This window comes from Fictibacillus arsenicus (genome assembly GCF_001999465.1).
Taxonomy (GTDB): Bacteria; Bacillota; Bacilli; order Bacillales; family Fictibacillaceae; genus Fictibacillus; species Fictibacillus arsenicus.
Genome location: NZ_MQMF01000002.1, coordinates 461,374 through 573,247, shown reverse-complemented (window position 1 = coordinate 573,247; position 111,874 = coordinate 461,374). Strand labels below are relative to the sequence as shown.

The 111,874-nt window shown below is 40.5% G+C and carries 131 protein-coding genes, 1 riboswitch and 2 other annotated features (2 of these 134 running past the window's edge); of the genes, 84 read left to right on the top strand and 47 right to left on the bottom strand.

The window, feature by feature from the left end:
- Positions 1 to 611 carry the 3' portion of a pyridoxamine 5'-phosphate oxidase family protein gene (locus tag UN64_RS10065; protein ID WP_171978914.1) on the top strand. Its footprint begins 16 nt before the window's first position, so only the last 611 of its 627 coding nucleotides appear in the window; its start codon lies off the left edge, out of view; its stop codon occupies positions 609 to 611.
- A gap of 309 nt (positions 612 to 920) precedes the next feature.
- On the opposite strand, the gene UN64_RS10060 is transcribed toward UN64_RS10065, so the two are convergent.
- Complete coding sequence (locus UN64_RS10060) at positions 921 to 2,264, bottom strand: FAD-binding oxidoreductase (protein ID WP_077362272.1); 1,344 nt, start codon at positions 2,262 to 2,264, stop codon at positions 921 to 923.
- Between the two features lie 157 nt (positions 2,265 to 2,421).
- On the opposite strand from UN64_RS10060, the gene UN64_RS10055 reads away from it, so the two are divergent.
- The 5 genes from UN64_RS10055 (at position 2,422) to UN64_RS10035 (ending at position 5,746) form a co-directional block, all read left to right on the top strand.
- Entirely contained in the window at positions 2,422 to 2,760 is a 339-nt protein-coding gene (locus UN64_RS10055; protein ID WP_077362270.1) for a hypothetical protein, read from the top strand.
- 496 nt (positions 2,761 to 3,256) lie between these two features.
- Positions 3,257 to 3,760, top strand: a complete 504-nt coding sequence (locus UN64_RS10050; protein ID WP_077362268.1) for a GNAT family N-acetyltransferase — start codon at positions 3,257 to 3,259, stop codon at positions 3,758 to 3,760.
- Position 3,761: 1 nt separating this feature from the next.
- Positions 3,762 to 4,175: a flavoprotein gene (locus UN64_RS10045; protein ID WP_077362266.1), complete on the top strand. Its 414-nt coding sequence runs from the start codon at positions 3,762 to 3,764 to the stop codon at positions 4,173 to 4,175.
- Positions 4,176 to 4,234: 59 nt separating this feature from the next.
- Positions 4,235 to 4,456: a binding site (T-box leader), on the top strand.
- A 44-nt stretch (positions 4,457 to 4,500) separates the two neighbouring features.
- Positions 4,501 to 4,956, top strand: a complete 456-nt coding sequence (locus tag UN64_RS10040; protein WP_077362264.1) for an HIT family protein — start codon at positions 4,501 to 4,503, stop codon at positions 4,954 to 4,956.
- On the top strand, positions 4,949 to 5,746 hold the full coding sequence (locus UN64_RS10035; RefSeq protein WP_077362262.1) for a PP2C family serine/threonine-protein phosphatase: 798 nt from the start codon (positions 4,949 to 4,951) through the stop codon (positions 5,744 to 5,746). The genes UN64_RS10040 and UN64_RS10035 overlap by 8 nt, the downstream gene beginning before the upstream one ends.
- A 71-nt stretch (positions 5,747 to 5,817) precedes the next feature.
- On the opposite strand, the gene UN64_RS10030 is transcribed toward UN64_RS10035, so the two are convergent.
- Entirely contained in the window at positions 5,818 to 6,189 is a 372-nt protein-coding gene (locus tag UN64_RS10030) for a cyclic-phosphate processing receiver domain-containing protein (protein ID WP_077362260.1), read from the bottom strand.
- Positions 6,190 to 6,450: 261 nt separating this feature from the next.
- On the opposite strand from UN64_RS10030, the gene UN64_RS10025 reads away from it, so the two are divergent.
- The 11 genes from UN64_RS10025 to UN64_RS09975 all read left to right on the top strand — a co-directional run bounded on the left by UN64_RS10025 (position 6,451) and on the right by UN64_RS09975 (position 12,566).
- Complete coding sequence (locus UN64_RS10025) at positions 6,451 to 6,702, top strand: hypothetical protein (protein WP_077362258.1); 252 nt, start codon at positions 6,451 to 6,453, stop codon at positions 6,700 to 6,702.
- A 9-nt stretch (positions 6,703 to 6,711) separates the two neighbouring features.
- Positions 6,712 to 7,494, top strand: coding sequence for a DUF1835 domain-containing protein (locus tag UN64_RS10020; RefSeq protein ID WP_077362256.1), 783 nt, complete (start codon positions 6,712 to 6,714; stop codon positions 7,492 to 7,494).
- An 85-nt stretch (positions 7,495 to 7,579) separates the two neighbouring features.
- Positions 7,580 to 7,759 (top strand): hypothetical protein, encoded by a 180-nt coding sequence (locus tag UN64_RS10015; RefSeq protein ID WP_077362254.1) that lies wholly within the window; start codon positions 7,580 to 7,582, stop codon positions 7,757 to 7,759.
- A gap of 25 nt (positions 7,760 to 7,784) precedes the next feature.
- Positions 7,785 to 8,348 carry a GNAT family N-acetyltransferase gene (locus UN64_RS10010; protein ID WP_077362252.1) on the top strand — a complete coding sequence of 188 codons (564 nt, stop codon included), beginning with the start codon at positions 7,785 to 7,787 and terminating at the stop codon, positions 8,346 to 8,348.
- Positions 8,349 to 8,351: 3 nt separating this feature from the next.
- Entirely contained in the window at positions 8,352 to 8,735 is a 384-nt protein-coding gene (locus UN64_RS10005) for a hypothetical protein (RefSeq protein ID WP_077362250.1), read from the top strand.
- Positions 8,736 to 8,771: 36 nt separating this feature from the next.
- Positions 8,772 to 9,173 (top strand): NUDIX hydrolase, encoded by a 402-nt coding sequence (locus tag UN64_RS10000; protein ID WP_077362248.1) that lies wholly within the window; start codon positions 8,772 to 8,774, stop codon positions 9,171 to 9,173.
- Positions 9,174 to 9,236: 63 nt separating this feature from the next.
- A complete protein-coding gene (locus UN64_RS09995; protein WP_077362246.1) occupies positions 9,237 to 9,401 on the top strand; it encodes a DUF3934 family protein in 165 nt (54 codons plus the stop codon).
- A gap of 105 nt (positions 9,402 to 9,506) precedes the next feature.
- The gene (locus UN64_RS09990) at positions 9,507 to 9,908 is read left to right on the top strand and encodes a hypothetical protein (RefSeq protein WP_077362244.1); all 402 of its coding nucleotides are present in this window, start codon (positions 9,507 to 9,509) and stop codon (positions 9,906 to 9,908) included.
- A gap of 55 nt (positions 9,909 to 9,963) precedes the next feature.
- Positions 9,964 to 10,974: a UDP-glucose 4-epimerase GalE gene (gene galE, locus UN64_RS09985; RefSeq protein ID WP_077362242.1), complete on the top strand. Its 1,011-nt coding sequence runs from the start codon at positions 9,964 to 9,966 to the stop codon at positions 10,972 to 10,974.
- A gap of 112 nt (positions 10,975 to 11,086) precedes the next feature.
- Positions 11,087 to 11,821 (top strand): hypothetical protein, encoded by a 735-nt coding sequence (locus UN64_RS09980; RefSeq protein WP_077362240.1) that lies wholly within the window; start codon positions 11,087 to 11,089, stop codon positions 11,819 to 11,821.
- A 1-nt stretch (position 11,822) separates the two neighbouring features.
- Positions 11,823 to 12,566: a hypothetical protein gene (locus UN64_RS09975; RefSeq protein ID WP_077362238.1), complete on the top strand. Its 744-nt coding sequence runs from the start codon at positions 11,823 to 11,825 to the stop codon at positions 12,564 to 12,566.
- A gap of 57 nt (positions 12,567 to 12,623) precedes the next feature.
- Here the strand turns inward: UN64_RS09975 and cphA are convergent, their stop codons facing one another.
- Entirely contained in the window at positions 12,624 to 15,254 is a 2,631-nt protein-coding gene (gene cphA, locus UN64_RS09970) for a cyanophycin synthetase (protein WP_077362236.1), read from the bottom strand.
- Between the two features lie 16 nt (positions 15,255 to 15,270).
- Positions 15,271 to 16,065 (bottom strand): cyanophycinase, encoded by a 795-nt coding sequence (locus tag UN64_RS09965; RefSeq protein ID WP_077362234.1) that lies wholly within the window; start codon positions 16,063 to 16,065, stop codon positions 15,271 to 15,273.
- A 270-nt stretch (positions 16,066 to 16,335) separates the two neighbouring features.
- Between UN64_RS09965 and UN64_RS09960 the strand changes: the two genes are divergently transcribed.
- Complete coding sequence (locus UN64_RS09960) at positions 16,336 to 16,830, top strand: competence protein ComK (protein WP_077362232.1); 495 nt, start codon at positions 16,336 to 16,338, stop codon at positions 16,828 to 16,830.
- Between the two features lie 104 nt (positions 16,831 to 16,934).
- Complete coding sequence (locus UN64_RS09955) at positions 16,935 to 17,255, top strand: hypothetical protein (protein ID WP_077362230.1); 321 nt, start codon at positions 16,935 to 16,937, stop codon at positions 17,253 to 17,255.
- A gap of 202 nt (positions 17,256 to 17,457) precedes the next feature.
- Here UN64_RS09955 and UN64_RS09950 read toward each other — a convergent pair whose 3' ends face one another.
- From UN64_RS09950 to UN64_RS09935, 4 genes are all read right to left on the bottom strand, one after another.
- On the bottom strand, positions 17,458 to 18,897 hold the full coding sequence (locus UN64_RS09950) for a sodium:solute symporter family protein (protein WP_077362228.1): 1,440 nt from the start codon (positions 18,895 to 18,897) through the stop codon (positions 17,458 to 17,460).
- Between the two features lie 35 nt (positions 18,898 to 18,932).
- The gene (locus UN64_RS09945; protein WP_077362226.1) at positions 18,933 to 20,273 is read right to left on the bottom strand and encodes an aspartate aminotransferase family protein; all 1,341 of its coding nucleotides are present in this window, start codon (positions 20,271 to 20,273) and stop codon (positions 18,933 to 18,935) included.
- A gap of 83 nt (positions 20,274 to 20,356) precedes the next feature.
- The gene (locus UN64_RS09940; protein ID WP_245801999.1) at positions 20,357 to 21,733 is read right to left on the bottom strand and encodes a sigma-54 interaction domain-containing protein; all 1,377 of its coding nucleotides are present in this window, start codon (positions 21,731 to 21,733) and stop codon (positions 20,357 to 20,359) included.
- Positions 21,734 to 21,891: 158 nt separating this feature from the next.
- The gene (locus tag UN64_RS09935) at positions 21,892 to 22,314 is read right to left on the bottom strand and encodes an organic hydroperoxide resistance protein (protein WP_077362222.1); all 423 of its coding nucleotides are present in this window, start codon (positions 22,312 to 22,314) and stop codon (positions 21,892 to 21,894) included.
- A gap of 121 nt (positions 22,315 to 22,435) precedes the next feature.
- Here UN64_RS09935 and UN64_RS09930 point away from each other — a divergent pair, with 121 nt between their 5' ends.
- The gene (locus UN64_RS09930; RefSeq protein ID WP_245801998.1) at positions 22,436 to 22,909 is read left to right on the top strand and encodes a MarR family winged helix-turn-helix transcriptional regulator; all 474 of its coding nucleotides are present in this window, start codon (positions 22,436 to 22,438) and stop codon (positions 22,907 to 22,909) included.
- A 156-nt stretch (positions 22,910 to 23,065) separates the two neighbouring features.
- On the opposite strand, the gene UN64_RS09925 is transcribed toward UN64_RS09930, so the two are convergent.
- From UN64_RS09925 to UN64_RS09915, 3 genes are all read right to left on the bottom strand, one after another.
- Positions 23,066 to 23,842: an alpha/beta fold hydrolase gene (locus UN64_RS09925; RefSeq protein WP_077362220.1), complete on the bottom strand. Its 777-nt coding sequence runs from the start codon at positions 23,840 to 23,842 to the stop codon at positions 23,066 to 23,068.
- A 2-nt stretch (positions 23,843 to 23,844) separates the two neighbouring features.
- The gene (locus UN64_RS09920) at positions 23,845 to 24,501 is read right to left on the bottom strand and encodes a spore coat protein (RefSeq protein WP_077362218.1); all 657 of its coding nucleotides are present in this window, start codon (positions 24,499 to 24,501) and stop codon (positions 23,845 to 23,847) included.
- A gap of 125 nt (positions 24,502 to 24,626) precedes the next feature.
- On the bottom strand, positions 24,627 to 25,808 hold the full coding sequence (locus tag UN64_RS09915; protein ID WP_077362216.1) for a DHH family phosphoesterase: 1,182 nt from the start codon (positions 25,806 to 25,808) through the stop codon (positions 24,627 to 24,629).
- A gap of 142 nt (positions 25,809 to 25,950) precedes the next feature.
- On the opposite strand from UN64_RS09915, the gene UN64_RS09910 reads away from it, so the two are divergent.
- The 3 genes from UN64_RS09910 to UN64_RS09900 all read left to right on the top strand — a co-directional run bounded on the left by UN64_RS09910 (position 25,951) and on the right by UN64_RS09900 (position 29,005).
- Positions 25,951 to 27,237: an MFS transporter gene (locus UN64_RS09910; RefSeq protein ID WP_077362214.1), complete on the top strand. Its 1,287-nt coding sequence runs from the start codon at positions 25,951 to 25,953 to the stop codon at positions 27,235 to 27,237.
- Positions 27,238 to 27,288: 51 nt separating this feature from the next.
- Positions 27,289 to 27,534 carry a hypothetical protein gene (locus UN64_RS09905; RefSeq protein WP_077362212.1) on the top strand — a complete coding sequence of 82 codons (246 nt, stop codon included), beginning with the start codon at positions 27,289 to 27,291 and terminating at the stop codon, positions 27,532 to 27,534.
- A gap of 310 nt (positions 27,535 to 27,844) precedes the next feature.
- On the top strand, positions 27,845 to 29,005 hold the full coding sequence (locus UN64_RS09900) for an acyl-CoA dehydrogenase family protein (RefSeq protein WP_077362210.1): 1,161 nt from the start codon (positions 27,845 to 27,847) through the stop codon (positions 29,003 to 29,005).
- Positions 29,006 to 29,465: 460 nt separating this feature from the next.
- Here the strand turns inward: UN64_RS09900 and UN64_RS09895 are convergent, their stop codons facing one another.
- Positions 29,466 to 29,834: a glyoxalase superfamily protein gene (locus UN64_RS09895; protein ID WP_077362208.1), complete on the bottom strand. Its 369-nt coding sequence runs from the start codon at positions 29,832 to 29,834 to the stop codon at positions 29,466 to 29,468.
- Positions 29,835 to 29,943: 109 nt separating this feature from the next.
- On the opposite strand from UN64_RS09895, the gene UN64_RS09890 reads away from it, so the two are divergent.
- The 4 genes from UN64_RS09890 (at position 29,944) to UN64_RS09875 (ending at position 31,202) form a co-directional block, all read left to right on the top strand.
- On the top strand, positions 29,944 to 30,186 hold the full coding sequence (locus tag UN64_RS09890; protein WP_077362206.1) for a hypothetical protein: 243 nt from the start codon (positions 29,944 to 29,946) through the stop codon (positions 30,184 to 30,186).
- A 14-nt stretch (positions 30,187 to 30,200) separates the two neighbouring features.
- Positions 30,201 to 30,629, top strand: a complete 429-nt coding sequence (locus tag UN64_RS09885; RefSeq protein WP_077362204.1) for a VOC family protein — start codon at positions 30,201 to 30,203, stop codon at positions 30,627 to 30,629.
- Positions 30,630 to 30,631: 2 nt separating this feature from the next.
- A complete protein-coding gene (locus UN64_RS09880) occupies positions 30,632 to 30,919 on the top strand; it encodes a hypothetical protein (RefSeq protein ID WP_077362202.1) in 288 nt (95 codons plus the stop codon).
- Positions 30,920 to 31,022: 103 nt separating this feature from the next.
- Entirely contained in the window at positions 31,023 to 31,202 is a 180-nt protein-coding gene (locus UN64_RS09875; RefSeq protein ID WP_077362200.1) for a hypothetical protein, read from the top strand.
- Between the two features lie 23 nt (positions 31,203 to 31,225).
- Here the strand turns inward: UN64_RS09875 and UN64_RS09870 are convergent, their stop codons facing one another.
- The 4 genes from UN64_RS09870 to UN64_RS09855 all read right to left on the bottom strand — a co-directional run bounded on the left by UN64_RS09870 (position 31,226) and on the right by UN64_RS09855 (position 34,325).
- Complete coding sequence (locus UN64_RS09870) at positions 31,226 to 31,882, bottom strand: TetR/AcrR family transcriptional regulator (protein WP_077362198.1); 657 nt, start codon at positions 31,880 to 31,882, stop codon at positions 31,226 to 31,228.
- 66 nt (positions 31,883 to 31,948) lie between these two features.
- On the bottom strand, positions 31,949 to 32,986 hold the full coding sequence (locus UN64_RS09865; RefSeq protein ID WP_077362196.1) for an ABC transporter permease: 1,038 nt from the start codon (positions 32,984 to 32,986) through the stop codon (positions 31,949 to 31,951).
- On the bottom strand, positions 32,976 to 33,704 hold the full coding sequence (locus UN64_RS09860) for an ABC transporter ATP-binding protein (protein ID WP_077362194.1): 729 nt from the start codon (positions 33,702 to 33,704) through the stop codon (positions 32,976 to 32,978). The genes UN64_RS09865 and UN64_RS09860 overlap by 11 nt, the downstream gene beginning before the upstream one ends.
- Before the next feature lie 180 nt (positions 33,705 to 33,884).
- Positions 33,885 to 34,325: a universal stress protein gene (locus tag UN64_RS09855; protein ID WP_077362192.1), complete on the bottom strand. Its 441-nt coding sequence runs from the start codon at positions 34,323 to 34,325 to the stop codon at positions 33,885 to 33,887.
- Between the two features lie 276 nt (positions 34,326 to 34,601).
- Between UN64_RS09855 and UN64_RS09850 the strand changes: the two genes are divergently transcribed.
- A complete protein-coding gene (locus tag UN64_RS09850) occupies positions 34,602 to 35,366 on the top strand; it encodes a class I SAM-dependent methyltransferase (protein WP_077362190.1) in 765 nt (254 codons plus the stop codon).
- Positions 35,367 to 35,404: 38 nt separating this feature from the next.
- On the opposite strand, the gene UN64_RS09845 is transcribed toward UN64_RS09850, so the two are convergent.
- Together UN64_RS09845 and UN64_RS09840 are read right to left on the bottom strand one after the other, a co-directional pair.
- Positions 35,405 to 35,659: a hypothetical protein gene (locus UN64_RS09845; RefSeq protein WP_077362188.1), complete on the bottom strand. Its 255-nt coding sequence runs from the start codon at positions 35,657 to 35,659 to the stop codon at positions 35,405 to 35,407.
- A gap of 86 nt (positions 35,660 to 35,745) precedes the next feature.
- Positions 35,746 to 36,174 carry a DUF4395 domain-containing protein gene (locus tag UN64_RS09840; protein ID WP_077362186.1) on the bottom strand — a complete coding sequence of 143 codons (429 nt, stop codon included), beginning with the start codon at positions 36,172 to 36,174 and terminating at the stop codon, positions 35,746 to 35,748.
- Between the two features lie 137 nt (positions 36,175 to 36,311).
- On the opposite strand from UN64_RS09840, the gene UN64_RS09835 reads away from it, so the two are divergent.
- Entirely contained in the window at positions 36,312 to 36,761 is a 450-nt protein-coding gene (locus tag UN64_RS09835; protein ID WP_077362184.1) for a PaaI family thioesterase, read from the top strand.
- Between the two features lie 182 nt (positions 36,762 to 36,943).
- Here the strand turns inward: UN64_RS09835 and UN64_RS09830 are convergent, their stop codons facing one another.
- Positions 36,944 to 37,441, bottom strand: a complete 498-nt coding sequence (locus tag UN64_RS09830) for a peroxiredoxin family protein (RefSeq protein WP_171978858.1) — start codon at positions 37,439 to 37,441, stop codon at positions 36,944 to 36,946.
- A gap of 343 nt (positions 37,442 to 37,784) precedes the next feature.
- Here UN64_RS09830 and UN64_RS09825 point away from each other — a divergent pair, with 343 nt between their 5' ends.
- The 4 genes from UN64_RS09825 to UN64_RS09815 all read left to right on the top strand — a co-directional run bounded on the left by UN64_RS09825 (position 37,785) and on the right by UN64_RS09815 (position 42,086).
- Positions 37,785 to 38,945, top strand: a complete 1,161-nt coding sequence (locus tag UN64_RS09825) for a S8 family peptidase (RefSeq protein ID WP_077362180.1) — start codon at positions 37,785 to 37,787, stop codon at positions 38,943 to 38,945.
- 398 nt (positions 38,946 to 39,343) lie between these two features.
- Positions 39,344 to 40,345: a S8 family peptidase gene (locus tag UN64_RS09820; RefSeq protein ID WP_077362178.1), complete on the top strand. Its 1,002-nt coding sequence runs from the start codon at positions 39,344 to 39,346 to the stop codon at positions 40,343 to 40,345.
- Between the two features lie 38 nt (positions 40,346 to 40,383).
- Positions 40,384 to 40,554: a hypothetical protein gene (locus UN64_RS20885; protein WP_171978857.1), complete on the top strand. Its 171-nt coding sequence runs from the start codon at positions 40,384 to 40,386 to the stop codon at positions 40,552 to 40,554.
- Positions 40,555 to 40,994: 440 nt separating this feature from the next.
- Positions 40,995 to 42,086 (top strand): MBL fold metallo-hydrolase, encoded by a 1,092-nt coding sequence (locus UN64_RS09815; protein WP_077362176.1) that lies wholly within the window; start codon positions 40,995 to 40,997, stop codon positions 42,084 to 42,086.
- On the opposite strand, the gene UN64_RS09810 is transcribed toward UN64_RS09815, so the two are convergent.
- Positions 42,087 to 42,287 carry a hypothetical protein gene (locus UN64_RS09810; RefSeq protein ID WP_245801997.1) on the bottom strand — a complete coding sequence of 67 codons (201 nt, stop codon included), beginning with the start codon at positions 42,285 to 42,287 and terminating at the stop codon, positions 42,087 to 42,089.
- 85 nt (positions 42,288 to 42,372) lie between these two features.
- A complete protein-coding gene (locus UN64_RS09805; RefSeq protein WP_077362172.1) occupies positions 42,373 to 42,882 on the bottom strand; it encodes a cupin domain-containing protein in 510 nt (169 codons plus the stop codon).
- Positions 42,883 to 43,307: 425 nt separating this feature from the next.
- On the opposite strand from UN64_RS09805, the gene UN64_RS09800 reads away from it, so the two are divergent.
- Both UN64_RS09800 and UN64_RS09795 read left to right on the top strand, forming a co-directional pair.
- On the top strand, positions 43,308 to 43,883 hold the full coding sequence (locus UN64_RS09800; protein WP_077362170.1) for a thioredoxin family protein: 576 nt from the start codon (positions 43,308 to 43,310) through the stop codon (positions 43,881 to 43,883).
- Between the two features lie 157 nt (positions 43,884 to 44,040).
- Positions 44,041 to 44,949, top strand: coding sequence for a CobW family GTP-binding protein (locus UN64_RS09795; RefSeq protein ID WP_077362168.1), 909 nt, complete (start codon positions 44,041 to 44,043; stop codon positions 44,947 to 44,949).
- Positions 44,950 to 44,985: 36 nt separating this feature from the next.
- On the opposite strand, the gene UN64_RS09790 is transcribed toward UN64_RS09795, so the two are convergent.
- A complete protein-coding gene (locus tag UN64_RS09790; protein WP_077362166.1) occupies positions 44,986 to 45,408 on the bottom strand; it encodes a DUF4830 domain-containing protein in 423 nt (140 codons plus the stop codon).
- Between the two features lie 91 nt (positions 45,409 to 45,499).
- Here UN64_RS09790 and UN64_RS09785 point away from each other — a divergent pair, with 91 nt between their 5' ends.
- Both UN64_RS09785 and UN64_RS09780 read left to right on the top strand, forming a co-directional pair.
- Positions 45,500 to 46,108 (top strand): hypothetical protein, encoded by a 609-nt coding sequence (locus UN64_RS09785; protein ID WP_077362164.1) that lies wholly within the window; start codon positions 45,500 to 45,502, stop codon positions 46,106 to 46,108.
- Positions 46,109 to 46,123: 15 nt separating this feature from the next.
- Positions 46,124 to 46,696: a hypothetical protein gene (locus UN64_RS09780; RefSeq protein ID WP_077362162.1), complete on the top strand. Its 573-nt coding sequence runs from the start codon at positions 46,124 to 46,126 to the stop codon at positions 46,694 to 46,696.
- 58 nt (positions 46,697 to 46,754) lie between these two features.
- Here UN64_RS09780 and UN64_RS09775 read toward each other — a convergent pair whose 3' ends face one another.
- Positions 46,755 to 47,201 carry a GNAT family N-acetyltransferase gene (locus tag UN64_RS09775; protein WP_077362160.1) on the bottom strand — a complete coding sequence of 149 codons (447 nt, stop codon included), beginning with the start codon at positions 47,199 to 47,201 and terminating at the stop codon, positions 46,755 to 46,757.
- A gap of 63 nt (positions 47,202 to 47,264) precedes the next feature.
- Complete coding sequence (locus UN64_RS09770) at positions 47,265 to 47,921, bottom strand: haloacid dehalogenase type II (RefSeq protein WP_077363702.1); 657 nt, start codon at positions 47,919 to 47,921, stop codon at positions 47,265 to 47,267.
- Positions 47,922 to 48,049: 128 nt separating this feature from the next.
- On the opposite strand from UN64_RS09770, the gene UN64_RS09765 reads away from it, so the two are divergent.
- Positions 48,050 to 48,385: a LapA family protein gene (locus tag UN64_RS09765; RefSeq protein WP_077362158.1), complete on the top strand. Its 336-nt coding sequence runs from the start codon at positions 48,050 to 48,052 to the stop codon at positions 48,383 to 48,385.
- Positions 48,386 to 48,433: 48 nt separating this feature from the next.
- On the opposite strand, the gene UN64_RS09760 is transcribed toward UN64_RS09765, so the two are convergent.
- Complete coding sequence (locus UN64_RS09760; protein WP_139343073.1) at positions 48,434 to 48,934, bottom strand: 2,4'-dihydroxyacetophenone dioxygenase family protein; 501 nt, start codon at positions 48,932 to 48,934, stop codon at positions 48,434 to 48,436.
- A 159-nt stretch (positions 48,935 to 49,093) separates the two neighbouring features.
- On the opposite strand from UN64_RS09760, the gene UN64_RS09755 reads away from it, so the two are divergent.
- From UN64_RS09755 to UN64_RS09715, 9 genes are all read left to right on the top strand, one after another.
- On the top strand, positions 49,094 to 50,110 hold the full coding sequence (locus UN64_RS09755) for a LacI family DNA-binding transcriptional regulator (RefSeq protein WP_077362156.1): 1,017 nt from the start codon (positions 49,094 to 49,096) through the stop codon (positions 50,108 to 50,110).
- A 291-nt stretch (positions 50,111 to 50,401) separates the two neighbouring features.
- Positions 50,402 to 52,504, top strand: coding sequence for an amylo-alpha-1,6-glucosidase (locus tag UN64_RS09750; RefSeq protein ID WP_077362154.1), 2,103 nt, complete (start codon positions 50,402 to 50,404; stop codon positions 52,502 to 52,504).
- Between the two features lie 30 nt (positions 52,505 to 52,534).
- Positions 52,535 to 53,788: an ABC transporter substrate-binding protein gene (locus UN64_RS09745; RefSeq protein ID WP_077362152.1), complete on the top strand. Its 1,254-nt coding sequence runs from the start codon at positions 52,535 to 52,537 to the stop codon at positions 53,786 to 53,788.
- 30 nt (positions 53,789 to 53,818) lie between these two features.
- The gene (locus tag UN64_RS09740) at positions 53,819 to 54,709 is read left to right on the top strand and encodes a carbohydrate ABC transporter permease (RefSeq protein ID WP_077362150.1); all 891 of its coding nucleotides are present in this window, start codon (positions 53,819 to 53,821) and stop codon (positions 54,707 to 54,709) included.
- A gap of 12 nt (positions 54,710 to 54,721) precedes the next feature.
- Positions 54,722 to 55,546, top strand: a complete 825-nt coding sequence (locus tag UN64_RS09735) for a carbohydrate ABC transporter permease (RefSeq protein WP_077362148.1) — start codon at positions 54,722 to 54,724, stop codon at positions 55,544 to 55,546.
- Between the two features lie 280 nt (positions 55,547 to 55,826).
- Positions 55,827 to 56,819 carry a phosphotransferase enzyme family protein gene (locus tag UN64_RS09730; RefSeq protein ID WP_077362146.1) on the top strand — a complete coding sequence of 331 codons (993 nt, stop codon included), beginning with the start codon at positions 55,827 to 55,829 and terminating at the stop codon, positions 56,817 to 56,819.
- Between the two features lie 121 nt (positions 56,820 to 56,940).
- Complete coding sequence (locus UN64_RS09725; protein ID WP_077362144.1) at positions 56,941 to 57,543, top strand: biotin transporter BioY; 603 nt, start codon at positions 56,941 to 56,943, stop codon at positions 57,541 to 57,543.
- A 15-nt stretch (positions 57,544 to 57,558) separates the two neighbouring features.
- Positions 57,559 to 58,545: a biotin synthase BioB gene (gene bioB / locus UN64_RS09720; protein ID WP_077362142.1), complete on the top strand. Its 987-nt coding sequence runs from the start codon at positions 57,559 to 57,561 to the stop codon at positions 58,543 to 58,545.
- 102 nt (positions 58,546 to 58,647) lie between these two features.
- Positions 58,648 to 59,472 (top strand): mechanosensitive ion channel family protein, encoded by an 825-nt coding sequence (locus tag UN64_RS09715; protein ID WP_077363699.1) that lies wholly within the window; start codon positions 58,648 to 58,650, stop codon positions 59,470 to 59,472.
- Positions 59,473 to 59,907: 435 nt separating this feature from the next.
- Here UN64_RS09715 and UN64_RS09710 read toward each other — a convergent pair whose 3' ends face one another.
- Positions 59,908 to 61,398 (bottom strand): potassium/proton antiporter, encoded by a 1,491-nt coding sequence (locus UN64_RS09710; RefSeq protein WP_077362140.1) that lies wholly within the window; start codon positions 61,396 to 61,398, stop codon positions 59,908 to 59,910.
- A 473-nt stretch (positions 61,399 to 61,871) separates the two neighbouring features.
- Between UN64_RS09710 and UN64_RS09705 the strand changes: the two genes are divergently transcribed.
- Positions 61,872 to 62,045, top strand: a complete 174-nt coding sequence (locus UN64_RS09705) for a Fur-regulated basic protein FbpA (protein ID WP_171978856.1) — start codon at positions 61,872 to 61,874, stop codon at positions 62,043 to 62,045.
- A 182-nt stretch (positions 62,046 to 62,227) separates the two neighbouring features.
- On the opposite strand, the gene UN64_RS09700 is transcribed toward UN64_RS09705, so the two are convergent.
- Positions 62,228 to 63,631 (bottom strand): alanine/glycine:cation symporter family protein, encoded by a 1,404-nt coding sequence (locus UN64_RS09700; RefSeq protein ID WP_077362136.1) that lies wholly within the window; start codon positions 63,629 to 63,631, stop codon positions 62,228 to 62,230.
- Positions 63,632 to 64,007: 376 nt separating this feature from the next.
- Here UN64_RS09700 and UN64_RS09695 point away from each other — a divergent pair, with 376 nt between their 5' ends.
- Positions 64,008 to 64,442, top strand: coding sequence for a class I SAM-dependent methyltransferase (locus UN64_RS09695; RefSeq protein WP_171978855.1), 435 nt, complete (start codon positions 64,008 to 64,010; stop codon positions 64,440 to 64,442).
- Between the two features lie 39 nt (positions 64,443 to 64,481).
- Here UN64_RS09695 and UN64_RS09690 read toward each other — a convergent pair whose 3' ends face one another.
- The 3 genes from UN64_RS09690 to UN64_RS09685 are packed head-to-tail and all read right to left on the bottom strand — an operon-like array spanning position 64,482 to position 66,149.
- Positions 64,482 to 64,835: a DUF2512 family protein gene (locus tag UN64_RS09690; RefSeq protein ID WP_077362132.1), complete on the bottom strand. Its 354-nt coding sequence runs from the start codon at positions 64,833 to 64,835 to the stop codon at positions 64,482 to 64,484.
- 13 nt (positions 64,836 to 64,848) lie between these two features.
- The gene (locus UN64_RS20880; RefSeq protein ID WP_171978854.1) at positions 64,849 to 65,004 is read right to left on the bottom strand and encodes a hypothetical protein; all 156 of its coding nucleotides are present in this window, start codon (positions 65,002 to 65,004) and stop codon (positions 64,849 to 64,851) included.
- Positions 65,005 to 65,015: 11 nt separating this feature from the next.
- The gene (locus UN64_RS09685) at positions 65,016 to 66,149 is read right to left on the bottom strand and encodes a zinc-dependent alcohol dehydrogenase (protein WP_077362130.1); all 1,134 of its coding nucleotides are present in this window, start codon (positions 66,147 to 66,149) and stop codon (positions 65,016 to 65,018) included.
- A 151-nt stretch (positions 66,150 to 66,300) separates the two neighbouring features.
- Between UN64_RS09685 and UN64_RS09680 the strand changes: the two genes are divergently transcribed.
- From UN64_RS09680 to UN64_RS09665, 4 genes are all read left to right on the top strand, one after another.
- On the top strand, positions 66,301 to 66,543 hold the full coding sequence (locus UN64_RS09680; protein ID WP_077362128.1) for a hypothetical protein: 243 nt from the start codon (positions 66,301 to 66,303) through the stop codon (positions 66,541 to 66,543).
- Between the two features lie 94 nt (positions 66,544 to 66,637).
- On the top strand, positions 66,638 to 67,408 hold the full coding sequence (locus UN64_RS09675; protein WP_077362126.1) for a Nif3-like dinuclear metal center hexameric protein: 771 nt from the start codon (positions 66,638 to 66,640) through the stop codon (positions 67,406 to 67,408).
- A 188-nt stretch (positions 67,409 to 67,596) separates the two neighbouring features.
- Positions 67,597 to 68,163: a tyrosine-type recombinase/integrase gene (locus UN64_RS09670; protein WP_077362124.1), complete on the top strand. Its 567-nt coding sequence runs from the start codon at positions 67,597 to 67,599 to the stop codon at positions 68,161 to 68,163.
- Positions 68,164 to 68,254: 91 nt separating this feature from the next.
- On the top strand, positions 68,255 to 69,163 hold the full coding sequence (locus UN64_RS09665; protein WP_077362122.1) for a YitT family protein: 909 nt from the start codon (positions 68,255 to 68,257) through the stop codon (positions 69,161 to 69,163).
- 774 nt (positions 69,164 to 69,937) lie between these two features.
- On the opposite strand, the gene UN64_RS09655 is transcribed toward UN64_RS09665, so the two are convergent.
- Together UN64_RS09655 and UN64_RS09650 are read right to left on the bottom strand one after the other, a co-directional pair.
- On the bottom strand, positions 69,938 to 70,486 hold the full coding sequence (locus UN64_RS09655) for an HAD-IIIA family hydrolase (RefSeq protein ID WP_077362118.1): 549 nt from the start codon (positions 70,484 to 70,486) through the stop codon (positions 69,938 to 69,940).
- A gap of 13 nt (positions 70,487 to 70,499) precedes the next feature.
- Complete coding sequence (locus UN64_RS09650; RefSeq protein WP_171978853.1) at positions 70,500 to 70,925, bottom strand: PH domain-containing protein; 426 nt, start codon at positions 70,923 to 70,925, stop codon at positions 70,500 to 70,502.
- A gap of 349 nt (positions 70,926 to 71,274) precedes the next feature.
- Here UN64_RS09650 and UN64_RS09645 point away from each other — a divergent pair, with 349 nt between their 5' ends.
- Entirely contained in the window at positions 71,275 to 71,880 is a 606-nt protein-coding gene (locus UN64_RS09645) for a histidine phosphatase family protein (protein ID WP_077362114.1), read from the top strand.
- Between the two features lie 57 nt (positions 71,881 to 71,937).
- Here UN64_RS09645 and UN64_RS09640 read toward each other — a convergent pair whose 3' ends face one another.
- Together UN64_RS09640 and UN64_RS09635 are read right to left on the bottom strand one after the other, a co-directional pair.
- Positions 71,938 to 72,963, bottom strand: a complete 1,026-nt coding sequence (locus UN64_RS09640; protein WP_077362112.1) for a C40 family peptidase — start codon at positions 72,961 to 72,963, stop codon at positions 71,938 to 71,940.
- Between the two features lie 236 nt (positions 72,964 to 73,199).
- Positions 73,200 to 74,447 carry a site-2 protease family protein gene (locus UN64_RS09635; RefSeq protein ID WP_077362110.1) on the bottom strand — a complete coding sequence of 416 codons (1,248 nt, stop codon included), beginning with the start codon at positions 74,445 to 74,447 and terminating at the stop codon, positions 73,200 to 73,202.
- A gap of 253 nt (positions 74,448 to 74,700) precedes the next feature.
- On the opposite strand from UN64_RS09635, the gene UN64_RS09630 reads away from it, so the two are divergent.
- Positions 74,701 to 75,129: a hypothetical protein gene (locus UN64_RS09630; protein ID WP_077362108.1), complete on the top strand. Its 429-nt coding sequence runs from the start codon at positions 74,701 to 74,703 to the stop codon at positions 75,127 to 75,129.
- A gap of 38 nt (positions 75,130 to 75,167) precedes the next feature.
- Here UN64_RS09630 and UN64_RS09625 read toward each other — a convergent pair whose 3' ends face one another.
- From UN64_RS09625 to UN64_RS09615, 3 genes are all read right to left on the bottom strand, one after another.
- Complete coding sequence (locus UN64_RS09625) at positions 75,168 to 75,530, bottom strand: hypothetical protein (RefSeq protein WP_077362106.1); 363 nt, start codon at positions 75,528 to 75,530, stop codon at positions 75,168 to 75,170.
- Positions 75,531 to 75,643: 113 nt separating this feature from the next.
- Complete coding sequence (locus UN64_RS09620) at positions 75,644 to 76,201, bottom strand: GNAT family N-acetyltransferase (protein ID WP_077362104.1); 558 nt, start codon at positions 76,199 to 76,201, stop codon at positions 75,644 to 75,646.
- Between the two features lie 15 nt (positions 76,202 to 76,216).
- Positions 76,217 to 77,713, bottom strand: coding sequence for an HD-GYP domain-containing protein (locus UN64_RS09615; protein ID WP_077362102.1), 1,497 nt, complete (start codon positions 77,711 to 77,713; stop codon positions 76,217 to 76,219).
- Between the two features lie 313 nt (positions 77,714 to 78,026).
- On the opposite strand from UN64_RS09615, the gene UN64_RS09610 reads away from it, so the two are divergent.
- The gene (locus UN64_RS09610) at positions 78,027 to 78,755 is read left to right on the top strand and encodes a TraR/DksA C4-type zinc finger protein (protein WP_171978852.1); all 729 of its coding nucleotides are present in this window, start codon (positions 78,027 to 78,029) and stop codon (positions 78,753 to 78,755) included.
- A 40-nt stretch (positions 78,756 to 78,795) separates the two neighbouring features.
- Here the strand turns inward: UN64_RS09610 and UN64_RS09605 are convergent, their stop codons facing one another.
- Positions 78,796 to 79,431, bottom strand: coding sequence for a LysE family transporter (locus tag UN64_RS09605; protein ID WP_077362098.1), 636 nt, complete (start codon positions 79,429 to 79,431; stop codon positions 78,796 to 78,798).
- A gap of 146 nt (positions 79,432 to 79,577) precedes the next feature.
- Here UN64_RS09605 and UN64_RS09600 point away from each other — a divergent pair, with 146 nt between their 5' ends.
- A complete protein-coding gene (locus UN64_RS09600; protein ID WP_077362096.1) occupies positions 79,578 to 80,153 on the top strand; it encodes a cysteine hydrolase family protein in 576 nt (191 codons plus the stop codon).
- A 117-nt stretch (positions 80,154 to 80,270) separates the two neighbouring features.
- Positions 80,271 to 80,504: a hypothetical protein gene (locus UN64_RS09595; protein ID WP_077362094.1), complete on the top strand. Its 234-nt coding sequence runs from the start codon at positions 80,271 to 80,273 to the stop codon at positions 80,502 to 80,504.
- A 29-nt stretch (positions 80,505 to 80,533) separates the two neighbouring features.
- On the opposite strand, the gene UN64_RS09590 is transcribed toward UN64_RS09595, so the two are convergent.
- On the bottom strand, positions 80,534 to 81,085 hold the full coding sequence (locus tag UN64_RS09590; protein WP_077362092.1) for a ribonuclease FAU-1 family protein: 552 nt from the start codon (positions 81,083 to 81,085) through the stop codon (positions 80,534 to 80,536).
- 172 nt (positions 81,086 to 81,257) lie between these two features.
- On the opposite strand from UN64_RS09590, the gene UN64_RS09585 reads away from it, so the two are divergent.
- On the top strand, positions 81,258 to 82,133 hold the full coding sequence (locus UN64_RS09585) for an alpha/beta fold hydrolase (protein ID WP_077362090.1): 876 nt from the start codon (positions 81,258 to 81,260) through the stop codon (positions 82,131 to 82,133).
- A 34-nt stretch (positions 82,134 to 82,167) separates the two neighbouring features.
- Here UN64_RS09585 and UN64_RS09580 read toward each other — a convergent pair whose 3' ends face one another.
- Positions 82,168 to 83,460 carry a purine/pyrimidine permease gene (locus UN64_RS09580; protein WP_077362088.1) on the bottom strand — a complete coding sequence of 431 codons (1,293 nt, stop codon included), beginning with the start codon at positions 83,458 to 83,460 and terminating at the stop codon, positions 82,168 to 82,170.
- 532 nt (positions 83,461 to 83,992) lie between these two features.
- On the opposite strand from UN64_RS09580, the gene UN64_RS09575 reads away from it, so the two are divergent.
- Together UN64_RS09575 and UN64_RS09570 are read left to right on the top strand one after the other, a co-directional pair.
- Positions 83,993 to 84,250, top strand: coding sequence for a hypothetical protein (locus UN64_RS09575; RefSeq protein ID WP_077362086.1), 258 nt, complete (start codon positions 83,993 to 83,995; stop codon positions 84,248 to 84,250).
- Positions 84,247 to 84,504, top strand: a complete 258-nt coding sequence (locus UN64_RS09570) for a flagellar biosynthesis anti-sigma factor FlgM (RefSeq protein ID WP_066288333.1) — start codon at positions 84,247 to 84,249, stop codon at positions 84,502 to 84,504. The genes UN64_RS09575 and UN64_RS09570 overlap by 4 nt, the downstream gene beginning before the upstream one ends.
- Here UN64_RS09570 and UN64_RS09565 read toward each other — a convergent pair whose 3' ends face one another.
- The gene (locus UN64_RS09565; RefSeq protein WP_245801996.1) at positions 84,505 to 84,915 is read right to left on the bottom strand and encodes a phage holin family protein; all 411 of its coding nucleotides are present in this window, start codon (positions 84,913 to 84,915) and stop codon (positions 84,505 to 84,507) included.
- 207 nt (positions 84,916 to 85,122) lie between these two features.
- On the opposite strand from UN64_RS09565, the gene UN64_RS09560 reads away from it, so the two are divergent.
- The 7 genes from UN64_RS09560 (at position 85,123) to UN64_RS09530 (ending at position 91,253) form a co-directional block, all read left to right on the top strand.
- Positions 85,123 to 85,404 carry a hypothetical protein gene (locus UN64_RS09560; RefSeq protein WP_077362084.1) on the top strand — a complete coding sequence of 94 codons (282 nt, stop codon included), beginning with the start codon at positions 85,123 to 85,125 and terminating at the stop codon, positions 85,402 to 85,404.
- Between the two features lie 251 nt (positions 85,405 to 85,655).
- A complete protein-coding gene (locus UN64_RS09555) occupies positions 85,656 to 86,681 on the top strand; it encodes a GGDEF domain-containing protein (protein WP_171978851.1) in 1,026 nt (341 codons plus the stop codon).
- Between the two features lie 110 nt (positions 86,682 to 86,791).
- Positions 86,792 to 87,820 carry a YkvI family membrane protein gene (locus UN64_RS09550; RefSeq protein ID WP_077362080.1) on the top strand — a complete coding sequence of 343 codons (1,029 nt, stop codon included), beginning with the start codon at positions 86,792 to 86,794 and terminating at the stop codon, positions 87,818 to 87,820.
- 71 nt (positions 87,821 to 87,891) lie between these two features.
- Positions 87,892 to 88,215, top strand: a complete 324-nt coding sequence (locus UN64_RS09545; protein ID WP_077362078.1) for a nucleoside triphosphate pyrophosphohydrolase — start codon at positions 87,892 to 87,894, stop codon at positions 88,213 to 88,215.
- 341 nt (positions 88,216 to 88,556) lie between these two features.
- On the top strand, positions 88,557 to 89,345 hold the full coding sequence (locus UN64_RS09535) for a DeoR/GlpR family DNA-binding transcription regulator (protein ID WP_077362074.1): 789 nt from the start codon (positions 88,557 to 88,559) through the stop codon (positions 89,343 to 89,345).
- A gap of 271 nt (positions 89,346 to 89,616) precedes the next feature.
- On the top strand, positions 89,617 to 89,793 hold the full coding sequence (locus UN64_RS20875) for a hypothetical protein (RefSeq protein ID WP_171978850.1): 177 nt from the start codon (positions 89,617 to 89,619) through the stop codon (positions 89,791 to 89,793).
- Positions 89,794 to 89,945: 152 nt separating this feature from the next.
- Positions 89,946 to 91,253: an APC family permease gene (locus UN64_RS09530; protein WP_077362072.1), complete on the top strand. Its 1,308-nt coding sequence runs from the start codon at positions 89,946 to 89,948 to the stop codon at positions 91,251 to 91,253.
- Positions 91,254 to 91,362: 109 nt separating this feature from the next.
- Here UN64_RS09530 and UN64_RS20870 read toward each other — a convergent pair whose 3' ends face one another.
- Both UN64_RS20870 and UN64_RS09525 read right to left on the bottom strand, forming a co-directional pair.
- Complete coding sequence (locus tag UN64_RS20870; protein ID WP_171978849.1) at positions 91,363 to 91,539, bottom strand: hypothetical protein; 177 nt, start codon at positions 91,537 to 91,539, stop codon at positions 91,363 to 91,365.
- Positions 91,540 to 91,736: 197 nt separating this feature from the next.
- The gene (locus UN64_RS09525) at positions 91,737 to 92,774 is read right to left on the bottom strand and encodes a YecA family protein (protein WP_216352794.1); all 1,038 of its coding nucleotides are present in this window, start codon (positions 92,772 to 92,774) and stop codon (positions 91,737 to 91,739) included.
- Between the two features lie 193 nt (positions 92,775 to 92,967).
- Between UN64_RS09525 and UN64_RS09520 the strand changes: the two genes are divergently transcribed.
- Positions 92,968 to 93,873 (top strand): DUF4349 domain-containing protein, encoded by a 906-nt coding sequence (locus UN64_RS09520; protein ID WP_077362068.1) that lies wholly within the window; start codon positions 92,968 to 92,970, stop codon positions 93,871 to 93,873.
- A gap of 145 nt (positions 93,874 to 94,018) precedes the next feature.
- Here UN64_RS09520 and UN64_RS09515 read toward each other — a convergent pair whose 3' ends face one another.
- Positions 94,019 to 94,249 (bottom strand): IDEAL domain-containing protein, encoded by a 231-nt coding sequence (locus UN64_RS09515; RefSeq protein ID WP_245801995.1) that lies wholly within the window; start codon positions 94,247 to 94,249, stop codon positions 94,019 to 94,021.
- Between the two features lie 373 nt (positions 94,250 to 94,622).
- Positions 94,623 to 94,731: riboswitch (TPP riboswitch) on the top strand.
- 91 nt (positions 94,732 to 94,822) lie between these two features.
- Here UN64_RS09515 and thiD point away from each other — a divergent pair.
- The 9 genes from thiD (at position 94,823) to UN64_RS09470 (ending at position 101,392) form a co-directional block, all read left to right on the top strand.
- The gene (thiD, locus tag UN64_RS09510) at positions 94,823 to 95,632 is read left to right on the top strand and encodes a bifunctional hydroxymethylpyrimidine kinase/phosphomethylpyrimidine kinase (RefSeq protein WP_077363693.1); all 810 of its coding nucleotides are present in this window, start codon (positions 94,823 to 94,825) and stop codon (positions 95,630 to 95,632) included.
- Positions 95,619 to 96,518, top strand: a complete 900-nt coding sequence (thiM, locus tag UN64_RS09505) for a hydroxyethylthiazole kinase (protein ID WP_077362066.1) — start codon at positions 95,619 to 95,621, stop codon at positions 96,516 to 96,518. The genes thiD and thiM overlap by 14 nt, the downstream gene beginning before the upstream one ends.
- Positions 96,515 to 97,189 carry a thiamine phosphate synthase gene (thiE, locus tag UN64_RS09500; protein ID WP_077362064.1) on the top strand — a complete coding sequence of 225 codons (675 nt, stop codon included), beginning with the start codon at positions 96,515 to 96,517 and terminating at the stop codon, positions 97,187 to 97,189. Before thiM ends, thiE begins: the two co-directional genes overlap by 4 nt.
- A gap of 6 nt (positions 97,190 to 97,195) precedes the next feature.
- Positions 97,196 to 97,705: an energy coupling factor transporter S component ThiW gene (gene thiW, locus UN64_RS09495; RefSeq protein WP_281249441.1), complete on the top strand. Its 510-nt coding sequence runs from the start codon at positions 97,196 to 97,198 to the stop codon at positions 97,703 to 97,705.
- A gap of 73 nt (positions 97,706 to 97,778) precedes the next feature.
- Positions 97,779 to 98,018: a hypothetical protein gene (locus tag UN64_RS09490; RefSeq protein ID WP_077362062.1), complete on the top strand. Its 240-nt coding sequence runs from the start codon at positions 97,779 to 97,781 to the stop codon at positions 98,016 to 98,018.
- Positions 98,019 to 98,470: 452 nt separating this feature from the next.
- Positions 98,471 to 99,073: an ArsR/SmtB family transcription factor gene (locus UN64_RS09485; protein WP_077362060.1), complete on the top strand. Its 603-nt coding sequence runs from the start codon at positions 98,471 to 98,473 to the stop codon at positions 99,071 to 99,073.
- The gene (locus UN64_RS09480) at positions 99,070 to 99,279 is read left to right on the top strand and encodes a hypothetical protein (RefSeq protein ID WP_077362058.1); all 210 of its coding nucleotides are present in this window, start codon (positions 99,070 to 99,072) and stop codon (positions 99,277 to 99,279) included. The genes UN64_RS09485 and UN64_RS09480 overlap by 4 nt, the downstream gene beginning before the upstream one ends.
- A gap of 15 nt (positions 99,280 to 99,294) precedes the next feature.
- A complete protein-coding gene (gene clpP, locus UN64_RS09475; RefSeq protein ID WP_077362056.1) occupies positions 99,295 to 99,876 on the top strand; it encodes an ATP-dependent Clp endopeptidase proteolytic subunit ClpP in 582 nt (193 codons plus the stop codon).
- A gap of 280 nt (positions 99,877 to 100,156) precedes the next feature.
- Entirely contained in the window at positions 100,157 to 101,392 is a 1,236-nt protein-coding gene (locus UN64_RS09470) for an MFS transporter (RefSeq protein WP_077362054.1), read from the top strand.
- 95 nt (positions 101,393 to 101,487) lie between these two features.
- Here the strand turns inward: UN64_RS09470 and UN64_RS09465 are convergent, their stop codons facing one another.
- The gene (locus tag UN64_RS09465) at positions 101,488 to 102,348 is read right to left on the bottom strand and encodes a DUF1206 domain-containing protein (RefSeq protein WP_077362052.1); all 861 of its coding nucleotides are present in this window, start codon (positions 102,346 to 102,348) and stop codon (positions 101,488 to 101,490) included.
- A 14-nt stretch (positions 102,349 to 102,362) separates the two neighbouring features.
- Positions 102,363 to 103,451: an AI-2E family transporter gene (locus tag UN64_RS09460; protein WP_171978848.1), complete on the bottom strand. Its 1,089-nt coding sequence runs from the start codon at positions 103,449 to 103,451 to the stop codon at positions 102,363 to 102,365.
- A gap of 153 nt (positions 103,452 to 103,604) precedes the next feature.
- On the opposite strand from UN64_RS09460, the gene UN64_RS09455 reads away from it, so the two are divergent.
- The 5 genes from UN64_RS09455 (at position 103,605) to UN64_RS09435 (ending at position 108,776) form a co-directional block, all read left to right on the top strand.
- Positions 103,605 to 104,621 (top strand): LacI family DNA-binding transcriptional regulator, encoded by a 1,017-nt coding sequence (locus tag UN64_RS09455; RefSeq protein ID WP_077362048.1) that lies wholly within the window; start codon positions 103,605 to 103,607, stop codon positions 104,619 to 104,621.
- 90 nt (positions 104,622 to 104,711) lie between these two features.
- Positions 104,712 to 105,434 carry a ThuA domain-containing protein gene (locus UN64_RS09450; protein ID WP_077362046.1) on the top strand — a complete coding sequence of 241 codons (723 nt, stop codon included), beginning with the start codon at positions 104,712 to 104,714 and terminating at the stop codon, positions 105,432 to 105,434.
- A gap of 284 nt (positions 105,435 to 105,718) precedes the next feature.
- On the top strand, positions 105,719 to 106,753 hold the full coding sequence (locus UN64_RS09445) for a Gfo/Idh/MocA family protein (protein ID WP_077362044.1): 1,035 nt from the start codon (positions 105,719 to 105,721) through the stop codon (positions 106,751 to 106,753).
- Positions 106,750 to 107,811 carry a Gfo/Idh/MocA family protein gene (locus UN64_RS09440; RefSeq protein WP_077362042.1) on the top strand — a complete coding sequence of 354 codons (1,062 nt, stop codon included), beginning with the start codon at positions 106,750 to 106,752 and terminating at the stop codon, positions 107,809 to 107,811. Before UN64_RS09445 ends, UN64_RS09440 begins: the two co-directional genes overlap by 4 nt.
- Complete coding sequence (locus UN64_RS09435; RefSeq protein WP_077362039.1) at positions 107,808 to 108,776, top strand: sugar phosphate isomerase/epimerase family protein; 969 nt, start codon at positions 107,808 to 107,810, stop codon at positions 108,774 to 108,776. Before UN64_RS09440 ends, UN64_RS09435 begins: the two co-directional genes overlap by 4 nt.
- A 159-nt stretch (positions 108,777 to 108,935) precedes the next feature.
- Here UN64_RS09435 and UN64_RS09430 read toward each other — a convergent pair whose 3' ends face one another.
- Positions 108,936 to 110,339: a LysM peptidoglycan-binding domain-containing protein gene (locus UN64_RS09430; protein ID WP_077362037.1), complete on the bottom strand. Its 1,404-nt coding sequence runs from the start codon at positions 110,337 to 110,339 to the stop codon at positions 108,936 to 108,938.
- A 202-nt stretch (positions 110,340 to 110,541) separates the two neighbouring features.
- Positions 110,542 to 110,755 (top strand) — a binding site (T-box leader).
- 46 nt (positions 110,756 to 110,801) lie between these two features.
- On the opposite strand from UN64_RS09430, the gene proS reads away from it, so the two are divergent.
- On the top strand, positions 110,802 to 111,874 hold the 5' portion of the coding sequence (proS, locus tag UN64_RS09425) for a proline--tRNA ligase (RefSeq protein WP_077362035.1). The gene runs 358 nt beyond the window's last position; 1,073 of the gene's 1,431 nt are visible here — the first part of the coding sequence; it begins with the start codon at positions 110,802 to 110,804; its stop codon lies off the right edge, out of view.

The window sequence follows — 111,874 nt, the reverse complement described above, 5'->3', positions numbered from 1 at the left end:
GTATTACAAGCCAGGAAGAATTAAGAAATATGTTAGGAAGCCCAAGTCTTAGAGGGCAAAACAAAGTGATTTCTACTATCGATGAGCATTGCAAAGAATTCATAGGGAAGTCCCCATTCTTAGTACTTGCCACGTCAGATGCTGCAGGAAACTGTGATAGCTCGCCTCGAGGTGACGCGCCTGGATTTGTATATGTATTAGATAATCAGCACCTCATCATCCCTGATCGCCCGGGGAACAAGCGTGTCGATTCGATGTTCAACATCATTGAGAATCCGAGAGTGGGTTTGCTTTTTCTCATACCTGGTATGGGGGAAACGCTTCGAATAAATGGGGAAGCTACAATAATTCGCGATGAAGATATTTTAGAAAAAATGGCGGTTAACGGGAAAGCACCGTTGCTCGGAATCGTTGTAAAAGTAGAGCAATGTTTCATGCATTGCGGAAAGGCCTTAAAGCGTTCGGGGCTTTGGGAACCTGAAATGTGGCCGGCTAAAGAGGAATTACCGAATCCGGCAAAGATACTAGCAGATCATGTGAACCTTCCTGGAATGACAGCAGATGTAGTTGCAGAAGCCTTGTTAGATGGTTATAAGAATAAGCTTTATTAATGATTTTATCAACAAACCTGGAGGGGTATTGAGTAAAGAATTGTATGATGATATGGAGGTGCTGTAACACTGCAGAGATCATTGGTGTATCCAATCACTTCTTTTATAACACTAATTATTACATCTTTAATTGTTATACTTTTTATGAATGGTTTTGATATTGTTGAAGAAAAATATTTTTTCCGTTGATAATGATGATCCTTATTTTAGGCTTTAAACTGTCATCTAACATATTTTTAAGTGAGAATAGCACTGCATCTGAACTGCAGTGCTATTATTATTTAATATAAGTTTCATTACTTAATTATTTCAATATGCTGGCGGCACACTCTGTGGATGATTAAATATATTTTCTGGATCGTATTTTGCTTTTACTCTTTTCAGTCTTTCAAAGTTTGTGGCCCAATAAGCGGGTCCGAAATTTTGAATATTTTCGTCTGGAACGTTAACATAGGATCCTGTTGTATATCGTTTCAACTGCTGACGTACTGCTTCGACTGATGCAAGGCTACTAGCTTCTTCAGATTTATCAACCCACGTTGCATTCCATTCCGTATAAAATAAAGGATCTCGCCAATAGAAGGCTGTTTTGTCTTTTGGTACCCTGCTGATGGCACCGCCCCAATTAGAAAAATAGAAATTGGATTCTGTTCCAGGTGCTTCCTCTAAAAATTTTTTCATAACTGCAATTGGTTTTTCTGGCCAAAGGTTAGTCGCCCAAGACGAAGAGAACTTAAAGTTTTGATCTGCATAAGGTGGTTCAGGTGGGTCAAGGAAATCGATACAGTCTGGGTAGAATAGCGTTTCTATGATTACTTCTGAAGGTGTTCCAGCATTTAGTAAAGGTTGCAGGATTTGAATCAATTCTTGTCTTGAACCTAAGAAAAGGCCAGTTACATGACATAATCCGTTTACTTTGCTGTAGATCTCCATATAGCTGCCTAATCTCTCATCTACAAACGGAAGCAAATTCTGCCAAGCTTCAAACACCGTTACTAGCTGTTCCCATGGCCAAATAATGTTAAAGACCGTTGCGGTATCAGGTGCACGATGAACTTTAAACGTATATTCCGTATTGTATCCAAACGTACCACCACCGCCTCCTCTAGAGGCCCAAAATAAGTCTTCGTTGCAAGTTGGACTGGCTTTAAGAATCCGACCTTTTGCATCTACGGTCTCTAGTGCAAGGAGGTTATCTGATATTAAACCAATCGTACGTGAGAGTAATCCGAATCCGCCACCCGTCGTTATCCCTCCGATACCAACGGTTGGACTATCCCCGAACACTGCCATAAAACCCTCTCGAGCCAATCCTTTTACAAGGGGGCCAACGCGAATACCTGGTTGAACAGTAGCAATGCCTCTTTTTTTATCCAAATGAACTTTATTCATGTCACTTGTATCAATAACGAGTCCGCCCTTTACAACATTAAACTCCTTGTCTAGAGCATGTCGTCCACTTCTGACTCTTAGTGGAACATCATTCTCACGTGCCCATTTAATCGCATTGCTTACATCGCAGGCATTTTGTGCAAAAACGAAAACAAGAGGATAGGTATTCACATATGGGTTCCAGTTCTTAACGGCTTCATTATAGCCTGGGTCCCCTTTAAAGATTACTCTTCCGGTTAACTGTGTGTTGCATGATTCCATGTATTCCACTCCCGACAAGACATATTTGTACATAAATGTATGCAATTAATGTATGCGATTTATGTAAATACTGTTAAAATTTTTTGGGTGCGGGAGAGTGTAACAAGTTGTCTCCTTGTGAATATGATGTATTGAATATTTTTTAGGAGGCTTTCTTTTGCACTACGGCAAAGACAACGCTGGGTATCATATGCCCAACGAGAATTACCACATGAAGAAGGATGGACATCATGAATGGATGAACATCTGCAAGCAAAGATTAGGACAATATTGCGAGGTGGAAATGGCAAACGGTAAAGTCTATCAAGGCAAAATACACAGCTATGACAACGAAAACATGTATATGGTGATGCAAACGCAAGACCGTTCAGAGCGTGTATTTGGATTTGGTCCAGGGTTTGGTTTTCCTTTCTTTGCAGGTCCTTTCTTTCCTGGTTTCGGGCTTTTCGGTTTCCCGTTTTTTGGAATCCGGAGATTTAGACGTTTTTGGTGGTAATCTATATTAAATATCAGCAATAATTCCATTTTAGGAATTATTGCTTTTTTATTTTCTGAAAAAATGTAAAATAATGTTATATACTTTAAAGGAATTAGTGAACCAGCTGCAGAAAGGTGAATTGTGGTCTCTTTTTTGTCATTCTTGGATACTTCTATTTGTTTGAGTGGCTGGTGTTATTTCTTAGTAATAAGAAACTCCTAATCAAATTATGATCTTCGGTAAAAGGCGGATGGTTCATGAAAAAGTTCCTGATTGGATTTTTAATTTTTATCGTATAAATCTGTACTTTAATTTCACTACACATTTCCTTTCAAACACAATTATTGTGTTCATTAGTATTCTGCTATTCTTTCCACTAGCATCTTATCTTGTTAGATTTGTAGGCGTTTCAGGACTGCGAGACCTTGGTTTGTTTTATAGCAAAAGAGGTTTTCGCTTTTTTTGCATCAGTTTTTTCGCTCATGTTGTATGAAATAAATATGGAGGTGGACCGATGAAAGGGTTTGATGTGATAAAGGCATCTGTTAAGGATAGTGATTACATTCTGAGTCTTTTAAAGGAAGTCGCGTATTGGCTGAAGGACAACGAGATCAACCAATGGGGATATCTATTACAGGGCGGAGACGATTCTGAGATTCTGCAGGCTATTGAGAACCAAGAGACTTTCGTCGTTTTAAAAGACGATGTTATGGTGGGAACCTTTACACTTTCAAAGACCAAAAGTGAATGGGATCAGCATATTTTTGGAGTTGATGATACGAATGATTCTTTATATTTACATAGATTAGCAGTCTTTCCGAAATACATGGGTAAAGGAATCGGGAAAAGTATGTTGGAATGGATCGAAGAACACCATCAAAACAAAAAGCATTATTTGAAGTTGGATTGTGTCGCAGACAATCTGAGGCTGAATCAATTCTATCTTGAGAATGGTTTTGAATACATTGGTGAAACGGATAACCATAGCAAGTATCAAAAAGTTTTATCTGGGAGGTAGTATGAGTCAGTCGTTTCAAGTATTTTTAGAGAGTTATATAGAATCCTGGAAATTTTCATTGATTGAGGATATGAAAAAAATAATCTCAGTTGAGTATCAAGCACGTGAAATTAGAAATGGTGAAATTTTTGACTTTGGTTACGAAGAATCCATGGAAGGCTGGACCCAGGCTTTTCATGAATTTCGGGACAAAAATGTGCAATGGGTTCTTGAAGAAAAAGGTATAATCCAATTAAAAGAGAATGAGATAATGGCCATCTTAAGTGCTTCTCTTATTATTGAAGGAAAACCATTAGAAACAGTAAATTTGTTCTTTCAAACGTTTAGGTTAGAGGACACTGTTTGGAAGCTAATGAGAAGCTATATAGAAGCTGGATTGCCTTTGATTGAAATTAAGAATCCGCTACTTAAATAAAATTTTGTTCTTTACAGAATTTTCAAATCACACTATAATTAGTAAAAGTTTTCCATAATTTAAACGCTTGGATTAGGAGTAGTAAGGATTTTCTGTTGTGTAGAGAGCTGCTGATTTGGTGAAAGGCAGCCGATGGATCTCCCGAACTCGCCTAGGAGCGGTCAGGCTGATATGTAGGTCTGAACGGTTAACTCCCGTGAAGGAGTCTGGAGAAGGTCTGTGTTTTTTACCGCAAACCAAGAAGAGTGGTACCACGTTAGGATCAGCCTATCGTCTCTTTATAGAGATGATGGGCTTTTTATTTTTTAAAAAGGGGAGAAGGAAAATGAGTGAGAGCTGTTTTATCTGCAATAAACATAATGGGAATATAGAAACTTCCGGCGTTAAGATCTATGAAGATGAGTTTATTTATGTAGGGCACATCGATAAGGGTGGCAAACCATCTTATCTTGGCCACATTATGATTGATTTGAAGCGACATGCTCCTTCTTTAGGGGATATGACAATGGACGAAGCAAAAGCTTTCGGTGTCATTATGGCACGTGTGAGTAAAGCGATAAAAGAGACAGAAAAGGCGGAGCATATCTACTCGGCTGTTTCTGGTAATTCTGTTCCACATCTTCATATGCATATCATCCCAAGATATCCAAATACTCCTGAAGAATACTGGGGCCCTTGGGAAGTATACGACTGGCCCGAAGCGCCGTTCGGCAAAAACGCTGAGATCATTCAGGTATGTGAACGAATAAAGAACTATATGGAGGAAAGACCTCATGAATGAATTGAGCTGGGCAGGCAGTGACAAAGATTTTGTAGATGAATTAGATGTGAGTTTGATTGGGTCTATAGCAGTCGGGAGGTTTGGCGGGAATTCTTCAGCCGGCCAATATAAAAACGAAGACGGCTGCTTGGTCTGGGTGGATGAAAGTGCTGATTGGGAGTTCACCATGATCCTTGATGGCCATAAGACGGCTTTAAGTGTTGAGCTGGTGGTCGATCATTTTAATAAAAAAAAGGATGGGATTCAGAGAGTATTGATGCAGCCGGTGGGTGAGGCATTAAGAAGAATGGATACCTTCATTCTCGATATTTTTCAGGAACCTGATTTTATGGAGGCATGCCGAAGAACCACCGGGGAAACCGCTTGTATGATCGTGATTCGAAAAGATAAATACTTGTGGTGGTTTTCAATCGGAGACTGTATTCTGCATGTGTTTCATCCGGAATTGATCGCACTTGGTGAGAGACAGCTGAACCAGCGAAGTTTTTACGAGTGGGTAGGTGAGGTAAACACCTTTGAGATGCCTATACCTTGCTACAGCAGCGGCAAGAAGGAATTACGGCAAGGTGAAAGTCTGATTTTGCTGACAACAGATGGATTGACAGAATGTCACGGTGTAACGTTTGCAGATCCTGAAGCGGTAGAAAATACTTTAAAAGGTGTAAGTGTTTCAGAAGGTGTGAGGAAGTTATTAGAAGAAGTTAGACGAAAAGGTGTGAGGGATAGTACGACGATTATCTCTTGGTCTGTAAAAATCGAGGAAACAGCTACTATGCCAAGTGATCTATGATGTTTGTAAAACTGGCTGCTTCCTCAGTTTATATATTTAAGCATTGTGTAAAAGAATTTGGGATTTGTGAGTTACATGACGTCCATATAATGTTGCAGAACACGCGGCGGGATAAATTTGAGAGGTAAAGGTCGCAAAGACACAATAATGGTTGGCGGCATAATAAGATCTTTTTGTGCTTGTTTTAAGTTGTTGTACATACCTTTTCCGGCGACTGAATTAGCTGAGTGTATAGTAATCCGGTTTGCGAAAAGTTTCTCGTCAATCATCATTTGAACGAGCATTGTTCCATTTCTGGTTTTACTGATCAAATCGTGATCTAATGACAGATGTTCGATGTGGAAGCTTCGCAAAAGTTCCATACATTCGTCGATGGTCTCGACAAACACATAACCCTCTGGAGGACTCCGGTAATCATCCATAAATACACTGATTTTCTCCATTTCTTGCACTCCCTTCGAAGAACGGAGGGTGACTAAGAAAAGTCGAAAGCCCTAAGTTTTTGTAATATAACTATTATAACATACTTTTAACCATAATGAAAAAACGCCTATGTAAATTAATACGATATTTAAACATTTTATGAATTCTAAGAAATGATAAAAAAAGTACAATAAGCCTATTTTAAAGGATACAGAAAAATTACGTAGAAGTATTTGGATAGCTGTAAGAAAGAGATAAAGTTTTATAAAAAGGAGAGCAGAATGGGAAATATCGATAAACGAAAACGGCTTGAAGAAGAAGTTTTTACCTATAAAATTACAAAGAACAATATTGTTTTTATCGATTATAACGGCATACATATTACAACATTAAAGGGGAGAGAAGCAGAGAAAATCATTAAAAGGATTGAACAAGCCGTAACCGATCATGAGGTTCAGTTGATTCTCGCTAAAGTGACAGGGAACTTTAAACGAGGAAATGAGAAGGATTCCTCTAAGAAAACTGGAGGGTAGAGAACGAAGATGAATGTACATATTTTGTTTGGTCAATCCACTGCAGGTGGCTTGAAGTGGGCCATTAGAGAGAATAGAGAGAATATCAAATCTGTTCATAACATAAAGATTATCGGTTCCCCCGATCATTTCGCAGGTGGACCCATTTTTCATCTGGACACCGATTCTGGAATTGCAAACCGTACTAAGTGGTTTAAAGATCATATGCCGAAAAATGAGTTCCATGATTATTATGAGAAAGAGTACGAAGAGAGGTTCAGAGAGACAATTCAGGAAATTGAAGCCATCCCTGAAGATGCCCTTATAACAATATGGCATGCTGAAAATGCAGCAGAAAAAACTGGTCTTTCGTTTGTATTAAAACTTCTGGCAGATCGGAAGAACGAAATCCTTATCATTAACTCTAATGAAAGCTATAACAAGTTTTGCAAACATCCGGATATTTATTATGTATCACTTCATACAGGGGAACTTTCTCAAGAAAACTTGCTAACCATTCTTGAGAAGACAAAAGGGAATAAGACACTCTCAACTGAATTATATAAGCAGCTAGTTGATGAGTGGAATGAATTGAGGAGCAGTAAAGACGTGTTGCGTGTTTGGGAGAACTCTCAGATAAAAAGTGTAGAAGCGGAATATTTGGATTCTTTTATGATCGAACTCGCAATAGAACTGCACGAAAAACCTGTAAATCAACATTTTATGAAAGCAGCACGCTTAGTTGGTGAAGTCCTCGGACGGTATGAACAATATATTGGTGATGCATTTATCGAGTACGATTGTTGCACTTGATTAAGAAAGGTGTCTTTAAATATCAAGGGACTTTGAATGGTTTAAGAAATTACAGTATTCGACTCTCAAACCGGGAGGCTGTGATATGACGGTTACTGGAATTACCTTTTATGCGGTAGTGTTCGGTCTTATCCTTTACCGCATCATTGTCAGACGCAAAATGCCTTCTAACAAATATACACCTTATGATGATATCACGATGGGAAGGCACATCGACGTGATGAAAAAAGATCAGCCGCTCTACGACACAAAACATGAGATTTAATATAGAGAAGAAACGAGGAATGGTCATGAACCAAAGCATTGATTTGAAACAAAAGTTATCTGGACAGAATATTTACATACGTTTACTTAATGTGGATGATGCCGAAGACGTGCTTCAATTGCAGGTGGAGAACAAAGAATTCTTTGAGAAATATTCGATGGAGCGCTCACCAGAATTTTATACGCTTGAAAGTACACGGAAGCGGCTACAGATGATGGAAGAGAATGCCAAACAAGATCTCGATTATTTATTTGGTATTTTTACAAATGAAAATAAATTAATTGGTACGATTAACTTATTTGCAGTCATGCGCGGTGCGATTCAAAGTGCGTTTGTTGGCTATTTTTTAGATAAAAGGCACAACGGAAAAGGCTATACAACCGAAGCGGTAAAGCTGATCGTGAAGTATGCTTTTGAAGAATTGAAGCTGCATAGGGTTGAAGCAGGAGTTATGCCACATAATATTGGGTCGATTCGTGTGTTAGAAAAAGCTGGATTCGAAAAAGAAGGACTTGCCCGCAAAAATGTGAAGATCAACGGCAAGTGGGAAGATCACCAGCAGATGGCAATTGTTAATCCGGCTGATTAAACTATGAAAAAATGGTTTGTTATCTTTTTTGTTTTGATAGGTCTAGTGGGATGTAATAACGAAAAGCTAGTTCGAGTGGATTATCAAATCGGTGAAGATCATTCTGGAGAACATATTATTACAGAAGAAGATCGAGTTCAAACAATTGCCTCTATCTTTGGAAAAGTAAAATGGGAAAACGCCAAAGTAGAGATGTCGAGAAAAGAAGATATGTTGCTGATCTTTTTCTACCAAAATGATCTGAATGAGCCGGAGAGGCTAGAGGAATATAAAATTTGGTTTAACAAAGGTATGTTTACTGAGATTATCGATCTGAACAAGAATAGATACGGAAAGTTAGATGAGTCGGATGCCGTGAAATTGAGGGAAGCCATCCCAAATAAATAACAATTTCTGATTTCACACCAATAGGAGGATGCCACCATGCCTAGTGTAGGTGTTTTCGCAGCTATATTTGATCAATACAACCGTATACTGCTTGTTCAGATTAAATATGGATCGCGCAATTGGACATTGCCTGGAGGTCATCTTGAAGCAAACGAATCGCCTATTTATGGAGTTAAGCGGGAGGTCCTTGAAGAAACGAGCTATATCATAGATGTTTCTCATCTAATCTCGACATATTCTGCACCAATTAAAGACGACCTTGTGCTTTTATTTCGTGCAACTATAATTGGGCAACAAAATTGGGCTACAAATGACGAAATTGAGGAATTTGGCTTCTTTCCAAAAGAACAGTTACCACTTCAGCTCCACTCATGGAATCGTAAACGAATTGAAGATGCTTTTCAAAATTTGAAAAGTAACTTATGTATATTTGAATGACTTGTAGTAAAATCCACCTTTCTGCTCTATACTGTGTAATAGAATGTGCATGGAGTGATTATGATGAGTAAAGCGAAAGCGAATAGCAAGAAAAAGAGCGGAGTAGGTCAGGGAACTGGAAAGAAGGGCTGGAACCGCTGGAAATCGAGCAGCAAGAAAAAAGGCCCAAAGCCGTATGTAAGTAAAGGTACGAAAAAGATAGATAAAGATCAGGAACCAAACGACTAATAGGAGCCAGCTCACCATATAAGTGAGTTGGCTTTTTCATTTGGTATATTTCCGACTCCTCCAAAATAAAATGAACTATCTGAAAGTATTGGGGGAGGACGAGCTATGTCAGTTAATAAAACGGATTACACGATTTCTGAAGACCTGGTAATCAAATACAACACCCTAAGTGCGAAGAAAAAAGAACTCGAAAAGGAACTGGATGAACTGAAGAAAGTCTTCCATGTTTATTTTGATAACCTTGTCGGTCCAAATGAAAAAGGCGAGGTTACCGTCAACAATTATAAGCTCCAAAGACAAATTCGGAAGTCCGAAAAATTTAATGATGAGAAGACGGTTCTTCGGCTGACTGCACTCAACATGACCGAACTCATTCATCACGTTCCAAAACCTGATGAAGAAAAGGTAAAGTCTGCTCTCACGCTTGGGTTAATAAAAGAAGAAGACTTGGAAGGCTGTCTCATCAAGAGTGCATCACAAGCGATTGTTGTTAAAACACTTAAATAAAAGGGGTGACTTGTGTTAAGAAGTCACCCTATTTGTTATGGAGAGTGATTGAAATATGACAATCTTAGTAACAGGCGGGGCAGGGTATATCGGCAGCCATACGGTACTTAACTTGAAAGAAAAAGGTGAATCTGTTGTTGTGCTGGATAATTTAACAACCGGTCATCGGCAAGCGGTACTCAACGATGTTCCTTTTTACATGGGAAGCTTACACGATGAAGAGCTGCTCCACTACATTTGCCAAAATCACAACATAGAAGCTGTCATTCATTTTGCGGCGAATTCTCTAGTGGGTGAAAGCGTGAAAGATCCGCTATCCTATTATGAAAATAATGTGGCGGGAACCCTTTCTCTGTTGAAGGTATTGAACAAAAATAATGTAAAAACACTCGTATTTTCTTCAACAGCGGCCGTTTACGGTGAACCGAAGCACGTTCCGATTCAAGAAGAGGACCCTGCAATACCGACAAATCCTTATGGTGAAACGAAACTTGCGATAGAGAAAATGCTCTATTGGGCGGAAAAAGAACAGGGTATAAAGTCGATCTCACTCCGCTACTTTAATGCAGCCGGTGCAGACCCTGAAGGACGTATTGGGGAAGAACACCATCCTGAAACGCACTTGATACCGATCGTACTTCAAACCGCATTAGGACAACGGAACAAAGTATATGTATTTGGCGACGACTATCCTACACCTGATGGCACATGTATTCGTGATTATGTTCATGTTATGGATCTAGCGGATGCTCATTATCGTGCTCTAAACAAAATCAGAAACGAAAATGAAGGCGGCGTCTACAACCTGGGCAATGGAAAAGGCTTTTCAGTAAAGGAAGTAATTGAAACGTGTCGGGAAGTTACACAGTGTGAAATCAAAGTGGAAACATCTCCAAGAAGAATAGGGGATCCTGCAGTACTTGTTGCTGCCTCACAAAAAGCACGTGATGAACTGCAGTGGGCTCCTAAATATCCGAATCTAAGAGACATCGTAACTCATGCTTGGAGCTATCACGCAAAACAAGCGAATCAAAATAAAAACAGGAATGTACATTTAATAAAGTAGATGAAAGCAGCCCATTAATCTCGGGCTGTTTTTTCCTGGGAGCATGGAAGTTCATCTGCACATATGCAATAATTGGTAGTACATACATAGTTTAGTATATAGATAGTTTTTTTTGAAAAAAGGGGTGCTGATCATCAATTTTTATTTCATAAACCATTTTCCATCTATGGTGATGGATCTCTTAGCCATTTTTGTGATCGGGGTTCTTGCTTATCGCATCTATAAAAAGCAAGAGGAGGAACCGAAGAAGTGGAAAGCTTTTATTGTAATCATCATTGGTCTTTTTTCATTTTCTATTACCATGCCTGGCTTTGATGCTTTCGTTAAAATTCCAATCCTTCCGCTTGGCGTTTGGATTTTGTATTTTATCTACAGAAACAAGGTTGAGAAGTGGGTGATGTACAGGCGTTTTGCGTGGCTGGGGTTCATTGCGAATTTCATTTTTCTTGCAGCTGCTTTTTTATCATATCCTCTTCAGAATGCTTTATATCCAGAAAATGAGCTATCGACTTACATGGCAAGTGTAAAAGAGGCGGAAATTGTAAGCACTCATCCTTCAGCAGAAAAGCAACAACTCGACAAAAAGAGCCTTAAAAGTCAGATGAATACAATGAGAAAAGATTCTATTCCAAGTGAAGAATGGTACTACAATACAGTCGTAAATGTGGAGCCAGAGGACCGGAAAGAACGATTTCCTTATCAGCTTACTGGCACTGAGACAAAATGGGGAAGCGGGACCAGCGCGGTGATATATGTAGAAGTGGACGGGAAAGGTCTATTAGTTTGGACACCAACTAAACAAATGTACTATCGAGCAGATTCCTCCATATTGAAAGGAGGGAAATGATATGATGAAAACCACAAAATTAACGATAAGCATAGGTCTATTGATTATTTTAGGGTTAGTCTTCTATTGGTATTTTCCAAGAACTCCAGTCGCTTTTCCTTCTGATAAAGAATTGATAGAAAATATGAACGATACGCAAACAACGATAAGAGTTGAAAAAATAAGAGATAAAATAAAAATAGATGAGGAACACTTTTTCGTTCCATTTATCTCAACAACCGGAGACTACGGAACAAGCTATTGGGAATGGCAGAATACAAAATGGAAAGTACTAAACATCGATAATTCAGGAGAACCCAAAGTTTGGAAGATTGATAGTAGAGACCCTTCTACATTTCGGTTAGTTTGGAATCTTCATGAGGATGATAAGGTAGATCATATGAAGTTGTTCTTAAATAGAGAAAGAAATTTCCATGTTACGAACGGAGTAGAGTACTATTATCCAAAACTTCAGATGGAAAAGAGGGTAGAAACTGCTTCGGTCTCATACGGCACTATGAAGCTTCCGAATGATTGGCTATCTGTCATTGAATCTCTAATTAAGATGGATTCAGTTGCATCACCAGATTTATTTGGTGATTTTGACCTCAACCGTCATATGTATTTTGCGTGGAAGCCATATGATAAATCGGGGATTGAAGCGAGGTTAGAGGGGACTATTAACGGATATTCCTTTTTTAATGATGATATCGAATTGGATCTTGTGCGTTTGATGGATGACTCCTATTTCGAAACATCCCATTAATAAAAAAACAGTGCGTTTCCCACCCTCGGGAATCCTGCACTGTTTTTCTTTTTACTATTATTCTGCTTTCTGTAAGACGGAAATAGATTCAGAGTTTTTGATCCTCTGTAAAATCCCCTGAATGGAAGGGTACTCGTCGTACAAGAATACGAGTGTGTCGCCGGGCTGTGAACGATCCCATGCCTGCAGCATCGCTTCAGGTTCTTTCGGATACACATGAACAGCCGTTGTACTCTTTGCTTCCTTTACACCGGTGTAGAGAAGATGAACCGTTTCACCAGGGGTGCGTCCTCTTAAATTCACATCTTCTTTTATGATAAAAATATCTGAATGTGTGCCAAATAGGCGGCCCATCTCTTGAATGTTATGGTCCTGTCTGTCACCTGCTGCTGATCCAACCGTAATCACACGACCGCCATCTCTCAGCTGATCCACAGTTTCAAACAAAGCTTTAAGCCCTGCTGGATTATGAGCGTAATCTATCACGATGGTCCGGCCATGGATCTGCTCCAGGTTAAAGCGTCCGCGGTTTTGGTTCTCCGTCGGAAGGAACGTAATCACTTTGCTGCGCAATTCAGAAAGTGGACGTCCTAACGAATGAGCAGCAGCAAGTGCACTTAGTACGTTCGCAACATTATGGCGGGCTGCACCACTGATCGTTAACGGGATATGAGAAACAGGCAGGAACCTTTCAGTATTCCCGTTCTCACTGAACATCACCCAGTCATTTTCGAGATACCATACTTTTGAGCCAGTCTCTAATCCTTTTTGGATCTCAGGATTCATAACAGACAGAGAGAAGAAGACGACTTCACCGTTCGTGTGCTGTGCCATGTCCACACAGCGCGGGTCATCAGCGTTCAGAACGCAAGTCCCTTCAGGGAGTACCACTTCAGCGACAGTTTGTTTTAATCTTTTCAAATCGTCTAATGTTTCAACGCCATTTAAGCCAAGATGATCTTCACTCACGTTTGTTACGATGCCAACATCACAATATCGGAAAGCAAGACCTTCACGAAGCATACCTCCGCGTGCAGTTTCAAGTACAGCAACATCAACGGCTGGGTGAGACAATACTTTGCGGGCACTTCTCGGTCCGCTGCAGTCACCTGAATCCAGCTGCTGATCGCCGACCCAAACTCCATCAGAGCATGTATAACCGACTGTTACATTTTCTTTTTGCAAAAGGTGGGCAACCAAACGAGAAGTCGTCGTTTTCCCGTTCGTTCCAGTTACCGCCACGACGGGAATCGCAGCTTCTTCACGGGATGAGAACAAGTAATCAACGATTGCCTCGCCGGCATCACGGCTTTTTCCTTTTGAAGGGTAGAGGTGCATGCGGATACCTGGTGCTGCGTTCACTTCCAAAATAGCAGCTTCCCCTTCTACAAAAGGAACAGTTATATCTGTCGAAAGGATATCGATGCCTGCAATATCAAGACCTACCGCAGCTGCAGCTTCAATGGCCATTTTTCGATAAGAAGGATGAACCTCATCCGTTACGTCAATCGCAGATCCGCCTGTTGATAGATTCGCGTTGCCGAGCACTTCAAGGGCTTGTCCTTTTTTTAAAATTGATTGAAGAGAGTAGCCGCTTTTCTCTAAATGCACGACCGTACGCTCATCTAGCGGTATCTTGCTCATCGCTTTTTCATGACCATCGCCACGCAAAGGATTCAGGTTTTCTTCATCAATTAACTCACCGATTGTTTTGAAGCCGTCACCCGTTACAATAGCGGGAAGACGCAGGCTAGCAGCAATCAACTCGCCATTCACAACAAAAAAGCGGTAGTCGTTGCCAGCATAATAGCGCTCGAGAATATACTGCGTTCCTTCACTGTACACAACACGGAATGCTGCTAACAAATCTTCATCGTTTTTTATGTCGGTCACGATATTTTGACCTTGTCTCCCGTTAAGAGGTTTGATCACAAGAGGATAACCGATCTTCTCAGCTGCCTGGAAAAGTTCATATTCATTGGATACAACATCACCAATCGGCACAGGAAGACCAGCACCTTTAAGAAGAGTTTTCGTCATATCCTTATCACATGAATTTTCAACTGCAAGATAAGAGGTTTGGCTAGAAATCGTAGCCTGTACAGATTTTTGTTTTTTTCCGGTTCCAAGCCTTAAATAACTGTTTGTTCCGATTCGTTCCACAGGAATCTTGCGGCTACGAGCCGCATTGTAGATTGCCTCTGTACTCGGACCTAATTTGTGCAGATGATAAAGGTCAGAGGTGTGCTGAATATAAGAATCAGCACTGATTTCATTTCCTTCAAGGATAGCGGTTACAATTTTAATCGCTGCTTCAAACGCGTAATAGCCTGACTTAGGCTCAACGTAGTCATACGTAACAAAGTAGATCCCTTTTCGCACGCTAGTAATTGTCTTGCCGCGTTTTACTTTGATACCTGCAAGGTGCTGAATTTCTAACGCAATATGTTCTAAAATATGTCCCATCCACGTGCCTTCGTGAAGGCGTTCCACAAATCCGCCCGCGTATCCTCTTGAACACGTGTGAGTATGAAGCGAAGGGATGACTTTTAGTAATTTATCTGTAAAACCCGGTAACAGGTTAGATGGTTTTTCTTCAAATTCTTCTATATCAAGCTCAATCCAGATGGTAGGTTTGAAGCTGTAAAGATTTGGCCCCGTTAAATAATTCACGCGATTGATTTTCATTAATTACGCTCGCTCCTTAAGAGATGATTAATTCTCGTTTGTGTAAATTGAAAACCGCGCCCGCACCCAATGTATGGAAGCGGATATCGGAAATCGTCATGTTTCCTTTATTTTCAGCAACATCTACATAAGTAGAAGTTTTGCCGTCGAAGATGCTGACGTTGTATTCGCCGATTACTTCGAACTGCTCGCCGTCGTTATGTACCCAGATTGCCGTGTTTTCATCGATTCCGATGCCAATGATCTGAGGATTTAACGCGATGGCGCGCATCAGCCTGCTGAAACGGTCGCGCTGGGAAAAATGCTGATCAATGATAACGTCTTCTAAAAATCCGAAGCCTGAGCCCATTTCTAGAACAGAAACGTCCTCTTTTTCAAAGAGCTTTGACGATATAATCATTAATCTGCTCATAACAGCAGCACCGGCACTCGTTCCGCCGATGGTTAATCCGTCTTTCCATTCCTGAAAAAGGTGTTTGTAAAATGTGGTGCCGCCAAGAATACTAGTCAGTCTCAGCTGATCTCCGCCTGTCATGAACAAACCGGACAGTGAAGAGAGCTGCTGGGGCAGTTCAGGATCTTCCGCTTTTTCCCGTGAGTCCAAATGGAAAAGCAGTGGCTTTGTTCCATGTAAAGTGTTAAACAGTTCATGATATTCGCTGCCCACTTCTTCCGGAAAGCCGGATGCTGTTGTCAGAATCCCAATCGGACCTGGACGATTCTTACATAGTGCAGCGAACCTGGATAGAATCATTTTTTTATCGCTTTTGTCCTCATTGCCACCAATGATCAAAAGATCACCTTTTGCCATCTTTCATCAGCCTCTTTGATAAATATAGTAGTTGGAAATTAGGTCGAAATTAGCAAGGAATTTCGACCTGTTATGTATACCACCAATCGTCAGAGTTCAAACCATTTTGAGGAATTTTTTTACTGAATATTTAAATTGTTAAATTTTTTGTAAAAATAGCTAGATTCCTGTCTAAAGACTTAGTATAATTTACCTATTGGAAGTTTTTTGCTTTCAAAATAATGAAAAGGAGAGAAGGTAGAACAAAAGAGAAAATAGGAGGATGTTTAGATGGAAAAAACGATGCTTCTAGGTACTTACGAAATTAACACAAGCACAATGGCACTTTTACCGTTTTATAACGAGTTCGGTGTGGTGCATACCGAAATATTGGAATCTGAAAAAAATGAAAGAGTCGCACTCAGTCCGATAAAAATTATAAATGAAAGTTGTTTGTTCTTCGGCTCAAGTTATGAAGGCAGGCGAGAAGCTGTCCGCCGTTCAATGGGCTACGTGAGTTTATCCCCAATCATGATCAACCTCGAATTAGGTATTTTCTTTTTTCCCGTAGAATCACCTAAAAACGAAACGTGCATCTGGTTATCACAATCACATGTACAGCGAATTGAAACTGTCGATTCCGACACATGCAGCGTCCACTTTAAGAACACCGCAAACTTGATCTTACCCCAGTCCAAACATGCATTAGAGGCGAAACTTTTCCGAACCGCACAATACCGATATATATTAAGTGAACGAGTGAGTGAAAGAAATATGAGATATTAAACAAATGAAAAACAAAACGCCTGATGCATTATATTGCACAGGCGTTTATTTATGGAACTTTCTTCCTTCTGAATCGTATGTATTAAAAAGAGGGAGGGAAATTTATGAGAAATATTATGGTTTCGGTTATCACTTTAATCATCATGATAGGGGTCAATTTTGGACTAGCGAGGGTTTTTGGCTGGAATTTTATTGATTTTTCCTTGTTTGTCGGCTTAGCATGCACCCTCATCATACGATATTTTACTTCGACCGGCGGTTTAACTTCCAACATGGTTCGTGTACAAACTCAGGCTATAACTGGCATTAAAGTAGAAGAAGAGAAACAGACATTTAAACCGACTTATGCTTATTACACAGCTCTTGTTTATACAGCAGTCTCGTTTATCGGCATTATTATTTATTATCGGGAATATTTTTTATAAGTGTTATGTAACCTTTACTCTTTTATTTTTCGTCTGCCGATTGGTGCTTTTCAGCAAAAAGAGAGCGAAGACGTTTTGCTGGCAGAATACAAAGGAAAGTTAATGAAATATTTGGGGGCTAGGGAAGGGTAACATGGTTTAACAACGGATGTCTCCTATATGTAAATAAAAAAACCTTCCGAGTTGGAAGGCTTTTTCACTGTTACGCTTGTTTTCGTGCTTCCTCTTCATCCTCGTCTTCTTCATCCTCGTCAAACGGCAAATCAAATTCAGAAGCAGGTGCAGTGAATAATGAAATACCTACCAAACTTATAAGACCAGCCGAAATACCATAAAGAATAGGATTTGTTGCAGTCAGCCCTTCAATAAAGAGCCCCACTAATACAACAACTGTTGAGATTAAGATCGAATAAAATCCAGAACTTGGTGTAGCTCTTTTCCAAAAGAAAGTCATGACGAGCGGAACAAATATGGCTCCAGAAAGAATGGCATAGGCAACATCAAGCGCCACCAATACGTCTTGAATCCAGATAGAAAACGTAATCGCTATCAATCCAATAAAGAGGGTAGTTATTCTAGATGCTGTTATAAGTTGACGATCTGTTGAGTTCTTTAAATAGTACTGTTTTAAGATATCATTTGTAATTAATGTTGATGAAGCAAGCAATGATCCGGATGCTGTTGACATTAGAGCAGAACAGACGCTTGCGAGAACAAGACCTAAAATCCCCGTTGGAAGAATGGTAAGAGCCATCTCAGCAAACGTATTTTGAGGATTCTCTAAGTTAGGAAGTGCAATGAATGCACACATCCCGATGATGCTCCCAGCAATCGCATAAGCAAAACTATATACTCCTGCAAAAATAGAACCGTTTCTTGCTATTTTACTAGATTTAGCTGTAAATACACGCTGCCAAATATCTTGGGAAACAACCATTCCAAGTGCAAACAGCAGGAAATATTGGAAAATTTGCTGATAGCCGATGGTAGTAAAATCTAAATGAGTTTCAGGTAACGTGGATAATAGATTTCCTAAACCGTCTACTTTTGAAAGACTCATAGGCAGCATGATAAAGAAGATTCCAGCCGTCATCACGACAAATTGAATAATGTCTGTAACCGTAACACTCCACATTCCGCCAAGAATCGTGTAAAAGAGGACGATACTACCACCAACAAGCATTGAGGTTGTAATGCTCCAGCCTAATAGTACGTTAATGATCGTACCCATTCCAATCACTTGAGTGACGGCGATCATAAGCGTATAGATCGAAGCAACAATAGCACTTAACAGACGTGTTTCTGATTTATACCGTTTACCCAAAAGTTCACTGATCGTGGTAACTTTTAACGAATTAATCTTTTTAATAAAAATAGTACCTAAAAGAATAATGCCTAAACCAATCATAGATACAAACCAAATACCCGAGATTCCAAATTGATAGCCAAGCTTTGTCGTTCCAATTGTGGCAGCTCCGCCTAAAATTACAGCGGATAAACAGCCTAGATACATGAACATGCCAAGATTTCGTCCGGCTAGGTTGAAGTCCTCAGATGTTTTTGCCTTCGTTGAACCGATAACGCCAGCCCCGATCAATACTGCGAAATACAAAAGAATAATAACGGTATCAAGTGCCTGCATGTTAAAAAACCTCCTTTTTTATTGAAAGATGGTAGTCATACCTTTTGATAGCTTCCGCTTAACTGCATGTGAAGTTCATTCTGATATTCCAAAACAGCTTCTTCCAAAACAGACAGGCCGTAATCGATTTGTTCTTTATTCACTGTTAGAGGAGGAATCATCCGAATCACTTCTCCATGGTTTCCGCATAGGTAGAAAAGCACTCCTTTTTCTAAGCATTTGTCCAGGATGGTCATTAAACCGTTTCCGTCAGGCTTTCCAGTCAAAGGATCAACGATTTCGATGCCGATCATGAGACCAAGTGCTCTGATACTGCCAATAACAGGTGATTCTTGCTGTAACACTTGCAACCGTTCGTAAGCATATGCTCCCATGTTTTTCGAGTTCTCAACAAGCTTTTCTTCTTTTAAAACAGCAATCGTAGCAAGTGCCGCTTCACAAGCGATCGGATTTCCTCCGAACGTTGTTCCATGACTTCCTAACGGCCATTGCTTCATCAATTCTTTAGAAGCGACAGTAGCACTTAAAGGCAGACCTGAAGCAATCCCTTTTGCAATCGCCATAATATCAGGTATGACATCAAATGTCTGTGCTGCAAACCACTCACCAGTGCGACCAAATCCCGTTTGGACTTCATCAAAAATGAGCAGAATGCCATGTCTATCGCAAACCTCTCTAATTTTTTTCAGCCATCCACTTGGAGGTACGATATAGCCGCCTTCACCAAGAACAGGTTCTACAATCATACAAGCCACTTCTTCTGGTGTTACTTGATGATTAAACAAGGTTTCAAAATCTCTCTCAAGCTTCTCGATCACGTACGTTTCAGGATTCATTCCACTCGGGCAGCCCTTCACATCAGCATAGGGTACTTGATAAGCGAGACCGTTCGGCTGAAGGAACTTCCGATATTTGCTTTTGGAAGTTGTAACACTTAATGCACCTAGCGATCTGCCATGGAAACAGCCGATAAAGGAAACGACATACGGACGTTTCGTTACATGCTTGGCTAGTTTGATCGCTCCCTCAATTGCCTCTGTACCACTGTTAGCAAAGAAGAAACAATCGAGATCACCAGGTAAAACTTTTGCCAATTCCTTTGAAAGCTTCAAGATCGATTCATACATGATGACACCAGAAGGGCCATGCATGAGATGGTCAGCACCATTTTTAATCGCTTGTACGACTTTCGGATGACGATGGCCCGTGTTAGCTGTTGCGATACCAGAAGTGAAATCAAGATATTGCTTTCCGTCCAATCCGTAGTAATAACAGCCTTCCGCTTTTACTACAGGTAGGTTTGGATGATCCTTAGCCATACTGGGGGCTAATAGATCTGGCATTTCCGTTACAAGATGACTCCAGTTTGTTGACACAAAATGACCTCCTTGAATATTCAATCTCTAGTTGAATAAAAAATATCTATGCAGAATATCCATGCAAGTTTTGTGCCAAAATGTTAATAAATTCTATACTTTTTTAATTTTCTAACAATTGAAGGTTGGCTTGTCCCGAGAGCATCTGCCATTCGTATAGTCGTTATGTATTTTTTTCTCGCTTTTAATAAAATTTGTTTTTCCGTTTCTTCCAATAGTTCTTTCAATGTTTTATCGCTAATAACTGAAGGCGGAGAAAGGGTAGGACCTTCCTTTAAATGGTCTGGAAGCTGTTCTACTGTAATAAGGGTTGAAGGTGAGAGAACGACTAATCTTTCCATAATATTAATAAGTTCCCGCACATTGCCTTTCCATTCGTAATGCAACAAGTGGTGCACGACCGCTTCATCTAATTTCTTTTCGCGATTATATTTCTCCTCAAACTGCTGCAGCAGCAAATGTATAAGAGGTACGATGTCTTCTGTTCGTTTTCGGAGAGGAGGAATTGTTACAGGAACAACGTTTAATCGAAAATATAAATCTTCCCTGAACCTTTTCTCTTGAATAGCAGTATTCAAGTCTTTATTCGTAGCAGAGATCAAACGGAAATCTACTTTGATTGGCTTCGTTCCACCTACTCGGTAAAACTGCTTTTCCTGAATCACTTTTAACACTTTTACTTGATGATGCAGCGGCAATTCACCTATTTCATCTAAAAAGAGTGTTCCACCATTAGAGAGTTCAATCAACCCTAACTTTCCTTTTTGGTGTGCACCTGTAAATGCACCCGGTTCGTAACCAAATAATTCAGCCTCAAACAACGAGTCAGGAATGGCACCGCAGTTTACTTCAATGAATGGGCCTTTATTTCGCTGACTTTTATTATGTATGAATTTTGCAAGAAGTGATTTTCCGACACCAGATTCGCCAAGAATCAGCGCATTCACATCGACTTCGGATAATTGAAGCGCTGTACTGATTACCTTTTTCATATCTTCACTGTTTGCTATGATTCCAGCATCCATGAGTTGCTTACTTCTCAACAGATCCAATTCGCTTTTGACACGTTCCATTTCTTCTTCCATTGTAATTAAAAAATCTTTGTATTCTGCTAGTTCAGTAATATCATGCGAATAACTGACAATCCTGTAAAGCTCACCTTTTTCGTTATACACGGGGATGCCTGTTACCAGCAGTTTTTTTCCTTTATTCGTTGTTTGGACAAAGGTGATCTTCTTATTTTCTTTTACAACCATAGGGGTTAATATCGGAGTAAATAATCCTTGTCTTTCAAGATCATATACAGATTTTCCAATCAGGCTCTCAGAATCTACACCGTAAATCTTACCTGTAACTTCGCTGACTTTTAGAATAATTCCATCTACGTTTGTTACTAAAATATCGTCTTTTAATGAATGAAGAATTTGTTCGTTTTCATTCCATGTAGAAGAAGAGGTCAAAATAATCATCCCTTTCGATTATTAGTAGCAATTTTATTATACAATTCTGAATAATTATTCGTTTTTGAATAATTATAGCTTAGAGAGTGCCTTCTGGATACGGGTCAAACGAATTTTTTCCATAAAAAAAGGACCAACATTTGTGGTCCATAATTTTTTTACAATACTTCTGTATTTAATTCTACTTCAATATTTCCTTTTGTTGCTTTTGAGTACGGGCAAACGCCATGTGCTGTTTGGACAAGTTCTTGAGCTTCCTCTTCTGATACTCCGCTGACCCCAACATGAAGCACGACTCCCAGCTTAAAGCCCCCATCTGTATCTTTACCGATTGAAACTTCAGCAGTCACTTTGGATTCAATCCGTTTTTTTGATTGTCTCGCTACAAGGTTCAACGCGGAGTCAAAGCAAGCAGCATAACCAGCAGCAAATAATTGTTCAGGATTGGTTGCACTCTCGTCTCCGGATCCACCAAGTCCTTTTGGCATGGCTAACTTGTGGCTTAATACACCATCATTACTTTTAACCGTTCCCGCTCTTCCGCCTTCAGCTGTTGCTTTTGCTGTATATAACTTTTCCATAATGAATAACACTCCTTTTATTTGTGTAAAATTAAATTGTGTACAATTAAATAATAAGATCTTATTGTAATAATGTCAAACAATTAAATTGCGCAAAACTAATGTATAATAGAAAGAAGCTATGAATGAAGGAAAGGAATCGATTATGGAAGATCAAAATCCCTTGTTATTAGAAAGCCAAATTTGCTTTAAAATTTACACCCTTGAACGTGAAATCACGAAACTGTACAGAAACTTGTTAGAAGATCTGGATATGACGTATCCTCAATATTTGGTCATGCTGCTGCTCTGGGAAAAAGATGCGATGACCGTGAAAGAAATAGGAAAACGATTGTTTTTGGATTCGGGCACCTTAACTCCCATGCTGAAACGTATGGAAGTCAACGGAATCATTGAAAGAAAAAGGTCAGCTAAAGACGAGAGAAGTGTGATTATTTCTTTAACCAATAAAGGTAAAGAACTAAAAGAAAAAGCAGAATGCATTCCTTCTAAATTAGTGGAAGACATTTCGATGGATAATGCGGAATTAACGATTTTGAATAAAACGCTGACAAATATGCTCTACAGGCTGCAAGGGGAGACCACTAGTAATTAATAAACAAATCAATTTAAACCACTTAGATCAATATTGAAAAAGATGTACAAAGAATTATAAAAATCTTTCAGGATAACGATGTAGATGTGGACCTTAACATTAACCATACAGGTAGGATTGAATAAAAAGTAAGAACTTTCCGAGAGGAAAGTTCTTTTAATTTGCTGTTATGCTCATGATAAATTCTTTCATGTACTGATTCAGCTCATCAGCAGCTTTTGTTGGTATCTGGTGCTTTACATTATCCACGATTTTTAATTCATTGTATTGCAATTTCCGATTCAGTATCTTGGCATATGGATGAAACTGCCTGTCTTTCTTCCCGTAAACGAGAAGAACTGGCAAATCAATGTTCGAGAGCTGATTTGTGCAATTGTATTCTGCACTATAAGCATAATACTGCTCGATATTTATTGCATTACCCTTCATTGATGATGTAAATAGAAGTCGGAACATCTCGCTGTTATTTGAGTTCGTCTTGGAAACGGATAAAGCAATAAGAGGTACGGCATCCTGGGCAGCCAGAGATCTCCCTAGCTCGATTTTATCTTTTAAGACACCATGTGCTTCAGACATACCGCTTATGATGATTCCGCCAAGAGCTCGATCTGGCAGTGTAAGTAAGAACTCCAAGACAATAGAACCGCCGGTCGAATATCCACACACATAGGCTTTTTCAATACCGAGATGATCCAGGAGCTGTTTAATATCCTCTACAATTAGTGGATACGTAAGAGGAGAACTTGAATAATAACTTTTACCATGGCCTCTAATATCAAAAGTGATTACCTTATATATTTTTGATAATTCATCTTCCTGATAAGTGAAATTTTCAGATGTAAGGAGTGGAGGGTGGATAAAGATGATGGGCACCCCGTCTCCTCTAACACGGTAAGATAAAGAAACGCCATCTGCTGTTTCAAAGTAAGCCATTTTTAATGAGGCACATCCCCAGGATTGTTTTGCTCTGGAGCTTGTGCATAACTTTGAAGCATCGCAGTCATATCTTGATCTTTTAATTGGGGAACCTGATAATATCCATGTTTATTTTGATATAAAAAGATCTCGTAGCTCATTTCAATAAAGTTTGGAACACTATCTGCGACAACACGGCGTAATACAGGGTTTGTCATCTCAAGTGCTGTCATGGCTAAAAGCGTAGCTAATGATTTTGTGTTTCCTAACATGTATGCAGATAATCCTTTGTCTGAAAGGTCGTTCACAGATTGATTTGGCTTTTTCGGCGCTCCCGGCTTAATGCCATAAACAATAGTGTTATCCTGGTTCATTTTGTATTGCTGAGTCGGAACTTTCGGGTCTTGTCCAGTACTGAAGCAATCAACGATTGTATTGTACATTTGGGTTACAAATGCAGATTGGCGGTGGTTGATATCTTTTAAGATCGGGTCCTTAATGTGCTGATCATACATTTGATATTGATCAAGCATGCTGATGATACCGGCAATAATTTCATGTGCATCAAACAACTCGTGGCCGCCATGGTTTTTATTCATAGCTTGATTTGTCATCATATTTTGCGGCATTTGAGTTCCGTTTTGCATTTGATTTTGGTTTTGATTTTGGTTAGGCATAGAAATTCCTCCTAATATTTTTATTACGTCATTAGGATACCTAGTTTCAGTTTAATCATGTGTACAAATCAAAAAAACTGGCTCATTTTGGTTGCACTTACAACCTTTCTGAGCCAGTCTTTGTGTTAATTGTTATTTACTTCATCATCCCGCATTAGCCAGCCTTCAAAGTGGCGTTTAACATGGTTTTCAGCTGCTTGAAAACTATCAAACGTTTCTTCGACTGGATGTGTTTTATGTGTGATCAGCCAAGTTTCGTTATCGTCAGAGTAGATCTTTGAAACTTCCTGATATTTATTCACGTACATGGTTCCATCAGGATTTTCTTTCACATTGTGTTCGTTCTTCGGTGCATCAATTCTGCGTGGCTGTTCCTGGAAAGCTGCTACAACAAACTTCTCAAAAGCTTCTGGTGTCATCGTTCCGCCGGATGCTTTAGGGTGTCCGCCGCCTCCATACTGCTTAGCGTAAATTGAGCAATCCACTTCTTCATGAATGGTACGAAGTCCGATCCTTTTGTTTGCGATGTTCAAGATTACAATTAGATCTAAGTGAGGGTTCTCACGGTTGATCTCGTTGCCGAGCTCTGAATGATAACGTTCAGCATGAAGAATACCGATCTTGTAAGTCTTCTCCTCAGATCCTTCACCTAGGGACCAAGTGTCCCAAATCTCAACCATTTGGCGCTGCTTTTTCTTAATGTAATCAGCGATGTTTTCTTCTTCTAGATCAAGAATCGTTGTTTCCGTTTCAGAGAACTGAAATGAATCGCCTTTTAGACGTTCCATGATCTGTTCTTCAAACTTATCAGGAGGAAGAATAAAGAATAAGTCATTTAGACGTTTCGCTTCGACCTTCTGATCAAACCATTCCCATGTGTCATAAAGTCTGACTAGCTCTACATATTCTTTTAGAGCGCCTGTATCTTTCAGCTTGCCGTTCTCCAATAAATATTCATAGAAAAGGGAAGTTGCACAAGTCAGGCGATCATCGTCATAGCGGACTTGAACATGTCCCCAGTCAAATCCGTTAAAGTGAAGTGCTGTAGCATGATGGTCGATCAGTTTAACTTTCCCACCAGCATTAGAGCGTTCGTCCAGACGCATCATTAATTCTTCGTTTACGGCGATATCCGTAATAATAATTTCTGTTTTTCTTTCTTTTGGGTTATCCAAAAGCTGTTCGACTCGGTCGTTGATCGTTCCATGTGAACAATAAGAAATTTTGCAGTTGTCTCCAAAAGCTAGCTGTGCGAGGTAGCCGCACGATTTTCCGTCTAAATCGTTGTGTGAAAATAAATGAATCATGTTAGTATCCTCTCTATTTTGCTCTCTGTCTAGAGTATCGTTATAATGCGGAAAGTTCAACCTAAAAAAACATTTACAAAAGATGGAATTAGGTAGAAAATGGTAGTAGAACATTGTTACATAGAAAATTGGGGGTTTTAGAATGAAAGATTTTCTGAAAATATTTCAGAACCGAAACTTCAGCAAGCTTTTTTTAGCTGGGTTTACTTCAATGATGGGGAGTATCATCGGCGTTACAGCTTTTATGTTTTATTTATTAGATAAGTTTGGTGAACAGCCATTTTATGCGACACTGGCTGAGTTGATGTATTCATTGCCTACATTAGCCGTCTTTTTTATTGTAGGTGTGCTTGCAGACAGGATGGATCGTCAGAAGATCGCTTTATATTGTGACTGGATTTGCGCTGTCCTATGTTTGGCATTAATGGGTGCAATCTGGCTGGATTGGATGCCATTAATCTTTGCAATTCTATTTTTGAGAAGTGCCGTCGGCAAGTTCTTCTTCCCAGCGGACCAAGCCATGGTACAAGGAATCTTATCCAAAGATGAATATGCGATTGCTGCAGGATTGAATCAGATGGTTGGAAGTATGTTCATGCTTTTTGGAAACATGCTGGCGATCTTTATTTACTGGAGTGTCGGTATTCAAGGAGCTATCGCATTTGACCTTGTTACATATGTGGTTTCCGCTATATTAATCATGAGTATGAAAGTGAATGAAGAAGTGCGTTTGCCGAATGGAAAACATAAGTTTAAAGATATTAATATCGGGATGGTATGGAAAGACTTTGGTGCAGGCTTCGCCTATATAAAAAATTCTAAATTGCTGATGTCTTTAATTTTTGGTTTTTTCTTGTTCGGTGTAGTCAATGGCGGTCTTTCAGTCATGCCTGCATTTATTATGAAATACAAACTCGCTCCAGAAAATTATGAGCAAATGATGATGTGGATGGGTGTTGTGTTTGGTGTTTCTGTCCTGGCTGGAAGTGTCATTTGTTCGATGCTTGCTAAGAAGATAAAGCTCTCAACGGCTATTATTATTGGTCTTTTTGCAAGCGGAGTAGCAATTGGTCTTTGTGCAGTAGCTGCAAACATTTGGGTTTTCTTTATTTTCACTGCTCTAATGGGGCTTAGTATCCCGCTTGTTAACATCGGCTTAGGCGGATGGCTTCCAAAAATCGTTGATCCAAAAATGATGGGGCGTGTTCAAGGTGCAATCACACCGATTAATATGCTTTCACACACGGTCACACTTGCGTTGATCGCGGCGTTCTTCCCAAAATTTTTATCGGTTGAAGCGCTATTCTGGGTAGTAGGTGGTGCACTCTTTATTGTTGGCTTGTTCTATATGGTCACATTGCCTAAATATGATGTTGAAGAAACAGAAGAAACAACTGATTTGGATCTGAAAGAAAAAGTACCAGTGTAAAGCTGGTGAAAGTAACGAACCCCTTATATAATGAAAGGCGGAGGGGAAGTTATGGCATTATTTCAAAGTATTCTATTCTGGGTTTTTATTATATTGCCTATCGTTCTTTTTATTGTGGCCATCGCCAGAACATCGTGGGTGTTGATGCTTGTGAACTTGTTTTTAACACTGCCGTTAGTTTGGTTTGTAGGCTGGATTACGGAAAGATATGGTGCATTATTTGTTGTTATCGCTATTCATCTCATCACAGGTGTATGGCTGTGGGTGAAAAGGCAGCGAATGGATTTTAGATATTAGTATTAAGAAGGATTCTGCAGAGTTCCATTTCTGCAGAGTCTTTTTTATTTAAAAAAATGGACCGGCTGGGATGGCCGGTCTCGCTGGTGGGGAGGTTAGGCGTTGGAATATCTAACCTATAATCAGAATAACACGAACAAGTGTTCTTGTAAATGGTTTTACATTTTTAATTTAGCAAGCATTCAGGAATGTGTCAGGATGATGTCAAAGGGGAATTATGGGTCATATACCTTGCCGATTTTTATGTAAAAGGCATACACTATATTTTAAAACATAGTGTTCTGATTTGTTAGGAAGGGATTGTCGTTTTGTGAACTATTTATACGATGCATATATCAAAAATGAAACGCAGCAGAATTGGTTTAAGAAAATAGATGCTTTGGCAAAAAAGTTTGCTGAGAGAGCCGATAAACATGATCGCGAAGGCAGTTTTCCGTTTGAGAACGTTAAGGAGCTTAAAGAGGCTGGATATCTTTCGCTAACGATTCCGAAAGAGTTTGGCGGAGAAGGGTTGAGTCTGTATGAGTTTGTTCTTCTGCAGGAAAGAATTGCAGCAGGAGATGCAGCAACAGCATTATGTCTCGGATGGCATCTTGGCAGTTTTCTTGAACTAGCCGAAGAGCGGACGTGGAACGAAGAGATGTTCCGTTCGTTTTGCGAAAAAGTGGTGGGAGATCAAGCTCTTGTGAATCGTGCTGCATCTGAACCTGCCACTGGCAGCCCAACGCGCGGCGGGATGCCGCAAACAAAAGCAGTGAAGCAAGGTGAAGACTGGGTGATCAATGGCACTAAGACTTTCACATCAATGGCGCCGGCGCTCGATTATGCCATTGTTTCTGCCCAAATCGGGGATACGGGAAAAAAAGGAAACTTCTTAATTGATATGAAGCAAAATGGAGTAACTATAGAAGAGACATGGGATACAGTCGCTATGCGGGGAACCCGAAGCGATGACCTCGTGATGAAGGATGTAACCGTAAGCGGTGAGGCTCTTGTTGAAGAAGAACGTGGAAAATTAGACCTTCCAAAAGCGTGGCTGCTTCATATTCCTGCTTGTTATCTTGGGGTAGCAGTGGCGGCGAGAAATGAAGCCGTTAATTTCGCAAAAAGCTATAAACCGAATAGTTTGCCAGGAGCCATTGCTGAGGTCCCTGAAGTTCAACGCAAGATCGGTGAAATGGAACTTGAATTATTTAAAGCCCGAGAGCTTTTATATACAACCGCTGCAAAATGGGTGAAGGAACCCGAGTCCAGGATGGAAATAGGACCTTCACTAATGGCTGTTAAGCATTTGGCAACAAACTCGGCTGCAAGAGTTGTTGATCTCGCGATGAGGATTGTAGGAGCGAGAAGCTTGGCCATGTCTAATCCGCTGCAGCGTCATTACCGTGATGTGCGTGCGGGACTTCATAATCCGCCGATGGATGATATGGTGATTAGTGCATTGGCGAAAAGAGCCTTAAATGAGTAGTAGAACATCACACACATTTTAAAAAGTCTTTTAGCTCCAAAACGGAGCTGGAGGGCTTTTTTGTTGTTTGATAATGTGGTGCGAGGGTATCGGAGAGGGCAGATTTTGTCGAGAAATGTAAACTCGTGGATAAACAGCTAAAACTTTTTGATTGGGGGCTAAAACTCGTGGATAAACTGCCCAAATTTCTGGATTGATGCCGCTTTTTTCTGGATTCGACCTCTTGAACAAACTTTAATACCCCGTTAGGTATGTTCTTGAAACAGTTTCGGCACCCGAAACTGTTCCTAATTTGGTCACTTTACATTGGGGTCAACCTGACTTTTCATATATTTTGCTGAAAATCACCTTGATTTCCTACTAAAATTGAAAAATCCCTTCTGAAAATAATCAGAAGGGACATCCTCAATTAATAAATGAATCTCCATGAAGCTTAGTTCTCCGTTTTCATCCAAAAAAACTACCTCTGTTGGGGCTCGTAAAAACAAAGTTTATTTCCGAATGGATCCCCAATCCTGATTTCCAGATGGCCATGAGCGGTTTCTAATCCAGGTCTTGCATACTTGTATTTTTTTGAACTTATTTTATTGTGCAGCTCCTCAATACCTTCAACATGTATTCGGATTTTAATGCCAGGGCTGGAATCACCATAATGTTCTGAAAGATGTAATTGGCAAGAACCTGCTGACACCTGCATATATAAAGGATAATCTTCTTCATATCGGTGCTCCCAATCGAGTTCAAACTCCAAAAAGTCTAAATAAAATTCTTTTGCTTTCTCTACATCAAATATTCGAAGGACCGGAGTAATGCTCTTTGCTTTAATCATGTAATAACCTCCTATCATTAAATTTTCTCTACCAAACCTTCCGTTACCTTTATGTTTATGAAGGATTTTTCTTCCAGAATAAAGAATTGTAAAGGAAAGGGAGGACACTATGAAACTCGGAACGGTCGTTTATTATATTTTGTTTTTACCACTCGTATTTTTGATATTTTTCCAGGAGAATTGGTCTCCTTGGCTCATAGCCATTCTTGTTATTGTTTTATCGACCAGTCTTCGGAAGGTTACAGATAGTGTCGCTTTTCTGCAAAAGAAGATTCACTTCCTTGCCGGATGTGGTGTTCTTTATGGGATGCTGATCATTTGGGCAGCTGTGCTTGAATATATCGTTTATTAGAGGAGGATACTCAATTGAAAGAAAAACTAGTTCGTGTAGGTACCACGTATGTACCCGTTCAAGATCCAAACGTATCAGCGAAATGGTACGCTGAAAATCTTGGAGCTGAAATTAACTATCAGGATGAAGATAAAGCGATTATGAATCTAGCAGATCAAAGCTTTTTCCTCGTGAGAGCAGAGAGAAACGAGAGTGCTAACTTCACAGATTACAAGGGTAATCAAAGATTCAGTTTAACGTTTGAAGTCGACGGGATTGATACGCTGTATAAATTGCACGAGGAGTTCAAGAGTCTAGGAATTCAGACTGGTGAAATTGAGGACCGCGGTCATGCGGGCGAGAATTTTGTATTCTGCGATCTGGATGGAAACAAATTTGATGTATGGAGTGAATTAAGTCCGTCATTTAAAAAAATGCGCGCTTCTTATTACGAGGAGGTATAAAAATGAGATGGGTGATCGGTATCATCTTCTCTTTGTTAGGGGTTCTTCTACTAACGCAAGGTCTATCTTTAAGAGCGGTTGGAGCGGAAACCATAGATGGTGATGGTATCGGCGTTTATTTCTTAGGCATGGAAATCAATGATAAAGTGGCAACCGCCGATATACCGACTTACGCTAATGGCTTTTTAGGAACAGGCACGATTCTTTTGCTTCTTGCTGCCTCACTTTTTGTTATCCTCCTAAAAGAAAAAAACACATTCAAACCGATTCGAAGAAAAAATCATGCTTGAGTTTTATGTGAAAAGGGAAATTTCATAGAAAGATAATAGGGAACCAGGGATGAAGTCTCAAGGTTCTTTTTTCTTTCTAAAAATGTGCTGAGGAGGTGAGAGTATGAAAAAGAGACTTGTGCTCGTATTCATTTGCGGGTATTTATTGCTTGGTCCTTCCGCAATAGCATTGTCTCCTACAATCGGTGATAACGCTGTGAACCTGTCTCACTATACTCCAATAAGCACGACAATAGTCAGCAATGAACACGTATTATATAAAAAGCAAAACCCGCTCGAATAAATGAGCGGGTTTCTGTATGGTTCTTATCGTTTTCCGCTTAATCCGTACATGACAAATTCAACGATTTGCTCAATTTCTTTGTCATCATCCCAATCCTGGTTAGGAAAGAGAAGGAAGCGTGGGAGAATGTAACCGATGATGCCTGAAGCCGACATGCGTATGATGGTTTCAGGTGGCAAGTCAATGATTTCTCCCTTTTCCTGAAAGTGCTCGATGATTTTCTTAAACTTTCCGTACACGTGCTCGGTGAAAAGCTTCTGATAGGGTTCGCGAAGCTCGTCGTGGAACGCAATCTCTTGAATGAAAATTTTTAATACGGAGAAATGTTTTTTTACGAATTCCAGACGATTTTTCGCAACCATTCTTAAAAAATCCTCGTAATGCTCATACTCCTTCTCAAATACTTCTTTGGCAAACGTTTTTATAAAGAAAGGGGCTGCAAACTTTGCCATTGTCGGCGTAACGATCGCTAAAAGTAGTTCTTTTTTTGTTTTGTAATGGCGGAAGATTGTACCTTCAGCGACCCCTGCTTTCTTTGCAATTTCACTTGTGGATGATGCTGCAAATCCTTTTTCTGAAAAAGTATCGATCGCCGCTGCTAATATTTTTTGCTGCTTTTCACTAATGACAGCGTCGTCGGTGTCATTCATCAGCTCTTTAATCCATTCTTGATCGGACATGAGTGTTTCTCCTTTAAACGTGCGTTTCTTATATTATAGACACATCTTTCGTCAGTGGACAAACGGTTACAGCTTTCTGTGTTTTTTTAACGCCAATACATTCAATACCATAAAGAGCAATGAAAAGCCTGCAAGTACAAGAACCTCGTCGTAAATCTCTGACCATCCTCCGCCTTGGATCATGACATCGCGAATCGCCTGCCCGCCATAAGTCAACGGCATGAGATAGCTTAATGGCTGGAGCCAGTCGGCCATCGTTTCGATGTTAAAGAGTCCTGAAAAGAATACTTGTGGAACGACCACAAGCGGTATGAACTGAATCATCTGCAGCTCGTTTTTTGCAAATGCCGATAGCAAAGTTCCAAGTGAAAGAGCGGTTACAGCAAGCATGAGTGTGATCAAGATAACGAACCAGATGGAACCGGCCATCATGATATCAAGTACATAGATCGAGAACGAGACAATGATCGCGGATTGGATGATGGTGAAAATCCCGAATCCTAAAACATATCCCGCAACCATTTCCCAGCGGCGCATCGGTGTAGCAAGCAATCGTTCCAGCGTGCCTGTCGTTCTTTCGCGCAAAAATGAAACGCCTGCGATCAGGAATACGAAAAAGAAAATGAAGAATCCGATTAGAAACGGTCCGATGTAGTCGAAGGATTCCATATCAGCAGATCCGTGCAGGTAGTCGATTTCTGTTTCCATCGAGCTTTGCTGATGATTTTGTGGAGTCAATGACTTCAGCGTTTTTTCCACAGTCATCATTACCGCTTTGTTAGCTGTCGGGTTGCTTCCTTCCAGCGTAATTTTCGTTGATGGCGAGTTAATTTCAACGATTGCATCCAGTTTTTCATTTTCTAAGTCTTCTGCAGCTCTTTTTTTATTTTCATAGACAATAAAAGAGTTATCAGCCTTCTCAAGTTGTGAAGCAATCTGTTCCGAGTTGCTTATTACAGCGATCTCAGGGTCATAGTCATTTCCAGAAAAAACAAGGTTCACAAGCGTTAAGATGAGTAATGGTGCCAGAAACATCATGGCAAGTGTTCGTTTATCCCGGATGAACTGCCGGATGATTCGTTTAACTAAAGCTCTAGTTCTCATTTCGGACACCTCCGTAATAAAGAAAAGCATCTTCGATCGTTGCACTTGCTGTGGATTCTTTCAGCTGCTGAGGCGAACCTGAAGCTATTAATCTTCCATCGCGAAGCATGCCAAGCTGGCCGCATTTCTCCGCTTCATCCATCACGTGTGTGGTGACAAGTATCGTGGTACCAGCGTCACTAAGTTTGTAAAGTTCGTTCCAGATCGACTGGCGAAGAACAGGATCAATCCCAACAGTAGGTTCATCTAAAATTAAGATCTCGGGTTCATGAAGAAGGGCTGCAGCCAATGATAACCGTCGTTTCATTCCACCTGAGTACTGTTGAACAGGCTTCTTTAAAAATTCAGTAAGGTTCACTAGCGAAGCAGCATGTTCGATACGTTCTTTTTGCTTAGTTCCTTTTAAACCGTAAATGGAAGCGAAGAACTCCAGATTTTCATGACCGCTCAATTCAACATAAAGAGCGTCAGATTGAGCCATAAAACCAATGCGGGTCATGTTCTGAAGATTAGGCATGGGTGTATCGAGCACTTCAATACTGCCTTTTGTAGGAGTTTCAATTCCGGCGATCATTTTAACGAGAGTCGTTTTTCCAGCACCCGATGGACCAAGTAGTCCGTAAATCTCATTCTTTTTTACGTTTAACGAAATATTTTCAAGAACACGCTGAGAACTATAGTTTTTTGAGACATCAAATACTTGGATAACAGATGTCATGTGGAGAACCTCCTTAGGTTGATTAAACATAAGTGAGTAATCACTCATTTTCTAATTTTAGCATATGACAGTGGACAGAAAGTTGTCAAGTGAGTACTCACTCATTTTTGTAATAAAAAAAGAGATCCCCGATTTATAAGGGATCTTCTAATATTTGAGGGGTATTCACAGTTCTAAATGTTACTTAATTACCAGTACCGGACATTCAGCTTTTTGCACAACGTAATGACTGACACTTCCTAAGAATAATTCTTTTACACCGCTTAAACCCCGGCTTCCGATCACGATTAAATCGATGCCGTTTAAAGATGCATAGTGGGTAAGTACGTTTCCTGGGTGTCCTTCAATCGCTTTAGCAATGATCGGGTGATCTGTTTTTAAACTGATTTCTGTTTTCGCGTTCTGGATGATTGCTTCGTTTCTTTCTTTTAATTCGTAGGAAGCTTGTTCAACCGGATAGTTCGCATACGTGTATGCCATCGTATAAACAGGCTGGTAAACGGTGACGAGGTGAAGTTCAACATCTTTTCTCTCGTTGGCAAATTCCACTGTAAAATCCAATGCTTTTTGGCTTTCCTGTGATCCGTCATAAGCAACAAGGATGGTTTGTAAGTGATTCATCTAAAATCCTCCCTACACTTTTTATGTTTTGGAACTGATTCAAGCATAAGATGTTAGGGAGCAATCGTATGTGATGAACATCACAAACTTTTGCTGTTTTGAAATAATATTGACGAAAATTTCAGGGAAAACCATAATTAACCTATATTACAAGAAATGAGGGGTTAAAGATGTTAAAAAACAAAACTAGCTATGTTCAATTAATGATGGTGCGGAAGGGTTAGATTTCGTTAACAATGACCCTCCGTGTAAAAACACTAATGGGGGAATCTATTTATGTCTTTTAGCAATTATGGAGAACTTTGTACGGAAGTTTATGATCTTACTAAAAAAGTTGGTCAGTCTTTTGGCGGGGACATCGAGTATTACACGAGCAGACTGAAGGAAAACGGCGGACGCACCTTGGAGGCTATGGTTGGATCTGGACGTGTAATCATTCCGCTCTTGGAAGCAGGACTTCAAGTAGATGGAATGGATTATTCTGCTGAGATGCTGGCTTCTTGTCAAAAACGAATCGATGAAAAAGGGTTATCGACGAACCTTTATCAAAGGGTTCTTCAGAAACTCGATCTGCCTCAAAAGTATAACAATATCATCATTCCTGGAGGCTCGTTCTTGTTGATTGAAAAGCGTGAAGAGTCACGTCAGGCGTTGGAGCAGATGTATGAAAATCTTGAGGATGGCGGCCGTTTGATTCTGGATATTTTTCTGCCGACTGATAATTTCGAAGCGGGAAAAGTGCTTCGTACATTAACGGTAGAGTGCCTGAACGGGGACATCATTACGATGGAAGATAAACTAGTAGAAGTGAACTTCTTCGAACAGTACAAAGTATCTTATCTGAAATACGAAAAATGGCGTCAGGGAAGTCTTATACAGACAGAACTGCAGCGATTTGCAATCCGCTGGTACGGAATTGAAGAACTAAAGCTGATTATGGAGAGCGTTGGATTTAAGAATGTTTCAGTGAGCGCTGACTTCGAGTATGGTAAGAAACCGAGTCATGCCCAACAAAGTTTTGTATTTGAAGCAACAAAATAAAGAAGTAAAACCATTTGCTTTTATGAGCGAATGGTTTTTCAGTTTCTCGATTTATTATGTTTTTGTTCACTTTTTTCTAACTTAACCAAGAGAAAGTAGATGATCCCGCTAGTAATCACAATAATAAGAAATGCATTGTTAATGAAACTAAAGTCCAATTCAGTGATTTCATTTAATACTTTTCCATCAACACCAAGAAACGAAGTACTTGATCCTCTATAGTCAAGGGTGAAATAAGAAATAAGCAATCCAATGAGCAGTCCGCTAATTATTGAGATTTTTCCTTTCATCACGTTCACTCCCTTTGTTTATTAGATTCCATTTTTATACAATAAATTCCTTTTAAAAAAGACTCCTATCAAAGGAGTCTTCATACAAGCTATTGATTTTGTGTTTTCTGATACCGATACTGCTGCCATCTGAAGCGGATAAAGCAGCCAACGCAAAATCCTAAAATAGCGATGAATGAAGCTGCTGCTACCATTGCAGTTGCTGCTAAAGCAAGCCCAGTCCAATTCAGTGTGTATGAGATGAATCCTAGAGCTAATAGCGAAATGGCGATAAGCTGGTTAAACTGCTGCTGATCTTTATCTTCAGGAATATATTCAGATGGTTTCTTTTTCAAAAATAATGCTGCAACCCTCATCACCGGATTAAAGTTAAAGAACATTCCAAGTAATCCTGCGATAAGCGGCAATAATAGAATCCAAGCTTGACCGGTGAGCCATGTGGCTGTAACTGATAAAAAAATGAACCATTGATTCGTGCGGACTAAAGGTCTAGGGATAGAAGTAGGACTTTTTGTCATAATAATTCCGACCTTTCTTATAGGTTTAGTTATTATAGTGTAAGTGTATTCGGTCGATATGTGAAGTGTTAAGCTCGAATAAATTTAAGAAGGGGATTATAGAGGAGAAAAAGAATCATTAAGAAGAGGTGATCCAGATGATAATAAAACGAGACGATAAAGAGGTCCATTATCAATATGCTGAGGAAATCCGAGAAAAACTGAATCAGGACACGTTTGCCCAGTGGCTCGGGATTGAACTTACAGAGATGGGACCAGGAACTGCGGAAGCTGAGATGATGGTAACGGAGAACATGCTGAACGCACACGGTACAGCGCATGGAGCAGTGCTTTTTGCGATCGCCGATTTTGTGTTTGCAGTAGCATGTAATTCATATGGAAAAACTTCGGTAGGGCTGTCGGTGAATATTGGTTATTTAGCAGCCTGTCAAAAAGGAGACAAAATAACGGCAAAAGCTTCAGAAATCAAGCGGAACCACCGCACTTCCTGGTACGAAGTGACGGTTGAGAACGAAAAAGAGATAGTTGCTCATTTGAGTGCACTGTCCTACAGGAAGAATGACTATTTTGTAGGCGGGGAAGAGTAGCAAGGGGAATAATCACATAAAAAGTGGAGAAGGTCTCATAGAAAGTTAAGATAATCACATAAAAAACGCTCCTCATCATATAAAAATTAACCTTCATCACATAATTTGTTTTATATTTCCATATACAGCAATTCCACAAACAAAAAACGGAGTAAGGCAGATTCGCCTTCACTCCGTTTTTATTATTTCTGCAAAGTTTTCTTGATATATTTGATCGTCTTTCTCAAATCCTCTGCTGTCGGACGGCCAAATGGTCCAGTCTGTATATCAAAATACAGCACACGTTTTTGGTCATCGATTAAAAAGATTGCTGGTTCTCCATGCTCGCCGTGATCTTCATACAGCTGTCCATTATGAAATTGAACACCATAGGGTTCTGCAGCAACTCTTTCAGGATCACTAAATATAGGAAATGAAAGAGAGTGAGTTTCCTTCATTTTATTCAGGTTCTCCATATCATCGGTCGAAATCGCGAGTATGTGTGTGTTTAATTCATTAAAGGTGTCTATGTTCTGTTCAAGCTCTTTTAACTGATCGTTGCAAACCGGACACCATTCCCCCCGAAAGAAAACGAGCAAATGGAAACGATCATCCTTCTCTAGGTGCTGATAAAAAGAAAACGATTCTCCAGTTTCGCTTTTTAGAGTGAAATCTGGTGCCCTATCGCCTGTCTTTAACATATTACATCCCTCCAAAACATTAGACTCTCCTTTAGGTATACCTCTAATCATGAGATTTAAACCCTTTGCCCGATGTAAAAAACTATTAAATGAAAACTGGGGTCGCACTTTCAAGTTGAAAATACAGGGTTTCGATCTAGGTATATTCTACGTCTCTATGTAAAAAGATTCAAAAAATGAGAAGGAATTACAATGACTTTTTGCCCATTTTAAGTAAAAACTTTTAAAAATTAGTAGTATCTATTTGTTTTTACTAGAATAGTAAAATTTTTCTTTATTTTCAGTTATTTCACCCCTATATTAGAAATTGTCGACAACAAATAAATTTTAAGGAGTGAAGTAAATGTTTAAGAAGATTGCCACTATGGCAGCAGTATTACCATTAGTTGTATCTCTTACATCACCGGCTTCAGCGGCGAAAAGTACCGAGGTAAAGGCGAATGTAACTCCTCAAGAAATTATCGTAAAATTTAAAGATGGTGTTTCAGACTTCAAGGCAAAGTCATTAGCAGTTAAAGCAAATGATGAAGTGAAAGAAAAAGGACCAAAATTCCACGTAATCAAAGTTAAAGAAGGAACAGTGGAAGAAGCTATCGCAGAATATGAAAAGAGCGGAGATGTAGAGTACGCGGAACCGAACTATACATACCATGCTTCTTGGACACCGAACGACACGTACTTCTCAAATGGTGTACAATGGGCACCTCAAAAAGTCAGTGCACAATCAGCTTGGGATATTACTCGTGGATCTTCGTCAGTAAAAGTAGCTATCATCGATACGGGTGTTGACTACAACCACCCAGACTTAGCGGGCGGAGTTATCAAGGGTTATGACTACGTTGATAACGATTGGGATCCAATGGATCTGAACAATCACGGAACACACGCAGCAGGTATCGCAGCTGCTACAACAAACAACTCTCGCGGTATTGCTGGGATGGCGCCAAACGTTTACATTTATGCAGTGCGCGTTCTTGATGCAAACGGAAGCGGATCTTTAGATGATGTAGCAAACGGAATCTACCATGCTGTTGATAACGGTGTAAAAGTAGTTTCATTGAGCCTTGGCGGACCAAGTGGAGCGACTTCACTTCAAAACGCTGTAAACTATGCAGCATCTAAAGGTGTAGTTGTTGTTGCTGCAGCAGGAAATGAAAGCACATCTGCTCCAAGCTACCCGGCTTATTATTCCAACGCGATCGCTGTAGCAGCTACTGACCGCAACGATCTTAAAGCTTCTTTCTCTAACTACGGATCTTGGGTTGATGTAGCAGCTCCAGGAGTAGACATTGCATCCACTGTTCGTAACGGCGGATATGCTTACATGTCTGGTACTTCAATGGCATGTCCTCTAGTAGCAGGTATTGCTGGATTACTAGCTTCACAGGGACGCAGTGCATCCAACATTCGTGCAGCGATCGAGAACACAGCTGATTACACATCTGGAACAGGTTCTTACTACTCTAAAGGACGTGTAAACGCAGCTGATGCTGTTCGCTACTAATCTATAGAAAATAGTCTAGTAAAAAGACTCTCAAGAACGGACGCCGATCCAGACTTGAGAGTTCCTTTTGTTATAATAGTTTTAAAAGACTAGTAAAAAATGTCGAAACATAAGGAGATGCTAAGAATGAATGCTTATATTCCATTTGCATAAATTGTCGATGTAGACATAATTCCTTATTTTTAAAACAGGTCTTGTGGAAATCTTTAACAGTTTGTTAGAATAGTTATAATAGTACCCTCAGCGAGAATCTTTATTCTTTTTTTCTTACACTAAAAGAAAGGAGGTTCCCATCATCTTCGAAAGTTTCATCAACCAGCAAGTCTGACATGAATTTTTACAGCCCTAGTAATTCCAAATGATTCACTAATCTTTCTTATTAAAAGGAGGTAAGGATCATGAGTGAAATTCGTTTAATTCCCTTTGTATTGGAAGATGTAATGGAAACATCGAAAGAGGAAATTCCATACGGTGTTGAAATGATCAACGCTCCTGCTTTTTGGCGTGAAGGTGAAAAAGGACAAAGTGTTGTGGTGTCTGTTCTCGATACAGGCTGTGACACAAGTCATCCCGAACTCGCGAATCGAATCGCAGGCGGTCGGAATTTCGTAGAAGGAGAAGAAGACGATTATACGGATGCGCATTACCATGGAACACATGTTGCAGGTACAATAGCGGCAACGCTAAATAACGCAGGTGTTGCAGGTGTTGCACCGGACGTGAAGCTGCTGATTTGCCGGGTACTCGGTAAAGATGGAAGCGGAACGTATCAAGGGATCATCGATGCGATCGATTATTCGGTAAAATGGAGAGGCGAGAACGGGGAGAGAGTGCGCGTAATCTCGATGTCACTCGGTGGACCGAATGATGTTCCTGAACTTCACGAATCGATTCAAAGAGCAGTTTTGGAAGATGTTCTAGTAGTCTGTGCGGCTGGAAATGAGGGGGACAACAAAGAAGATACAAACGAACATGCTTTTCCAGGAGCTTATAAAGAAGTGGTACAAGTTGGGGCAGTAGATGCCAATATGAAGCTGGCTCCTTTTTCAAATACTAATGATGAAATTGATCTCGTAGCACCAGGAGTTGATGTGATCTCAACCTATCCTGGAAATAAATATGCCAAGCTGTCTGGAACTTCCATGGCAACACCTCATGTTTCAGGTGCAGCAGCATTACTGATCGAACGGGAGGAAAAACTGTTTGGTCGCGAGCTCTCTGAAGCAGAAGTTTACGCTCAGCTCGTTAAAAACACATTAAGTATCGGGTTGACGAAAAAGGCAGAAGGAAACGGATTGCTTGTCTTAAACGCACAGGAAAAAGCGGTGTGTGATAAGGATACCTATCGAGCAATGAGAATTCCGATGGAAACGGCAGCAGCCAAAGATCCAGATTCATGATATAAGCCCGCTTCTTCGGAAGAAAGGGGTGTTGGAGAATGGCGTATAAAATATTGGCGCTTCTCATCAGTTTTGCAATGCTGGTTGTGAAAATCTATGAAGAGATGAGAAGACGTGCAAAATTGCTGGCAAAGAAAGAAGAGCTCGAAAAGAAAAAGAAACGAAAACGTAAAAAAAACGCCAAGAAAAAAGAGAAGGAAAGTGCTTAAATGAATAATTGGAACAAAAGCTGATCTTCTGGGCAAGAAGCCGTCCGGAATAGATCAGCTTTTTTGCTGTGTGGAGCCGATATTAATGTTCTACAGGATGTTTTCGATTAAAATATGGTTCAGTTTTTGAAAAAAACTGTTCAGAATAGGTTTTGGAGTGTGCGTACCAGCAGACGGCGGGGGGGGCTCGGCGTTATAAGGGCTCAAAACAGGAGGGAATCCAAAAATTTTGGGGCGAATCCACGAGTTTTACCACTCAATCCAAAAATTTTGACCTTCAATCCAAAAATTTTGGGCATTTATCCACGAGTCGACAATTCGACGAATTTCATCACTACCCACTCATAACTGCCACTAGACAAGTCAGCTTAAAAGTTGCTTCGCTCGAAAGAAAAGGAGTAGTATATTTACACTACATTGTTTTAAGAGAGGTCGTAAATATGCTTGCTTTACTCCTAATAGCTGTTGTTCTACTGATTGCGTTCTTATTCATCACGTTACACCCGGTGTTTGGAAGCAATCCCTCTAAAGAAGTCATAACAAAATACAGTTCACTCGAACATTATTCCAACGGTGCGTTCGTTAATCAAATTCCTACCGAAATGACTACGGATTTTCGATCTATGCTGCCTGTATTAAAAGAATTCCTAAAAGGAAATCCGAAAAGACAGCCCAATCGGCCGATTCCAATAGAACCGCTTCAGTTATCAAAACAATATAAGAACCAAACACCAAAGGTGACATGGTTCGGTCATTCTTCGTTATTGCTGGAAATCGATAATAAACGGATTCTTCTTGATCCGATGTTCGGGAAAGCACCGTCGCCCATTCCATGGTTTGGGAACAAACGGTATAGCAAGGAACTGCCTTTTTCAGTTGATGAACTGCCTCAAATCGATCTGGTTATTTTATCGCATGATCATTACGACCATCTTGATTATGGGACTATAAAAAAGCTAAAGAGTAAAGTAAATCAATTCGTTGTTCCGCTCGGAGTCAGCAATCATTTGAAGAGATGGGGTGTTGAGCAAGAGAGAATTCAAGAATGTAACTGGTGGGATGTAGTTGTCGCGGCGGGTCTCACTCTTGTGTGTACACCAGCAAGGCATTTTTCTGGCAGGAGTTTAACGAATCGTAACTCTACGCTATGGTGTTCTTGGGTTATTAAAGGCCAAGAGACGAAAATCTATTTTAGCGGTGACAGTGGATATGGTCCGCATTTTAAAGAGATTGGTGAAAAATATGGACCTTTTGATTTAACTTTGATGGAGTGTGGTCAATACCATGAAAAATGGGCTGCGATCCATATGATGCCAGAAGAAACTGTAAAGGCACATCTGGATGTAAGAGGGAAGATGATGATACCCATTCACTGGGGGGCATTTACATTATCACTGCATGACTGGACAGATCCAGTTGAACGGGTGGTAAAAGCTGCGGATGTGAATAATGTGATGATTTCAACCCCTCAGATCGGCGAAACGATATCCCTAGATGACGAACACCCTCGTTCTAAGTGGTGGAAAATCTGATCAGCGGATCTCAGATTTCTTTTTCATATGATGCAAAGTAAACATAAGACTAGTTAATCCAGCGGTAAGGATCGGACCAATGCTATAGATGAGGTATCTCCAGTCTTCGGTCACTATGGAACTAACAGTAAAAATAATCGGAAATCCGATTAAAACAAATAGGGAAGCGAACAAGCCGCCTTTTACGTTTTCTTTCATCATGTACTCCTTTCTTCAACCTGGTAAATTTTAACTTTATGATAACATAAAAAAGGCGGTCCCAAAATAATTTTGAGCCGCCTTTTTCTTATTTGCTTTTCCATAACTCTAATAGAGGACCTTCTTTTCCGAACAGCGGATCCGTTTCAGGCAATGGAACTAGCATAATTTCATCGAGCACTTCAGGACGTTCGTTAGGCTCACCTTTTTTCAGGTTGTGTTCCATTCCGCCTGGATAGGCTCCTCCTACTTTGAAATCGGTGCTGCAGCCGATCATTTTATGACCGGTTCCTGCGGGCAACACGATAACATCCCCCCTCGAAACGGTAACGGAAACACCGTCTTCGCCGCCTAATAATAGTACGGCTTCACCGCTCATAACCCCTAATACTTCATGTGTGTTGCTGTGGTAATGATGGTAATCGAACACGCCATTCTTCCAACCGTTCGTCCATCCGTTCTCCTCAAAAACATCCAGGGCATCCTGAGGTTCTTTTAGTTCACCAACGTACAAAAGAACTGGCCAAGAAGGATGATTTGGAATACTTCCATCATCCGTAAAGAATAACGTTTTAACATTTTCGCTCAACATTTTCATATCCACTTAACACCTCACCCGTTTTTCGATTCTTTTCCCTTTATTCTATAAAAAGAAACGAAAACCTTTTCTAAAAATATTTTTTATATAGATGAAAATGAAAGCATTCTTGCGAAAGAGCTCATTATTTGACGAAAAGTAATGTGTTTAATATAGTTTCTTTTTTGAATAATAGTGGTATTAAAAGAAGTACAAGGTTTAAATGTAATTGAAAGGTGGAATTCAGTATGAAATACAAAGTAAAGGACTGGCTCCGGTTAACGCCGCGTGAGAGATACCTGCTTTTGTTCGCTGTTTCCCAACTCCAGAAAAAACTTCGAGCAGGGTAAAAGAACCAAATAAATAAATTTAAGGCGTTTTCATTGCCACAACTCCCCCTTGTTTGGTTACAATAAGAGTAGATAAAGAACAGGGAGGAACATAGAATGGTTGACCTCAATAAGTGGTTTGAAAAAGGCATGACTCGCTATGCATATATAAATGCTATGAATACACACAAAGAGAACTTGCTATCAATCTATAATGCATTCGTACTTCCAGATCCGATGAAAGATGCGCTGCAAGGCATGCAAAAAAGCCGGTTAAGAGCAATTGTGATCACCGAAGATTGGTGCGGTGACGCGATGTTGAATCTCCCTGTTTTTATGCGAATGGCGGACGAAGCACTCATTGATGTCCGTTTTATTCAGCGTGATAAGAATCCAGAACTGATGGATCGATACCTTACCAATAAAGCCAAGTCTATTCCAATCATTATCTTTATAGATGAAAAGGGTAAGGAAATTGTGAAGTGGGGACCGCGTGCTCCGAAATTACAGCAACTGGTAGAGGAACGCAAAAGGAAGCTTCCTGCAAAAGACGATCCGCGCTATGAAAAAGCATTTAAGCTTTTTGCTGAAAAGATATCAACACTTTTCACGACAGACCACGCACTTTGGGAAGAAGTCAGTCTTGATATCATTAAAAAATTATTAGCTAAAGTAAATGTTAACAGCCTGTAACTGGGCTGTTTTTTGTCGTTCGGGAAGGTTTATGCGCGCTCGGGAAGATTTATGCTCGTCCAGAGAATATAATACGCACAATAGTAAATTTAAGTAGATTTTATAGGGTTTCTTATTGTAGAAGGCAACAAGCGATTAATAATGTATGAGGTGTAACATGAAAAAAGCGAACGTAATCATTTTGGCAGGTTTTTTGGGAAGCGGAAAAACAACCTTACTCAAGCAGCTGCTGCAGCGGGAAAAAGAAAGAAATCACAAAACAGCTGTCCTCATGAACGAACTCGGACAAGTTTCGATTGATTCTGATGCAGTCCCGGGAGATATTCCGTTAAAAGAACTGCTTAATGGCTGTATCTGCTGCTCGTTATCTGACCAGCTTGAAAAGCAGCTTTGGGGACTTTGTAAGGAAAATGAACTCGACACTTTGATCATAGAAGCAACAGGTGCTGCTCATCCGATTGATGTGCTGGACGCTTGTTTGTCACCATACCTGCTTGATGAACTGCATGTATCTGGAATCATTTCGGTCATGGATGCACCAAGGTGGCTTGATCGGGGGACGATGAGTGTGCAGGCGAAAATGCTGATGCTGGAACAAATAAAGCATGCCGACTACATTATTTGGAACAAGACTGGTGCTTTGTCAGACGAACAGAAACAATCGATAAAAAAAGATTCGGAACGCTTAAATGAAGGAACACCATACGTGCTGACCGATTATGCGAAAGCAGACATTGATCAGCTGTTCGCACTTTCTGTAAAAGACAGAAATGAGCATCAAAAAGTTACAGCCGACAAACTAAAGGTGAAAACATGGGTGTATCCGTTCAAAGGTCCTGTCAAAAAAGAAGCTTTTGAAAATTGGCTGCGCAGAGCACCATCATCGATATACAGGATCAAAGGCTATATCAAACTTGAAGACGGACAAATCTATCTTTTTCAATATTCTTACGGGCTCCCAAATTACGAAAAAGAGCTCATGAAGATGCCGTTAAGACTGGTGTTTATCGGTGAGAACTTAGATACAGAAAAATTAGCAAAAGGATTAAAACAAATAGAACAATAAAACGAATGACGCTTCGGGAATTTTCTAGAGCGTCTTTTAATTAATACAATATTTTTCTTTCATAAAATAATCCTTCTCAACCATTTCAGCTACCCCTGGAACTGTATCAGATGCACGAATATAACTGCCAATAATCTTTTCATCTCCTGTTAGGATTACCGCCTCAAGATATCTGGTATCACATTTTTGTTCTAATCGGTATTGGTGTCTCGTTATTTTCGTTTTTTCATATCCTCTAAAATCAACTCCCGCTAAATAGAAGGTTTCCAACGGCTCTGGATATTCAGGTATTGAAAAACGTTCTTTCTTAGGCAAATAAAATGCTAAATCCCAGCCTTTCTCTTCGATAAAAGTTCGGTGGATGTCTGGAATCATCTGGTGAAATGCGAGATTCATAAGGAACAGTACAAGCAAAAAAGTGAGAATGAAAAAGCCAGCTGCACAAAGTAATTTTTTCATAATAAAAACCTCCTTTTTACTCCAATACCGTTCGTTTTATGATAGGCTAATATTATCATAATTTTCCAAATAATAGATGAGGTGATTCCTTTTGCAAACAAAAGTAATAACACATGATCATCGTAAAATTCATAAAGAAATTTATGGTGAGAAGCCAGGTCCAGTGCGTATTCAACGTATGCCTCAACTGAAATATATAATACAAGAGATGAACACTGCTTATCATATGGATTGGGCAGGACGGCCAGAACCTGTGGACCAGCAGTGGATTGTATGGAAGATCGTCAATCAGCTAAAACACATTACTAAAACAAAGATAGATTATAAATTTAAGCTGATGCCTCACGAAATTATTTGGCATGAAATGAACGATAACTTAGCCACGGCTACCCAAGTGATGCAGGTTCCGGATTGCATAACAGATGAGATGTTTGAAGAAGCACAAAGGAACGTCGCTAAGAACTTAAAAGGACAGAACCCAAAAACAAAGCTTATAACTGCAGAGTCGGTTCTGTGTGTGCAAAAGTTACATGTCGGTCATTATCGTGAAACAAAAACAACACTATTAGAAGTGATTCAGTTTGCAGAGGATCAAGGATATCAAATGAAAAAGAGTCATCGGGAAATCTATCTGACACCTGCGATGAGATGCCATAATCCATCTACGTGGAAAACAATCGTGAGTGTGGAATTGGTATAAATTTAGGAGAATCTTATGAGCGCAAATAAAGTAAAATTCAAACTGGAATTGAAAGAAGAGTATAAAGGTTTCAGTTACATATTAATTCTTATATTTGTTGGTTTAATTGTTAGTTCAATTGTCTTATTGTTCGTTGGGAGGGATGATCAAGGAGAGTTGGATGCACAGGCAATTGCTTCACAATGGGCAGACGCCGAACTTCAATACAATGAATCGATGAAATATAATCTTTTGTCTGAAAGTGCCAGAACGAAATATGTAGATGTTGTTCCAGATGAAAGGAAAAAAACCGCTAGTGAAGATGAATTCGAAGAGTATGATCTTTTTCAATGGAAAATAAGGAAAAATGAATACATTTATAAGTTTCATTATTATGACATGAAGTCATGTCCTGATTGCCAAAAAGATATCTGGGTAAGAGTAAAAGCTGCAAACGGTATGTGGGAAGTACCTGAATCCACTTTTACTGAATTAAAAGCTGTCCCTATCATTAAGCATATTGAAGCAGAGCAGATCCCAACATCTGTAGAACAGGAAGAAGAAATGGAAAAGAAAAAATCCATATTTGAAAAAATACTTAACTTATAAGTTTTCAAATAAAACATGAAAGGAAAGAAAAAGCTTGAGGCAGGTCCTCAAGCTTTTTCTATATAGAAACTTTCATAAATTTGCTTACGTCTTTGAAGCCCATCTTTTCATACAGTTTTATAGCTTTGTCATTAAAAGAATAAACATTTAGTCTTACATCGCTATATCCGTTCTTTTTGAATTCTTTAAACGCTTCTTCGATTAATAGCTTCGAGTACCCTTTTCCTCTGTAAGAGGATTTTACATACAAATCGTTAATCCAGCCAATTTCATCACCTGTTAAATAGTCATAAGCCTTATCAATTTGAACCCAGCCTAACAAGGTATCTCCATCCATTAAACAAACAAAATAAGCATTGTATTTCGCAGAGTGTTCGTAAGCTTCAATCATTCTTTCTCTATTGTCCTCAGCATTACAATTTGTCGCTTCTTTACGATTTACACCAGCTAACTCATAAATTTCTTCAATCTCAACCTCAGTCGCTTTTTTGAATGCTAACCCCATACCTTCATCCCCTAATCGTTAACTTTCTTTATGATGTTAACATAAATTTTTCCTGAAAAGTATTTATTCCAGCAGTCCTCTAAGATCTTTGTAAATATAATCGGGTTTAATGCCTAGCTCATCGATTTCAAATCCTGCCCGATTGATCCATGCAGTTTTAAAACCAAAAGATGAAGCACCTGTTATATCCCAGAAGTTAGAGCTCATGAATAAAACTTCATATGGTTCTACGCCAAGTGTTTCAAGTGCATATTGATAGGCTGCTGGGGCCGGTTTGTACTGTTTTACATCATCTACGGATAAAACTTTTAAGAGATGATTTAAATCTCTTTTTTCAACAAGAGGATTCAGCATTTCGTAGTTGCCGTTTGAAAAAATAATCTGTGTTTTATTTTGATTTTGCAAGGTCTCTAATGTGGCACGAACCTCCTCATACACTTCTAGTTCTAAGTAGGATTGCATGAGAGAGTGGAGTGTATCTTCATTGCTTTGAAGAGAAAGATTTTTTAAAGTATACAAAAGGGCATTTTTCGTAACTTCAGAAAATGGTTTGTAATTGCCTGTCAGCTGATGAAGCATAAAATATTCAACCTGTTTTTTACGCCACTGTTCACTGATTGTTTTACCGTACCCCTTAAATTCAGATTCAGCTTTTTCTGAAACCGAGTGAACATCAAAAAGAGTACCGTAAGCATCATATACATAAGCTTTTATTGTCATATAAACACCGCCTTCTTTCATAAAGAATACCCTAATAGGATACATCTCAAATTTATGAAGAAATATTTTTAGTGTTCCAGGTAGAATTTTCGGCAATACGGGAATAGATAACTTATGAGGTGATAAATATGAAAATGCAATTGTACCTGTTATTTGGTTTTATCTTTGCACTGATTATTGCAACATTTGCTGTCATTAATGTTGGTGATGTTGAGGTCAATTATTTGTTTGGCACAGCTAACTGGCCGCTTATACTTGTTATTTTGGGATCTGCAGTCTTTGGAGGTCTATCTGTTGGTTTATTTGGTCTGATCAGAGTCATTCAGCTGCAAAGACAAGTGAAAAAGCTTCATCATATTCACAACGAAAAAGAATCATGGAAAGAAGAAGAAAGAAAAGAGACAGTTTCAGAAACAGATGCACCTACGCAAGAAATTCCACATGAAAAGGCAGAGGATAAATAATGAGAAAAACCCCTGAAGAAGCCAAGGCTGGTTTCATCAGGGGTTTCTTCACTTTTCGAGTAAATTTGGATTCATCGTTAAGCCATTTTCTAAGTAAAAATCACAGTACTTTTTGTAGACTGAAAAAATGTCATCCTGACCTACTATTTGATTTTCTTCATCAAAATACTGAAGAGATCCACCTAAAGTAAATAGAGTAATAACTTCTTCGTTTTCCGTTATTAAGGTATGTATATCTCCAGGGGGTTCAAAGATAAAGGTACCGGGTTTGGCTACCCATTCTCTCTCAGCATATCGCCATTGACCTTTAAGATTAAATCCAATAACATTTCCGCCTGTATGCCTGTGGCGGGTAAGTACTTGATTTGGTTTTATTTTAAACAAATAAGTCCAAGTTCCTGTTGTAAAATCAAAGCGAATGGGTTTAAAATGACATGTTTTATTTTCATCAAAAGGAACCCATCTCATATCATTGGTATCAACTACAATTTCAGGCAGCTGAAGTTTTTCTGCAAAATGGATTAAGTCTAGATCTAGAAGCTCTTTCAAGTAAGAAACCCTCTTTCTTGTATTGGTTCATAAATCTAAAGTTCCTCACAAAGTAAGTAAATTCCTTTTTCTGAAATTTTAAAATTATACTTGAAAGCGAATTCAATTAAGGTTAAGATAGACAACAAATCATATCCGAAACGTTTTGGAGGATTAAAAGTGGCCACGATTAGGGATGTAGCAAAAAAAGCAGGAGTATCTGTTACAACGGTTTCAAGAGCGTTGAACGGATATTCTGACGTAAACGAAAAAACAAGAGAGCGAATTAAAGAGATCGCAAAGGAACTAAAATACAGTCCAAACTTATTGGCGAGAAGTCTCGTGATGAAGAAGACAAAAACGATCGGTTTGCTCGTTTCAGGTCTAAGGATTGAAGGAAGCAAAGACAATTTCACGTATGAGGTGCTTTGCGGAGTAAATGATTGTGCTGGAGAACTCGGCTATGAGTTAGTTCTCATCAGTACAGACTCGAAAAAACAGCAGGAAAAGACGTACAATCAGCTTGTTCAAGAGCGGAAAGTCGAAGGAATTATTCTGCAAGGAATTAAAACGGATGATCCCTATCTAGAAGAAGTTCTGAAAAGTGATATCCCGTGTATTCTCATTGACATCCCGATGGAGAGCGATTCAGTTGGATATGTCACAACCGATAATAGAGACGGTGCGAAATCAGCTGTCACACACCTATTGAACCTTGGTCATAAGCATATTGGGATGATCAACGGACACAGCCAGGCTTTCGTCAGCCAAGAACGGCTGGAAGGCTATCAGGAGGCTCTTCAGGAAAAGGGGGTTGTCTCTAATGAATCTTATGTTGTGGATGGTGCTTTTTTAGAAGAAAAAGCAGAAACCGAAACGGCAAAGCTTCTTCAAGAGCGTCCTGAAATTACGGCACTCTTTTGTGCCAGTGACCTAATGGCGATGGGGGCGATAAGAGCAGCCAAGAAAATGGGACGAAAGCTTCCAGAAGACTTATCGATCGTCGGTTTTGACAATATTATTCTGTCAGCCTATTCCACACCTTCACTTACTACGATTGCTCAAGACCGCTATCAGTTAGGGTTTGAAGCAACGAAACTTTTAACAGACATGCTCGAAGGAAACAAAGGCAGCAAAAGGAAAGTGCTTAACACAACATTCATAAAAAGAGAATCAACTTCTGAAAACCACAATTAGTGGTTTTTAAAATACAAAGTACCGAAAACGTTTTGGGGAACTTTTCAACAAAAGCTCTAAGATTGTTGCTTTTAAGTAATTTATTCATTTCCTTCACTGACAAGTTGATCGGAGAGTAAGGTGCAAGACTCCTACGGGACGAGCGGTCAGGTGGAAACTCCTAATGGCGCGTAGCGGCAGGAGGCTCACCGCACGCCCCGTGGAAAGCGAGTAACCTGGAGCGGAAATTAACTACTATCAAAAGCAACAAGATATACGAAAAACATCTAAACAAAACAGGAGGAAACAACCGTGAATTACCGCGTAATTAAAGAGAACGATTTATTTTTCTTAACCGATGACAAAGGAAATATTCCACAGGAAAACAGCTATGGATTGGGGCTCTATACACAGGATACGAGGTTCTTAAGTAAGTTTGATATCAAAATCAACGGTCAAGATCCTATTCTTCTTTCATCTTCAGCCGATGAGAACTATATGGCAAAAATTTTGCTGACCAATCCTCACATGGAAGAGGACGGAGAGCTGATTCTTTGGAGAGAATCAGTAGAGATTGAAAGAAAGCGTTTAATCTATGATGGTGTGCTCTATGAAACACTTCAACTGAAAAACTATTATCCAAAGCCAGTGGAGTTCGAAGTCAGCCTACATGTCGATGCTGATTTTACAGATATGTTTATCGTACGAGGATTTCAATTCGGTGATGTAGGCAAGAAAACAGGAGAAGAAGTGACGGATCGATCATTGAGCTATTTTTATAGAGGAACAGATGAAGTTGAACGAGCTACCAAAATTCAATGGGATCGTGATGCGGTATCTGTGAAAAAAGAAGGAGTGGTTGCATTCAAGTTTCGTTTGAATCATGGAGAAGCTCAGTCTGTGACCTTTACCGTTTCACCTGAGATTGATGGAGAGTCAGGTACGGTTATTGAGCCGGATGCTGCACTTCAACTTCTTAAAGGCTCTTACGAAAAGTGGGAGTCTGAAACTACAAGTGTTGAAACGGATTACGAACCGCTTCAGAGATTAGTAGACCGCGGAATACAAGATTTGCGTGTCCTTTTGACAGACATTGGACATGGGCAGTTTCCAGTTGCCGGTCTACCATGGTTCGGAGTACCGTTCGGAAGAGACAGTTTAATAGCGGCGCTTCAAATGCTAGCATTCAATCCTGAGATTGCAAAAGGAACTCTCTTAACGATGGCATCTCAGCAGGGGACAAAGGTGGATCCGTGGCGAGATGAACAGCCAGGTAAAATCATGCATGAGATCCGTTACGGAGAACTTGCGGCAACAAACCAGATTCCGTTTACCCCATATTACGGAACGATTGACGCGACACCGCTCTTTTTAGTCCTTTTATCTGAATATACAAAGTGGACTGGTGACCTTTCTTTAGCAGAAAAACTTTCGCAGAACGTGGACGCTGCGCTCATGTGGATCGATGAGTACGGTGACCGCGATGGTGATGGCTTTGTTGAGTATCATCAGGAATCCAGTAAAGGCATCGCGAACCAAGGCTGGAAAGACTCGGGTGACTCAATCGTTCATCGAAACGGTGATTATGCTGAAACACCGATCGCGCTCTCTGAAGTTCAAGGGTATGTGTATCAGGCAAAACAAGGAGTAGCAACGATTTATGAAGCACAAGGGAAAACGGAGGAAGCGGCAAAGCTTCGGGATCAAGCGGATCAGTTAAAGCGAAGATATGATGAAGCGTTTTGGATGGAAGATCAGGAGTTTCATGCCATTGCTTTAGATAAGGAAAAAAAACAAGTAGGAACATTAACGACGAATCCGGGGCATGTGCTCTTTGCAGAAATGTTAGAAGAAAACAAAGCGGATGCTGTAATTGAAAAGTTAATATCTCCAGCCTTCTTCTCAGGATACGGCATTCGTACGATGGCTGAGGGAGAAGCAGGATATAACCCGATGAGCTACCATGACGGCAGCATCTGGCCGCATGATAACAGCATGATCCTGCTTGGAATGAGCAAACTTAACCGCCAGTCAGCGGCCAACACAGTCATTCATGGCTTGATCGAAGCGGCTGAACACTTTGAATATGACCGCTTGCCTGAACTGTTCTGCGGTTACGGTACTGAGGCGGGACGTGCTGTGAAATATCCAGTAGCGTGCTCACCGCAAGCATGGGCAGCAGGAACTCCGCTTGTTTTTATCCAAACGATTCTTGGGCTGTTTCCTGACAGTTTAAACAAAACGATTACGCTTTGCCCGCAACTTTTAAAGGGAATGAACGATTTGCATGTTATGAAGATCAGAATTGGAAAAGGTTATCTTTCTGTAAAAGTCACTCGTAATGGAGAAGAAATGATTACCACCATTGAAGAAAATACGACTGGTTACGAGGTTGTCCAAAAACAATTAGCCTAATTCAAGCTTTGAAGAAGGGAGAGAGAAACAATGAGACCTGCAAAATGGATGTCAGCGGTTTGTTTATCTTCACTGTTACTGACAACTGCACTGTCGGGCTGCGGCAATGACGAAGAAAGTGACACAGAAAAAACAGAGATCGTCTTAAGTGGATGGGGAGGTAATCCCGTCGAAAAGAAACTGTTGAATGAAGTGCTTGCTGATTTTGAAAAAGAGCATCCGCACATCGATGTGAAGTTGAACACGATCAATGATCAATATATGGATGTGCTCAAAACCCGGCTGATCGGTGGAACAGCGGCTGACGTGTTTTACTTAGATGCGTTTGAAGCTCCTGCCTTGATCGAGACAGGTGCGATTGAACCACTTAATAAGTACGTAACGGAAGAATTCGATATTGATGACTTTGAGAAACCGATGATCGACGCTTTTAGAAGTGACGGTGAACTTTATGGATTGCCCAAAGATTATTCAACTCTAGCCCTTTTTTATAATAAAAAAATGTTCAAAGAGCACGGCATCTCAGGACCGCCAAAAACATGGGAAGAGCTAGAACAGATCGCAAAAAAAGTGACCGATGAAGAAAAACAAGTGTACGGACTCGGTGTTATGCCGCAGATTGAGCGCTTATATTATCTGGCAGAATCCCAGGGCGGGGAAGTGATTACAGACGGACGCGCCAGCTTTGCAGATGACAAAGTAGTAAATGCTATCCAGCCGATTGTGGATATGCACTTGAAAGATAAATCTGCAGCTACTCCATCCGAAGTTGGAGCAGGACAGTCTGCGGGTGAAATGTTCGGCCGCGGGAAAGCGGCAATGGTCGTTGAAGGAAACTGGAACATTCCTTATATGGAAGATACTTTCCCTGATATCGACTATGGTACAGCAGAACTCCCAACCGTTAACGGGAAAAAGGGAACGATGTCATTCACAGTCGGTTATGCTATGAATTCAGAATCTGAACATAAAAAAGAGTCGTGGGAACTAATTGAATATCTCACCGGCAAGGAAGGCATGGAAAAGTGGACAAGCAAGGGTTTTGCATTGCCGACGAGAAAATCGGTTGCGGCTGAACTCGGCTTTGATCAAGACGAACTGCGCCGGCCATTGGTTAACGGAGCAAGCTATGCGACCGTATGGCAGGATGGTCCTTCACTTCCGATCGTCATGAACAACTTTAACAACCAGTTTCTCAGTGCATATCTTGGAGATCGTAAATTAAAAGAAGCGCTGAAAGATGCTGAGAAACAAGCGAACAGAGAAATAAAGGTTACAGAATAACGAAAAAGAAGTGAGGTGAAGAACGTGAAAATGTTTACGAAAAAAGAGAGGAAAGAAGCGGGACAAGGCTATCTGTTTTTGCTTCCGACAATCCTTATACTAGGCGTATTTGTTATCGCCCCAATCCTTTATGCTGTTTTCTTATCTTTTCATAAAGTGGAGCTGCTCGGTGGTGCTAGTTATGAGTTTCGGGGGCTGGATAACTTTTTAAAAGTAACCTTTGATGACCGTGCGATTATCGCTTTGAAAAACACCGCCATATATGTAGCGGTGGTTGTCCCTGCACAGACCTTCTTGGCGCTGGTGCTTGCGGCTTCCTTGAATGCAGGGCTTAAGGGGCAGAAGTTTTTCCGGGTCGTCTATTTCTTGCCGACCTTAACATCATCCGCGGTGTTAACCCTGATCTTTATGTGGATGTATAATCAGAACGGCTTGATCAACTATGTACTGAAGATCTTTCATCTGCCGACCTATAACTGGATTGGGGACCCGGACGTCGCACTGATCGCCATCATGATCATGAACATTTGGGCGACAGCACCTTTCTTTATGGTCATCTATCTTGCGGCGCTGCAGGATATACCGGACAGTCATTATGAAGCAGCCGAGCTGGACGGGGCAGGTGCAGTTCAAAAGTTTTGGCACATCACGGTTCCGAACCTGCGTCCTGTTACATCATTCGTAGTAATCATGGGAATCATCGGAACGTTCCAGCTGTTTGATCAGTCGTACATTTTCTCAGGAGGATCGGGCGGACCGAACAACTCCACGCTGACAGTTGTTCTTTTAATCTATCAATATGCATTTAAGACGCTTGGGACGATGGGTTACGCAACAGCGATCGCCTTCATGCTTGCGATCATCATTCTAGTGGCTACATTAATACAGCGCAAATTCTCAAAAGAAGAATCACTTTACTAAGGAGGAGATTCCATGAAAAAACGATCGGCTGGAAGAAAAGCATTATATGTCATCCTTGTCGTCTACGCGATCATCACTGTCATTCCGTTTTTATGGGCACTGTCTTCTTCCTTTAAAACACTAGGTGAGATCGTAAGCGGATCGATCAATTTTATACCGAAAGATTTTACACTGGATAACTACAAACAAATTTTCTCGAAAGAACCGTTATTCGGCAGATGGCTGTTCAACAGTCTATTTATAGCAACAGTTGGAACAATGCTTAATTTATTGTTCAACTCTATGGCTGGATATGCGCTCGCTAGGTTGAGCTTCCCGGGTAAAAAGAGTATCTTTATCATCATTCTAGCTGTGTTGATGATTCCGTTTCAGGTTACGCTGATCCCGAACTTTTTGATTTTAAAAGAGCTTGGCTGGCTGAACTCTTATCAGGGAATGATCATACCAGGTGCAGTTAACGCAACGTTCATCTTTATGATGAGACAGTTCTTTGTGAACTTCCCGAAAGAAGTGGAGGAAGCAGCAGCAATCGATGGTCTAGGCCGCTTCGGTACGTTCTTTAGGATCGTACTGCCGCTTGCAAAACCGGCTCTTGCCGCTCAGACGATCTTCGTGTTCATGGCGTTCTGGAACGACTTTATGAGACCGCTCATCATTTTGTCTGACATGGATATGTTCACATTGCCGCTCGGATTGAACTCGTTTAAAGGACAGTTCATTTCATATTGGAACTACATCATGGCAGCATCCATGGTCTTTACGCTTCCGATTATCGTCCTATATGCCTTCTTTAACCGATATTTTGTAAAAGGCATCAAGTTTACAGGGGATAAATAGTATTTTTGTTTAAAAACTGGCTTGGCAGGGTGTTAGAATACCCCTAAAGCCAGTTTTTTTAATGCCTTTAAACGGAATCCCACGTTAAATGAATTTTTTCCTGGCTTAATTGAAATAATCCCACGAAACAGAGCAAAAATCCCACGTTAATAAAAATATAACCACGAGACGCCAATTCTCGACAATTAAGAAGAGGATTCAAGCAGCTTATGCAGAACTTCTCATAACAGTTATCTTAAAGAACAGGTGAATATATGAAAAATCAACTTAAAAATCTACTATAAGAAAAGCAACGGAGTTATATGGTGTAACCCCTGATGATTTAACAGCCATTTCTGAGGGGTTTCAAAACGTAGTTTATAGCTTCACAAGGAACCATCATGAATACGTCATGCGGGTGACATCTAAAGATAAAAGAACCGCTCAAATGCTCAACGAAGAGATTTCGTGGATTCAGTTTTTGAAGAAAAGCGGTATAACAGTTAGCATTGCTGTTTCTTCGAAAAACAATCAGTTCGTTGAAGAGTTACATGATTTTTATGTAACGGTTTTTAAGAAAGCCCCTGGCGGACCTGTTCTTGTTCAGAACCGAGATCAATGGAACCCGCATTTTTTTCAGCGATGGGGGAAGTTGTTAGGAGAGGTTCATAAAGCGGGAAAACGCTATTCAGCCGAAAAAGATATTACCGGTAGAGGTAGACCCCATTGGAGTTCAGATCATCCACATAATCATGATCTTTTTAAGATTCTGCCATCTGAGTTCATACGGGAAAAGTATGTTAAATTGATTGAACGAATCAAGGGGTTTTCAATGGGAGATCAGTATTTCGGTTTAATACATAACGATTTTCATCAAGGAAACTTCTTTGTTGATAAAGACGAAATCATACTTTTTGACTTCGACGACTGTGCTTATTTTTACTTCGCTTATGATATCTCAACTGCGTTCTATCATGCGTATTGGCAGCACACATCTTTCAATTCAACGGAAGATGATTTTGCCGTGGAGTTCCTCACTCATTTTCTGAACGGGTACGCGGAGAGTAATGTTTTAACGAATGAAATAATCAACCAGCTGCCAGACTTTCTTAAGCTTCGGGAGTTATTCCTTTATGTTCTTTTTCTAAAAGTTTGGAATATTGATAAACTGCAAGATTGGCAGGAACACACGATTAATAATCTGAAAACTAACATTGAAAACAACAAAATCTATGCAGATTTAGATATGGATTTGCTGACCAAAATTAAAAACAACATTCAAAAACCACTCTAAAAATAAAGAGTGGTTTTACCGTCTTTTATATGTTAACCAAAATATATTATTAGTTGACGCAAATTAAAACCTCCGCTATTCTAAAAGCATAAACAGTTCATACATATGGAGGTTCATTCAAATGACAGCAGGAAGAAATGGGTTAAAAACGATTGATATTACGCTGATTGGAATGTTCGTGGCATTGATGGCAATAGGAGCTAACATAACAACCATCTTTCCATTCATGGTCGTTGGCGGAGTTCCGATTACGCTGCAGACGTTCTTCTGTATTCTTGCAGGCGCATTATTGGGAAGCCGGTTAGGTGCGATCGCAATGAGCGTCTACGTATTAGTTGGTTTAGTCGGGGCACCTGTCTTCGCACAATTTAAAGGCGGTTTCGCAACTGTAGTAAGTCCGACTTTCGGATTTCTATTATCTTTTATTCTAGTAGCCTATGTTACAGGCTTGATCATTGAAAAGAATGGCAGCAAAGCGTCATATGTAATTGCAACACTCATCGGAACAGCGATCAACTACGTGGTTGGAACAAACCTTATGTTCATGGCGTACAAGATGTGGGCAGCAGCACCAGAAGGATTCACTTACTCGCTTGTCTGGGGATGGATGATGGTTCCGCTTCCGAAAGATATCATTCTAGCAGTTTGCGCAGCACTTATTGCTCCACGGATCAATATCGCGCGTAAAAAAGTAATGTCACATCAAACTAAACACGCATCATAAAAGGGGAGACTCAACATGATTTGGAATCTGCTAGCGGAGAAGGTTTTACAAGGTGAAGAAATCACGAACGATGAAGCACTTTCCATTTTAGAATGTCCAGACGAAGACTTGCTATTGCTGCTTCACGGGGCTTATCAAGTCCGTAAACACTATTATGGCAATCTCGTAAAATTGAATATGATCATTAATACGAAATCCGGCGCATGTCCGGAGAACTGTGGCTATTGCTCGCAATCTATCGTTTCAACAGCTCCGATCGAAACTTATAGAATGATGGATAAAGACGAGATGGTTAAAGGTGCAGAAACGGCTTATAACCTGAACGTCGGAACCTATTGTATCGTGGCAAGCGGTCGTGGACCTACAAATCGGGATGTAGATAAAGTTGTAGAAGCTGTAAAAGAGATCAAAGATACATACGGGTTAAAAGTTTGTGCTTGTCTTGGAATTCTAAAGCCAGAGCAAGCGGCACGCCTAAAAGAAGCAGGAGTGGACCGCTACAACCATAACTTGAACACTTCAGCTCGAAACCATGAAAATATCACAACATCCCATACATACGACGATCGAGTGAACACCGTTAACGTTGTGAAAGACAGCGGAATCTCTCCGTGCTCAGGGGTGATCGTCGGTATGAAGGAAACGAAACAAGATGTCATCGATATGGCTCGCAGCCTTAAAGTACTTGATGCGGATTCGATTCCGGTTAACTTTTTGCATGCGATTGATGGTACACCGCTCGAAGGAACGGACGAGTTGGATCCGCGCTATTGCTTAAAGGTTCTGGCACTATTCCGTTACATCAATCCAACAAAAGAAATTCGAATTTCAGGCGGGCGAGAAGTGAATTTAAGAAGCCTTCAGCCACTCGGGCTATATGCTGCCAACTCCATCTTTGTAGGAGATTACCTTACGACCGCAGGACAGGAATCTACGGCAGACCACAAAATGCTGGAAGATATGGGATTTGAAATCGATAGAACACCTGTAGTCGCGCAATAAAATAGTAATTTGATTGAAAAGCCGCTCCTAGCCTTGTTACAATAGAAACTATTCTATTGAAGACAAGTGGGAGTGGTTTTTTTGGAGAACTGGGAAAAATGGATGGGAAAAATAAATTGGGCAGAACTAATGCTCGGAGCAGGATTATGGGCTGCAAAATTTTTATTGATTATCGTCATGTTTATCATCATCAGATCAATCGGAAGACGAGTCATTAACCGAATGTTTGATAGAGCGGCATCTCACCGCAAGATGTCGAGCGGTCGGATCATCACGCTGCAAAAGTTAGTTGTGAACTTATTTTCTTATGTTTTAATATTCGTTTTTGCAGGTATCATGTTTAAACAGTTCGGACTTGAGATCGGCACCTTGATCGCAGGAGCTGGTGTCGTTGGCCTCGCTATCGGATTCGGAGCACAAGGACTTGTAAGCGATATTGTCACAGGATTTTTTATTTTGCTCGAAAAACAAATGGAAGTTGGCGACTACGTAACAATCGGCGGTGTTGATGGTATCGTTGAGGAAGTTGGTCTGAGAACGACTCATATCAGAGCGTTTGACGGAACACTCTCTTACATGCCCAACCGTGAGATCAGCACGATACAAAACCATTCTCGCGGCAACATGCGTGCATTGGTTGATATCGGAATCGCTTATGAGGAAAACATTGATCAAGCTGTAAAAGTACTTCAAGAAGCTTGTGACCGTGTGAAAGCGAACAATGAGAACATTGTGGAAGGTCCGAATGTACTTGGAGTTCAGGCGCTTGGTTCATCAGATGTCGTCATTCGTATTATTTCAAAAACACATAACGGGGAACAGTGGGCAGTAGAGCGCGAACTGCGTCAGGCTTTGAAAGAGGCATTGGAAGTAAACGGCATCGAAATACCATATCCTCATCAAGTGAACGTAGAAAAAGGAGCATAAGAAAAAAGCCGGGGAGATTTGAGGGCACTGAAAAAGTCCGTAAATTGAATGCAGGGATTTCCGCTCCATGGTACATGCTTTCCGCGGGGCGGGCGGTGAGCCTCCTGCCGCTACACGCCTTTAGGGGTCTCACCTGTCCCACTCGTCCCGCAGGACAAGGAAAGCTTCGACAGCCTTGCCTCGCACGAAGAAAATGTGAATTTCATTTTCGAGGAGTCAGTACCCTCCAGCTACAATCCTTACATGTTTGTAAGCAAAGAAAGATCACACCAGCTCTTACAAAGGTGGTGTGTCAATAAAATAGATAAGTCAAGGTCAAAAAACAAGGTCTTCGCAGGAAAATCACAAGCGAAGACCTTGTTTTTACTGATTAAAAAGAAAAACCGGTGAAATTTAACCGGTTTTTCAGTGCCGACGAGATTTCTCGCTTTTTCTTCAATCAGAGTTCTGTTTCACTCTTTGTTCAGAAAGATAATCAGTCAGTGTTTTTAACCTGTTTTTATTAGCCATGATATATAGTATGTCATTTGCGTGAATCTCTGTTTTTCCCGTAGGTGTAATGAGTTCATCACCGCGAATCATAGCACTCACTATTGACTCTTGTGGCAATGTCATTTCTTCAAGCGTCTGACCGATGATTTTCGCATTCTCAGGAACGAAAAACTCTACAATCTCCGCATTGGCCTTCCCAATCGAAACGAGTTCCAGTACGTGTGGAGAAGTGGGTTTTTCTTTTTCCGTAAGCTTTAGCTTTTGCGCGACCCATGGAATCGTTGAACCTTGAATGAGTGCAGAGGTCAGCACGACGAAGAAAACAAGATTAAAGAACAGCTGGCTGTTTTCTACCCCTTCAATTAAAGGGAAGGTTGCCAAAACGATAGGAACTGCTCCTCTTAAGCCAGACCATGACAAAAATACTTTTTCCTTGAAATTAAAAGGTGAAAAATACGTACTCAAGAAAACACCGATCGGCCTTGCGATAAAAATAAGGATAAGTGAAATAATCATACCTTTCACGATAATTCCAATGTGGAATAATTCACTCGGAAAGACAAGAAGTCCAAGGATTGCAAACATTAAAATTTGCATCATCCAGGCAAACCCTTCGTTAAAACGTACGATCGAGTTTTTATAGGTGAGATGGTTATTACCCATCAATACAGCAGCTACATACACCGCAAGCAGTCCACTCGCACCGGCAAGCATCGTCACGCCATAGCAAAGGATAGCGAATGATAGAGCGAATACCGGATACAGACCGCTTGATTCAAGCTGTATTCGATTGATGGCATAAACGGCTAACTTGCCAAAAAGGTACCCGAATACCAACCCCATTCCCATCTGCCAGAAAAAAGAGAAGAACAGACTAAAGATCGAACTAGTCTCCCTAGTTAACAATTCGATAAACGTAATCGTAAGAAATACAGCCATCGGGTCATTTGATCCTGATTCTGCTTCTAGCGTTGAAGAAAGCTTATCTTTGACGTTTTTACCTGATAATACAGAGAATACAGCTGCAGCATCGGTTGAACCTACGATTGAGCCAAAAAGAAATGCTTCCAGCCATGAGACATCGAGTAAGAATTTTACGGCAAACGCTACGACAGCCGTTGTTAGAAATACACCGAATGTTGCGAGCGAGAGAGAAGGGGACAAGATGGGCTTAACATTTGTCCATTTGGTCTGTAATCCGCCTTCAAACAAAATAATAATAAGTGCAACTACACCGACAAGCTGGGTAAGGTGAGGATCATCAAAATAAATAAAGTTAAGTCCATCACTCCCTGCAAGCATACCGATTCCGATAAAAAGTACGAGGGCCGGTACGCCGAATCTTGATGAGAACTTAGTGGTAATAACACCTAGCAATAAAAGAACTGCCAATAATAAAATAAAATAATCTACGTTAAGACCGCCTTCAAACATCTCCGCTCTCCTTTTTAGTTGATTTCAATGCTGTTTTTGAAAGATGTTGATTTCCGTTCCAGACGCTCGCTTTCCGGGGGGCGTGCGGTGAGCCTCCTGGCGCTCTGCGCCGTTAGGAGTCTCACCTGTCACACTCTTCCCCCAGGAGTCTCGCATCTTGCACTCCAATCAACTTATCAATGAAGAAATATACAAAAAAATATAATCTCTTGAAAGTGGTTATTTTCCACTCCAATCAACTTATCCATATAATTTTGAAAAGGACTTGTTTTAAACATGCCTATACAGTATTGACGACAAATATTGTCTAGAAACAATTGACAATTTATCCAAAAGAGGGTAGTGTTGACCCATAACGAAACGAGAAATGAGCATCACCTTCCCAGGTTTAGAACATAAACTATTGATGTAAAGTTTTTTCTTCTTCATTTGCGGGTAACGTTAGTTGAAGAGATTTTCAGGAGGGATTGAACGTGTCAGCGGACCATCAAAAAAGAGAGAACTTAATTGCTGATCTATTGCTACATAACATATATAAAACAAAAGATGGACGTCATCTATACGAGCTTTCTTTGCAGGATCTTGAGCAACAATTTCAGGATATTCTTTCACCGTCTGCACAAGAAAAACCACTTAATAATATATGAGAAATAGATTTTAAAAAACTGGTTCATATAAGCCAGTTTTTTTGTATGATTTGTAATTAATGATTTAAAACCGCCGACCAGAAACTTTGTATCCCAAACAAATATTACGGACCTGATTGATAAAAGTTTCAAAGAAAAAGAAGACTTCCTGTGTTTTGGAAGTCTTCTTTCTTTCGTGCTGCTTATTTGTCTTCTGATTTTTCTCCCCAAACTTCGGTGTTTTTAAGACCAATGCTCGATGGATAGAATACTGGATTTTTGCCTTCTTTTTTCTGCTTCATATAATCACCGAGTGCATCAAACGCAATTTTTCCTAACAAAGAGATAGCAATAAGGTTGATGATGGCCATTAATCCCATGAACATATCCGCTAAACTCCAAACGAAATCAAGGGATGCAATTGCACCGAAACCTACCATGCCTACAACAGCAATTCGATATAAGAATAACCATATTTTGTTTTGGCTGATGAATTCAATATTTGATTCACCATAATAATAGTTGCCGACAACTGAACTGAATGCAAACAATAGAACTATAATAGCCAGGAACGGGCCGCCCCATGATCCAAGCAGGTTGTTCAATGCTTGCTGAGTTAGAATAATACCGTCTGCTTCTTCAGATGTATACATACCAGAAAGAAGAATAATGAATGCTGTAGAAGAACAGATCAATAATGTATCTACGAAAACACCTAGGGACTGAATTAAACCTTGTTTTACAGGGTGACTGACATCAGCTGTTGCTGCTGCGTTTGGCGCACTACCCATACCCGCTTCATTAGAGAAAAGTCCGCGTTTGATCCCGTTCATCATTGCAGCACCAAGTGCTCCGCCTGCAACTTCTTCTAATCCGAATGCACTTTTAAAGATTAAGCTAAAAACTCCTGGAAGTTCTCCGATATTCGTAATCATCAAAAATAGAGCTAAAAGAATGTAAAGCCCAGCCATAATCGGTACGATGATCTCAGAGACTTTTGCGATTCTCTTAATACCACCGAAGATAATAACAGCTGTAACAACAGCAAGGAAAATACTCACGTATACAGGCTTAATATCAAAAGACTGTCCAAATGCGCTTGCGATTGTGTTTGACTGAACAGAGTTGAATGCAAGTCCGAATGTAATCGAGATCAAGACTGCGAAGATAACACCCATCCAGCGAGCGTTTAAAGCTTTATCCATGTAATAAGCAGGACCGCCTCGGAAAGCGACTCCATCACGGACTTTATAGATCTGAGCCAAAGTACTTTCAACAAATGCCGATGCAGAACCGATCAATGCGATCAGCCACATCCAGAAAACTGCTCCAGGTCCGCCGGCTGTGATAGCAAGTGCTACCCCTGCTAAGTTACCTGTACCTACTCGCGACGCGGTACTGATACAGAATGCCTGAAAAGACGAAACACCTTTTTTATCAGCTGCTGCCCCTTCACCTAATAAGCGAACCATCTCGCCAATCATTCGAAACTGAACAAATTTCGTTCGAACCGTGAAATACAGTCCTAATCCGATTAACATGACAATCAGGATATAAGACCATAAGTACGTGTTAACATCACCAATTACATTGTTAAGCAAATTCATTTAATACACCTCAATTAGTCTAATGTCTCTCTCAGCTGTACACCGCTTTCAAATGTAGCAAAACATCACATGTTTTTCAAATAAAATTTTTTCCATTACAAATTTATACCAATTAAAATGTTCCCAAATCTATTAAAAAATAAACTGGAAATTCTAACAAAGAATCAGTACAAAATAATCCTTTTCTTTCACCTTACCATTTCGAATGAATAATATAGATAAAGTCGATTGATTTAATCGGAATTAGAAATGAGGTAGAGAGAATGGAAGGCGGGACATCCTTATTCCTTCAAAAATTTATACAATCTCCTTTACAGATAGGCAGCCTGTTTCCAAGTTCTGCTGCCTTAGCGGAGAAAATGACATCAAATTTAAATTGGGAAATATAAACCAAGCAGCGGAATTGGGTGCAGGAACTGGGGTCATCACTCGTTCGATTGTGAAGAACATGCTTCCCAACACCAGACTGCATGTATTTGAAAAAGACAGCGAAATGAGGAAAGGACTTCAAGTGAAGTTTCCTGAAGCCTTTTATTATGAGGATGCGTGTGAAATCATCAAGAGCTTAGGAAATAGCGAAGGAACACTTGATGCTGTTTTTTCTGGCCTGCCATTTACTAATTTTAATAAAAATCTCCGGACAAAAATCGTTGATGAAGTTTATCGATCCTTAAGACCTGGCGGAATACTCGTTGCGTTCCAATATTCCACACAGATGAAGAAGACCTTCCAGGCATCATTTAAAGAAGTGGATATCTCTTTCGTGCCGAAGAACTTTCCTCCAGCATTTGTGTATATTTGTGAAAAATAAAAAACCGGCACCTCATGCAAAAGGGTACCGGTATAAATCTTAACGATAAGAATGATCTAAATGATCTGATATGAGATGCTTATGAACCATTGCTTCCATTCCTGTAATGATTACGGCCACCAAGATCGATCCCCATAGTGAGATTGTCACAGCCGGCAGTATGAGTGCCAGCAGATAGACAAGGATAAATGTCGCTGCAAAATCAATCATCAGCTGTTTCCAATATGAGATTCTTGAAATCATGATATATTCCATGAGCACACCGATTGGAGCAAGTACTGCCGTAATCCAGATGATGGGCTGGACAAGCTTAAAGTCTACACTTTTAAAAAGGAAGTTAGCTAGAATTAGAACTAGCGGAATTCCTAGAAACTTAATCATCAAGCTTTGCATGATGAATCACTCCTTATAAGTTATTATTTTGCTGGCTGATCTCGCCTTCATCCAAGTACAGGTTGGCATCTTCTAGTTTTTGATGCTGATCCAAAGATTCACCACGAAAATTTTTATTTTCTGCTGTTTTTACTTCTCTTTTTTCTCTGTTTTTATTGTTCTTCATCATTTTTTAGCTCCTCACGTTTTAAGTACGACTTTGATGCAGTCTTCCTTGTGGTCATTAAATAAATCATAGCCCTTGGCCGCCTCATCCAAGGGGAGAGTATGCGAAATAATCTCACGGGGGTCGAATTCTTCAGCCATAATTTTATCCATTAACGTACTCATGAGATGGATAACAGGAGCTTGTCCCATTTTTAACGTAACGTTTCTTGAAAAGAATGCGCCAAGCGGGAAGCTGTTATAAAGACCGCCATATACACCTGTTATCTGTACCGTTCCAAACTTACGAACGGCTTTTGTTGCTATCTGTATGGGTCCAAGTGTACCGCCTTGAAGCTTTAGCGTTTGTCCCACTTTTTCCATCGGTGATTTTTTGCCATCCATCCCTACACAATCGATTACAACATCCGCACCGCCAAGCGTCATTTCTTTCAAGTGCTCACCAGTATCAGCGAACTTTGAAAAATTAACAGTCTCTACATTGTTCATCTTTTTCGCTTTGAGAAGTCGGTAATCCAGATGATCGACAGCAATTACACGGTTTGCGCCAAGCATCCATGCGAATTTTTGAGCAAATAGCCCAACAGGTCCGCAACCAAGTACAATCACCGAATCACCTTTTTTCATGCCGCTGTTCAGTACACTCCAATACGCTGTCGGGAGTACGTCTGATAGAAATAGAAAATATTCGTCTTCCATCTCGACGGTTTCTGGAATCTTAAAGGGCGTAAAGTTTGCAAACGGAACTCTTAAATACTCGGCCTGGCCACCCGGATAGTTGCCGAATTTTTCGGAGTAACCTAAATAGGCACCAGAATCGTAATGCGGATTTGCATTGTCACACTGGCTTTCCATCTGATGCGTGCAGAAGTGGCAGCTTCCGCAAGCTACGTTAAACGGAATGACAACACGATCTCCTTTCTTTACAGAAGTTACGTCGGTACCGATTTCCTCAACAATACCCATCGGTTCATGCCCGATAATATATCCTTTCGGGAGAGGGAAGTTCCCTTGATAAAGATGCAGATCAGAGCCGCAGATAGTTGTAGATGTGATCCGGACGATAATATCATCCTTTTTCAACAGCTTCGGATCCTCGACCGACTTCACTTGTATATCTCGTTTTCCTTGATACGTAACAGCTTTCATCTTCTTTCCTCCAATTCCACAATCCCTATAAGAATGAACGTTGAGACAGTGTTTTATACCTATTTTCAAAAGATATCGTTTAGAGTGTCATAAAAAGGAATGAGAGTGGGTATTACTTCAATAAGAAAGTATTTAAGAGGAGGCGGGAGAGGTGGAATATTCGCTGTACAAAAAAGACGGCAAGTTTCCATGTGATGTTACAGTCGACTATGAAAACATGGTCTTTACAGTGCGGGACAGCGATACAACGGGTGAAGTTTTCAACAGTGCGAGTGAAGTTGCAGAATGGATCAAACAGCATTGGTCTGTTGAACAATTTCAAAAACCAGATGATTATTATGATTTAATGAAACATCTCGAAAGCTCTCTGCAGGAAGAAATCAAATACGAATAATGGATCGGGCCAGGTGAAATTCACTTGGCTTTTTTTATGGTCTCATATGGAGAAATCAGGCATAATGAATAAAACACAGTGGGGGAATTCATCAATGAAAACGAGCGACTTTGAACAGCTTTTGCCATCACTATTTGGGAAGTGGCTAACGACTTTTGAAGACGAAGGAGAGTATGGTTTTACCTGCCGAATCGAAAAGGATAATAAAAGAGTAGCTTATGCGACAAACTTGACTCCTGAGACGGTAGAGAAAGCAATAAACGCCAATGCTGATCTGCTTCTTACCCATCATGACGCTTGGGATTTTCTATATGGCATGAGAGAAGAGTGTGTAGCTGAATTAAAAAAGAACGACATCTCACATTTTTTTATCCATTTACCGCTTGATTTTGTGGAATTCGGCACATGTACATCTTTGTTTGAACAAATTGAAATTGATGAGATCACAAGTTTATCTGCTTTTGAACATGATACAGAGGTACCGGGAATAGGAATTTTTCATAAAGCTCTTTCGTTCTCAGAGCTCAAAAATAGACTTGAACTGAAACTGGATGAACCTGTTCGGGCTTGGCAAAACCATGACCGACCCATTAAAAAGGCAGCTATCTTAACGGGGGCAGGGAATAACTCTCGATTAATTAAATTTGCAAAAGACAATAACTGCGATGCATTTATTACAGGGGAACGGACTTTGTATTCCGTGCAGTACGCTAAGTTCGCTGGCGTCAATTTATATGTGGGAAGCCATACATATACAGAGATTTTTGGAGTAGAGAGTTTTGGAAGAAAAGTTAAAGAAACGTACCCTGATATTGAACTTATCCGAATAAAAGAAGATCACATCGAATCTGGGGAAGTTAATTAATCTTGTACATATTTCAGAAACCTCAATCAATCGGAGGTTTCTTTGTTTTTGCATAAATACAGTTCTTCTAATCTGATGAAATTAGTACATATTAATAGAGTTGTTTTTATTTAAAAGCATATTCGTTTAATGTTACATAACAGTGTGCTAAACTAGTATTAAGTAACATGGGATTAGGTGATGATTAGGTGGAATACGTTGAAGCATTAAGGAATATTAAACAAATTAATGCGATTAAGCGCCATTTAAAGAAGCAATCTGAACGTGACTATGTTCTTTTTGTATTTGGCATTAACACAGGATTGAAGATTACGGAATTGCTCTCCATTAAAGTAGAAGATCTCATGACTGAACACACTGTGATAAAAGAATACTATTCCTGGATTCCTAAAGAAGGTGAGTCCACAAAAGAGATCTTTCTGAATGAAACCGTTCAGAAAATCTTGCTTCAATATATACAGAATGCCAATTTGCAAAGCAGTGATTATCTTTTTTTATCTAAAAAAACAAAGCTGCCCATTACAAGACAGCAGGCATACCGCATTATAAGCTGTGCGGCAGATCAAGTCGGAATCAAAGGTAAGATCGGCACCAATTCTTTACGTAAGACTTTTGGTTTTCATGCCTATAAAAGAGGTGTCGCGATATCTCTTCTTCAAAAGCATTTCAATCATTCAAACCCTTCTGAGACACTTAAATATCTGGGAATATCAAAAAATGAAAATATCAAAACCCAGATCGATGTTCGACTCTAAAATTTGTTTACTAAAATCCACAAGAGGTAATCTTTATGTGTAGAAATAGAGAAATACCTGTTCGGATGCACGCTAAATGGAGGTTCAAGATATGACAGATGATACAACAATAAACAATCAGCTTGCTGAGCAAATGAATAAGCAGCATCGTAAGTTAACTAAGGGAAAGCTCGCTCTTAGAGGATTTTTAATTACCATAGGTGCCATTTTAATGGCGGTCGGACTGGAAATTTTCTTAGTACCAAATAACGTTATTGATGGCGGGATTGCTGGTATTTCAATCATGGCATCCCACTTAACTGGTTTAAGCCTCGGAATCTTCCTATTCGGACTAAACTTGCCTTTTATCTTTATTGGATATAAGCAAATTGGAAAGACATTTGCTATCTCAACTTTATATGGAATTATTATTCTTTCTATCGCTACGACACTATTACATCCCGTACCGCCTTTTACAGATGACTTACTCCTTGCTACCGTTTTTGGCGGGATTTTTATCGGAGTTGGGATCGGAATGGTTATCCGAAGCGGGGGTTCATTAGATGGTACAGAAATATTAGCAATCTTATCCAACAGCAAACTGCCTTTCTCAGTTGGCGAAATTATAATGTTCTTTAATATCTTCATCCTTGGAGCTGCAGGTTTTGTCTTTACTTGGGACAGAGCGATGTACTCATTGATCGCTTATTTTATCGCATACAAAACGATTGATTTAACGATCACAGGTCTTGAAGAATCGAAGTCTGCGTGGATTATTAGTGAGAATCATAAAGAAATAGGCGACGCCATCCTTCATAGACTCGGACGCGGAGTTACTTACTTAAAAGGCGAGGGTGCTTATACAGGAGACGAAAAAGGAGTAGTATTCTGTGTCATCACTCGATTAGAAGAAGCAAAACTTAAAGACATCGTGGATGAATTTGATACCAGCGCATTCCTTGCTATTGCAGATATTGCAGAAGTAAAGGGCGGAAGGTTTAAAAAGAGAGGAATCCACTAACGAAAAAGGGTGTCTCGATATTTAACGGATTCTCTTTTGGAGTGCAAAAAGATAAAAACATGTAGAATCGTATTTAAATTAGCAATCGGAAAAGCACTGCAAATCGCAGTGCTTTTAACATTTATGTTTATTTATTTGGCCATATTCCGCACTCACACCCGTATGTTTAAGTACATTATTTCATAAACTATTAGTTTGTTACAGGAACGCTGCCCCGTTTATTTAATAAGAATATCAACAAAAAAGGCGTTAATCCTTTGGACTAACGCACCCATTAGTAATACCAAAAGCTCCCTATAATATAGTAAACATAAGTTAAATAACTAATAATAACTAGGATCATAGAAGAGATGTTTATGAATTTTGAATAGCCTACCTTTTTAAAATGACGATAGTTTAAAAAGAAAAGACAAATTATAATTAACTGTAATATAAAGGTTATATAGAGATATGCATGTAAAGACTCTCCTATTCCAATGAAAATACCTGTACCTACTAAAAAAATGCCTGATATTCCAGTGATCCCAACAATATTTTTTAGAGCACTTCTTTTAACTTCTACTATTTGAGCTGGAACCAATGTTATTCCTAACACCATAAAACTTATCAAAATATGAAATGAAAATACTAACACGATTATATCCCCTATCTTCTTCCAAATGTCATTTGCGTCCTAATTAAGTTGGTAAATTTTATCATTCAAATCTTATTTTATAAGCCAAAAACAACAATCCTTTAGAATAGAGCCTTTTATTATAAAATAATTTATGAGGCTCACTTGTTAAGATTAAGCTCTCCAGATGGTTTTAAAAGCCAATCTGCACCTGCTTGCAGATTTTCTGCTACGTAATCAGGCTGGACGTTTGATGTTAGGTGATTTTGTTCATAATCAGCAGCTCCTGATCCAGTTAGCACTAAAACGGCTATGCAGCCTGCTGATTTTGCAGCCAAGATATCTGTCCGGCGGTCCCCGAACACGGCACATTTTGATAATTCAAAGGAATGGTTCTTTGCCGCTTTTTCGAGCATTCCGGTGGATGGTTTTCTGCATTGGCAGCCTTCCTTATGGTGATGAGGGCAAAGGTAGATTTCGTCAAAACCAAAAGCTTTAATTTCTCTGACAAAGTCATTTTCCGTTGCTTCTGCTCTGCTGATTCCAGGCTGATTCGTAAAAGAAAACACTTGAATGCCCTTTGCTTTTAATTCTTTAATAATTTGTTCTGTATAAGGAAACAATTTAAATTCTCCAGGGTATTCAACTGCATCTGATCCGCCAATTGTCCCATCACGATCTAAGAAAACAGCTTGTAGTTCATTGTTCATAATGAACCAGCTCCTAATTAAATTTAATGTCCGCATGAGGGCATCGCTCTTTTAACATATGCAAGAACCTATCTCGATCTTTCGGTGAAATAAGCGCCATTCCGAATTGGTATTTAATATTGATCCGTTTAAGTGATAACGCAGGACTTGAAAGGGGGTTCCAAGTTTTGTGTGCAGAGGTGATCTCGCGGTAAGGAATTCTTTTGTTAATTGGTCCGCAGCGGATCACTAATTCTCTTTCATTTAATACATAGTAAGTAGAAAACCAAAGCCAGCAGATGAAAAGGATAATCACAAGATTTAAGAAAATAGCAAAAATAGATTCTCCTATACTTGATTCCTCAGAGAAAAACGCAGAAATGCTAAGGAAGGTTCCATAGCCAATGCTGCCAAATAGAATAAGTCCTAGCCAAACATCTCTTTTTGAAGTGAATTTCAAGATAATTTACCCCCTAAATAGTGTAAGTGTAATAACAGAAAGCTGAAGGAGCAGGAACAAGCAAACTGTAATCACTGCTGCGTTTTTCTTTTTATATGCATATCTAAAAAAGTAAACGACTATGGAGATAACGATCATATTCAGACTAAACAATATAGGTAAATGAGAGACTTCTGGTAAGTATGATCGAACCAGCTTTGGGATGGCATCTGGCAAAAATATAAAAAATAACAATAGAAAACCTATTAAGCTATGTTTCAAAAGAACACGTCCAGTCGAAGTACCTTTTCCTTCCATTATACGGTAAAATAGGTGAGGCTTGCAGATTAATATTAATGGGGGAAGCGACATGGAAATCATATTAATACGACATGGAGAATCAGAGGCTGATATTTTACAAGTTCACGAGGGACGAGCGGACTTTGAACTTACAGATCGGGGCAGGAAGCAAGTGAGGGCGATGGCTGAAAAGGTGAAACGTGATTTTCCGCCAGACTTTATTTATGCCAGCACACTGAAAAGAGCGAGTGAAACAGCTCAAGTTTTGGCTGATACGATCGGATGTCCGCTCCAGTACGAAGAAGAACTGATGGAACATAACAACGGGGTACAGGCAGGGTTGAAATTTGAGGAAGCGAAAAGTCTTAAAGCTCCTGTATACTTGCATGACAGGTTTGATGAAGGTGAATCTCATATCGAGTTTCGTATGAGAATTGAGACCATCTTTTCTAAGATTTTAGCAGACTCCAAACATAAAAGAATCGCAATTGTTGCCCATGGCGGAGTTATCAATTGTCTTCTCCGTTCATTTTTTGATATGCCGATCTCAAAGAATTTTTATTTCAAAAATGGAGATACAGGTATCAGTTTTTTAGAGAACAATGAAAGTAGTAAAGTTGTTCACTTTTTAAATAATACGAGCCACCTAGATACAGATGAGCTAAAATCTTTTTAAGAGCATATAAAAAGCAGTGCATTTCGAGATTGAAATGACACTGCTTTTTCTTAAATTTTATTGCTCAGGTACATAACGTCTTGCACCAGAGAACTCAACAGCATAAGCAGGTGTTGAGATCGGATCCATGCGAACGGTTGATGCTGTGTTCGGAGAGTGGATCATCATTCCGTTTCCAGCATACATCGCAACGTGATGCACGCGGCCTTTTCCTTGATCATAAGCAAAGAACATGAGGTCTCCTGGCTGAAGCTGATCTTTATCTACGATCAGTCCTTCTTTAGATTGTGGTCCAGAGTCTCTTGGGATCGTTATTCCATTTGCTTTATGAACGGTGTGTGTAAAACCTGAGCAGTCAAATCCAAAGCCTGCAGCTCCTGCCCAAAGATATGGAAGTCCAAGAAACTTTTTCGCTTCATCAACAAGCTGTTCACCTGTCGGAATAGGAATATCGTTTTCGCTCTTATAAACCTTTGCATCTGTCGCATCTAGCCAGCGTACTTTACCTTCTGGAGTTAAAACAGCAATCGTGTGCCGGTATGCTTTTAAAACTGGAAGTCTAGTGTTATAGCTTAGTTCTAAGTCTTGTTTATGGCCGAAAGGTGCTTTAGAAAGCCATGCAGTTGGACTAGTGATGAGAGCAAATGGCTTACCATCTCCACTCTCAAATCGATCTGAAGTCGTAAGCTGTTTTAACGGCATCCAGCCTGGATATCCAAGTTCATTTCTTGGAGTGGGCTGTCCATAGACCGCAACTTTAACCCATTCGTCCTGCTGTTCTAAAACTCGGACCTTTTGTCCATACAGAGCTTGGGTCTCAAGTTCTCCTACAAGCCATAGCTTTTGTTCATACGACATACTTGTTGTCCATCCTCTAAGATCAACAGGATTCGAGAGGGAAGGTGCATCAACATCATCTCGTGCTGCGTCTGGGTTTGACCATAATGTGGCAGCTGCTACATCAACATAAAGATCTTGCCCGACAACATTTGTGTCAGCTGTTCCTTTTTCAGCAGAAGCGGTGTTTGTAAACATACCTAGTAACATCGCAAGCGAAAAAAGAACCTTCATAAATTTTCGCATTTTTTGTCGCTCCTTTTTCTCTTTTTCCTCACAATTCGAGTTTTTCTAACCATTTCCTTTATGGAGAACTAAAGATAAGCCAAATATCCTTTTGTTGGAGCTTTATAACATGAATCTAAGGTACTAAAAGAGGAAAATTACAGGTCAAAAGAAGTGGAGGGGAATGTATGGGTTGAAAATAAAACAAAAGGCTTAACTCAAAAAGGATTTCTTCCTCTTGAGTCAGCCACTCTTAATTAACTAATAAGAAAACGATTTATATCCATCAAATGGTTACCGTAAACTACGAATGCGGATAATACTCCCGCCAGTAAAAGATACAAAGCCAGGACTACAATCTTCGTTTTCATGTTTGCTACATAATAATTTTTTTGCTGATCATATACCTTTTTTGTTTCTGCTTTTTCAGCTAACAGACTCTTTTCATAAGCTTCAAAATAAGCGGCAGTGCTGAAGTCTGGTAATACTGGAAGAGAAGCGATTCCTTCAGGGTCCGATTCGTGACAGGCTTGTGCCAGAGCATCTCTTTTATTGCGGTCTTTATCATATTCTTCCCGCAGGGTTTTCAGAAAACGCTCACGATTATTAAGCATCTCAAGCTCTACAATGATCTTGTGCTTCTCAATCTTCTTTTTATCCTGCAGGATTGGAAAAGTAAATCCTGTCGGAACACGGTCCTTTACACGGTTTTTAGCAACACGAACATCTTCTATATAAGTCCCGATGATATGAGAAAAGTTTGGCATATCCCGGTATTCGTTTAACTCTTGCTGTATGTGTGAAAGCTTTTGCTGTTCACTTTCAAAAGCTTCCAAGGTGAGTTCTGTTTTTTTATGTTCAAAATCTTCACGAACCCGTTTCCACCAAGTCATAATTCCGAAAAGGAACACTAAGAAAATAATCGGATCTGGAGATATGAACAAGTACGGAATAACGATCAAAAGCCCGATAAACCAAATCTTTGTTGATAAAACTCCTACGATCCGGCCGCCATCGAGAGGAGAGACAGGGAACAGGTTGAAAAGGTTGATCATAGCTCCTAGGAAGATAACAAGCCCCCAGAACGGCTGTCCGGTAGATTCGTATAAAAAGACCGCAGGCAAGAACGACATAAGACCAAATAAAGGACCTGCATATGCGATATATGCTTCATCTTTTGCGTTTTTAGGCATCTCTTTCATACCAATCGCTGCACCCATAAAGGGTATGAATATCGCTGGTGAAGTCTTAATTCCTTTTTGTTTCGCAGCGACCAGATGGCCCATCTCATGGACAAATATGAGATAGACGATCGCTACTGCAAATTTCCAGCCGTAAAAGACGGCATAAGCACCCATTGAAATGAACATCGAAATGAGGGTAGCGAATTTACCCAGTTTTAATAAACCAAACACCCATTTTAATTTACTCAATAAGAACAAACCAATTCCCGCAAGGATCGTCCATAAACGGGACTGGTTTTGCTTTTCTGCTTTTTCAGACATGTATGAATCCCCCAAATGATTTCTTAATTCTATCTTAAATGATATACGTTTGAAGTGGAAAGAAGTTTCTTTTTGATGATTGTTTTCCGCTTTAGTAGACAATGAACGTCAACAAAGCATGCGGGTAAGATGAAAAAAATTCCCTTTTTCTGTCGTTTTTTATTCGAAATTTGCGGGTATACGAAAAAGAGTACCCCTTTATTGAGTACTAGTGAACTCGAATGATGTGTAAAGATGAGAAGGAGGGATCGGTTTGCCTGTACAAAATGAACAATTAATCCAAGCAGACCCTTTTGTGTTGAGCAAATCCGAAGTTGTTCAAGCTGTAAAGCACTACTTGAACCGGGAAGGCTATGAAACAAGAAACCTTGGAGATCTTTGCGGAATTGATCTGGCAGCAGCAAATGAATACCATACGCTTTTAATTGAAGCGCAAGGAAACCATGCTGAACACCACGAGAAAGAAACGGTATTCACAGGCAGTCAGCTAGATAAGCATATGAGCTGTCAGCTTGTAAAACTGCTGAAAAACTATGAAAAAAATCCAGCAAAAACGTTAGTCATGGCAAATCCAGATACCCCTCGAATACGAAAGATGACAGAAAATATAAAACAAGCGCTAGATGATCTTGGCATTGTCCGATTTTGGGTCAAAGCAGATGGAAGTATTGAGTGGGAGTAAAAGAGTAAAAAGGAAAGCACCGGAGTCTCGCTCCGGTGCTATTTTACTTTTTCGATTGTATCATGACTTTGTTCATATAACTCAGGCAGTACGTTCATTTCTTCTATTTCACGTTTCGTTTTTTCTGTACCAAGCAAGTAGAGAAAACGGAACAGTTCGTAAGCAAGTTTACTGTCTTTACCTCGGTCATGTTCCGCATAAGCTTCATTGAAGTGCCTTTTAGGAGACCAAATATCTAACCACTCTTTTTTTGTGTTGGCTTTCATCTCATAAATAATGTGTTCCAGTTGCTTTTTTTCATCATATGAAGCCTGAATTTCAAAATAATGAATCTGATCATCTGCCGGTATTGGCTGTATTTCACCCTTAGCTGTTACAAAGAACGTTTCTTTTTGCTCCATTTCAAAAACCTCCTTTTTCTTTTCATTCCTCCTGAAGAAGTTTTCGAAACATGCAGCAATGAGGCATTTTAAATAGTGAAACAAAAAAGAAGCTATCTGTAATCATAGCTTCTTTAATATAGATCTGCATTTCTTTTTAATAGGGAATACACATACATATCGTAAAATTCACCGTCTGCTTTTTGGTACTCTTTTAATAATGCCTCTTGATTAAACCCGAGCTTCTCAACCAGTGCTCTTGAAGAGGAATTCTCTGGTCTGATCGTAGCTGCGATCCGGTTAAATTCCATTCCATTAAAACCATAATGAATAATTGCTCGTAAAGCTTCGTTCATAAAGCCTTTATGCCAAAATTCCCGGTTGAGCTCATATCCTACCTCTGTACGCTGATCTGACTTGCTCCAATTATGAAAGCCGCACGTACCGATCAGTTTATCCTCACCTTGGAGAACGATTCCCCATCGAATAGCACTTCCAGATTTAAAACCTTTTTCAAAAGCTTCAATAAGTGAAAAAGCCTCTTCTTCCGACTTCAAAGGTTCCATACCGTAGTATTGAAGTGCCTCTGCATCTGAAAATGTGGAGAAAATCTCAGCTATATCAGACTGCAAAACGGGCCGTAGTTTAAGTCTCTCTGTTTCAATTACAGGGAAATTATCATACGTGCTCATAAAAGCACCTCCTTTTTATGAAATAGATTTAAGTTTCATTTCATCTATAAAAAGCTGTGTTAAATAAGGGTCCCACTGTGTACCTTTTCCGTCTTCTAAGATCGCCAAAGCTTTTTCATGTGTCATTCCTTTTCGGTATGGACGATCGGAAGTCATGGCATCATAAGCATCTGCCACTGCAATAATCCTTCCGAAAATGGGAATATCCTCTCCTGTAAGCTGTTCAGGATAGCCGTTCCCATCATACCTTTCATGATGATAACGAACACCAGGAAGCAGAGGCTTCATCGCATTAAACGGCTGAACCTGTGCAAGTATATCTGCTCCGATTACAGGGTGCTTTTTTATTTGTTCAAATTCCTCTGGGGTGAGTTTCTCTTCTTTTAATAGAACGATATCAGGTATTCCGATTTTGCCGATATCATGAAGCAGTGCAGCTTTCCTGAGCTGCAGAAGCTGCTGAAAAGGAAGACCAGCCATCTGACCGATTTTCATTGCATAGTCTGCAACGCGGAGACTATGACCTGCTGTATATGGATCTCTAGCATCCAACGTTGCCGCCATCGTCGCAAAAAAGCTCTCAAGCAATTGTTTGTTTTCATGTTCACGAGACTGAATGGCTCGGGCCATATGGTTGAATCCTTTTATAAGCTTTGAAAACTCGTCCGAATAAAGATCATCTACTCTTGCGTTTGAGTTGCCTGTGCGTACTTCATACATTCCCGCTTGAAGTTCGTTCATGGGCTGCTGTATATCCTTAAAAAGAAGATACGCACCAAAGATAGCAAAAGAGATACCAATAAGCAGTACGAAGAATGCCCAACTCCAGTAAGAACCGTTAACAGGAGATGAAAGCTGATACAGCCTCACCTGATTTGCCAAAGCAAACAATAAAAGTGGAAATGTCCCGATAAAAAGTGTGCTCCACTGAATTTTACGCTGGATAGAAATATGTCTGGAAGTTGCTAAAGATAAAATTACACCATGGTCTTTCAGCGTTTTCTCTTGAATATTTCTTAAAACAGGCTGAACAGCTTTTGTTGTTAAAAAGAATTCAATGATCGCATGCATACCGGCAACTAAGATCGCGCCAAGTGAGGCAAGATATATGTAGTAATAAGGTAAAGTTAAGTATTCAAAGTAAATAGCTGCAGCTGTTAAACACACCGCCGGGATAGATAGGCCAAAAAGATGAGGACCTAGGATCCGCTTCACTGTCCGGATAGGGAAATGATGCGCATGAAAATAAGCTTTTTCCGCTAACGGCAGCGATGGCAGTTTTTTACTGAAATATGTACGAAACACAGAAGTATGCATTCGAAAGAACAGGTATTCTAATAAAAACATGATCATGCAGGAAGATACAAGTATACCGCATAATACAAAGATTTCTTTAACCGAAAAACGGAGCGTGGTGAATAGAAAGACGCCGCCAACTCCTAAAACCGCAGCAGTTGAACCAATTACATAATTCTTTAATAAACGTCTTTCAAATTGTTCATGTACAGTCAATTCTTCACCCGCCTTCTTGCTATTACTTTTAAAAAGATATTAATAGCATACCTTACAAAAACTTGGAAAAAAAGCTATTTTTCTACACTTTATTACATTTTTTGTAGGTTTTTGACCTTTCATATTATAAATATCGTATTTTTTTGCATTTATTTTAGCTAAAAGGTGCAAATGGAAGGACGATGCGGGCTCATAGGGGGAGAATTCTTTAAAGTATAGCATGCGTGTGAAATGTACAAAATACACGGGATGGATAATTTCTGAGGAAAACGGGTATGAAATGGTATACGGATGCAGGAAGGGAGCTAGAATAATGTCATTAACTACACAAGAAATGGACCATTTTAAACAAATTTTAGTTGCTCGAAAAAAAGAGATAAAAGATATGAGAGAGAGAAACGATTCTTTTGGAAGTGATTCGGAATTTCCTAAAGAATCTACGGGGGAGTTATCAAACTATGATAATCATCCAGGAGATCTTGGAACAGAGCTGTTTGAAAAAGAAAAAGACATAGCATTAAACGACCTCCATGAGAAAGAACTGGAGGATATTGATGCAGCACTTAATAGTATTGAAAGAGGTAAGTACGGTATATGTAAAACTTGCGGAGAAGATATCTTAAAAGAACGATTGGAAGCTATTCCATCTACACTTTACTGCAAGGAACACAGCCCTGGTCAGCACTCATCAGATGACAGGCCAGTAGAGGAAGCGGTATCTGGTCCGGATTATTCGAGAAGAAGCAACGATGGAAAAGATGCCACTTTCTTTGACTCGGAAGATACTTGGCAATCCGTAGCAAAGTACGGAACAAGTGAAACTCCATCAGACTTCACAGACCCTGAAAAACATGACTATAACGAAATGTATGAAGACTCTGATGATGATGATGGCTATGTAGAAAACTATGAAGGTTTTGTAACAACGGATATAACTGGGAATGAGAGAAATGTTGTACAAAACCGTAAACATGAAGAGTACGAGGAAGAGCTGGATCGAGAAGAAGAAAGACAGTTAGACCGGGATAAGTACGATAAATAAAATCAATGAACAGCCTATGTTAAAGATACATAGGCTGTTTTCAAATACTTTTTAATAGCTGAATAAATAAATGACAAGCGAAACCAAGTAAACCTGCCCCTGCTAATCCTGTCATCACTCTAACGGTTATTTCATTAATAAGTGTACGAAAAAAATGAACGGTAAAAGCAACATTAATATTCCATAATATAATGCCCACAATAATAAACAAACTTAAGTATGCATTAACCCACCATTCAGTATCACTAGGAATATTTTGAAGTGTTCCTCCATAAATGCCAAACCAAAACAAGAAATTAAAAGGATTCATTAATGCGAGTAAAAAACCTGTCCAATAAGGCTTTTGTTCTGGTTTCTCTTCATTTCCTGCAAGAAATCTTTGTTGTAACCAAGCAGTTCTAATCGTTGAAATTCCTAAGACCATGAGCATGATGATTCCAATAACTAACATTGTGGTTTGTACGAAGGTGTTCTGCAAGAAGGGGGAAAGACCTAAAAAAATGATAAGCATAAAAATGAAATCAGCACTTGCTGCTCCTAATCCAACGAGCCAAGATGGCCAGAACCCCCCTGATAATCCGCGTTTGATCATCTCGAGTTTAATCGGGCCAACTGGAACTGCTAGACTGATCCCAAGCATCATAAAATGAAAACTTAAAACCCAAAACTCGCTCAAACTTACTCCTCCCGAGGGCTGTGCTTGTCTATCTTTTCTTCAAGGATATGAGTACATGAATTAGATTATTACGGAAGGAAATGTAAAAAGTTTATCGAACAGTACTTTAAAGGCTGTAACTATCATCTGCTAAAGGAGCCAAGTCCGTGAAAAAAGCGTGTTTGCTTATCATTGATGTTCAAAAAGGTTTTGATGATGTAGATTTTTGGGGAGAACGAAACAACCCAAATGCCGAAGTTAATATGCTTACATTGATAGATGCATTTAGAAACACGAATTTACCCGTATTTCATGTTCAACACCAGTCGGAAAATGAGAATGCACCTTTGCATCCGACCAAGTTAGGTTATCAGCTGAAAACAGGATTTGAACCTAAAGAGAACGAACCTCTTTTTATTAAAAGTGTAAATAGTGCTTTTATTGGAACAGCATTAAAAGACGAGCTGGATAAACAAGGTATTCAGCAGCTTATAATTGTAGGTTTGACGACAAATCATTGTGTATCAACTACTGTAAGGATGGCTTCAAACTACGGATATGGCGTTTCTCTCGTGCACGATGGAACGGCTGCTTTTGCTTTAACTTCCTATAATGGAAGAAAATTTTCAGCTCAAGATGTACATGAGTCAGCTTTGTCGCATTTGCACGGGGAATTTGCTGAAATTTTAAGTACAAAGGAAGTTTTGGCGAAATGGGTAAGATCATCGCACTATATCCAATAATGCATAGACAATATTCCCCAGGAAATGTCGGATACTGTTAATGGTTTAGAGGTTTTGTTTTAAGGGAAAAATGAAAAAAACATTCATAATAAGATCATTTAGAGGTGTCATAAAAACATGGTAAATAATCAAATAGAAAAGCTGATGAGAGAACCGGAACAAGAATTAGAGTTTTGGAGAGAAGAAGATCAGCAAAAAGAACTCGTTAGAATGCGTTATGTTCCCCAAGGTGAGGGAGGATATTTTCAAGTTACTTATTTAGACGAAGAAGAAGGCATCATCGGTTCACAAGTTCTTGATGAAGTAGAAGACGCAGAACGATTCTTAGAAAAGAATCAGCCGGCTATATGAAAAACCAGAGGATCAGTCCTCTGGTTTTTTTATTTTGCAAATTTCTTCTCTCGCAGCCACTCTGTTGAGTGTTTTTCACATATCTGAAGATCTTCGAAATCACCATTTTTATATTGAGAAATTATTTCTTCTGCCGTTTTATGCGCGAGTTTCATCTCTTCTTTTGATATGGCTCCTTTATCAAAGGCTTCCATTAATTCATTATCATCAAGGATGAAAATTTCTTTATCGGGCAATATCACGATATCTAAATCAAGATCTAAAAACCAAGGGATTCCTTCTTCGTCAACGCCGTGCTCTTTGCACATGTCAATATAGAATTGAACGGTGTCTCCATTTTGATCCAAAACAGTAGTTATCGTATATTTTTTTTCTTCTGGAAAGTGCTGCAGCCATGTATAGCCATTGTCAGCAATACAAACCTCATGATTTTTGTACTGAACAACGAGTGGTTCTGACACTTTTTTTAGATGAATCACAGTTACTTTGCCTTTAAAGCAGCCGTCTTCTTTATGAACGACTTCAAAGGTTCGTTCTGTGACTCTTTTCCAATCGGGTCTGTCTGCTCTTTTATGTTCCATAGACACCTCCACGTTTTGTAAAATTATAGCAAATACTGTTCAGGAAGGGAAGGAACCGGGTGAATGATGAAGAAATGAGTATAAGTATGATGAATTATGAGCCCTTCAATTAAAAAAGGTGAGAGAGTAAGGAACTACATCTCCAAAAAAGAAAAAAGGAAGAGGTAAATTAATGAACATTAAAGCGGATAATTATGAGCTAACGTCGCATGACGGAACAAAGATTGCTGCATACGATCATGGAGGATCAGGAGAGGCTTTGATTTTCCTTCATTATTTAGGTGGAAGTGCACCCTTATGGCATCCGGTCATCCCACACTTTTTGGACAAATACCGGGTTGTCACCTATGACTTGAGAGGACACGGACTCTCAGATCAGCCAGAGAACGGCTATACCTTTGAAGATACAGCGAGAGATCTTGAGGCAGTAATGGATTTCTTTTCGATTAAAAGCGCTCATCTTGTTGGAAGTTCTTATGGAAGTATGGTGGGTGTTTATTTTGCTTCAACACGTACTCAGCGGGTAATATCACTCGTTGCTTCTGAAGGTGCTCTCGTTAATGAGACAGGTGAAGATGGAAAGTATGAGGAATCTTTTGAAGAGCATATCTCAAAGTTTAGAGATCAATTAGATCCTGAGTATGACTCTGTAGAAGCGTATAAGGATTATTATAAAGAAAACTGGAAACCGTGGAACGAAGCACGTGCCTATTATGTCGAGAATTATGTACCTCGTGTAAAAGAAAACGGAAATGTCGGACCTCGCACAACAGGTACGACGATGGAAAAGATTATCGCAGAAATTTATTACACGAACTTTTTAACCTGGTATGAGAAGGTAAAATGTCCAGTCTTGTTCTTGCCAGCTGAAACAGAAGGAAATTTGGATAAAAAAGAGAGATTCATTGAAAAAGCTTCAAAGGTTCTTCCTTTTTGCAGAAAGGCCATCATTCCAGGAACAACTCACTTAATGATGTACGACCATGAAAAGGAACTTATTCATACGATTAAAGAATTTTACGCTGATATTCCTGTTTCAGTCAAATAAGAAAGGGCTCCTTTAAGTGGGAGCCCTGATTTTATTAATGCTGTTTTTTCTTTGCGTTCTTTCGTTTGTAAAATTGTTCTAAAGCTATGCAAGTCAGCATTCCCATAATCAGCCCGTTGCTCAAAAGAGTTACGATAATACTCGGCCATTCTTTCAGAGCTGCGGCAGGAATAAACAGACTGCCGATCCCAACCATGAGTGATGTACTAATAATAAATAGATTTGTATCAGATTTTAGCTCTGATTTATATTCTCTGAACGCAAGACCAATCATGCTGGAGAAGGGAAGAAATATGGTCGCATATCCTACCGGTGCTGGAATGCCTGCAAAGAAAAAGGTGAGCGGCGGGAAAAAGCTGATGATTATTATGAACGCATTTCCCAAAATGAAAGCTAGTCGGCTAAACATCTTTGTAGTTAAAATGAACCCTGAAGCACCAGATATCGGTACACTGCCTACGGCCGAAAACAGACCTGCGATCCACGTATTCAGTCCCATAATGATAGACGAGCGGTTATAGTTGATCGGTTCGAATTTTTCATTTTCAGACTCATACGCTTTTTCTACCACGTTGATGCTGGCTACCATATTTGTCAGTAATAATAGCCCTACAAAAAGGGAGGTAAGAATTGCACCTCCTGATAACTCCGGCATTCCCCACGCCAGCCATTCAGGAAACGCGACCACTTTAGATGATTGCATCGTATCCTTTGTTAAGTTTAATAGTTTAAACAGTCCCCATCCCAATATTAGTGAGATTAGGATGGAATAACTCCTCAGCCATCGTACTCTAGATTTTCCGAGAACGATAGATAGTACAAGGATAAATAGGGATGCAGCTGCAACTTTTGCATCGGCACTTTCCTGCAGATATCCGATCCCAAGCATTCCTTTTATAAAAGAACCGCTCAATTGTGAAACGAGTAATATAAGATATGTTCCTGTTACAAGAGGAGTAAAGAGTGCTCTGACTGAAGTGATGATACGAAAAGCACCAAGAAGAAAAAATAGAATTCCGCTGATCAGCATACCAGCTGTCAGCTGCTGTAATCCATCGGCTGCTGTCAATGCTCCTGATGCAACAATGCCTGCGTATACTGTAAAAACTCCCCACCATAATCCAGCTGGTCCTTCGTTAATTGGAAGTTTATGACCGAACAAGACTTGTAGAATAGCAGAGAGTCCAATGATAAAAAAGGAGCGCTGCAGAAGGTCTGCTGTTTCCGCTTGTGTCATACCGAATGCATCACCGATCGCAATCGGTGCTACGAGACTGCCTGCTAATATAAAGACCATCCATTGAAGTGATGAAAATGTTAATTTCATGAGAACACCTACTGTTATGTATTTCTATTAATCTGTTTTAGTATACATTGTTGTTTTTGAAAGTAGTTGATATCCGTATCAGGATGCTCACTGTTCCGCGGGGTGTGCGGTGAGCCTCCTGTGCGCTTTGCGCCGTTAGGAGTCTCACCTGTCCCGCTTCATGGAAGTATCCTTGCTCCTGCGTCTACAAGTAAATGCTACCGGTGTGAGCTTCCTCGTCACATGCCTTGCGAGAAGCATCTCAGGTGGTAGGCACGCACCTTGCACTTCTATCAACTTGTCGATGAAGAAATGAGTTGAAAGCAACAATCTCTTAAACAACCTTCTTTTATTATAGACCTTAAACTAGTTTAGCAGAAGGAAAGAGGTTTAGAGGGAAGTATAGTTAGGGTAATTTTCTGTAAGATACAAACACAACAAGAGGTTCGAATTTTCTGTAAATATTTTTTCGGTCTATCCTCATAAAACATATGACATACCCGAAACATATAGACACAGGTAATGACGAACCATAAACAAAGGACGATCTAAGATGCAGAAACTTACACACGATGATGTTATTCAATGGTTAGAGAAACATCTATTGGACTTTGAACATTTTACGCCTTACTTGTTTACTTCCAAATGGATTCATTCCTTTTGCAAGGATAAAGAAAATGGAAATGAATTCGAATTGAAGTGGGATACATCCGGTCAAGAGTTGTTCTTTCGATTGCTGGACAATCTGGATCAGGATAGTTCATGGAAATGGCTTGGGACTTTTAATCACACAGGAGAGGTGAAATCATGAGAATTGATGGACAACAACCGGTACAAAGAAAATACGATGTAAACAAAATGTATCAGCAGCCTTCTGTTAAGCCTCCGTCATTTGCCAAAGACGAACTTTACATATCAAATGAGGCAAAAGCATTGAACGATCATGCTCAGCTAAACATTAGAGAAAAGAAACTTTTGGATATTAAAAAACGCATCGATGCTGGAGAGTACCAGATCAATGCGAATGAAATTGCAAAAAAGATTTCACAGTTTTACTCCATTTAATTATTTTTTGTTGTTCGTGCCGCTTCTCTGTCTTAATAGGGAAACGGCATTTTTTATGAAAGGCGGTATAGGAACATTCAACCTGCCTGCATTTTCAATCATAGATAATAATTCATTTGATAAATAAAAAAAGATTGTGGCGGACTGAATATATAAGCCGCCTAATAATTGATCGAGAGAATGGGCTACTGCAACTATTGCAAAAACCATCACCTTTTTTAATATTCCCTTAAAGCCAACCTTGCTGTTCAATTTTCCTTCATATGCTGATGCTGCCATTCCCGTGATGTAATCCAGTACTACGAATAGAACTAATGTTTTGAATAAAAGGCTTGGTGTTCCAAACAGGAAGCTCGAAAACGCTCCTAAAGAAACAACGGCCATGTGGTAAAACATCGACCATCTTTCCACTTTAAATTCCTCCCTTGTCTCCCACTAATGTAGTATATGCTTGTTGCTCATCACCTGAAATGGCGGATGCCTAATGCTTGTCCTCCTATTTTTTAGAAGCTTTATTTCAAATGTGTTAAATAGTCAAAAAATTTAAAAAATAACGAGTCAGACACGCACTATATCTGTTACAATGAAACAAATCCGGAAAGGGAGGAAAGAAATGCAATGAACAAAATTACGTTAGGCTTGCCTCCACATTGCCACAAAGTATCTTGTGACGGAAGAATGATTAAAATTAAAGACTCAGGGAACAACAAATGGGCGTTTCCGCTCTCTGGAACAGAAAACGCAGTTGTCGAAGAAGTAAACGATGAAACAGGACTGCTCACCATTCATGGAAAGGATAAGATACTGGCAACCCTTGAAATGCCAATTCGATTTTGTGAAGTGGGAAGAGGCTGGCTTCTCGATAAGTTACCTAAAAAGAAACGTGTAAAATTAAAATAAAATTGCCGCACAGCTGAGTTCACTCTGGCTGTGCGTTTCATTTTATAAATCGTTTTGTTATCCGAAAAAGAGACATAGACGATAAAATATTTTTATATCCACAACAACAGACTTGAAGGAAAATAATGTTATAATGATGAGGTAACCGTGTAGATGGGGTGAATGAATTGGGAATGACTCGCCTGCCTGCACACTTAAATCACATCGCTTGGAACCGGAAAATTATTAACGTTTTTTGGGTGATTGTCTTTGTGTCAGTGTGCGTTGAGGTAATCAACAGCTTTTTTACAGAGAGGCCATTAAAGGAATTTTATTTAGAATACGTATTATTACCTACGCTTCTTCTATCAATGGCGGCTTTTATCGCAGAATGGGGTTATAGAAAGCAGGGTAAATACACTGACTATATTATTATCGGATCAGCTAATTTAATCTCAGGAATCTTAGTAGGTGTACACTCCGAGATGTATGTGATGTATGCTTGTTTATTCTTTCCGATGCTGATTTCTACTATATATTTTGATAAAAAGAAGATCTGGCTCTCATTTGGAATCAGTCTGATAATTTACTTAGGATTATCTGCTTTTCATCCTATTGTAAGAGATCTAAATGATGTTATGGCACAGCTCTCGATGGCGTGCATCTTGCTGACATCCACAACGATCTGTATCGGCATCATGAGCAGGGGATATGAAATTGGGCAGCATTTAATAAAAGCCCAAGCTGAACACCAAGAGCTGATGGTTAAGTCTACAATCATGGAAAAACAAGTGAAAACCGATGCGCTAACGGGCTTGTATAATCATATGGCATTCTACGAATACATGGATGTGTTGCTTCTGCAAGCTGATACGTATCATTATCCGCTCCACTTAGCTGTTATCGATATCGATAATTTTAAGAAAGTAAACGATACATATGGTCATGGAATGGGAGATATCGTCTTAAAAAAAATTGCAGCTGCCATAAAGGAAAATGTATCGACAGATGATTTTGTCGCCCGATACGGCGGGGAAGAGTTTGTCGTTATACTAAATGATGTTGATGAAGATAAGGCTTTTAGAATTCTTGAGAATATTAGAGCCGTTGTACAAAGTCTGGAGCACCCTGAAATCTTGGAGGAAAGTGTAACAATAAGTGCAGGATTGCAAACGTACCGGACAGGCATGCACAAACAGGCGTTTTTTGAAGGGGCAGATAACAGTCTTTATGTTGCTAAGCGCCAGGGAAAGAATCGTGTGATAATTCAGGAGTGCAGCGAGGCATTGCAAATTTGATAAGCAATATTTCAAACAGTAGGGAGAAGATTCCTTGCTGTTTTTCTTTTTCTTCTAAAACTCTTGTCCATGCATATGTTTGTAAAGATATAGGGCATGGAGGTGAGAGCATGAGTGGACGGATAAAACAAATATTACAGATTGCCGCCACTTACATCGGCACTGTTGTAGGTGCCGGATTTGCTACGGGAAGAGAGATCGTTGAGTTCTTTACGAAATACGGGTCAGCTGGATTTGCTGGCATTCTGATAAGCGGGTTCCTTTTTATCGTAATTGGGACAAAGCTGATGATTATGGCGAGGAGAATTGGAGCATCTTCATTTGATGAAATGAATCATTATCTATTTGGAACAGCAGCATCTCGAGTTGTGAACATCTTAATGCTCATCATGCTTTTTGGGGTAACGGGTGTCATGCTGTCGGGAACAGGGGCATTGTTTCGTGAACAGCTTCATCTGCCATTTCAGGCAGGAGTTATCTTAACACTTATCGTGACGTATTTAGTTATGAAAAAAGGAATAGATGGAATTTTGTGGACCAACTCTTTGATTGTTCCGATTATGATCTTGTTTTCAATGATATTGTCTTTATCGATGTTTGATTCTGGAGGACGGCAGCTTCTTGTTGCCGAGGATTTTACTGGTGGATGGAAATGGATTGTCAGCCCCTTTACTTACGCAGCTTTTAACTTAACCTTGGCTCAGGCCGTGCTTGTTCCTCTTTCGCGGGAAGCAGCTGACGAATCAGTGATCAAATGGGGAGGGTTCATAGGCGGAATAGGTCTGACGTTTATCTTGCTAAACAGCCATTATGTCCTTTATTCAGTTCCGCGTGTGCTAAGCTATGAGATTCCGATCGCAGAAATAGTTGGCGGTCTCGGAATCATGGTACATTACTTTTTTGTTCTCGTAATCTATGGTGAGATCTTCTCTACACTGATCGGGAATTTATTTGGCCTAGCGGGCTCACTTAGAAAGAATATAAGATTATCAAGCAATGCGATACTCATTCCCTTGATGCTGGGAAGCTATTTGCTGAGCCAGGTTGGCTATGCAGAATTGCTGCATTATTTGTATCCAGTCTTCGGGATGATCGCATTAATATTTTTAACAGTTGTTTCTGCTAAAAAGCTTAATTGATGAATACATTGAATTAAGATAATTCGATTGACATTTAGATGAACCGAAATTGCTGGAAGGGAAAAAAGTAAATGGCGTATTACAATAAATTAGTCCGTGATAAGATACCAGAATTGCTTGAACTTGCAGGAAAAAAGGGGACATTCCGCATTCTAGGAGATAAAGAGTTTGAAAGTGAATTAAAGAAAAAGCTCGCTGAGGGTGTGAAAGAGTACCGTGAAGCTGTGAATGAAAGTGACGCAGCAGAAGAACTGGCAGGTTTGTTTGAAATTTTAATTTCGCTTACGAAAGTGCACCATCTTACACTAAGAGAACTGGATGAAATCAGGCAGGAGAAGGCGAAGAAGCATGGGCGGTTCCATGAGCGTCTCTTCCTGATCAAGGTAGAAGATTAAGGCAGGGGGTCTGACCCCAGACAAATACAAATTGAAGATTTGTATTTGTCAGAAAGACATAATGTATGATTTTGTTAAATTATGTGATCATGAAGCATTTTTATATGATTACCTCGATTTTTTTGTGATGAGTGTTAAAAAATATGTGATTATTTTAATTGAACATATGAATCTTAAAAACAAGCAGAAACAGGCGCTGTTAAGATGCTTGTTTTTGCTTGTTTTAATTGTATAAAAGCTGAAACAGGAAAAAACATGCAAACATTGTTTGACAAACAAGCGCAATACGGCATATGATTAAAGTACTACGTGGAAATAAGAGGTAATGGAGGAAAATTATTATGTTTTCTGAAGAAAGAAGAGAAAAGATCTTAGAAGTGTTAAAAAATGAAGGTCGTGTTCTTGCAAAAGAGTTATCAGATATCCTCCAAGTTTCAATTGATTCGATACGCCGTGACCTTTCAACTTTAGAAGATAAAGGGCTCGTTAAACGAACACATGGCGGTGCAATACCTGTGACAGAGGTGAAGAAAGGTCCTGCTGCTCCGGCAAAACGCTACACAGAAGGTTCAGAACACGAGAATGCCATTGCGAAAGAAGCAGCAAAATGGATTCAAGCGGGAGATACACTTTTTATCGGTGGAGCATCTATCCATTATGTTCTGCTCAAATATTTACCTGCAGTTCCACTCACGATCGTTACAAATTCATTAAAAATCGCTGAAGCTTTGCGTGAGCGGGAGAACATCGATTTATACCTAATCGGTGGAAAAGTGAAGAATTCCGGCAATATGACAGATGCTCTTGCAACACAGCTTGTCAGTCAATATTCATTTGACCTCACGTTCGCAACAGGCGGCGGAATATCTGAACGCGGAATAAGTACCGCTACACCTGAAGCTGCTGCTTTTATGAAGGCAGTTGGCTCTGTGTCCAGGAAGAGTATTGGTCTTTTTCCGCACCATAAAATCGGAATTAATGCCTTTGCGAAAGTTGGACCGGTTTCTAACCTGGAAGCCGTTATAACTGACAACGAATCAGTACGCGAACATCTCCAGGCAATCGAACAGCAAGGTGTTAAAGTTATCATCGCAAACACAGAAAAAACAGGAACTGAAAACGCAGAATAATGATTCCATAACAAACAAAAGGACCCCCGAACGGAGGTCTTTTTTTATTCGTTATGACTGATTTAAGCTAGAAACGCCTATATCTGATTTAAGGAATACTAACGGTCCGCCGTTCCCGATAGAACCGTTTTTCATAGTTAGCAGCTTGATAAATCGCCGATTAAATGATTAAAAATACAGTGGAAGATTTTCTGACACAACCCATGTTATCTAAGTTTGTTTCTATTATCCTTATTAAAAAGCAGCATTGTCATGAAACGAGGTGTGAATATTGCTTCATTCTTCGCATTTTTCTTCTGAAGAGAAATTAAGAATTCGTGAGCTGAAAAAGAAAATAAGATCTGTAACAGATTTAGATAAAAAGGTTGAGCTTGAACAACAACTTAATGACATCATGGAAAAAGCATTCATAAAAAAGCAGCTTAGAAGAAGAAATGAACTAAATTGATCTGGAATCCACTTCCTCTGAAAAAGAAAACCTTTGCAAAAAACTGAATTGCATGTCTATTTTGTAAAGCAGTGACAATAACAACTTGTTTATGTTAAAGTGACACTAGTCTTTTTCAGATGGACAAACGTTTTCTAAGGAGTGGACACAGCATGAGTCAAGAAGCAGCATTGAAAAAAGACATCGGGCTTTCTGTAGCCATGTCCATCGTAATTGGAACGGTAATTGGTTCAGGTATTTTTATGAAGCCTGGAAGCGTACTCGAATATACTGGGAATTCGAATCTTGCTCTTTTGGCGTGGTCACTTGGCGGTCTTATTACACTCTCAGGAGGTCTTACGATCGCTGAAGTAGCGACACAGATTCCGAAAACAGGCGGGCTTTATGTGTACATGGAAGAAGTATACGGCAAGCTTTGGGGTTATTTGAGCGGCTGGGTACAAACGGTCATCTATGGTCCAGCCGTTATTGGAGCTCTTGGATTATACTTTGGTTCATTGATAGCAAATCTTTTTTCTTGGGAAAAATCGTTTGGTCCTTGGATTGGAATCGGAACGGTACTATTCCTTACAATTGTAAATAATTTCGGAACAAAATACGGCGGATTCGTACAAAACCTATTCACGATCGGAAAGCTTGTTCCTATTGCTCTCATTATTGTGTTTGGGATCACTCAGGGGAACGAACAGATCTTAAATTCTTCAAGCGGATCTGTAGTTGAGATCAGCATGGGGGCAGCTATTTTAGCAACTCTTTTTGCCTATGATGGCTGGCTGATGGTTGGATTTGTAGCGGGGGAGATGAAGAATCCAGGAAAGACGTTGCCTAAAGCAATAATTGGAGGCATATTGATTGTAATGGCGGCTTATCTTCTAGTTAATATCGCATTGCTGCATATTCTGCCTGCTTCTGAGATCGTGAGGCTTGGTGAAAACTCAGCTGCATCTGCGGCCACAATACTTTTTGGGCCGTTAGGCGGTAAACTTATCGCGGTCGGGATAGCAGTATCGATCTTTGGCTGCTTAAACGGTAAAATCTTAACGATTCCTCGTGTGCCGTTTGCGATGGCGGAACGAAATCAGCTTCCGATGGCAAAAACGTTTAGCAAGGTCAGCGAAAAGTATGGTACTCCAATCGCGGCAACGTACTTGCAAGTTGTTATTGCAATCATCATGATGATTTTAACAGATCCTGATTATCTATCAGAAATGGCGATTTTCGCTGTTTACATCTTCTACATTTTTGCGTTTTATGCGGTGTTTAAGCTTCGTAAGCGGAATAAAGGGGCTGCTCGTGTTTACAGTGTTCCTTTGTTCCCGGTCGTTCCGATTTTTGCGATTATCGGTTCAGTGTATATTGTCGGAGCTACCATGATTAACGATCCGTTTGATAGTTTGACAGCCATATTTATAACAGTAGCTGGACTGCCAGTTTATTATTGGCTGCAGCGTAAAAATTAAGATTCAGTATAAAATGTAAAAAGACCCTCTCATGGGTCTTTTTTTATTGAGCGATATTATTTGAACGGTTCGATTTATAATTTGACTCTAGCCAATGGGATATAACATCTTATCCGTCCGGGTTCAATGGTCTCGAAGGAAGGATCTTCAGCAGCTTCTTCACTCTTACCATTGTTTTATCTTCCTGTTGAAAACGAAAGCCATGCTCCATATTTTTAATAATATGAGTCTCAGAAGGTCCCTTAACTAGTGTGTGAAGCTCCTCTAAAAGGGGAGGGTCAACCAATGCATCTTTGTCTCCACATATTGCTATAACAGGATAGTTTATCTTTTTTAAGCCATCTCTTGGGTTATAAGCAAAGTGCTCTCTGATATTGATATTAGTACAAAGGTTTACAAATGCAAATATTTATTTTTCTTTAGTGATCCATAATAAAACCCGCCAGGAGAGTCCTGACGGGAGAATATGAGATATATGATAGCTTATACGCTTAATAGTTCTTTCATTTCACGATAGCGAGATGAAAGGCTTGCTGGTGATACGCCGTATTTCTTAGCTGTTTCAGCTTGTGTGGAATTTATGCCTCTTATATCTTTTGATACAAGGTAGTCCAAAGCTGCTGCATAGATTTCTTCTTTACGAACGGCTGGTTTGGACTCGTTAATATATTCACTCCAAAGTTTTTCAGCCTCTTTAACTACTTCTGTTTCCGCATTGGCTTTCACAAGTTCTGTTACAGCTGTGTACTTTTCATCCTTTTCTTCTGATTCCACAGAAGTTACTGTATTTTCTTCAGATGCAGGTTTTTCAGTGTTAGCTTGCGTTTGATCTGTTTTAGGCTTCGGAACTCCTGCCGATATATCAATTAAAGAAAGCTGCAGTACAGCGGGGAATTGATTTTTGAAAATCTCTTTTGCGTCTCCTAATGGCTGCAGTTTCTCAATCGCGTCTTTTAATGGAGGCAATTCAGAAATTGGCATCTCTACATAGCCGACATAAAATTCGTAATTAATGCCGTTCGATACGAGTGTTCCAAGCAGTGCGCTGTCTGTTTTTGGCTTATCAGCAGCGTTTATCGTCACATCGTACACTTTCTCTGTCCAGATGTCTTTCACTGTAAAAATAAAGCCTGTTTTTTGTTCAACAACTTTATAAAGTGAAGGCACTGTATTGGTCCAGCCAGCTAAGATCTCAGCAACTTCAGGCTTCACTGATTTCTTCACCTTTTCAACATAAAGCTCAACAGGTGTTTGGTCGCCTTTTATCTCAGAACAGAAAACTTCCCAGCAAACCGCGATGTTCGCATACGTTTGTTCTTGGTCTTTGCCAACCGGATATTTTTTCACATACTCTGACGTACGTGCTGCTAAATCCTGCTGATAGTTCTCAAGGGCAAATTTGATAAGTCCTTCCTGATGAAAGGATACTTCGCGTGTTTGCTCTTCTTTATGTAAACAACATTTCTTATATTTTTTTCCGCTGCCACAATAGCACGGATCATTTCTTCCTATCATTGACATGCTATTCCTCCAGTTAAACCACTTACTTATCCTGTACATACTAGCATAAATCGGATTTTTTTCAAACAACTAATCACCAGACAATATTTTATCATAAAAAAGGTTAAGAAAAAATCATTCAATAGGTTGGTTTTTCGAGTCCTGAAACCTTTTTTAGTAAAAAGCGTCTAAGCCAAAAAGGGGGATTTACGATATGTGGAAATTATGGAAAGTGTGGGTATTGACCTGTGTTTTATTATTAGGAGCCTGCAGCAGCAATGGAGGTAGTAAAAAAGAATCTTCACATGACATGGCAGGAGGCGACAGTTCTGAAGCGAAGACGGAAATCTCTAATTCTTCTGCTGATGAAGGGACAGCTTCACCAGAGAAAAGCGACAAGAAGCAATCGATTCGAGATCAGCGGAAAGTGATCTATAACGCGGATCTGCGGATTACAGTTGAAAAACTGCAGAATGCGATGGAAAAGGTTCGGAAGATGGTTGAAGATAAAGGTGGTTATATCGTAGAATCCAACACGAATATCGGTGAGGAAGGCTATGAGGACGGGATGATGACGGTACGTGTTCCGATGAATGGATTCCGGCCGTTTTTACAGGAAGTAAAGGATATAAGTGAAGGTTCTCCGCATGAAAGTGTGCGAGGAGAAGATGTTACAGAAGAATATGTGGATCTGTCTTCTCGGTTAAAAGCGAAGCAGCAGATGAGAGAGCGTCTTGAATCCTTTATGAAAGAGGCTGAAAGGACGGAAGACTTATTAAAAATTTCTGCAGATCTTGCCAGAGTACAAGAAGAGATTGAACAGATTGAAGGAAGACTTAACTTTTTAAAAAATCAAAGCGATTATTCGACGGTTACTATACAGTTTGAAGTAAAGAATCTGAAAGCAGAGAAACTGCAGACAGGTGACCTAAACACTTGGAAAAAGACAAAGATGCTTTTCATGGAGACGGTGAACTTCTTTGTTTCTGCGATTTCATTTATCGTCGTTGCACTATTTGGATTAGCACCACTGTGGCTTGTACTGATCCCCGTTGTATTCTGGTTATGGAGAAGGAAAAAAGGGCAAAAGAAAAAGCCGGGTTCTCCGACATCCATGTAATGAGTCATTAAGTTGTGTTCATATCAGATTTGTTAGACAACAGGTACGTCAGAAACACCCTCTGCAGCACGGATTAAAGTCCGGAAGCTGAAAGGGTGTTTTGGCTTTTACGGCACCTTTTTATGGTGAACCGTTACCAAAAGCCTTAGCCGAGAAACGCTTTGTATTCTTCAGTCAGTTTCATAAAACGCTTTTTATCTTTTTGATCCAAGGCATTGTCGATTTCTTTTTCATAATATTCTTTGTAGTAGCTGTGCAGGGCTTCATCCAGAACCATTTGGGCAATAAGGCTGAAGGCAAATGGGTCTCTTTTTTGTTGTTTGTACTGCACCATCTCATTTTGGTTTTTGTTAAAAGAAGTGTTTTTGTCTTTCATCCTGTTTTCCCTCCTTGAAATTATCTCCCTATCCAATTTAACCTTTTATGTTTCTAGGTTTCTACTAGTATACTGAGCAAGGTGCCCAATGACAACCATTTTATTTGAAAATTCTGAAAAAAATTTGATAATCATTCCAATGTACTGTATTTTCACCACCTTTTGGTAATTTTCTTAAAAGAATGTCTCATTATTTCGGTAGAATTTCTCATTTGTTACAAGTGTTATGATTTAGTGTTATTTATGTGTTTATATTGTGTTACTTACTATTTCCCCGTATTTTAGAAGGCTTAAACACTGTGAAACACATATTTGGAAAAAACGTTGACTTTTCATATGGTATGTGAGTAGGATTGTGTTAAATCAATATCGTCATTTCCGCTAGGGGTGCTTATGTTTGTAAGCTGAGAGAAGGTGCTAGCCTTCGACCCTTTGAACCTGATCCGGTTAATACTGGCGTAGGGAAGCGGCGTGGTCCATTACTATCTACAATCGTAATAGCCACCCGCTTTTTATTTGCGGGTGGCTTTTTGTATTTATAGTTTTAGGAGGGGGATCGTGATGGGACAATTGATCAAAGTATGCAAAGCACTGACTGTCGCAGGATCAGACAGTGGAGGAGGAGCAGGGATACAAGCTGACTTGAAGACCTTCCAGGAATTTGGGGTATATGGAATGACGGTTCTGACTGCGGTTACGGCTCAAAACACGATGGGTGTGCAAGGGGTTTATCCAGTCCCTCTGGCTGGATTGGAGGAGCAATTAACATCAATCGGAAACGACATTAAGCCAGACGCAGTAAAAACAGGCATGCTGTTTTCAGGTGAATATATTGAGAGAGTTGCTTATTTTGTTGGAAAGTTTGGCTGGAGCAGCCTCGTCGTCGACCCTGTTATGGTTGCAAAAGGCGGAGCGACCCTTTTAGGAAACGAAGCTCTGGAAGCGATGAAAAAGTACATGCTGCCCCTCGCAAAAGTAATTACGCCTAATATTCCAGAAGCTGAAGCACTGACAGGAGTTGAGATCACGAGTGATGAAGCTAGGCGGGAAGCGGCTCTCATCTTGTTTAATGCGGGTGCTGATTATGTGGTGATAAAAGGCGGACACATGGAAGAAGAGTTTGTCTCAGACCTCGTTTATAACGGTGTTGAGATGTGGGAGCTTGTTGATAAGCGTGTTTACACAAAAAATACACATGGTACTGGCTGTACATTCTCAGCTGCAGTCACAGCTGAATTAGCATACGGAAAAACGATGGAAAATGCCGTGCGGAATGCAAAAACGTTTATTCAGACGGCGATCGAACATGGGATTGATGTCGGTTCCGGTCATGGACCGATAAATCACTTCGCATATAGGAGGATTCTTCATGAACAGCGATAGAGTACAAGTTTGGAAAGATTTTGTCGAACAGATCAGGAAAGAACGGCTGTTAGTCCATCATATTACAAACCATGTAACGATGAACTTCCTCGCTAACGGTGTATTAGCAGCAGGTGGAAGTCCTATGATGGTTCATGATGCACGGGAAGTTGAAGATGCAGTTGGGGTGGCTGATGCTTTGGTCCTGAACATTGGAACATTGGAAGAAGCTTCAGCCAAGTCTATGAAACTTGCGCTTCGCAAGGCAATGCACTGTGGAGTGCCTGTTGTCCTTGACCCTGTAGGCGTAGGGCTGTCTTCGTTCCGGCAGGAAACCATTAAAGAATTGTTATCTGAATATTCGAAATTGAAGGGGGTCAGTCCCCAAACAATTCTGACAATTTGCGGAAATGCAGCAGAGATGAAGTTTCTCGCGGGTCTTGGCTGGGATGGGCGGGGAGCAGACGGTGATCTTAACAGTTCTGAAGACGACTTACACCAGCTTGCAATAACTGCTGCAAAACAGACGGGGTGCTTAATTGCGATGACAGGGGAAAAGGATGTCATTTCCGATGGGGAGAGAGTTATCGAACTTTCACATGGTCACCACATGCTTTCACTAGTGACAGGAACTGGCTGTTTTGCTACTTCAATGATTGCGCTGTATCAGGCTAATCTTAAAGATGAAGCAGTACACACTATATCTTTTCTAGAGCGCACAGCACTTGCGCTTCTAATACTCACGAAAGCGGCAGAGGAAGCTGTGAAAACTTCAAGAGGACCTGGAAGCTTTCAAACAAAGCTCTTAGATGAACTCTTTTTATTAGAAAGTACGAAGTCCATTTGGGAGGATGAGATCAATTGGTTTGAGCGCACGGCAGCAGTTGAAAGAGGTGCACACACATGACGACACTCTCACAAGTGAACCTGGCTCATAAGCTATCACTCTATTTTGTGGCAGGCACGATGAACTGTCAGTCCCCAGAGATTTTTCGTGAAATACTTCTTCAGGCTGTTAAAGGCGGCATCACAGCTTTTCAATACCGTGAAAAAGGTGTGAATTCTTTAATAGGTGAAAAACGGTTGGAAAGCGCAATGACAGCAAAGGAGATCTGCAGAGACAATGGTATTCTTTTTATTGTGAACGATGATCTGGAATTGATGAAAGCTGTGGATGCTGATGGTCTTCATGTTGGGCAGACAGACGGCAGCTTAGATTTTATCCGCAAAGAGACAGAAGGCAAGATCCTCGGCGTTTCCGCGCATACCCTTGCTGAAGCAAAAGATGCTGTTAGTCACGGGGCAGACTACATCGGTACCGGTCCCATTTATGCAACTGTTACCAAACCTGACGCCAAGGAGCCTGTTGGAAAAGGGATTTTCCAAGAGTTCCGAACAAACGGAATCACTGTTCCTGTTGTAGGAATTGGCGGAATCTCTTTGGAAAATGCTGCAACTGTTATCAGAGCGGGAGCAGATGGAGCGGCCATTATCTCAGCGATCAGTCAGTCAGAAGATCCAAGAAAAACAACTCGTGAACTTTTACTGGACATATTAAACGCAAAGAGGGGATTGTAAGTGAAGATTTCAGTTCAGAAGCTGACGGTAATGGCAATGTTTGTTGCTATAGGCACTCTAGCTTCACATGTATTTTGGATTCCAGCAGGTGTTGCAAAAGCTTTTCCAGTTCAGCATGCGATAAATGTCATCGCTGGTGTAACATTAGGTCCGATACCAGCTGTGATTGTAGCGTTCGCTATAGGACTTTTGCGTAATTTGATTGGTGTTGGTTCGCTGCTTGCTTTTCCAGGTGGGATGATTGGAGCTTTGTTAGCAGGGTATTTTTATAAAAAAGCTAAAACATATGGAGCTGCAGCGGCAGGTGAGTGGATCGGAACAGGTGTTATAGGAGCGGTTATTGCAGTTCCGGTCGCAGCCCTTTTCTTAGGTTCGAAAACAGGCGCATTTTTCTTCATACTACCGTTTCTTACAAGCTCTGTCGCAGGCGGGATCATTGGATGGGTGATTCTCCGATTAATTGGAAAAAGCTCATTTGTAAATCTGAAGACAGAGCCGTCTGAAAAATCTATTTGAGATCATGCACCGAATAGGCCTTCAGACCGTACACTGAGTACTATCACCCGGTGAAAAGGGGGCCTTTTATCAGATGAGAAAACGACCTAAAAAGTGGGTTTATGCCGAAATGCTGCTTATGTTCGCGGGGCTGCTGCTCGCGATCTATAACGGAAAGTATTGGGAGAGCCCTTCTGTATTTTTCTCGATCTTAATGATTATCTTTTTATTCCGTGCAGTGGAACGAAGGATATTTAAACAAAAAACAGAATTTTGGTTTAACGTAGGGATGGCTGGAATCTTTCTTATTCTTGGCGTCATACCGCTTTTATAAAAGGCTTTTTTCGCAAACTTTGTTGTTTTTGAATGTGGTTAATTTCCGCTCTTTGTGGCTCGCTTTCCGCAGGGCGTGCGGTGAGCCCACTCCGTACTGCGTACATTGAGTGGTCTCACTTTCATGGATGTACACGCAAATCCTGACGCTGCGAATTCCTCGTCGCATGCCTTGCAAGAAGTTTATTCAGGTGGAAGGCATGCAGGAGTCTCGCCCTTCCGCTTCAATTAACTATTCATTGAAGAACTCAGTAGCAACAATCTTTTAGAAATGAGTCTTAAAAAATGATCAGAGTACAGACTGTTATGGATAGGCAGTCTGTTTTTTATGTTTATAGGCAGGTGTATATTTTGAGTAAATCTTTGACATAATGAAGCCTAACGTAATAAAATAATTTTACGTAAAGTATTTTTTTTACGTAAGAGGTAAATTTAAAAAGTGAGGTGATGTGAGTGAATAGGAATCAAACCGTACCAGAAACCTTTATCGTCACGGAGCCAGAACAGGCAGCAGCCCTTTTGCATCCTGTAAGGTCAGAGATCATAAGCTTATTGAAGGAGCCGAGATCGGCGACAGAACTATCAAAAGTGATGAATGATTCCGCTCAAAAGGTGAACTATCATCTAAAGACCCTGGAAAAAGTCGGCCTTGTTACGCGGGCAGGAACAAGGAATGTCAGAAACCTTGTAGAAGTTCTTTATAGAAGTGCGGGGAAGACTTTTCTGTTATCTGATTCACTCGGTCTGTCACAGGAAACCATCCGAAAACTGAAGGATCAGACTGCACTAGCTCATGTATTGTCTCTCACGGAAAAAATAAAACGAGACGCCGTATCCCTTATGGAAGAGGCTGAGGATGAGGAAATTCCAAGTGCGGTCATGGAGATGGAGCTCTCACTTTTAGACGTTGAAGAACGGCAAGCTTTTTTACAAGGTTACACAAACATGCTTTCAGAACTGATTAAAAAACATCATAATCCCAAACCAGGAAAATCCAAAACGTTTCATGTCTCAATGGCGATGTACCCAAAACCTGAAGGAGGCGGCACAGCGTGAAAGAGGAACAGAAGAGTACGGTTACACCAATAAAAACAGATCATGTCACAGAAGAAACAAACGTGATCCCGATGAAAAAAGAAGTGCAGGTTGAGGGTGCTGACAGTCAGCAGCAGCCTGCGAAAATTATTTTTATTACATCAGGATTCGGGAAAATAAATGTACCAAATACAACAAGCACAAGCCCGATAGCAATCGCGGCATAATTAGGAGGAAAACAGATGAACTTAATTCCAATGGTTGTAGAATCTACGAACCGCGGTGAGCGTTCGTATGATATTTATTCAAGGCTGCTAAAAGACCGTATTATCATGCTCGGAAGTGCCATTGATGATAATGTGGCGAATTCGATCGTCGCACAGCTTCTATTCCTAGCAGCTGAAGATCCTGAAAAAGATATTTCCATCTACATCAATTCACCAGGGGGCTCAGTGACTGCAGGCCTGGCGATCTATGACACGATTCAATTTATTAAACCAGATGTGTCCACAATCTGTATCGGCATGGCAGCATCTATGGGTGCCGTTCTACTAGTGGCTGGCGCTAAAGGTAAGCGTTATGCGCTTCCGAACGCTGAAGTCATGATCCACCAGCCGCTCGGCGGAACACAAGGGCAGGCATCTGATATGGCCATCCACGCAAAACGAATCCTGCAGACACGCGAGCTTTTGAATAAAATCATCTCAGACCGCTCAGGACAGCCAATTGAAAAAGTAGAAAAAGACACAGACCGCGATTACTTCATGTCAGCAGAAGAAGCATTAAAATACGGAATCATCGACAAAGTGATCGAAAAGATCTAAGCCGGTTTAAATAAGAATTCTCGGCAATCCAGAAATGGAATAATATGAATATGAAAGAGAAGCCAGCCCGATTTGGGCTGGCTTCTCTTTTTGGGAAATGGGGTCAGACCCCTAACAATTTATTTCCCGCATGCCATATTCGTTTTCTCCCTAGGAGGTTTGCTCGATTTCATGTGTCGAAGATCGCTATTTTAGTAATGAACTTGTTTGTTGTGGTAATCTATTGAAAAGATACATAGTCTGGAAGTTTATGAGTAGAAAAAGAAAGAAGGAATGCGGCATGGCCACATCAACAGAGAAGACGCCAAGCTTAGCGTCTTCACAGCAGAAGACCATTTATTCAATTTTATTTGCTATTAGTTTTGTACACTTATTGAATGATTCGATGCAGGCTGTAATCCCTGCGATTTTTCCAATCTTAGAGAAATCGATGGGGCTTACTTTTACGCAGCTTGGCTGGATTGCTTTTACACTCAACATTACTTCATCAGTCATGCAGCCAATCGTTGGCTGGTACACGGATCGAACAACCTCTCCGTATCTGCTGCCATTTGGCATGATGGCTAGCTTAATAGGTATGTTAGGGATTGCTTTTGCTAATTCGTTTTATATGATAATCATTTCTGTTATTGGAATTGGACTCGGATCCGCGGTATTTCATCCAGAAGGTTCACGAGTTGCTTATATGGCAGCTGGAAATCAGCGCGGTCTTGCTCAGTCGATCTATCAGGTTGGAGGAAACTCTGGGACATCACTGGCACCTGTGATGACGGCTCTCGTTTTTGTTCCGCTTGGTCAGTTTGGGGCAGTGTGGTTCACATCGTTCGCAGCAGTGGCTATTTTTGTTCTGTTTTATGTATCAGGCTGGTACGCTAGACAGCTTGCTCATTTTCCTCGCGTAAAAAAACAGACCGGTGAGAAAAAAGCGATTGATAAAAAGCGTAAAAATCAAGTCATTATGGCGATGGCTCTTCTTGTTTTCCTTGTATTCGGACGGTCTTGGTATTTCTCAGGAATCAGCAACTATTATCAGTTCTATCTAATTCATGATTACGGTCTAACAATCCGCCAGGCGCAAATTTATTTGTTTGTTTTCATGGCGTCAGGGGTGCTCGGTACATTCTTCGGCGGACCGATTGCAGATCGTCTGGGAAAGAGAAATATGATCTTTTGGTCGATGGTCGGAACAGCACCACTCGCACTTCTTTTGCCGTATGTGGGATTATGGGCAATAGCACCCCTGTTCTTCCTGATCGGTTTTATTTTAAACACAAGCTTCTCAGTAACAGTGGTATATGCACAAGAATTAGTTCCAGGAAGGATAGGAATGGTTTCAGGTTTAATTGTAGGTCTGGCGTTCGGAATGGGTGCACTTGGTTCAGTTGTGCTCGGAAAGGTAGCGGATGTAACAAGCATATCTTACACCATGCTGCTCATCAGCTTTTTGCCTTTGTTAGGTCTTTTGACCGTGATGCTGCCAACGGACCGCACACTAGAGAAGTGGTCTAGAGAGTGATAACATGATGGGGGTCTGTCCCGGGGACAGACCCGGGACAGACCCCCATGCATAATCAAACAAAAATCCCTGCCGGTTTTCGGTAGGGATTTTTCTTACTGGTTATTCAACCTGCGATATTTGGCGCTGGCAAACATAAACACGCCATAAGCGATAAATCCAAGGGCAACGATCGCAAGGAGTACCGGGCCGAATGGCTGTTTCGATAGCTCTAGAAGAGCACCGTCTAGTCCTTTTGTTTCTTCAGGATTTGCAAGGATAGCGGTGCGTATAAGGAAAAAGCCGATAATCATAAATACAATCCCGCGTGCTATCATTCCAAATGTCCCGATATAGCCGCTCCATTCCCATTCTTTCTTGTTCATCTCGTTTTTCTTAAGGTTCTTTTTGAATTTTCGTGACATGGCTCTGAACAGAAAAACAACTCCGATTATGCCAAAAATCAGTCCGCCGATCGCAACCAATAACTGTCCGAAAGGCTGCGCAAGCATCTGTGCCGATAAAGTCTGATACGTTTTATCCGACGATTCTCCTCTGGCACGGAATAGAATCCGCAAAGCACTAATGCACATTGCCGTATAAACACCTGCTATAAATAAGTATCCAATTCTGCTGAACCATCTTTTCCAGCTATGGTTTACGCATTCGGGATCAAAGACCGCTTTCGTGATCTGCCAGAATGCATAGGCGCTTAACCCAATGGCAAGTACAATCAATAAAACAGGTCCGAAAGGCTGCTGGGCAATCGTATAAAGCGCCCCTTGCGAACTTGCTTCATATAATTTGGTACCGGTTGAAGTGATCAGTGCAAGAATTCCAATTACAACATAAACGATGCCCTTTGACAGGTATCCAATTCTTGCAAAACGATGTATCCAAGGGCGGAAAGATTCGAAATGGTTCTTAATCTTATCCTTATACGTTTCTTTTTTTACAAATGGCTGTTTTACAGTCAAAATCGGCTCTCCTTTCAGAGCAAATCACTTCTCGTTTCTGGTGGGTTATATAACAAATAAATTCGATATAGATTACTTATGATGGTTTTTGTTACTGCATAAGCTGGAATTGCCAATAGCAGACCGATAAAGCCAAAAGCCGCACCAGACATCAGTACGACTAAAATAATGGTAAGCGGATGTATGCGAAGCTTTCTTCCCATGATCTGCGGAGATAGAATGTTGCCTTCCACCTGTTGAACAACAAGGGTTACAAAAGCTACTTTAATCGCCATCACCGGGTCTTGGATAAGCCCGACCAAAAGAGCGGGGAACACCCCGATGAACGGTCCAAGAAATGGAATGACATTCGTCAAAACAGCAAAAAGAGCAAGTACGAGTGCAAATTTAAGGCCGATGATCATATAGCCGGCATACATAAATACTCCGACGAATATTGCCACCAATATTTGACCTTTAATATAGGAAGACAGTGTGGAATCGATATCCCGCAGAATGGCAGCGACGTCATGTTCCATATGGCGGGGCACAAGTCTTAAAAAATAATTAAAAAACTTTTTGTCATCCAGCAGTAAATAAAATAGGATAAACGGTACCACCAATAGAACGAGAGCGATATTCGTTAAAGTAGTGACGAGAGCGATTACATCTTTGGAGATGGAGCTTGTAAACTTTTCGAGGCGCTCGGTCGCCAGTTTTGCAACCTGTGTGCTGTCAATGAATGATTTGTTTTCACCTGTGACCATTTTTCCTGTTTTTTCAGTAGCTTCACCTATTTTTTTCGGGAAGTCATCTGTAAGGTTTGTTAACTGATCCGCGACGACAGGAATGGCAACACCTGAAATTCCGGTGAATGCTAAAATTAATCCTAGCATGACAAGGAATATAGCAAGGAATTTGGGAACCTTCTTTTGAATCAAAAAACGAATGAGCGGGCGGAGCAAATAATATAGCAATCCAGCGATAAACACCGGAAAGAAAACGCTCGAGATAACAAGATACAGGAAGTCAATGAGATAGTCGATTTTCCCTAGTAAGAATAGAATCGTGAGAACGAGTACGGCACCTGCCCCGTACTTAAAGAATGAGTGCTGATACCACATAAGCAGTGACCTCCATTTCATATTAGTATTCTTTTCCCTTTTTCAAAAACTGTAATCTTTTTTTAGAGAAAATATAATTGACTTTTTTGAAGAGCGCTGATAGATTGAAAGGGTAAATGTAAACGTTTACGTAACAGAAAGCAGGTAGATGTTTTGAATCCGACAATTAAAGATGTAGCCAAGTATGCAAATGTTTCAATTGCAACGGTTTCCAGGATCGTAAACGGACTGCCAGGCTATTCGGAGGACACAAAGAAAAAGGTGCAAGAAGCTATTGAAGCCCTGGGCTATCAGCCGAACGCCATTGCCCGCGGACTGATCAACAAGCGGACGCAAACAATCGGTGTTCTGTTTCCAGAAGTGTCTGGGATGCTTTCATCAGAAGTTTTAGAAGGTGTCGAGAATGCAGCGCACGACGGAGGATTCAGCGTTATTGTCTGCAATACGACTTCCAGCGGGAAGCGGACAGTCAAATATTTACGATTATTGCAGGAAAAAAGGGTAGACGGCATTATCTTTGCCTCAGAAGACGTGAAAGAAGAGTATTATAAGATTTTTCAAGAGATGAAAGTACCAGTCGTACTTGTTTCTACTGCATCATCAAACTATGATCTCCCTTTCGTGCGAGTAAACGATTTTGAAGGAGCTTTTCAGGCAACTGAGCACCTGATAAAAAAAGGGCACAGACAAATTGGGATGATTGGCGGCAGCAGAAATGATCCGATTGCGGGAGTTCCCCGTATGAGAGGTTTTAAGGAAGCTCTTCAAAAGCATTCTCTCGCCTTTTCAGAAGATCACATCACGACGAATGAAGGCTACCGCTTTCAAAATGGAAAAGAGTCATTGCCTGTTCTGCTTAAGCAGCTGCCAAATATGACCGCTCTCTTTGCTGCGAGTGACGAGATGGCAATCGGAGCCATGTCCGCCGCGCATCAGCAGGGCATAAAAGTGCCAGAAGAACTGTCGATCATCGGATACGATAATCTTAAGATCGCAGAAATGTGTTATCCTGCGCTGACAACTGTCTCACAGCCTTTAAAAGATATGGGGCAAACTGCAGGCGAGATTTTAGTAAAATTGATTAAAGGTGAAGAAAAAGAAGCAAAAAGCCAATTCATGCCATTTACGATTGTAGAGAGGCAGTCAGTCTGTGATTTACGCGACAAGTAAAAAACGGAGGCAACATTCGCTTCATTTTATTTTGAGAAATACGTAAACGTTTACGTAAAACGCTTACACATATATAGGAGGCATACACAAATGATAAAAGTTACAGTATGGAACGAGAACCGCCACGAGCAGAAGAATCCAACAGTGCAAGAAATCTATCCAAAAGGAATTCACGGTGCGATCGCTGAGTTTTTAGAGAACGCAGGTCACGATGTGAAGACAGCAACACTTGATGAGCCAGAGCACGGTCTAACAGAAGAAGTGTTAAACAACACAGATGTACTTGTATGGTGGGGGCACCTTGCACATGACGAAGTAGATGATGAGGTCGTGAACAAAGTTCAGCAGCGTGTTCTAAATGGAATGGGTCTCCTGGTTCTGCATTCAGGCCATTTTTCTAAAATCTTTAAAAAGCTTATGGGCACGTCTTGTGACTTAAAGTGGCGTGAAGCGGACGAAAAAGAACGCATTTGGATTGTGAATCCTAGCCATCCGGTAGCAAACGGCCTTGGTGAGTACATCGAACTTGAAAAAGAAGAGATGTATGGGGAGCACTTTGATATTCCGGCTCCAGACGATCTTGTTTTTGTGAGCTGGTTTGAAGGCGGAGAAGTGTTCCGTTCTGGATGTGCTTACAACCGCGGAAAAGGGAAGGTCTTCTATTTCCGTCCTGGGCACGAGACTTACCCGACTTACTACAACAAAGATGTTCAAACCGTAATCACGAATGCTGTGTCTTTCTTGGCTCCATCTGGAAGCCAGGCACCTGTATACGGAAACGCAAAGCCGCTTGAAGCAATTGTTGCAAAATAAATTAAAGGCTTTTACGCAAACACTTTGTTGTTTTGAAAGTAGTTGATTTGCGTTCCAGGTCGCTCGCTTTCCGCGGGGCGATCGGTGAGCCTCCTGCCGCTACGCGCCATTAGGAGTCTCCACCTGGCCACTCGTCCCGCAGGAGTCTCACACCTTGCACTCCAATCAATTTTTCAATGAAGTGAAAGAAAATGACCATAGAGCTTGCAAGAGTCTCGTACATTAAGCTTCTATCAAATTATCAAGAAGGAAATAAAATAACCAATCATGAGGAGGAAGTAATTATGACAGTAAAAGTTGGAATTATCGGATGTGGAAGCATCGCCAATCACCGCCACCTGCCGGAGTATGCGGCAAACCAGGATGTTGAGATCGTTGCTGTATGTGATGTTGTAAAAGAACGTGCCGAAGCTGCACAAGCCATTTATGGCGGGAAGATCTTTACGGACTATAACGAGCTGCTTGCACTTGAGGAAGTAGAAGCTGTGAGTGTTTGTACACCGAACTACCTGCATGCACCGGTTTCAGTTGCTGCATTAAAAGCAGGAAAGCACGTTTTATGCGAAAAGCCGATGGCAACTTCGCTAAAAGAAGCTGAAGAGATGATCGAAGCAGCTGAAAAAAGCGGGAAGACTCTCATGATTGGGCATAATCAGCGTTTCGTTCCTGCACATCAAAAAGCGCGTGAAATCATTGCGAACGGTGAGCTTGGGAAAGTATACAGCTTCCGCACAGCGTTTGGCCACCCAGGACCTGAGGCGTGGAGTGTTGACGGGAAGAACAGCTGGTTCTTTAAGAAGGATGAAGCATTTATCGGAGCGATGGGAGACCTTGGCGTTCATAAAACAGACTTGATTCGTTATATCCTTGGGGAAGAAATCGCAGAAGTCGGAGCATTTGTAGAAACAAGTGCGAAGGAATTTGCTTCTGTTGATGATACAGCGGTTTGTGTATTAAAAACTGACAGCGGCATTATCGGAACACTCGCAGCGAGCTGGTCATACACGGCGAAAGAAGACAACTCAACAATCATCTATGGAGAAAAAGGAATCCTTCGCTTAGAAGACGACCCGCAATATTCACTTGTAGCACAATATACAAATGGGTCGATTGTTCGTTATGAGCTGGGTGCGATCCAAACGAATGAAAATCAATCAAACTCTCATGTTGTTGATCATTTTATTAACGCGGTTGAATCAGGTGATGCACCGCTCATCACTGGTGAAGAAGGCAAGCGTTCACTTGCAGTCATCCTTGCAGCCTTAGAATCAAACGAGAAGAAGACGATCGAAAAAGTTAAAACAGGAGTACACGCATGAAATTAAGAGTCGGCATAATCGGGGCTGGAGGCATCGCACAGGGCCGTCATATCCCCGCATTTCAACAACTTGGAGATCAAGCAGAAATTACTGCGATCAGTGATGTGAACGTGGAAGTTGCGAAATCCGTTGCTGAAAAATTTCACGTACCGAACTACTTTACAACTTATCAAGAGATGTGGTCTCATGTGGATGCCGTTGTCATCTGCACACCAAACAAGTTTCATAGAGAAATAACCGTTGCGGCTCTAGATGCTGGTAAACACGTACTCTGTGAAAAACCGATGGCGATGACTGTAGAGGAATGCGCCGAGATGGTTGAAGCTGAAAAGCGTTCTGGGAAAGTACTTTCTATAGCGTATCACTATCGCTATATGAAAGAATCCCAAGCCGCAAAGCGTTTAATTGAGGCAGGTGTTGTGGGTAATCCATTCGTTGTTCGTGTTCAGGCTCTAAGAAGACGCAAGGTGCCGGGCTGGGGCGTTTTTACGAACAAAGAGCTTCAGGGCGGAGGAAGTTTAATAGATTATGGTTGCCATCTGCTGGATTTAACATTGTGGCTGCTGGATAACCCCGTGATAAGTGAAGTTTCAGGGCAAACGTATAACACGGTTAGCCGTGAAGCAGAGCAGGTGAACCAATGGGGTTCTTTTGATGCGGAAACGTTTGAAGTGGATGACCACGTTACGGCTTACATTCGTTTAGCAAACGGCGGAACGATCCTGTTTGAAACATCATGGGCTGCAAACATTCCAGATGATGCAGAAATGGTTCGGATCTCAGGTGACCGCGGAGGGCTAGATGTGTTCCCTTTTTCGGTCAATAAAGCAGAAAACGGGATGATGACAACAACAAAAGCTGATTGGATCCTAGGAGAAGATGATCCTGGACTTCCGCAGGCTAAGAATTTTGTAGACAGCTGTCTTGGGAAAGCTGAGCCGTTAGTAAAAGCGGAAGAAGCGATGAACACTTCGCGTGTCATTGAAGCAATCTATGCAAGCAGTTTGATGGGGAAAAGCGTCCCTGTTGAGAATGGAAAAGGAGTGGAGAAAGCATGAAACTAGGAGTATTTACAGTTCTTTTTTCGCAAAAGTCATTCACTGAAATGCTTGATTATGTAAAAGAGGCAGGCGTTCAAGCGGTTGAGATCGGAACAGGAAACTACCCTGGCAATGCGCACTGTCCGCTGGATGAATTATTAGCGAGTGAAGACAAGCGCAATGAATATCTGTATGAAGTAGAAAAGCGCGGTTTAACGATTTCGGCATTCAGCTGCCACGGAAATCCGCTGTCTCCTGATGAGGCGTTCGCGAAAGAATCTCATGATACTTTTGTAAAAACGGTAGAGCTTGCAGGGTTGATGAATATCCCTGTCGTGAACTGTTTTTCAGGAGTTCCTGGTGATTCTGAAAGCGCGAAGTATCCGAACTGGCCGGTATCACCTTGGCCGAACGAGTATAGCGATGTACTAAAGTGGCAATGGGAAGAGAAACTCATTCCTTATTGGCGTACATGGGGACAGTTCGCTAAAGAGCATGGTGTGAAGATCGGTTTAGAGCTTCACGGAGGTTTCTTAGTCCATACTCCATACACGCTGTTAAAACTGCGTGAAGAAACGTGTGATGCGATCGGTGCCAACCTTGATCCATCTCACTTATGGTGGCAGGGAATCGATCCTGTCGCTGCAATCAAGATCTTAGGAAAAGCTGGAGCGATCCACCATTTCCATGCAAAAGATACGTACTTAGATCAAGAAAACATCAACATGCACGGCTTAACAGACATGCAGCCATACGGCGCTGTTCAGAACCGTGCATGGAGCTTCCGTTCAGTAGGCTGCGGCCACTCTGTTCAGGATTGGTCTGATATGATGAGTGCGCTTCGTACGTATGGCTACGACTATGTTGTGAGCATCGAGCATGAAGATCCGATCATGTCGATTGAAGAAGGTTTTTCTCGCGCTGTGAAAAACCTGCAGTCGATTCTCATCTCTGAGCAACCAGCCGAGATGTGGTGGGTCTAGTACAAAAGTAGGGGTCTGACCCCAGACAAATACAAATCGACGATTTGTATTTGTGGGGTGCACACCCTTTCATTAAGAAAGCCTGAAGTCCGCCACTGCGGACTTCAGGCTTTTTTTTCTATTAACTATTTCAAACTGACCAAAACAATAAAGAACTAGCTAGATTTTCCTTACTCGCATGGAGTCGCGTATTACTGGCCAGTTCTGCGGAAAAGGAATACCCAATACCCAGAAGCTGACTCCCCGGAGGCCGTAATCAATGGCAGTACGGTATTTTGCCTGAACGCTCCTGGCGTCTTCAAACCACACTTCATGTTCTTTTCCTTGTGCATCGAAATATTTGAACCAAGGTGATTGATCTCCCTCATCAAATTCAATAGATACATTTTCTTGGGCTGCCAGATTTACCGCTGCAACTGGACTCAATGTACGAGCGAGTGTGCCTTGTACGAAAGGCAGCGTCCAATCCCGTCCATATGTGGGAACGCCCATCATTATTTTTTCGCGTGGAATTACCGTAACGGCATAATCAAGCACCTTTTTAACTTCATCCAAAGGAGCGATAGCCATAGCCCGCCCGCCTGCCCATCCCCATTCATAGGTCATGACCACAACAAAATCAACAATCTCTCCATGTGCTTTGTAATCGTGGGCTTCATACAAGAGACCAGGCTGTTCTTCCTTGTACTTTGGAGCAACGGCAGAAGAAACAGAATAACCTAAAGGTCTAAACTTGGCGACAGCCTTTCTTAAGAAATTATTGTAGTCGTCCTTATTTTCTGGATATACGTATTCAAAATCAAAGTTTACTCCTCGATACCCTTTTGTTTGCATCGTGCTGAGAATATTGTTCAGAACAGTTTCCTGTAAGGAATCACTGTCCAATATCGTTTTAATCAAATCTGAATTAAATGCACCATCTTTAATGTTAGCGATTCCCATAAGAGGAGCAGCCCTGTTGATTCTCGCTGCTGCGAGAACCCCTTCATCCTGAAGCGAAGTTAATCCTCCAGTCTCGGTTACAGAATAGCTAAAAGGTGTAATATACGTTAGATAAGATCCGACATTTCGAACTTCGGTTTGAGCAGCGGCTCCCATATTGGTTATATACGCGTTCACTTCTTTAACCGGTCTTTTATAAGGAATGGAAAGCCGAGTTCCCGTATAAATCAGAGATGGATTGGCAATATTATTCTCCCTTTGTATATCTGCAACTGATGTTCCGTAACGGTTCGCAATCGCATAAAGGGACTCGCCTTGTTTCACAACATGTACGGGTATATCTATCACTTGCCCAGCGTAAATAACGGAAGCAAGTGGTATGTTGTTCCAGCCTATTAAACTTTCAACAGTCGTTCCGAAGCGGCTTGCAATCTGGTAAAGTGTATCTCCTGACTGAATTGTATAAGTTGGAAAATCGTTAGGTATAACAAGAGCCTGACCAACTACTAAGACATTTTGGTTCTCAATTCCGTTAGCCTTGACTATTGATGCTATCTGAACACCGTAGCGCTGAGAGATCTGCCAAAGAGAATCCCCCCTTTGAACCACATGAATGTACATAAACACAACGCCTCCTTTTACTCTGTAACTAATGTATTAAAAAAAGCTCCACTTTATGAAAAAGACAGAAGGGGACAGACCCGGGTCTGTCCCGGGTCTGTCCCCCCTCTCACTTTAAAGCTTTAAAGAGGCAAGAAGGAAAGAGACGTAAAACTGTAATTGACAGTTCATGGCAGTATCAACTATAATTTTCAAAAAACAACCAGAAACATCGATGAGGATTAGTAAATTGATTTTGTCTTCTCCAGAGAGGGAACCGCCTGCTGAAAGGTTCCTGCTGACAGTCAATCGAACCTGCCTCTAAGTTCTGATTCCGATACTAATGAAAGATATCAGCGGTTCAAGACCGTTATCATGAAAGAGTGTAAAGCTATGCTTTGAATTAGGGTGGTACCGCCATATCAATGGTCCCTAATAACAAGCATAGCTTTTTTTATTTACTAAAAAAGCGGGGTGCATCTAATGACAAAGGATTTTGTAAAAGACGTAACAAGTATGGATAATGATTTTGCACAGTGGTATACAGATGTAGTAACAAAAGCTGAATTGATCGATTATTCGAGTGTCCGCGGGTCCATGATTTTAAGACCTTACGGATATGCGATTTGGGAAAACATTCAGAAGCAGCTGGATAAACGAATTAAAGAGACCGGGCATGAGAATGTCTACATGCCGCTCTTTATACCAGAGAGTTTGCTGCAAAAAGAAAAAGACCACATTGAAGGTTTTGCACCTGAAGTAGCCTGGGTGACACATGGCGGGGAAGAGAAGCTGACAGAACGCCTTTGCGTACGGCCTACTTCTGAAGTTCTTTTTGCTGAGCATTTTAAAAGCATCATCCACTCATACCGTGATCTGCCTAAGCTGTATAACCAGTGGTCGAACGTTGTACGGTGGGAAAAAACAACGCGTCCTTTCCTTCGTACATTGGAATTCCTTTGGCAGGAAGGGCATACGTGCCATGAAACAGATGAGGACGCCCATGAGGAAACGGTGCGTATGCTTCATGTTTACGCGGAGCTTTGTGAAGAGTATTTAGCGATACCCGTCATTAAAGGACAAAAAACGGAAAAAGAAAAGTTCGCGGGAGCTAAATATACGTACACAATCGAAAGTCTTATGCATGACGGGAAAGCTTTGCAATCCGGAACTTCCCACCATTTGGGAGATGGATTCGCAAAAGCATTTGGCATCGAGTTCACAAACAGAGAAGGCAAACTGCAGACGGTGCAGCAAACTTCATGGGGCTTTACAACACGTATTATTGGAGCAATGATTATGGTCCATGGTGATGACAGAGGACTGGTCGTGCCGCCAAAGATTGCGCCAATTCAATTAATGATCGTGCCGATCGCTCAGCATAAAGAGGGTGTACTTGATTTTGCATACGATCTCAAAGAAAAGCTTTCAGCGACAATTCGTACAGGAATTGATGCGAGCGATAAAAAACCAGGCTGGAAGTTCAATGAGTATGAGATGAAAGGAATTCCGCTCCGTCTTGAAGTGGGACCGCGTGACATCGAAAAGCAGCAAGT

What these genes read in the sequence shown, in the direction of transcription:
- UN64_RS10060 (WP_077362272.1), bottom strand. Translation starts at nt 2,264, where the DNA reads ATGGAATCATGCAACACACAGTTAACCGGAAGAGTAATCTTTAAAGGG.
- UN64_RS10050 (WP_077362268.1), top strand. Translation starts at nt 3,257, where the DNA reads ATGAAAGGGTTTGATGTGATAAAGGCATCTGTTAAGGATAGTGATTAC.
- UN64_RS10045 (WP_077362266.1), top strand. Translation starts at nt 3,762, where the DNA reads ATGAGTCAGTCGTTTCAAGTATTTTTAGAGAGTTATATAGAATCCTGG.
- UN64_RS10040 (WP_077362264.1), top strand. Translation starts at nt 4,501, where the DNA reads ATGAGTGAGAGCTGTTTTATCTGCAATAAACATAATGGGAATATAGAA.
- UN64_RS10035 (WP_077362262.1), top strand. Translation starts at nt 4,949, where the DNA reads ATGAATGAATTGAGCTGGGCAGGCAGTGACAAAGATTTTGTAGATGAA.
- UN64_RS10030 (WP_077362260.1), bottom strand. Translation starts at nt 6,189, where the DNA reads ATGGAGAAAATCAGTGTATTTATGGATGATTACCGGAGTCCTCCAGAG.
- UN64_RS10025 (WP_077362258.1), top strand. Translation starts at nt 6,451, where the DNA reads ATGGGAAATATCGATAAACGAAAACGGCTTGAAGAAGAAGTTTTTACC.
- UN64_RS10020 (WP_077362256.1), top strand. Translation starts at nt 6,712, where the DNA reads ATGAATGTACATATTTTGTTTGGTCAATCCACTGCAGGTGGCTTGAAG.
- UN64_RS10015 (WP_077362254.1), top strand. Translation starts at nt 7,580, where the DNA reads ATGACGGTTACTGGAATTACCTTTTATGCGGTAGTGTTCGGTCTTATC.
- UN64_RS10010 (WP_077362252.1), top strand. Translation starts at nt 7,785, where the DNA reads ATGAACCAAAGCATTGATTTGAAACAAAAGTTATCTGGACAGAATATT.
- UN64_RS10005 (WP_077362250.1), top strand. Translation starts at nt 8,352, where the DNA reads ATGAAAAAATGGTTTGTTATCTTTTTTGTTTTGATAGGTCTAGTGGGA.
- UN64_RS10000 (WP_077362248.1), top strand. Translation starts at nt 8,772, where the DNA reads ATGCCTAGTGTAGGTGTTTTCGCAGCTATATTTGATCAATACAACCGT.
- UN64_RS09995 (WP_077362246.1), top strand. Translation starts at nt 9,237, where the DNA reads ATGAGTAAAGCGAAAGCGAATAGCAAGAAAAAGAGCGGAGTAGGTCAG.
- UN64_RS09990 (WP_077362244.1), top strand. Translation starts at nt 9,507, where the DNA reads ATGTCAGTTAATAAAACGGATTACACGATTTCTGAAGACCTGGTAATC.
- galE (WP_077362242.1), top strand. Translation starts at nt 9,964, where the DNA reads ATGACAATCTTAGTAACAGGCGGGGCAGGGTATATCGGCAGCCATACG.
- UN64_RS09975 (WP_077362238.1), top strand. Translation starts at nt 11,823, where the DNA reads ATGATGAAAACCACAAAATTAACGATAAGCATAGGTCTATTGATTATT.
- cphA (WP_077362236.1), bottom strand. Translation starts at nt 15,254, where the DNA reads ATGAAAATCAATCGCGTGAATTATTTAACGGGGCCAAATCTTTACAGC.
- UN64_RS09965 (WP_077362234.1), bottom strand. Translation starts at nt 16,065, where the DNA reads ATGGCAAAAGGTGATCTTTTGATCATTGGTGGCAATGAGGACAAAAGC.
- UN64_RS09960 (WP_077362232.1), top strand. Translation starts at nt 16,336, where the DNA reads ATGGAAAAAACGATGCTTCTAGGTACTTACGAAATTAACACAAGCACA.
- UN64_RS09955 (WP_077362230.1), top strand. Translation starts at nt 16,935, where the DNA reads ATGAGAAATATTATGGTTTCGGTTATCACTTTAATCATCATGATAGGG.
- UN64_RS09950 (WP_077362228.1), bottom strand. Translation starts at nt 18,897, where the DNA reads ATGCAGGCACTTGATACCGTTATTATTCTTTTGTATTTCGCAGTATTG.
- UN64_RS09935 (WP_077362222.1), bottom strand. Translation starts at nt 22,314, where the DNA reads ATGGAAAAGTTATATACAGCAAAAGCAACAGCTGAAGGCGGAAGAGCG.
- UN64_RS09930 (WP_245801998.1), top strand. Translation starts at nt 22,436, where the DNA reads ATGAATGAAGGAAAGGAATCGATTATGGAAGATCAAAATCCCTTGTTA.
- UN64_RS09925 (WP_077362220.1), bottom strand. Translation starts at nt 23,842, where the DNA reads ATGGCTTACTTTGAAACAGCAGATGGCGTTTCTTTATCTTACCGTGTT.
- UN64_RS09920 (WP_077362218.1), bottom strand. Translation starts at nt 24,501, where the DNA reads ATGCCTAACCAAAATCAAAACCAAAATCAAATGCAAAACGGAACTCAA.
- UN64_RS09915 (WP_077362216.1), bottom strand. Translation starts at nt 25,808, where the DNA reads ATGATTCATTTATTTTCACACAACGATTTAGACGGAAAATCGTGCGGC.
- UN64_RS09910 (WP_077362214.1), top strand. Translation starts at nt 25,951, where the DNA reads ATGAAAGATTTTCTGAAAATATTTCAGAACCGAAACTTCAGCAAGCTT.
- UN64_RS09905 (WP_077362212.1), top strand. Translation starts at nt 27,289, where the DNA reads ATGGCATTATTTCAAAGTATTCTATTCTGGGTTTTTATTATATTGCCT.
- UN64_RS09895 (WP_077362208.1), bottom strand. Translation starts at nt 29,834, where the DNA reads ATGATTAAAGCAAAGAGCATTACTCCGGTCCTTCGAATATTTGATGTA.
- UN64_RS09890 (WP_077362206.1), top strand. Translation starts at nt 29,944, where the DNA reads ATGAAACTCGGAACGGTCGTTTATTATATTTTGTTTTTACCACTCGTA.
- UN64_RS09880 (WP_077362202.1), top strand. Translation starts at nt 30,632, where the DNA reads ATGAGATGGGTGATCGGTATCATCTTCTCTTTGTTAGGGGTTCTTCTA.
- UN64_RS09875 (WP_077362200.1), top strand. Translation starts at nt 31,023, where the DNA reads ATGAAAAAGAGACTTGTGCTCGTATTCATTTGCGGGTATTTATTGCTT.
- UN64_RS09870 (WP_077362198.1), bottom strand. Translation starts at nt 31,882, where the DNA reads ATGTCCGATCAAGAATGGATTAAAGAGCTGATGAATGACACCGACGAC.
- UN64_RS09865 (WP_077362196.1), bottom strand. Translation starts at nt 32,986, where the DNA reads ATGAGAACTAGAGCTTTAGTTAAACGAATCATCCGGCAGTTCATCCGG.
- UN64_RS09860 (WP_077362194.1), bottom strand. Translation starts at nt 33,704, where the DNA reads ATGACATCTGTTATCCAAGTATTTGATGTCTCAAAAAACTATAGTTCT.
- UN64_RS09855 (WP_077362192.1), bottom strand. Translation starts at nt 34,325, where the DNA reads ATGAATCACTTACAAACCATCCTTGTTGCTTATGACGGATCACAGGAA.
- UN64_RS09850 (WP_077362190.1), top strand. Translation starts at nt 34,602, where the DNA reads ATGTCTTTTAGCAATTATGGAGAACTTTGTACGGAAGTTTATGATCTT.
- UN64_RS09840 (WP_077362186.1), bottom strand. Translation starts at nt 36,174, where the DNA reads ATGACAAAAAGTCCTACTTCTATCCCTAGACCTTTAGTCCGCACGAAT.
- UN64_RS09835 (WP_077362184.1), top strand. Translation starts at nt 36,312, where the DNA reads ATGATAATAAAACGAGACGATAAAGAGGTCCATTATCAATATGCTGAG.
- UN64_RS09830 (WP_171978858.1), bottom strand. Translation starts at nt 37,441, where the DNA reads ATGTTAAAGACAGGCGATAGGGCACCAGATTTCACTCTAAAAAGCGAA.
- UN64_RS09825 (WP_077362180.1), top strand. Translation starts at nt 37,785, where the DNA reads ATGTTTAAGAAGATTGCCACTATGGCAGCAGTATTACCATTAGTTGTA.
- UN64_RS09820 (WP_077362178.1), top strand. Translation starts at nt 39,344, where the DNA reads ATGAGTGAAATTCGTTTAATTCCCTTTGTATTGGAAGATGTAATGGAA.
- UN64_RS20885 (WP_171978857.1), top strand. Translation starts at nt 40,384, where the DNA reads ATGGCGTATAAAATATTGGCGCTTCTCATCAGTTTTGCAATGCTGGTT.
- UN64_RS09815 (WP_077362176.1), top strand. Translation starts at nt 40,995, where the DNA reads ATGCTTGCTTTACTCCTAATAGCTGTTGTTCTACTGATTGCGTTCTTA.
- UN64_RS09810 (WP_245801997.1), bottom strand. Translation starts at nt 42,287, where the DNA reads ATGATGAAAGAAAACGTAAAAGGCGGCTTGTTCGCTTCCCTATTTGTT.
- UN64_RS09805 (WP_077362172.1), bottom strand. Translation starts at nt 42,882, where the DNA reads ATGAAAATGTTGAGCGAAAATGTTAAAACGTTATTCTTTACGGATGAT.
- UN64_RS09800 (WP_077362170.1), top strand. Translation starts at nt 43,308, where the DNA reads ATGGTTGACCTCAATAAGTGGTTTGAAAAAGGCATGACTCGCTATGCA.
- UN64_RS09795 (WP_077362168.1), top strand. Translation starts at nt 44,041, where the DNA reads ATGAAAAAAGCGAACGTAATCATTTTGGCAGGTTTTTTGGGAAGCGGA.
- UN64_RS09790 (WP_077362166.1), bottom strand. Translation starts at nt 45,408, where the DNA reads ATGAAAAAATTACTTTGTGCAGCTGGCTTTTTCATTCTCACTTTTTTG.
- UN64_RS09780 (WP_077362162.1), top strand. Translation starts at nt 46,124, where the DNA reads ATGAGCGCAAATAAAGTAAAATTCAAACTGGAATTGAAAGAAGAGTAT.
- UN64_RS09775 (WP_077362160.1), bottom strand. Translation starts at nt 47,201, where the DNA reads ATGGGGTTAGCATTCAAAAAAGCGACTGAGGTTGAGATTGAAGAAATT.
- UN64_RS09770 (WP_077363702.1), bottom strand. Translation starts at nt 47,921, where the DNA reads ATGACAATAAAAGCTTATGTATATGATGCTTACGGTACTCTTTTTGAT.
- UN64_RS09765 (WP_077362158.1), top strand. Translation starts at nt 48,050, where the DNA reads ATGAAAATGCAATTGTACCTGTTATTTGGTTTTATCTTTGCACTGATT.
- UN64_RS09745 (WP_077362152.1), top strand. Translation starts at nt 52,535, where the DNA reads ATGAGACCTGCAAAATGGATGTCAGCGGTTTGTTTATCTTCACTGTTA.
- UN64_RS09740 (WP_077362150.1), top strand. Translation starts at nt 53,819, where the DNA reads ATGTTTACGAAAAAAGAGAGGAAAGAAGCGGGACAAGGCTATCTGTTT.
- UN64_RS09735 (WP_077362148.1), top strand. Translation starts at nt 54,722, where the DNA reads ATGAAAAAACGATCGGCTGGAAGAAAAGCATTATATGTCATCCTTGTC.
- UN64_RS09725 (WP_077362144.1), top strand. Translation starts at nt 56,941, where the DNA reads ATGACAGCAGGAAGAAATGGGTTAAAAACGATTGATATTACGCTGATT.
- bioB (WP_077362142.1), top strand. Translation starts at nt 57,559, where the DNA reads ATGATTTGGAATCTGCTAGCGGAGAAGGTTTTACAAGGTGAAGAAATC.
- UN64_RS09715 (WP_077363699.1), top strand. Translation starts at nt 58,648, where the DNA reads ATGGGAAAAATAAATTGGGCAGAACTAATGCTCGGAGCAGGATTATGG.
- UN64_RS09710 (WP_077362140.1), bottom strand. Translation starts at nt 61,398, where the DNA reads ATGTTTGAAGGCGGTCTTAACGTAGATTATTTTATTTTATTATTGGCA.
- UN64_RS09700 (WP_077362136.1), bottom strand. Translation starts at nt 63,631, where the DNA reads ATGAATTTGCTTAACAATGTAATTGGTGATGTTAACACGTACTTATGG.
- UN64_RS09690 (WP_077362132.1), bottom strand. Translation starts at nt 64,835, where the DNA reads ATGCAAAGCTTGATGATTAAGTTTCTAGGAATTCCGCTAGTTCTAATT.
- UN64_RS20880 (WP_171978854.1), bottom strand. Translation starts at nt 65,004, where the DNA reads ATGATGAAGAACAATAAAAACAGAGAAAAAAGAGAAGTAAAAACAGCA.
- UN64_RS09685 (WP_077362130.1), bottom strand. Translation starts at nt 66,149, where the DNA reads ATGAAAGCTGTTACGTATCAAGGAAAACGAGATATACAAGTGAAGTCG.
- UN64_RS09675 (WP_077362126.1), top strand. Translation starts at nt 66,638, where the DNA reads ATGAAAACGAGCGACTTTGAACAGCTTTTGCCATCACTATTTGGGAAG.
- UN64_RS09665 (WP_077362122.1), top strand. Translation starts at nt 68,255, where the DNA reads ATGACAGATGATACAACAATAAACAATCAGCTTGCTGAGCAAATGAAT.
- UN64_RS09655 (WP_077362118.1), bottom strand. Translation starts at nt 70,486, where the DNA reads ATGAACAATGAACTACAAGCTGTTTTCTTAGATCGTGATGGGACAATT.
- UN64_RS09645 (WP_077362114.1), top strand. Translation starts at nt 71,275, where the DNA reads ATGGAAATCATATTAATACGACATGGAGAATCAGAGGCTGATATTTTA.
- UN64_RS09640 (WP_077362112.1), bottom strand. Translation starts at nt 72,963, where the DNA reads ATGCGAAAATTTATGAAGGTTCTTTTTTCGCTTGCGATGTTACTAGGT.
- UN64_RS09635 (WP_077362110.1), bottom strand. Translation starts at nt 74,447, where the DNA reads ATGTCTGAAAAAGCAGAAAAGCAAAACCAGTCCCGTTTATGGACGATC.
- UN64_RS09625 (WP_077362106.1), bottom strand. Translation starts at nt 75,530, where the DNA reads ATGGAGCAAAAAGAAACGTTCTTTGTAACAGCTAAGGGTGAAATACAG.
- UN64_RS09620 (WP_077362104.1), bottom strand. Translation starts at nt 76,201, where the DNA reads ATGAGCACGTATGATAATTTCCCTGTAATTGAAACAGAGAGACTTAAA.
- UN64_RS09610 (WP_171978852.1), top strand. Translation starts at nt 78,027, where the DNA reads ATGTCATTAACTACACAAGAAATGGACCATTTTAAACAAATTTTAGTT.
- UN64_RS09595 (WP_077362094.1), top strand. Translation starts at nt 80,271, where the DNA reads ATGGTAAATAATCAAATAGAAAAGCTGATGAGAGAACCGGAACAAGAA.
- UN64_RS09590 (WP_077362092.1), bottom strand. Translation starts at nt 81,085, where the DNA reads ATGGAACATAAAAGAGCAGACAGACCCGATTGGAAAAGAGTCACAGAA.
- UN64_RS09585 (WP_077362090.1), top strand. Translation starts at nt 81,258, where the DNA reads ATGAACATTAAAGCGGATAATTATGAGCTAACGTCGCATGACGGAACA.
- UN64_RS09580 (WP_077362088.1), bottom strand. Translation starts at nt 83,460, where the DNA reads ATGAAATTAACATTTTCATCACTTCAATGGATGGTCTTTATATTAGCA.
- UN64_RS09575 (WP_077362086.1), top strand. Translation starts at nt 83,993, where the DNA reads ATGCAGAAACTTACACACGATGATGTTATTCAATGGTTAGAGAAACAT.
- UN64_RS09570 (WP_066288333.1), top strand. Translation starts at nt 84,247, where the DNA reads ATGAGAATTGATGGACAACAACCGGTACAAAGAAAATACGATGTAAAC.
- UN64_RS09560 (WP_077362084.1), top strand. Translation starts at nt 85,123, where the DNA reads ATGAACAAAATTACGTTAGGCTTGCCTCCACATTGCCACAAAGTATCT.
- UN64_RS09550 (WP_077362080.1), top strand. Translation starts at nt 86,792, where the DNA reads ATGAGTGGACGGATAAAACAAATATTACAGATTGCCGCCACTTACATC.
- UN64_RS09545 (WP_077362078.1), top strand. Translation starts at nt 87,892, where the DNA reads ATGGCGTATTACAATAAATTAGTCCGTGATAAGATACCAGAATTGCTT.
- UN64_RS09535 (WP_077362074.1), top strand. Translation starts at nt 88,557, where the DNA reads ATGTTTTCTGAAGAAAGAAGAGAAAAGATCTTAGAAGTGTTAAAAAAT.
- UN64_RS09530 (WP_077362072.1), top strand. Translation starts at nt 89,946, where the DNA reads ATGAGTCAAGAAGCAGCATTGAAAAAAGACATCGGGCTTTCTGTAGCC.
- UN64_RS09525 (WP_216352794.1), bottom strand. Translation starts at nt 92,774, where the DNA reads ATGTCAATGATAGGAAGAAATGATCCGTGCTATTGTGGCAGCGGAAAA.
- UN64_RS09520 (WP_077362068.1), top strand. Translation starts at nt 92,968, where the DNA reads ATGTGGAAATTATGGAAAGTGTGGGTATTGACCTGTGTTTTATTATTA.
- UN64_RS09515 (WP_245801995.1), bottom strand. Translation starts at nt 94,249, where the DNA reads ATGAAAGACAAAAACACTTCTTTTAACAAAAACCAAAATGAGATGGTG.
- thiM (WP_077362066.1), top strand. Translation starts at nt 95,619, where the DNA reads ATGAACAGCGATAGAGTACAAGTTTGGAAAGATTTTGTCGAACAGATC.
- thiE (WP_077362064.1), top strand. Translation starts at nt 96,515, where the DNA reads ATGACGACACTCTCACAAGTGAACCTGGCTCATAAGCTATCACTCTAT.
- UN64_RS09490 (WP_077362062.1), top strand. Translation starts at nt 97,779, where the DNA reads ATGAGAAAACGACCTAAAAAGTGGGTTTATGCCGAAATGCTGCTTATG.
- clpP (WP_077362056.1), top strand. Translation starts at nt 99,295, where the DNA reads ATGAACTTAATTCCAATGGTTGTAGAATCTACGAACCGCGGTGAGCGT.
- UN64_RS09470 (WP_077362054.1), top strand. Translation starts at nt 100,157, where the DNA reads ATGGCCACATCAACAGAGAAGACGCCAAGCTTAGCGTCTTCACAGCAG.
- UN64_RS09460 (WP_171978848.1), bottom strand. Translation starts at nt 103,451, where the DNA reads ATGTGGTATCAGCACTCATTCTTTAAGTACGGGGCAGGTGCCGTACTC.
- UN64_RS09450 (WP_077362046.1), top strand. Translation starts at nt 104,712, where the DNA reads ATGATAAAAGTTACAGTATGGAACGAGAACCGCCACGAGCAGAAGAAT.
- UN64_RS09445 (WP_077362044.1), top strand. Translation starts at nt 105,719, where the DNA reads ATGACAGTAAAAGTTGGAATTATCGGATGTGGAAGCATCGCCAATCAC.
- UN64_RS09440 (WP_077362042.1), top strand. Translation starts at nt 106,750, where the DNA reads ATGAAATTAAGAGTCGGCATAATCGGGGCTGGAGGCATCGCACAGGGC.
- UN64_RS09435 (WP_077362039.1), top strand. Translation starts at nt 107,808, where the DNA reads ATGAAACTAGGAGTATTTACAGTTCTTTTTTCGCAAAAGTCATTCACT.
- UN64_RS09430 (WP_077362037.1), bottom strand. Translation starts at nt 110,339, where the DNA reads ATGTACATTCATGTGGTTCAAAGGGGGGATTCTCTTTGGCAGATCTCT.